Origin of the sequence: Pseudomonas sp. B21-010, assembly GCF_024749325.1 — a bacterium.
GTDB lineage: Bacteria > Pseudomonadota > Gammaproteobacteria > Pseudomonadales > Pseudomonadaceae > Aquipseudomonas > Aquipseudomonas kilonensis.
In genome coordinates, this window is record NZ_CP087198.1 from 6370085 (window position 1) to 6472652 (window position 102568).

Here is a 102568-nt window from a genome sequence, read left to right on the forward strand (position 1 = left end):
CCAAAAGCCTTTGCCGTCGAAGACCTGCCCGAACTGCACCAGATGATCGGCGATTGCCGCCTGGCCGTATTGGTCACCCAGGGTGAACACGGTTTGCAGGCCAGCCATTTGCCGCTGTTGCTGGACACCCAACAAGGGCCGAACGGCAGCCTCTACGGCCACATGGCCCGGGCCAATCCACAATGGCGCGACCTGGAAGCCGGCGCCGAGGCCCTGGTGATATTCGCCGGGGCCGATGCCTACGTCAGCCCAGGGTTGTACGCCAGCAAGGCCGAACACGGCAAAGTCGTGCCGACCTGGAACTTCGTGGCCGTCCACGCCTACGGCAGCGCCGAGGTGTTCAGCGACGCCCATCGCCTGCGCAACCTGGTGGGCGCCCTCACCGACCGCCACGAAACCGGTCGCGAGCAGCCGTGGAAGATCGATGATGCTCCGCCCGAGTACATCGACAGCATGCTCAAGGCGATCGTCGGCTTCGCCCTGCCCATCCAGCGCCTGGAGGGCAAGCGCAAGCTCAGCCAGAACCGTAGCCCCGCGGATGTCGCTGGCGTACGCAACGGCCTCGCCGCCAGCCACGACCCGCAGGACCGGGCGCTCGCCCACCTGATGCCTGAACAATTGTCCAAGGAGTGAACATGAGCCAACCTGAAATCCGCCTCGTCAGCGCCGACGATCACGCCGCCTGGCTGCCGCTGTGGCAAGCCTACCTGCGGTTCTATAAAACCGAATTGCCGGACGCCGTCAGCCAAAGCACCTGGCAACGCTTGCTCGATGAGCATGAACCGACCCATGCTGCCCTCGCCTGGGATGGCGACACGGCGGTGGGCCTGGTGCACTTTATCTATCACCGTTCGAACTGGAGCATCGAGAATTCCTGCTACCTGCAAGACCTGCTGGTAACGGAACAGAGTCGTGGCACCGGGGTGGGTCGCCAGCTCATCGAATTCGTCTACGCCACCGCCAAGGCCGATGGTTGCTGCAAGGTGCACTGGTTGACCCACGAAACCAACGCCACGGCGATCCAGCTGTACGAGCGCATCGCCGAGCGCCCAGGCTTCATTCAATTTCGCAAAGCCCTTTAAGGAGCGCAGCATGTCGACTTCACTCGCCGATTGGAAAGGTGTCCCGGCGCCCTCTGCACAGGTGCTCGAAGGGCGTTTCATCCGCCTGGAAAAGCTCGACCCGGCGCGGCATGCCGATGGCCTCTGGCAAGCCCTTGAAGGCCCCGGCGCCGACCCGAAGCTCTGGGATTACTTGCCCTATGGTCCGTTCACGGACCGCGGAGCTTTCGATGCCTGGCTGAACAACCATGCGGCCAACACCGACCCGTATTTCTTCAGCGTGATCGACCGCGCCAGTGGCGAGGTGCAGGGCATTCTCAGCCTGATGTCCATCGTCCCGGCCCAGGGCCGCATCGAGATTGGCCACGTGACCTTCGGCGCGCCGATGCAGCGTTCGCCGAAAAGCACCGAGGCGGTTTATCTGCTGGCCAAGGAGTCTTTCGCCCTGGGTTATCGCCGGCTGGAATGGAAGTGCAACAACGGCAATGCCCGCTCCAAATACGCGGCCGAACGGCTGGGGTTCACGTTTGAAGGGGTGTTCCGCCAGCACATGGTGGTCAAGGGCCAGAACCGAGATACGGCGTGGTACTCAATACTGGATTCGGAATGGCCGGAGATCGCGGCAGGATTCGAGCAGTGGTTGAGTGAGGAGAATCAGAGCGAAAGTGGGCAAGTGCGAGGGCTAGTAGAGTGTCGGACATCCGCTGTCGGTGGCTGACGGCCCGTTTCGGCGAGCAGGCTCGGCGTCCATCACGTAGTTGACGACCCCACCGCCAATCCTTGCGGGGAATGGCGATGGGGCGACTTGCATCAGAGCTGTAAGTAGCCCGCGACTAAGCGATCAAGGTTTCTTTTTGGCTCCAAATGGCTTGAGCGTTTCGCGCGTGACGCCCTGCCTCAGGTATCGCCAGGCCCAATCGGGCACCGCCATTTGGCTTTCCAAATACAATGCAAAGTCCAAAAGCCTGTGGCCCAAACGATTGGCTGGGAACTCGAAATTGTAGAGATATTGTTGAGCCTGCCGCTGGCCAAGACCGAATGTATCTCTAACGATTTGGTTCGCGCGCGCCCCGTCCACGCCAAGCCCAACTCTTAACGCCCTTGCAATATCCAACTCTGAACGAAGCGAGCCAGGTTGCCTGAGCGCGGCTCGAACAGTGGCATCGCTGAAATACGGCCCAACGAGGTCCTCCCATATTTGTATAGCGTGATTCCTCGGGAAGCGTTGGAGCAAATTAAAAATATTCGGCGTATTTAATAAAATCGAAACCCTGGTATTAGAAACAGTTTGTCCCGAACTGCTAAACAAACCTACCACTGCTGGCGTTTCGGCGTTCGATTGTACCCACCCCAGAAACTCTACAAATCTCGTCAGGCTGTCTTGCTGCTGGACAATACTGTTCAGATTCTGATCATCGAACGACTGCATCCAGTCAATACTTATCGTGCCGTCGTCAATCACTTCGGTGTAGCGGGTATTGGCATATTCCGCAATGATCCCAAGCCGCGCCTCAGACAGCTTCGGATCACGTAGCCACCTGGCAAGGACATTGACCGGTAGCGCGCCACCGAGGTTCGAGGAAATCACCGTTGAGCGAAGCAGCAGATTAGCCCGTCGCTGCAAATCGGGAAACCGTTCGAGGGCAACGCTGAGCAGATCGATGGTGTCTTCTACGCGATCGTAATACATGAACTGATTCATTAACTTGGCATCGTCATTAATGGTGACGCCCGACTCACGTTGATACCTTTGCTTTACTTCATTCAGATCGGCCTGATCCACCAGCTCAGCACCTTCCAGTAAATCATCCAGTAAATCATCCAGTAAATCATCCTGTTGATCATCGTCCAAATGGCCGTGCAGGGTCTCATTGTATTTTACGTAGGCCAGCTCATTCCTTGGATGATGGTCGGTCAACTGTCGAGCCCTGACACCATACTCAAGCATGATATGGATCACATCCTGCGAAAGTTGAAGGTATTCGTTATTGAGCAGTTCGGTCAGATGCAAATCATCGATGGGACCCAGCAGCACGTCTTCGAAGAACCTGCGCAATGACTCCGTTTCCTGAGTGTAAAAGGGAGCGCTACTTGGCATCAGGCGCTCCGGAGACCGAACCGATAGATGATGCCCGATCTCCTGCAACACCTCCGGCGGCAGGATGGCGTCCCGCGCTGCGTCCAGCGTCCTTCGGCCCAAGCTGTTGGCGTGACGGTCAAGGTAATCCAGAACCGGCTGGAACAAGCGATGTGGGTTGGTGGCGTTGTAGACAATCCGAGTGAGATCAGAGAGCGCTGCCTCCTCCAAGAGCTCTTGTAACCAAGGCGCGATGTCGGAGAGCGCCAATTGCAAGCCGGAGGCCGGCGGCATCATGAAGTGGCTGATTTGCGGATGCCCATCGATGTAATCGGCAGCTGCATTACGCAGCCCTTGCATCGTGAAGGCTTCCTGCGCCTGCCCTTCATTGAGCCCACGGGCGACGGCATTGAAAAAACAATCGCCATCGGCGGGAATCCCAACGACCCGCCTACCCAAGATCAAGCTGTAGTGATTTTCAGCCGTTCGCCTCAAGACGATATCCGTGGGTGATCTATCGGGGTGCTGACTCATCGGATAGAAACGCTCGTATTGCCCCGGCGTGAAGCGTACTGACCAACTACTCCCTGCGGTTATTTCGTCCATGATCAGCAAGCTCCGGTTCTGCGGCCAGCTCGGAAGACGAGTCATGACAGAGGGGACCAGATCCATGATGTCGTTGTCCCAATGACCAGCAGTCCGTACCCATTCGGAGGCACGAGGCGACAGAGCAGGCACTTTGGGTTCGCAAGGGCCTGGTTGTGTAGAGCTACCTGCCGGGCGTTTCCCGCCGCCCTGACCAAATCCAACCGCACGCCACTCTCCGTCGGGCATCCGGGCAACGGTACTTCGCATCACGCCACTGGAGCGGATACTCGACCCGGTGCCAGGGTCGACAAGGGTGGCTTCGGTTGCATTCAATCTCGTATGGTCATGAACCCGGAATACGGTCCCGTCGGGTTGCTGTATGTAGACGGGTCGGGAACTGCCCCCAGCAGCAGAATTGAGCGTGGGGCGATAGAAGCCCTGGGCATCTGCAGCCAACCCTCGCAACAGTGAAGTGTCGGTCACCGCATAACGGTTATAGAGTGCCGCTTCCAGGGGCAACCCGGCCAGTGCATCACTCTGGCTCTGGCGCGCCGTAACCGCCAGGAAAGACGACTGGCCTCGGACCGGAACCGTGGCCCCTGCGGCAAGTTCCCGTCCGCCATGGTTAGCCACTCTGTAGACAAATGCCAGGGTGTCCAGGTCCATCGGAACAGCGCCGGTCCTGGCCACGAGCAGGCCCGTCTTGACAGCACGCCTGAGTATTTGGAAACCGGGTATCAACAGCATGCCGGCCAAGTCCATGAACACTTCCATGGCTACCATGACCATCCTTACTGCTGTTTCACGACGTATATCCGCGTTGCTGTTGGAGCGGTGGTCCGCATAAGCGCTATGGAAATCAACGTGCGCTCGGTGAAGCGCTTCAAGCAGATCGCCTGTGATAACGCTTGCGCGAATCAAGGGAAGACCACGGTGCGGCCCCAGTACACGTTTTATTTCTTCGGGATTGACCGTGGAAATGCGTGAACGGAAGTAGTCCTGCCATGGCTCTTGTCGTAGAAGCCCCCCAACCCCATCGGCCAGATTGGCAAATTCGTGAAAGTCTTCTCCGTCGGGACTGTCTGGAAAATAAACACCTACGGTTCCCTTAATATCCGGCCCGTCCTGATCGGAAAAAATCAAGGCGCCGTCAACGCTGACTGCGTTACCCATCGTCCCGTACCGGCCTCCAGCCCCTACACTGCCACCCAGCAAAAGGCCATGTACCTGCACGTTTTTTCCCATGACCCGTGGACGCGTTTTTGCGTCTGGCGATTGCAGCACAGCGTCTAGCCAGAGCGTGACCAGCTTTTTGACTTTAGGTGGCTCGAAGGCTTTATCGAGTCGGGTGACCTTGAATATTTCATCCCCCCTGAGCGCGGTCTCGTAACCTTTGAATTTCATACTGGCCGTATACGCTTTTTGCCAGGCAGCTTTGTAATCCGGCTTGTTCATCTGTGCCCTGAGCAGGGTTTCATAACGTGCGCCAGCGTCGATGCTTGTCGCCATCGTGGCGAATTCGCGCCCTTTCAATGTCATCAGCAAGCCACTCACCGGATGTCGTATCCGCTTGCCATCTTTATCGACAAGGTGAACAGCCATGACCTCTCGCATTGCATTGGGGTACTGCCGCGGGCGCAAGTTATCGAGTATCAGCTGGGTCAGGCTGGTAATACGAGACTGCCTCGGGTTGGCACCCTTTGCGAAAGCAAGCGTCACCATCGTTTTGTCTGGATCGGGCTTTATCGCGTGATGCAGGGTTCGCTGCAGGTATTGCTGGATCTTCTGGCGGGTAAATTGATGCAGCGTCCGGATACCGTCACCCAAACCTGAAACAGCTTGGAGGACATCTTGCTCCAAGCGACGATAACGGGTCTGTTCTGAAAGCGTTGCGGTTTTATAGAAATGAGGACGGTTGTTTTCAATCAAGGTTTGCTGGCGAGTCGCCAATGCACCGGCAAGAGATAACGTAGGCAGGCGCAATGCATCTTCGGTCCTTTGGGCAAAAGTCCTCAGGGCCACCGTTTCGTTTTCTGGCGCATTCAGGACGGCTTCGAGCGCGTTGCTTTGCAGTTGGAGCAGTTCCGATGCCGCCACTTCGAACACATCCCCGGACAGCTCAGTCGAAATCTCCCGTATCGTGCGCTGATGCCCTGCATGGACGACCTGTACTTTTTTGACCATGTCTTGAAAAGAATCGAACCGTTGAATGCCGCGTTCCATGGAATAGAGGAACAGTGGTGCTTGATCGGTTCGTTTGATCACCATCGCGGCACGCCATTTCTGTGGCTTCGCGGCTCCCATGTCGAGCATGACGGCATAGACATGGGGAATGGGCGCTCGCAGCAAACGGCTTCTGTCCGCCATGGACGGGTGGGTGGTGATCAGATCCAGCAGGCGATCTTCCTCATCCTGCAGGGTTCGCGCACTTTGGGTTAACGGGGTGGACGGATACCGGTCGACTTTGTACAAGTCGAAAAGATGCAGGAATCGTCGGGACAGCAGATGAGCAAGTGCCGCGTCAGTGGTCGACGTGTCGAGCGCCTGTGCATCGCTTCTGTCATGGCGAAAGGCGCTGAGATCGTCACGGAACTGCTGCTTCAAGCTGTCATTGGTCGCGGGCTCGGCGATATAGAACACGGACTCCATGATCGCTGGAATTTTCGCGTCCAGCGGGCTGACGAATACGCTGTCGACCTCTTCCACCGAATCCGGACGGGTGTAGAAGCCCACGCCACCGCGCGAGTAAGTGGGCGGTGTATCCGTAGCTAAACAGCCCAACATCACGTCGGTAAAGCACTGTGAGGCTGTCAATGAACGGCCACCGAATGAGTCCACGCTAAAGTGGTTCACGTACCAGTGATCCGGGTCGATGCCCTGGAGCAGTGAAGTGTGGAATTTGCGCCCAGGAATCTTGGCCTCGATGCGGCTGACCAGCAGACGCTTGAGCACGGTGTCGAACGTTGGCAAAGCGGCGAACAGACGCGCCAGCTTCACCTGATTGGCATCCAAGTGCCCCAGTTGCCTGATTTGTTCTTTTTCACGGGGGCTGAGCAGATTGCCTTGGGCGTTCACCTCAGTAATGACCGGCTGCCCAATGCCCTGGTAGCCGGGCGCAATGCCAACTTGCAGTTGCTGCAAGACATCTGGTGAAAGACCTTTACCGTTGACCCGCAGTGACGAGAAGTCCAGGGACATATGACTTCGGTGGGGATAAACCCAACCCTCGCGCGGAGAGAGCTCAGCAGTCGCCCTGCTTTGATGGGCGATCAAAAAGCCTCTTGTCACAGCGTCACGCAGCGGCACCGATGAGGTTTTTCTTTGAGCGGCCGAATCGACTGTCTCGACCTCTTGATAGGTGACCTGTACCCGCGTATCGCCGATAAGGCCCCATTGATTTAGCCATTGATCGGCGAATTCATGAGGTTGAAATCGAATACCGTGGGGTAACAGGCTGATGGGTTTGAGCTGTACGCCGGCAGCATGCGGCGTCACGCCAGGTGCATTTTCAGGGAAGACAGTCATTCAGGTGTCCCGGTGATGAGTAGGACTGGGACCCTATCGCGCCGTTTCAGCGGGAATGACGTACATATGTATAGGCGTGGCTACGGGCTTCGGGGAAAGCGTAAGCCGATGTTTGCGGCGGCGGGGTTGCACGCTTGAAAGGATGCGGCGGCTGAGCGTTAGCTATCGCGAGCAAGCTCGCTCCCACAGGTTCTGCATTCACCGAAGATCATTGTGGGAGCGAGCTTGCTCGCGATGGCGGTCGAACAGCCAATGTATTTATTACCCTCCGACCGCCAAACCCTTAGACCAGCTTTTGCGCCAACACCGCAATATGCTCCGGCCCGATCCCGCAGCAGCCGCCCAGATGGCTGGCACCGCGTTTTTGCCAGTCCGCCGCCCATTGCAGATAACCCGGTGGGTCGAGGTCTTCGCGTAGCGGGTCCAATCCGTCGTTGGCCGTCGCTTCCTTCGGTTGCGGCGGGAAGGCGTTGGCGTAGGCACCGATGTGGATCTTCACGCCCAGGCGCGCGAAGGTGTCCCGCGCGGCATCGATGGCCGCACCGATCACTTCCGGCTGGCTGCAGTTGAACAGCAACACCTCGACACCCAGCTCAGCCGCCACCGCAGCGGCGTCCGCCACCGGTTCACCGGAACGCAGGCGTGGCACTTCATCGGTGTCTTCGTCTTTCAGGGTGAACGACAGCCAGAACGGCTTGCCGTCCTTCGGCAACCCTGCGTGAATCGCCCGCGCTTCGACCGTGGAGCTTTGGGTCTCGGCCAGCCACACGTCGACGTGGGGCGCCAGGCCGTTCACCAGGGGCGCGAGCAATTCACTGGCGCGGGAAGCGTCGAACAGATCCGGCCGATAGGAACCGAACAGTGGCGGCAGCGACCCGGCCACCCGCACTGCTTTGCCCGAAGCGTGCACTGCCCGCTGCGCCAACTCACCCGCCAGCGCGGCCAGGGCCTGGCCTTCTTCGGCGAAACGCGCCTCGCCAATATGAAACGGCACCACGGCATAGCTGTTGCTGGTGATTACGTTGGCGCCGCTGGCAATATAGGCCGCGTGCACGGCCTCTACCGCCTGGGGCGCTTCGCTCAAGGCCAGCGCCGACCACTCGGGCTGTCGGAACGGGGCGCCCCGGCGTTGCAGTTCGCGGCCCATGCCGCCATCGAGAATGACTGTCGTTGCTGAGCCCATATGCGATTCACTCATAAGCTTATGAAAAATACTCACTACCGGAGTTGTTCTTATAACTATTTAATACGCACCATTCGGTGAACTACAACTTATTTTTCTATCAGGGGCCTCACATGAAACTACAACCACTGCTGGCCCTGGGCCTGACTCTGCTGGCTGCCTCTTCGCAAGCGTTCGCCGGTGCCACCCTGGATCGCATCGAACAGAAAAAAGAACTGGTCGGCGTGCTGATGGAAAGCTATCCGCCCTTCTCGTTCCTCAACGATCAGAACCAGCTCGACGGTTTTGACGTGGACGTCGCCAAGGCCGTGGCGCAGAAACTGGGCGTGAAGCTGCGCCTGGAAACCCCTTCCTGGGACGTGATCGCGGCCGGCCACTGGAGCGGGCGCTATGACATCTGCATTTGCTCCATGACGCCAAGCAAGGCACGCGCCGAAGTGTTCAATTTCCCGGTCCAGTACTACGCTTCGCCGGCGGTGATTGTAGTCAACGCCAAGGACGACCGTATCCACGGCGCCAAGGACTTGAGCGGCAAGAAGGTCGGCCTGACCAGCGCCTCCAGCTACGAGAGCTACCTGAACAAGAACCTGGTGATCGAAGGCGCCGAGGATACTCAACTGAGCTATCCATTCGAAGACGTGCAGATCGCCCCGTACGACACCGACAACGTGGCCTTCCAGGACCTGGGCCTGGGCGCCGGGGTGCGCCTGGACGCGGTGCTGACCAACCTGGTGACCGCACAGCCGCGCCTGACCGAAGACAAGCGCTTCAAGCTGGCCGGCGAGGCGCTCTACTCCGAGCCGAACTCGGTGGCCATCGAAAAGGGCGACGCCCAGTGGGACAACAAGGTGCGTGAAGTCTTTGCCCAGTTGAAACAGGACGGCACCTTGAGCAAACTCTCGCAGAAATGGATCGGCGCCGACATTACCCAATGACTTCTTTTCCACCCCCTCAGCCACCGCCACCGGTGGCTGAGTCACGCTTGCAAAAAATCTTCGGTTTTCGCACCCGGCTGTACCTGACCTGGGCGGCCATGCTGGTGCTGTTCGCGAGTTTCTTCCTGAGCTTCGACCTGAAGTTCTCCATCATCCTCGACAAACTGCCGAACCTGCTGGGTGTGCACCTGGCGCCCAATGGCTTTTTGCAAGGCGCGGTGCTGACACTGTTCCTGTGCTTGTGCTCGATCGTCGCTTCGTCATTGCTGGGCTTCATCACCGCCCTGGCGCGGCTGTCCAGCAGTGCGGTGGCGTTCGGTATCGCCAGTTTCTACGCGTCGTTCTTTCGCGGCACGCCGCTGCTGATCCAGATCCTGCTGATCTACCTGGGCCTGCCCCAACTGGGCGTGGTCCCGGGCGCCATCGCCGCTGGGATCATTGCCTTGTCGCTGAACTACGGCGCCTACCTGAGCGAGATCTTCCGCGCCGGTATCCTGGGCGTTCCCAACGGCCAACGCGAAGCCTCCCTTGCTCTGGGCCTGAGCGAAACCGTGATCTTCTGGCGCGTCACCCTGCCCCAGGCGATGCGCACCATCATCCCGCCGACCACCAACCAATTCATCTCCATGCTCAAGGACTCTTCGCTGATTTCGGTGATGGGGGTTTGGGAGGTGATGTTTCTGGCGCAGTCTTATGGGCGTTCCAGTTATCGCTATATTGAGATGCTGACTACGGCGGCGATTATTTACTGGTTGATGTCCATTGCGTTGGAGCTGATTCAGGCGCGGATGGAGCGGCATTATGGGAAGGCTTATTTGAATAATCGTTGAGTTGGGGTGGGGTTTTAAGGTTGGTGTGTATATCCGTTGCTGCGGTAACGGCGGCTGGCGGTTTCGCCCTTACGGCGAGTCACTTTCGAAAAGCCCGGAAGCCGGCCCAGTCGAAAGTAACCAAAGCGCTTCTGCCCCACCACTCGGTGCCTCGCTTAGGCTCGGCATGCCCTCACTCCGGCATTGCTCCGTGGGCCCGCCGCGAAGGGCCATCCATGGCCCAGCGCGGCTATCCCGGCATCCATGCCGGGATGCCCACTCCACAATGCCTGCGTTCGGCCAGCGTGGTTAACGGGGCACCCGAGATCAACGTCCACCGCGAGGCGGCCTGGTAGCCGACCTGGCTCTCCCGGTCGTACACCCATCAGATCTGTGGGAGCAAAGCTTGCTCGCGAAGAAGCCGGCAAACCCAACATCCCTGTGACTGAACCACCGCCATCGCGAGCAGGCTCGCTCCCACATTCAATCTTCAGCGGACACAAAATTCATATCCAACACAGACCCCCTGTGGGAGCGAGCTTGCTCGCGATGAGGCCAGCAAGCCCAGCATCCATGTGACTGAACCACCGCCATCGCGAGCAAGCTCGCTCCCACATTCAATCTTCAGCGGACACAAAATTCATATCCAACACAGACCTCCTGTGGGAGCGAGCTTGCTCGCGATGAGGCCAGCAAGCCCAATATCCATGTGACTGAGCTATCGCCATCGCGAGCAAGCTCGCTCCCACAGGAGAAACGCGATCCCATCAAGAACCAGGTCGGCTATCAGGCCGCCTCGCGGTGGACGTTGATCTCAGCGCCCCGTTAACCACGATGGCCGAACGCAGGCATTGCGTAGTGGGCAACCCGGCATGGATGCCGGGTTAGCCGCGCTGGGCCATGGATGGCCCTTCGCGGCGGCCCACGGAGCAATGCCGGAGTGAGGGCACACCGAGCCTAGGCGAGGTGCCGAGTGGTGGGGCAAAAGCGTTTTGCTTACTTTTGCGCTTCTCAAAAGTGAGCCGCCGTCAGGGCGGAACCCTAAGTGGCCGTTACCGCAGAAACGGATATACACCCCGCCCCCAAAATCCCACCCAGCTCAACGGCTAAACAGGAAAATCCGTCTGAGGTGCAGCCGAATCGCTAGCAGGTGCAGTTTGGAGATCACACCCACCGATGCTCCACCCCAACACTTCCAGCGCATCGCAACCGTCCTGCAACAACAGATGCGCGGCGTTGGCGAAGTGCTCCAGGTCATAACCCTCGGCGTTTTTCAGGCATAGACAGGAGACGCTGTTGAGTAAGTCTCGAGCGGCTTTGATGCGATGTGCAGCAGTTTCCAAAAGATCGGAGGCACCAGCCTCTGTGTCGATAAACAGTGTGGCGCCGACGCTGGTATTGGCTTGAAGGGGATGGTACTTGATCATCGGGTTGCTCTCTTGAGTTGGGAGCTACCACCGCTCGCGGCTAAACGAATGTGGGTGGCAGCTGTACGCGGGTTAGCCGACCGGACAAGAGAATCCGGCACACCCGAAGATGTCCCCCGCACAGCCGCCATAAATGTAAAACACAGGCAGCAAAAAGCGCCGCCATTGGGGGCGCTCGTGCACTCTTGTTCGACCGGCTAAGATCGATCACCGATTTGTCGGTGACGAGAGAACTATAGGCGAGGCCCTAACGATACAACGCTGATTTTCCGTATCTCGGAACCATCCTACGCGAAACACAGAATGGGTTTACAAAGCTCAATTTTGATCGGCCGGAAGCCTACCATCGCGAACCCAATCTGTATCGAGCAGTTGGTCAGTTGCGCTTTCGAATGAGCGCTGCCGGACAACCTCAAGTCTTCATCCCAACAGTTTAAACAAGGCATCCGCCGGCAGTGATTGCCCCGTCAAATACTGGTCAAACAGAAAGGTCCGTGCGGGCTGTAAGGCAAAGCCTCGAACCATGAAAGCCAACGAACCAACACGCTGATCGCAGCACGAGCAGCCTACAAATTTCATCCACCGAATCTTTCCCACGGCGAGGAGATGGCTGGCATCGCCGCCCAGGGTGAAATTTTTAAAGTGCGACCTCCTTCATGAGAGGTCACATTCGATGCGAACCCAACATTCATTCCTGCCTCAACATCTCGCGCTGGCAATAGCCTTGGCGCTTGGCTGTGCCGAGGTTTCGATGGCCCAGTCAGTTGCCGGGGAAGCCCGCCCCGTTGAAACAACCGCCCAAATGCAAGCCCGCCTCAAGACGTTCATGGATCCTTCAGCGGATACGAAACGTGAAAATGTCACCAATGCCCGCGAAACACCCTTGTTGAAGGACAACAGCAATGATCTGGTGATCGTAAGCAAGCAAGGCAAACTTTTCGGGCTCACCGACGGTGGCGGAGGTACCAATGTCTTGCTATTGGATACCGCCGGGGGAGGCGCATTAGGCGAAACACGCAACTTCCAGGATTCGTATTTCAAGCAAGGTGAATGGTCAAACGGCGGGGCTTTCAACGGAGGAAGCCTGGTCGATTCGAAGGCCAGGCTGACCAACACCGGCCAGATTACGGGCGCGGTGCACGTTCTCGGCGTATTCGATAACCGCGGTACCGTGGCCGGACCTGTGCTTGTCGGGAAGAAGGGTACGTTCGTCGGTAACGGGACGGTCGACACGCTGGATGTCACGGGCCTGATGGAAGTCGGACCAGAACTGGGTGCCCCTTCGGTTATCAACGATCTCAAGTTTTCCAGGAGCGCAACGCTGGTTTATGGGATCGACGCAGAGAAAGGCAGCGCCGCGATCAAGGTTGGCGGTACAGCCACCTTGGGTAATGCGACGCTGAAAATCATCGCTGTATCGGGCGAACCCACCGAAGCCGGCAAGCACGTCGTGATCAAGGCGGACAAGATCGATGGTAAGTTTGGGAAGGTCATCAATGAACTCGCTTTCATGACGGCTACACCGGACTACACCACGGAGAAACAAGTGGGACTGGTCCTCGCTCGCAACGAGGTGCCCCTTGAGAAAGCCACGGTAAATCCCAACGGCCAAGAATTTGTAAGCGCTATCCCGACGCCGCAGTCAGCCAAACCATCGCCGCCAGCACCTAGCGGCACTTCAGCGCCAGTACCATCCCCAGCCGCCAAGCCGCAAGCCACTCGCCCAACGTCAAAACTCACCGAACCACCAAAAATTGCCAGCACCGCGCCAACACCTGCGGCTCAATCGTCAGCCACCCAACCTGTGCCCAAACCCAACGCCGCCATCAACGCCCTGCTTGGCACCAACCTGACCACCGCCGCCGATGCCATCGACCAACTGGGCGGTTATGACACCGCCGACCTGGGCAACGCCACCCTGAGCAGTGTCGCGCCGATCAGCACGGGAATGCTCTCGGCCATGAGCCGGAGAAGTCCGGCGGATGGGTACGACAACGGCCAAGTCTGGGTCCAGGCCATCGGCAATAGCGGCAGCCTCGCCAAGCAATTGGGAAACTTTGCTCTCAAGCATTCGACAAAAGGTTTGATGCTGGGAACTGATTGGGCTGTCAGCCCCGATTGGCGGCTGGGCATCATCGGCAGCAAGACCCAGACGCGGATGGACAGTTATCAGTTCGACGGTGCCCTGGACAGTTGGCTCGCAGGCGCTTACGCCTTGCGCCAGGACGGGCCGCTGGCGCTGCGCCTGGGCGCTGTCCATGGCAGTCATGACGGCAGCACCAAGCGCCACGTTGCCTTCAACGGATTCAGGGATCGCTTGAAGGGTCGTTACGATGCCACGACACAGCAGGTCTTTGGACAGATCGGCTACAACCTGGATGTTGGACATTTCGATATCGAACCCTATGTCCAAGTGGGTTACCAGCGCTATCAACGCGATGCCTATACCGAAAAAGGTGGGGACGCCGCGTTGCAGTACAACGGCCAGGCACAGGAACACTACAGCAGCGACCTCGGCCTGCGCCTCGCCCGCCCTTTGATTTTCGACCGAGGCATACGGTTGACGCCGCGACTGGATCTCGGCTGGAAGCACCTGTATGGCGACGTAAGGGGCACCTCACATCAGCGTATGGCTAGCGGAAGTGGCATCTATACCGTCGAAGGTGTCGAACTAGACCGTGACAGCCTGCTCCTGGAGGCCGGGCTGGACCTGGCCGTTTCACCACGACATACCCTGGGGCTGAACTATCGCGGCGAAACGGGCCAGGACAATCGCAACGGTGCACTGGTGGGCCAGTGGAGAATGATGTTCTGACAGGCAAAAAAAAGGGGAGCACATGCCCCCCCGAGGTTAAAGCGTTGTATCGAGGCTGTTTATTCAGCCTTCGATCTCGATCAGGATCTCGCCCGGGTTGACCCGGTCGCCCTTGGCTACATGAATCGCGGTGACCTTGCCGGCGATGGCCGCCTGTACTTCGGTTTCCATCTTCATGGCTTCGGTAATCAGCACTGCTTGACCGGCCTTCACCACGTCGCCTTCCTTGACCAGCACATCAACGATGTTGCCCGGCATGGTGGTGCTGACATGGCCCGGTGCAGTGGCTTGCTTGCGCTTGCTGCTGCCGCCGCTGACAAATTCATTGAGCGGTTCGAACACGACCTCTTCCGGCATGCCATCGATGGACAGGTAGAAGTGACGCTTGCCTTCGGCCTTGACGCCCACACCGGTGATGTCGACGCGGTAGGTTTCGCCGTGAACGTCGATGACGAACTCGGTCGGCACGCCTTCGCCGCCCGCCGAGCTCACGCTGCCCGCCTCGGGGATTGGCAGCAACACTTCCGGGGTCAGGGTGCCGGCGTCGCGTTCTTCGAGGAACTTGCGACCGATGTCCGGGAACATGGCGTAGGTCAGTACGTCCTCTTCGGACTTGGCCAGCGCACCGATTTCACCGCGCAGCTTGGTCATTTCCGGCTTGAGCAAATCGGCCGGACGCACGTCGATCACCTCTTCGCTGCCGATGGCCTGGCGACGCAGCTTCTCGCTCACCGAGCCTGGCGCCTTGCCGTAACCGCCCTGCAGATAAAGCTTCACTTCGTTGGTGATGGTCTTGTAGCGCTCACCGGCCAACACGTTGAAGAACGCCTGGGTACCGACGATCTGCGAAGTCGGGGTCACCAGCGGCGGGAAGCCGAGGTCTTCGCGCACGCGCGGAATCTCCGCCAGCACTTCGTTCATGCGGTTCAGTGCGCCCTGCTCTTTCAACTGGTTGGCGAGGTTGGAGATCATCCCGCCCGGCACCTGGTTGACCTGGACGCGGGTGTCCACCGCGGTGAACTCGCTTTCGAACTGGTGGTACTTCTTGCGCACGGCGTAGAAGTACAGGCCGATTTCCTGGAGCAGTTCCAGGCTCAGGCCGGTGTCGAACTCACTGCCCTTGAGGGCCGCGACCATCGACTCGGTGCCCGGATGGCTGGTGCCCCAGGCGAAGCTGGAGATCGCGGTGTCGATGTGATCGGCGCCGTTTTCGATCGCCTTGAGCTGACACATCGCTGCCAGGCCGGCGGTGTCGTGGGAGTGGATGAACACCGGCAACGATTGCTCGGCCTTCAGCGCTTTCACCAGCTCGCCAGTGGCGTATGGGGTCAGCAGACCGGCCATGTCCTTGATCGCCACCGAGTCGCAACCCATGGCTTCCATCTGCTTGGCCTGGGCCACGAACGCGTCGATGGTGTGCACCGGGCTGGTGGTGTAGGCGATGGTGCCCTGGGCGTGCTTACCGGCGGCCTTCACCGCTTCGATGGCGACCTTCAGGTTACGCACATCGTTCATCGCATCGAAAATACGGAACACATCGATGCCGTTGACCGCAGCCTTGGCCACGAACGCCTTGACCACGTCATCGCTGTAATGGCGGTAGCCCAGCAGGTTCTGGCCGCGCAGGAGCATTTGCAGACGGGTGTTGGGCAGCGCCGCGCGCAGTTGGCGCAGGCGTTCCCACGGGTCTTCTTTCAGGAAGCGCACGCAAGCGTCGAATGTCGCGCCGCCCCACACTTCCAGCGACCAATAGCCAACTTTGTCGAGCTTGTCGCAGATCGGCAGCATGTCTTCGGTGCGCATGCGGGTGGCGAGCAGCGATTGGTGGGCGTCGCGCAGGATTGTGTCGGTAACAAAGATCTTCTTGGACATGGTCATACTTCCTTACAGGCCTGCGTGGGCGGCAATGGCGGCGGCGATGGCCAAGGCCAGCTCTTCGGGTTTGCGCTTGATCGAGTAGTTGGTCAGTTCAGGGTGGCTTTCAACGAAGCTGGTATTGAACTGGCCGCTGCGGAATTCCGGATTGCGCAGAATCTCCTGGTAATACGCGGCGGTGGTCTTGACCCCCTGCAGGCGCATGTCATCCAGGGCCCGCAGGCCACGGTCCATCGCTTCTTCCCAGGTCAATGCCCAGACCACCAGTTTCAGGCACATCGAATCGTAGAACGGCGGAATGGTGTAGCCGGTGTAGATCGCCGTGTCGGTGCGCACACCCGGGCCGCCAGGGGCGTAATAGCGGGTGATCTTGCCGAAGCTGGGCAGGAAGTTGTTTTTCGGGTCCTCGGCGTTGATACGGAACTGCAACGCAAAGCCACGGTGCTGGATGTCTTCTTGCTTGACCGACAGCGGCAATCCGGAGGCGATGCGGATCTGTTCGCGAACGATGTCGATACCGGTGATTTCTTCGGTGATGGTGTGTTCCACCTGCACCCGGGTGTTCATCTCCATGAAGTACACCTCGCCTTCGGCGAGCAGGAACTCCACGGTGCCGGCATTCTCGTAGCCCACGGCCTTGGCGGCACGCACCGACAGGTCGCCGATGTAGGCGCGCTGCTCGGGGGTCAGCTGCGGGCTCGGGGCAATTTCGATCAGCTTCTGGTTGCGGCGCTGGATCGAGCAGTCACGTTCGAACAGGTGCACCACGTTGCCGAAACTGTCGCCCAGGATCTGCGCTTCGATGTGCTTGGGATTGACGATGCACTTTTCCAGGAACACTTCCGCCGAGCCGAATGCCTTGGTGGCTTCGGAAATGACCCGCGGGAAGGCCTGTTCGAGTTCTTCGCGGCTGTTGCAGCGACGGATACCACGACCGCCGCCGCCGGACGTGGCCTTGAGCATCACCGGGTAACCGATGCGATCACCTTCGGTCAGCGCTTCTTCAATGCCCGCCACGTTGCCTTCGGTGCCCGGCGTGACCGGCACACCGGCCTTGATCATGCTGCGGCGCGCTTCGGTCTTGTCGCCCATACGGCGAATGACTTCTGCCGAAGGGCCAATGAATTTGATTCCGCGTTCAGCGCAGATGTCTGCCAGCTCGGCGTTTTCCGAAAGAAAACCGTAGCCGGGGTGCAAGGCATCACAGCCGGTTTCCACCGCCAGGTTCACCAGTTTGCGCGGGTTGAGGTAGCCGGCCAGCGGATCGGCGCCGATGCTGTGGGCCTCGTCCGCACGCTTGACGTGCAGCGCATGGCGGTCCGCGTCGGAGTAGACCGCGACCGAGCGAATGCCCATCTCGGCGCAAGCGCGCACGATGCGGACGGCAATCTCACCACGGTTGGCGATCAGGATCTTTGTTATCAATTGGAGGTTCCCTTGAGCCGGTGATACCACGGCCTGGGGTCCAGGCCGACGCGTGACCAGATGTAACAATTGGTCGCAGCCCCACACTAGTCCTGGCTGTTGATTAACAAAAATGAATAATTATTGGGTCATGCATAAGCAAAGACTTATAGTTGCGCTATCCGTCTCGGCCCAGGGTGCTTGAAAGATGCGTAAGTCATTGATGCGTATGACATTGCGTCAATTGCAGATTTTCAACGAGGTGTGCGACCTGAGGTCCTACAGCCGTGCAGCTGATGAAATGTCTCTCACACAACCGGCCGTTAGCCTACAGATTCGTTCTCTGGAAGAGCTGATTGGCCAGCCGTTATTCGAGTATGTCGGCAAAAAACTCTACATGACCGAAGCCGCCGAAGCCCTGCAACGTGCCAGCCGGGACATCTTCGGACGCCTGGAAAATCTCGATATGCAGCTCTCGGACATGCAGGGTTCGCTGCAAGGCCAATTGAAGCTGGCGGTGGAGTCCAGCGCCAAGTACTTCGTCCCGCACCTGTTCGCCGCGTTCAAGCGCCAGCATCCGGAGGTCAACCTGAACCTCACGGTGGTCAATCGCGGCCAGGTCATCCGTCGGCTCTCGGACAACCGTGACGACTTGGTGATCATGTCCATGGTGCCCCAGGACATGGGCCTGGAATTCCTGCCCTTTCTCAACAACCCCATCGTCGCCGTGGCGCCGCCCGATCATCCGTTGTGCCACATGGGCCCGCTGCGCTTGCAGGATCTGGAGCCCTATACGCTGCTGTTGCGCGAACCGGGGTCCGGCACGCGACTGGCCTGCGAGGAGTACTTCAAGGAGAAACGGGTGCATTTCACCCAGACACTGGAGGTGGCGTCGGCGGAGGCCCAGCGCGAGTGCGTAGTGGCCGGGCTGGGCGTGGCGCTGTTGACGCGCCACGCCGTGAGCCGGGAATTGTCGTCCGGCGCACTCATCGAGTTGCCGGTGGAGGAATTGCCGCTGTACCGCAGCTGGTGCCTGGTGCAGGCCAGGGCCAAACGCCTGTCACCGGTCGCTCACGCCTTCCTGGCATTCGTTCGCGGTGAGCGCGCTCAGATCATCGGCCTGGTTGAGCGCTTCGACGGGAAGCCACCGGCGTTGCCTGCCAGTAATTGAACTCTACTGCGTCAGGAAATTCGCTGATTTCGGCCAGGAGCTGGCGCTGTTCATAGCGGTCTTCGATGGCACGACGGAACGCCATGCGGCGTTGGTCTTCCTGCTGACGACGGGTTTTGACGGCGCTGCGTTCTTCGTAGGACTGGGTCATGTCGAGACTCCCAAGACGTATACGGGAGCTTTACGATGACGGCGCGGGATGACGGTTTGGCGGCGCGTGCGTTACAGAACGATGAATTCGGGCAAACGATCCCTGTGGCGAGGGAGCTTGCTCCCTCGCCACAAAAGCCCCTCGACCTCAGGGCTTGGGGTTCAGTCGTCCAGCGCCTTCACCGACTTGGGCGACAGCCGCAGGCTGCGAAGGCTGCGCTTCACGCTCTTGAGGTGGTTGACCAGGCTTGGACCACGGGCCATGGCGACGCCCATCGCCAATACGTCGATCACCACCAGGTGGGCGATGCGCGAGGTCAGCGGCGTGTAGATCTCGGTGTCTTCATGGACGTCGATGGCCAGGTTCACCGTGGACAGTTCCGCCAATGGCGTCTGGCTCGGACACAAGGTGATCAGCGAGGCACCGCTTTCGCGCACCAGGTTCGCGGTGATCAGCAAGTCCTTGGAACGCCCCGACTGGGAAATGCAGATCGCCACATCGGTGGGTTTCAAGGTCACCGCTGACATGGCCTGCATGTGCGGGTCGGAATAGGCCGCAGCCGTCAGCAGCAACCGGAAGAACTTGTGCTGGGCATCGGCTGCTACCGCGCCCGAGGCGCCGAAGCCATAAAACTCGACCCGCTGGGCCTGGGACATGGCCGTGACGGCTTTTTGCAACGCCACCGGGTCGAGCTTCTCGCGAACCTCCATCAGCGTATGCAGGGTCGTGTCGAAGATTTTCAGGCTGTAGTCCGCCACTGAATCGTCTTCATGGATCGCAAACTGACCGAAGCTCGCGCCGGCGGCCAGGCTTTGCGCCAGCTTGAGTTTCAGGTCCTGGAAACCCGAGCAACCGATGGCCCGGCAGAAACGCACGATGGTCGGTTCGCTGATGCCGACGCTGTGGGCAAGATCGGCCATGGAGCTATGCATCACGGCCGCAGGATCAAGCAGTACGTGATCGGCGACTTTCAGCTCCGACTTGCGTAGCAAGTGGCGTGACTGGGCGATGTGTTGCAACAGGTTCAAGGGGCTGGACTCTTGTTATGGGCAGATGCCGGGATGTAGCAAGCTTGTAGTTATACTACAAGAATTGGCTTTTTGCCCGTCCAAAACGTAACTGGATTGCCTCGCTGCCCCTTTGTTTTGGCCGAGGATCCGCCGATGTAGCAGCTTGTGCCGTAGCGCAAACCTTCAACGCTGCCGATCCGCTGATTTCCAGGCCCGTCCTGGGCTTTCAACGCGGGAAAAATCGTCTATCGGTCAATAGCCAACGCCTAAAACAACTTGCGCTCCTCAACAATATCTCCCAGTAACAATAGACAGTAGATCTTAAAACAGAACCAAGTAAACCATCGGAAACTCATTTCTCCTTACAATCCCAACCGCAATTGAGCAGACACTCTCAAGTCAAAGTAGATATATTGGCTCCCGCAGGACGCAATCAACTTAACTACAGGAGTTACTATCATGAAAATCACCACTAAAGATTGGACCGCACAAATCGACCGCATGCCAGGTGCCGCGTCTTTCCGCACCTTTGGCACCGTCACTGTAGCCAATAGCGGCGTTACCCCGACCTTGGTACGCAGCGATCTCCAGGACAAATCATTTGATTTGCGACTGGACTTGAAACTTGAACATTCCGATGGAGTTTCACTGCAAGTACTGACAGACAAGTTCGTTGAATACAAAGAGCTGGGCGACTCCAGTGTCACTGGCGTCAGTATCTTTTTCGAAGGCCAGTTACTGCACCACATCGATGACGTGCTAATCACTAACTAAGCGTAGACCCCATAACTTCCCGTCAGACGACTTCGTTGCCTGACGGGAAGTTATCGTCGTGGTTCAGGCTCATTCAGCCAGGTGTTGCGCCCGCAACAACCCAGCCAACCCTTCAGCCTCCACCGGCCGGCTGATCAGATACCCTTGAACCTCATCGCAACGTTCATTCCTGAGGAATTCGAGCTGCTCCTGCCGCTCAACACCTTCAGCCACGACCTTGAGCGACAACCCATGGGCCATTGCAATGATTGCCCGGGTAATTGCCGCATCCACGCTGCCCTCACCCAGCCCGCGAATGAACGCCTGGTCGATCTTCACGTAATCCACCGGGATGCGCTTGAGGTAACTCAGGGATGAGTAGCCGGTGCCGAAATCGTCGATCGCCAGCTTGACCCCAAGGTCACGCAATTGCTGGAACGTGGCGATGATGTGTTCAACGCTGTCGAGCAACTGGCTCTCGGTCAGCTCCAGTTCCAGGTATTGCGGGGCCAGGCCGGTTTCCTCCAGCACCTGCCGCACCAGGCTGACCAGCTTGCCCTGGCGCAGTTGATGCACCGACAGATTGACGGACACCCTGATCGGCGCGAGCCCCTGGCGTTGCCATTCGCATGCCTGCCAACAAGCCTGGCGCAATACGAATTCGCCAATCGGCCCGATCAACCCGGTCTCTTCGGCCAGGCCAATGAAATCCCCCGGTGGTACCCGGCCCATGGCCGGATGATCCCAACGCACCAACGCCTCGGCGGCGTTCAGGCGACCGGTCGCCAGGCACAGTTTTGGCTGATAAAAGACCTTCAGTTGTTGCTCTTCCAAGGCCTTGCGCAGCTGATTCTCCAGTTGCAGGCGCTCCAGCGTGCTGGCCTGGAGGCTGTCGGTGTAGAACTGGAAATTGTTGCCCCCCAAATGCTTGGCATGTTGCATGGCCATGTTCGCCTGGCTGACCAGCATGGCAACTTCTCGCGTGTTGTCAGGCAACAGGCTGATGCCGATCGAGGCACTGAGCACCAGTTCATGGCCTTCTATGGTCAGTGGCACACGCAGTTTGGCGGCCAGCCGAGTCGCCACCCGCGCCAGGCTCGAAAGGTTGCCATAGGCATCGAACAACACCGCAAACTCATCGCCCGATAGCCGGGCGATGGTATCCGCCTCGGGCAGCGCATTGATCAGGCGTCGTGCCATTTTCTGCAACAACTGGTCGGCGATGTCATGGCCGAGGCTGTCGTTGAGCAACTTGAACCGGTCCAGGTTGATATGCAGCAACGCCAGGCTGCGCCGTCCGCCCTGGCGCACCCGCTGATGCGCTTCGTTCAGGCGCTCGCGGAACAACGAACGATTCGCCAGCCCGGTCAATTCGTCGTAATGGGTCAGGTAGCGCATCCGTTCTTCAGATTCACGCCGTGCCGAAAGATCGGCGAAGAAGCCCACGATATGGCTGACATTTCCCCGAGCATCACGCACGACGTTCAGTTGCAGCCATTGCGGATACAACTCGCCGTTGGCCCGCGCCTCCACCAACTCACCCTGCCAGGTGCCGTGCTGCTTGAGCGCTTGGCGAATGACGGGGTAATGCCGGCGCGCGTCGCGACTGCACGGCAGGTCCACCACGTTGCGCCCGAGCATGTCAGCGATGTCGAAACCGGTGACCCGCGTGAACGCCTGATTGGCAGCGAGTAGCACGTAGTGGGGGTCGAAAATCACGATACCTTCGCTGGCGGCTTCGAACACTGTGGCCGCCAGTTGCCGTTGCTGCTCGAGCTCCTTGCTGGCGCTGATGTCTCGCCGGGTGCCGACCATACGCAGCACCCGTCCGCTCGCGCTGCGCTCCACGGCCCGGCCGCGGTCTTCGATCCAGACCCAGTGGCCATCGCCGTGGCGCACACGGTATTCGATCTGGTAATCCTCGCTGCGGCCCTTGAGGTGTTCGACCAGGGCCCGCTTGAGCGCCGGCAGGTCCTGGGGATGCAGGCGCGGGGTGAGGTGAGTGAGCATCGCCGTGATGTATTCGGGTTCCAGGCCGAAGAGTTCCTTGAGCTGAGTGTGATGGACTTCGTCAGTCTGCAGGTTCCAGTCCCACAACCCCAGTTCACTGGCCTTGAGCGCCAGGGCCAGACGCGCCTCACTCTTGCTCAAGGCCTGGCTGGCGACCTCCAGTTCAAGACTGCGCTGCGCGACCCGCGCCTCCAGGCCAACCTGGGCCGCCCGCAGTTTTTCCTCCGCAGAACGGCGTTGCTCGACCTCCCGGGCCAGCGCGTCGTTGAGCTGGGCGCTGCGGGTTTGTGCTTGCTGCAGATGCTCGATCAGCGCCTGGTTCTGGAAGCGTCGCAACAGGCCGCTTTGGATCAAGCGGTTGACTTGCCAGGCGACCACGCTCAGCGAGACCAGCACGATCAGCCCAAGCCAGCCCCACCCGCGTTGCTGCTCATCGCCGCCCCAGAAGAGATAGCCGATGGCCGGTAACAGGCAGGGCAAGGTAAAGGACAGGAAGGCGGGAAGACTCACCGCGTAGGCCACGCTGGCCGATAGGGCGGCCGCGCCAATCAGGCCGAACACCCATGCCTGCTGCTGGAAACTGTCAGCCGGGACCAGCGCGATACCGGCCCCAGCCAGCGTCAGGCCGGTCATCGCCGAGCCAAGCAAAAACATACGCAACCAGATCGGGTGTGCCTGGCGGCTCGGCATCGCCGAATCGAAAGCCGCCACCTGGATCACCCGCAAGGCCACCAGTGACAGCAACCAGACGAGCCAGACGCTGACCAGGAAATAGCGCTGCGGCTCCCATAACAGCGCGGCGCAGACCAGACCATTGAGCAACATGAACAGCGTAGGCAGCAGCGAGCCTTGATACAACAGACGTGTGCGCTCGACCGCCATCTCCATGGCGTACTGCTTGCAGATGACCCGCGGCTCCACACAGGGGCCCGCCGGATCGGAATTGAGGGTCATTGGCACTGTTCTTGTTCTTATATCAGTGGAGCGTGGAGAACCCGAAACAAGCACCGAGCATACACAAGCCACGGGGCATCCCACACTGCCCCAGCTCATAAAAATACGGAAAAAAGTCGCTGTTTCATTGGGTGGCGACCCTTTCGAGCGAGTCCCGCCAACGCCTGTAGCCCATGACCCACCGGTCATCACCAAGCGGTCTTTTATCGGCTGATGCAAAGCTCGGTTTGCCCGGGGTGGCGCCGCACCCTAGAATGCCCCGATGCGCGATGATCTCTCCCTTCTGCTGAACTCCCTCAACGATGCCCAACGTCAGGCCGTAGCTGCCTCCGTGGGTCGTCAGTTGGTCCTGGCCGGTGCCGGCTCCGGTAAAACCCGAGTGCTGGTGCACCGTATCGCCTGGTTGATCCAGGTCGAGAACGCCTCGCCCCATTCGATCCTGTCGGTGACGTTCACCAACAAGGCCGCGGCCGAGATGCGCCACCGCATCGAACAACTGATGGGCATCAACCCTGCCGGCATGTGGGTCGGCACGTTCCACGGCCTGGCGCACCGCTTGTTGCGGGCGCATTGGCAGGAGGCCGGGCTGAGCCAGACCTTCCAGATCCTGGACAGCGACGACCAGCAACGCCTGGTCAAGCGGGTGATCCGCGAGTTGGGCCTGGACGAGCAGCGCTGGCCGGCCCGCCAGGCGCAATGGTTCATCAACGGCCAGAAAGACGAAGGCCTGCGCCCGCAACACATCCAGGCCAGCGGCGACCTGTTCCTGGCGACCATGCGCAGCATCTACGAAGCCTACGAGGCGGCGTGCCAGCGTGCCGGAGTCATCGACTTCTCCGAGCTGCTGCTACGGGCACTGGACCTGTGGCGCGACCACCCAGGCCTGCTGGCCCATTACCAGAAGCGCTTCCGGCATGTACTGGTGGACGAATTCCAGGACACCAACGCCGTGCAATACGCCTGGTTGCGCCTGCTTGCCAAGGGCGGCGACAGCCTGATGGTGGTGGGTGACGATGACCAGTCGATCTACGGCTGGCGCGGCGCCAAGATCGAGAACATTCACCAGTACTCGGCGGACTTCCCGGACGCCGAAGTCATCCGCCTGGAACAGAACTACCGCTCCACCGCCGGCATCCTCAAGGCCGCCAACGCCCTGATCGCCAACAACACCGGGCGCCTGGGCAAGGAATTGTGGACCGACGGCGGCGAAGGCGAAGCGATCAACCTCTACGCCGCCTTCAACGAACACGATGAAGCCCGCTACGTGGTGGAAACCATCGAAAGCGCGCTGAAAACCGGCCTGGCCCGCAGCGACATCGCCATCCTGTACCGTTCCAACGCCCAGTCGCGGGTGCTGGAAGAGGCCTTGCTGCGCGAGCGAATCCCCTACCGCATCTATGGCGGCCAGCGCTTCTTCGAGCGTGCTGAAATCAAGAACGCCATGGCCTACCTGCGCCTGATCGAAGGACGCGGCAACGACGCGGCCCTGGAACGGGTGATCAACGTGCCGACGCGGGGCATTGGCGAGAAAACCGTCGAGGCGATTCGCGATCACGCGCGCCACAGCCATGTGTCCATGTGGGAAGCCATGCACCAACTGGTCGCCAACAAAGGCATGACCGGTCGCGCCGCCGGTGCGCTGAAGGCCTTCATGGACCTGATCGAAGACCTGGCCGCCAAGTGCGGGGAAATGCCTCTGCACTTGATGACCCAGACCGTCATCGAGCAGTCCGGCCTGATCGCCTACCACGAAGCGGAAAAAGGCGAGAAAGGCCAGGCCCGGGTGGAAAACCTTGAGGAACTGGTCAGCGCCGCGCGCAACTTCGAAAGCACCGAAGAAGACGAAGACCTGACGCCGCTGTCGGCCTTCCTGGGTCATGCCTCCCTGGAGGCCGGCGACACCCAGGCCGACGAACATGAAGACAGCATCCAGCTGATGACCCTGCACAGCGCCAAGGGCCTGGAGTTCCCCTACGTGTTCCTCGTGGGTATGGAAGAGGGCCTGTTTCCCCACAAGATGAGCCTGGAGGAACCGGGCCGCCTGGAGGAGGAACGGCGCCTGGCCTATGTCGGTATCACCCGCGCCATGCAGAATCTGGTGCTGACCTACGCCGAAACCCGACGTCTATATGGCAGCGAGACCTACAACAAGGTGTCGCGCTTCGTACGCGAAGTACCGAAAGGCCTGATTCAGGAAGTGCGGCTGTCCAACAGTGTCAGCCGTCCGTTCGGTGGCGGCCAGCAGCAAAGCACCAGCAGCCTGTTCGGCGGCAGCGACATCCCGGAAACCGGCTTCAGCCTCGGCCAGACCGTACGGCATTCGGTATTCGGCGACGGCGTGATCCTCAACTTCGAGGGCGCTGGCGCCCAGGCGCGGGTGCAGGTGAACTTCAGCGAAGGCAGCAAGTGGCTGATGCTGGGGTATGCCAAGCTGGAAGCAATCTAAAGATTTGCATAGAACCCTGTGGGAGCGAGCTTGCTCGCGATAGCGTTGGATCTGTCAATGTTGATGCTGACTGACACTCCGCTATCGCGAGCAAGCTCGCTCCCACAATTTGTTCGTTGGGCGCCGAAGTATCTCCGATAGAACTCATCCCCCTTTCCTACAGCCCAAAGCGAACAAGCCTTCTTGCACAGCCCAAGCTGAACCTAAGCTGTCACGCAAAAGCCCGAAACACTCTGTCGCTAGCCAGCAACAGTTCAGCTGTGCAACATGGCGCGCGTGCTATCCACAAATGGGAATGCCTTTATATGAAACGTTTTCTTAGCATCGCCATGGCGCTGTGCATTGGCCTGACGATGGCCATCGACGCCAATGCCGCCAAGCGCTTTGGCGGTGGTAAAAGCTCGGGCGCCGCCCCGACTCACCAAACCAGCCAGATGGCACCGTCCTCTGCCGCCGGTTCTACCGCTGCCACCGCAGGTGCTGCCGGTGCCGCGGGCGCGGCCACCAAGGCCAGCGGTGCTTCGCGCTGGCTCGGCCCCCTGGCCGGCATCGCCGCCGGTGGCCTGCTCGCCTCCATGTTCATGGGCGACGGCTTCCAGGGCATGCAGATCTTCGACATCCTGATCATGGCGGTCATCGCCTTCCTGGTCTTCCGCTTCATTGCCGCCCGTCGTCGCAAGCAGCAGGAGCAATTCGCACCAGCCGGCCATGCGCCGATGCAGCGTGAAGTGTTCAACCAGCAGCCCGCCAGCGGTTCGATCTTCGGTGGTTCGGCAGCGCCGGTGGCCGCTCGTCCGGTAATCAATGCGCCGGCCTGGTTCAACGAGCAACGCTTCATCGAAGCGGCACGCAGCCACTTCATGTCCCTGCAGCAACATTGGGACGCGAACGAAATGGACAAGATTGCCGAATTCGTGACCCCGCAACTGCTGGAGTTCCTCAAGCGCGAGCGGGCCGAACTAGGCGATGGCTTCCAGTCCACCTACATCGACAATCTGCACGTGCAACTGGACGGCGTCGACGATCGCGCCGACAAGACCATCGCCACCCTGACCTTCAGCGGTGTGTCGAAGGATTCTCGCTTCGACAAGGGCGAAGCGTTCAGCGAAAGCTGGAACATGGAACGTGCCCAGGGCGATGACCAGCCTTGGCTGGTAGCCGGTATCCGCCAGAACGGTTGAACCTTTACCCGTTTTGCATGTTGAAATAAAAGAACCCCGGCTCAGGCCGGGGTTTTCTATTTCGCAGTTGCATCTATAGCGAGCTACTGTATAAACCGCTCCATATAAAACCGCGCCATCGAGAAAGAGGATCCCCGGACGTGGAAGAAATCATCGAACAATTGCGTGAAGCCAACGAGCCCGTACCGGTCCCGCTGGAGTTGCCCGACGAAGACTTGCTGGTAGAGATCGAAGAGCAGCTGTTCATCGATATCCCATTCGTCTTCAGGGAGTTTTTGCTGACCGTCAGCGATGTCGTCTATGGCAGCCTGGAGCCGGTGACCGTCACCGATCCACAATCCCACACCTACCTGCCGGATGTGGCCGCCAATGCCTGGGATGCCGGAGTCGACCGCAGCCTGATCCCGATCTGCCAGGACGGCGACGATTACTATTGCGTCGAAGAAGACGGCACTGTGGTGCTGTGGCAGGCCGAGGAAGAGCTGGTCGCCGAAGAAACCTGGGAATCGGTCTGGCACTGGGCGCGGGACGTCTGGCTGGAAAGCTGAGCCCCATGGCCGGTCAATGCCCGGACGAGTCCTTGTGATTGTCCAGGGTTTCAAGCAAGGCCACCTGCATCCGTGTATGCAGGCGGATGAACCAGCGCCAGAGCAGTGCCGCCACGGCGGTCGCCACTACGGCGATCAGTACGAGCAACTTGTTGGTCGGCAGAATGCTGGCCGACAAGGCTGCCAATAGCAGGAAAATCACCAGCAGCGAGAGAATCGGGATCACTTCGGCGATCACCCGACGCACGCGCTGGGTGTGGCGGCCAGCCATCTCCGGCTTCACGCCCATCTCCGCCAACAGCATCGACAGCGCCTTGAGCTTGCGATAGGCGGCGATCAGGAACGGTAGCGACAGCAACAACGCCCCGCCCCAAATCAAGGCTTTCTGCCAGCTCGGGTCGCTGATCCACGCTTGCAGGTAAGCCGACATCCGCTCGGCGAAATATCCGCCCGAGACAAAAATCGCAATGACCAGCGCCAGGTTGACGCCGACCTGCAGCAAGATCCGCCGGATCATCGATGCCACCATCGCCCCTTCACCATGGGGCTGGATGCTGCGCAGCCATTCGCCATACATCCCCAGCACCCGCGTCAGCCGTTGCGGCATGACCGTCGCCAACTTGACGGACAGTGGGTCGGCGGCCCGGATCAGGTACGGCGTCAGCAGAGTGGTCAACACCGAGACGGCGACCGCAACCGGATAGAGGAAATCGCTGGTGACCTGCAGGGTCATCCCCAACGACGCGATGATGAAGGAGAATTCGCCGATCTGCGAAAGGCCCATCCCAACGCGCAGCGAGGTGCGTCCGTCGTTGCCGGCGATAAAGGCACCGAGGCCGCAGGACAACATCTTGCCGAGCACCACTGCGCCCGTGATCACCGCAATCGGCCAGGCGTACTGCAGCAATATCGCCGGATCGAGCATCAGCCCGATGGCGACAAAGAAGATCGCGCTGAACAGATCACGCACCGGCTCCACCAGCCGCTCGATTTTCAGCAGTTGCCGGGACTCAGCCATGATCGCACCGATCAGGAACGCCCCAAGCACCATGCTGTATTCCAGCTTCACCACCAGCAGGCAGAAGCCGAAACACAGACCCAACACGGTAATCAGCAGCATTTCGTTGCTGTCGAACTTCGCCACGTAGGCCAGCACCCTCGGCACCAGCAGAATGCCGATGACCAACGCGACGATCATGAACAACGACAACTTGCCGACTGTGGAAAATACCTCGCCGGAGCTCACGGTGCCGCTGACCGCAATGCTCGATAGCAAGGCGATGATGCCAATGCCCAGGATGTCCTCGACGATCAACACCCCGAAAATCAGCTGCGCGAAGCGCTCGTTCTTCATCTTCAGGTCGTTGAGGGCCTTGACGATGATGGTGGTGGAGGAAATGGCCAGGATCGCGCCGAGGAACAGCGAGTCCATGGTGCTCCACTCGAACCAGCGGCCGATTTCATAACCGATCCAGATCATCAGCACGATTTCGAGGAACGCCGCGATGAAGGCCGTGGCCCCAACCTTGAACAGTTTGCGCAGGCTGAACTCCAGGCCCAGGCAAAACATCAGGAAGATCACCCCGAGCTCGGCCAGGGTCTTGATCGTGTCTTCGTCGTGGATAAAACCGAACGGCGGCGTATGCGGGCCGATGATGAAGCCGGCTACGATGTAGCCCAATACCACCGGTTGCTTGAAACGATGAAAGAGCACGGTCACCAGCCCCGCTGCCATCATGATGATTGCCAAGTCTTGAATGAAACTGATGGCATGCATGTCGGAGCTCCCTGTTCAAATGACTCATCGCAGAGCTGGAGAAATCCATTTCCTCTGTAGGAATTGCCCTCACAACGGGCTTTTGAAGGGTAACACCGCGACTTCCGACAAAAAGACGGTGCAATATATGGAAACAGATCCATCGGCGCGTGACGGCAACCACAGGCGCAGCGTCCCGATATCGGTGGTTTTTAAAACCTGGTGACCTGTTGGCAGGCCACCCACCAGCACCCGCAGAGGTGCACTCCCGAATTGCTGCCTTGAACCGTGAGTACGTTATGGAACCCGGAAACGCCCAGCTGTCGATGACGGTGTTGATGACCCCCGATATGGCCAACTTCTCTGGCAATGTCCATGGCGGCACCTTGCTCAAATACCTCGACGAAGTCGCCTACGCCTGCGCCAGCCGCTACGCCGGGCGCTACGTGGTGACCCTGTCGGTTGACCAGGTCATCTTTCGTGAGCCGATTCATGTCGGCGAACTGGTGACCTTCCTGGCATCGGTGAACTACACCGGCAACACGTCGATGGAAGTGGGCATCAAAGTCGTGACCGAAAATATTCGCGAACGCTCGGTGCGCCACACCAACAGTTGCTTCTTCACCATGGTTGCGGTGGATGACCTGCGTAAACCCGCAGCCGTGCCGCCCTTGCAGCCGCAAAACAGCGAAGAAAAACGCCGCTACGAACAAGCCCAGCAACGTCGGCAGATTCGCCAGGAGCTGGAAAAGCGTTATCAGGATATCAAGGCGGACGGGCCTTAACCGAGATGTGGGAGCGAGCTTGCTCGCGATGAGGGCATCACATTCAACCTAGAGGTTGGCTGTGACATCGCTATCGCGAGCAAGCTCGCTCCCACAAGGGGCTTGCATTGATCAGAGGCTGATCGGCACTGCCTCGAACCGCACCCGTGGATGGGCGATCCGGTCCTGGGCGCGGACCAGTTCCAGCTCATAGCTTGTGCAGGCCTGGGTTTCCAGCAGCACTTCATGCACCGCTGCGGCAGTGAATTCGAGCGCCGCCACCAGACTGTCCCCCAACAGTATCCGCGCCAGGAACAACCCTGACGTCAGGTCACCCACGCCCACCGGCTGGCGCGGGAAAGCCAGCAGCGGACGGCGCAGGTGCCAGCTGCTATCGGCGGTCACCAGCAGCATTTCGAAGCTGTCATCCGGCTTGCCAGGGTAGGCCAGGTGCTTGACCAGCACCGCCTTCGGGCCACGGGCCAGCAACGCCCGGGCCATGGCCAGGCAGTCGAGCAAAGACTGCGCCTTGCGTCCCGAAAAACTGTCCAGCTCCAGTTGGTTCGGGCACATGAGGTCCGCCACGGCAGCGGCTTCTTCCAGGAGAAACTCGCTCACCTCGGGCGCCACGATACAGCCTTTCTCTGGATGCCCCATGACCGGATCACACAGGTACAGTGCCTTCGGATTGGCGGCCTTGATCCGCGCCACGCCCGTCAGGATCGCCCGTCCCTGAGCCGCGCTACCCAGGTAACCGGACAACACCGCATCGCAGTGACCCAACTCACCGATGGCCGCAATGCCTTCTACCAATGCCGGTATCTGCTCTGGCGCAAGCACTTCACCGGCCCATTGGCCATACTGGGTGTGATTGGAAAATTGCACGGTATTGAGCGGCCAAACGTTCACTCCGACCCGCTGCATCGGAAACACCGCGGCGCTATTGCCAGCGTGACCGAACACCACGTGGGACTGAATGGCAAGCAGATGAGGCGTACGTTTCATGCGGGAAGTTTCCGTAAAACGATTGAAATTCAAGCCGCGCAGTATGCGACTAAACGCAGCCTGTACGACAGACCGGCGAGACAGTTAAGCTGGCAGCAACTTGTTGGAGCACTTCGTTCATGCTGACCCTTGGAAACATTTTCGTGCTGATGTTGCTGGCTACCGGCGGCGCCTGGCTGTGGCACAACCATGGCTTGCGCGAACGGGCGTTGGCGAGGGTCATGCAGCATTGCGCCAACCTCAAGATCGAGCTGCTGGACGGCAACGTGGCGCTGAAAAAGATCGGTTTCGTGAAAGACGCCAGCGGACGACGACGGCTGGCTCGCGTCTACACCTTCGAGTTCACCGTCACCGGCGAAAGCCGCCATTCGGGCACCATCACCCAGTTTGGTGCCCACAGCGCACAAATAGAGCTGGCGCCCTACCCGATGCCCTTCGAAGAAACACCGCCAACGCCTATTGAACCGGTCCATGCCAGGCCCAGGGCTGAAGTCATCGAGTTGAGCCAGTGGCGCCAGGAACACAACAAATGGAAGCCTTGAAACAGGGCTGACTCAGCGACACCGACAGTTCGCCAACCCGGCTTGCAGGCTACCAACGTCTTGCGGCTGATCGAAAATCAGCTCGATCCGGGAATCCTGGCGCCACTCACTGGCTTGCCAACCCAGCACCGCCCCCTCCAGCGCATTGGCTGAAACCCAACCGTCGACGCTGTGGATAACCATCTTCGCCCGTTTCCAGTCTTGGCCTTGTAGCCATCGCGTCAATGCCGTTGCGTCGAATTGCTGGCTGGGGTGCCAGCGCCAACCAATGCTCCAGCCGCCGTCCTGCTGCTGAAACAAGCAGATCGGCAGCGTCGGATCGGACCAAATGGCCGGTATCTGGCCCAGGCTCTTCGGTAGATTCAAGTTATCCACAGCCCCACTGCCCCGAGCCGCAAGGCCTGGTAATCGATCGATCGGCAGCGCAGCCTGTTGCGTCCAGTACAACGCACGCCCGGGCAGTTGCGCCGTCAGCCGTTGGCGATCGGCTTGTGTGAGGGTCTCGGACTTGTTCAGCACCAACAGTCCGGCATCCGCCAGGGTTTGTTGCTGTGCGTCGGGCAAGGGCTTGCCGTCCGCCATCGCCCGGGCATCCAACACCAACACACAGGGTTGCACCGCCAGCACGCCGAGCCATGGCGCTTCGCTCAGCTGGCGCAGCAACTGCGCCGGATGACCCAGGCCCGAGGGTTCGATGAACAGCCGATCCGGCCTGGCCTTGCGCAGCAAACGCCCAAGACCGATCTGAAACGGCGCGCCGTTGACGCAGCACAAGCAGCCACCGGCCACTTCGCCCAGTGCGATACCATCGCCCGCCTGGGTCAGCAACGCGGCATCCAGGCCGATCTGACCGAACTCATTGATCAACACCGCCCAGCGCTCATTGGCCGGGCGCTGCGCCAGCAGATGCCTGATCAGGCTGGTCTTGCCGGCGCCCAAGGGACCGGCGATGACATGGGTGGGAATGTGCTGCAACATAATCGACGGCTTTCGATGGAGGTGAATATGCGAATGATCGGCTGGTTGTTACTGGCACTGGCTTCGAACCAGGCATTGGCCCAGGCTTGTGTGGTCCACAGCCAGGCGGAACGGCTGGATGTGAAAGTCTGCCAGCAGAACCGCAACATCCCGCAGAAGCTGTTTGCCGACGGTTTCTGCCAGCCAAACCTTGTCGGCCAGAAGGTCGAGGTGCAATACGTCGATCAATGCCCTGGCGGCGCGTTCGGCGTTTGCAGCAACGCTCAGGTCGCCAATATGCCTTACCGCCAGGATATTCACTATTACGGCGTGGCGACCGATGCTGCTTATCTACAGCCCTTTTGCGAAGGGCAGAGCCAAGGCACCTGGCTCAAGCCTTAAGCCAGCCAATCCAGCGTGAGAATCAATCGACGCTCTCCCGGTGCGGGCTCCGGTGATCGATGGATCAGGCCAAGGCCTTCGTTGCCGTGCCATTTTTCGCCTTTAAGCAAACCCACATCACCGCAACGAAACTGCTGGATCACGCGCGGATCCCTGGGCTCAGCCTCAGGCTCGGCAAGTCCTCGACGGTCCATGGCACCTTCCTCAAGCCACTGGCTGCCGACACCCGCATAGGTGCTCAGCAGCCGCACCGGCACGTGGTCAACGTGAAAGCGCGGGCACATCGCCTTGTCCAGCGTGCGCAGGCGCAGGCCGACACGTTGGGCACCCAATAGGCAGGCAAATGCACTGACGAGCCAGGAGACATCGGCGATAAAGCCTTCATAGCCTTGCAGGTCGCTGAAACCTGCGGCCAGGCCCTGCAACGCCGGCTGCGTGTCTTCCTCCGGCAACTCAAGCACGCGTGATTCGGCCAGCGACGGGTCCATCGCCAGCACCATGACCGCAAAATCGCTGATATGCGCAGGAAGCTGACGCTGCCAGACCGCCAGGTTGGTGCCGTCGTCCAGGATCTGCGTGAATACCCCTGGCGTATCACCTTGGACCTGTCGTGCCTGCGTAGCCCTTTTCAGAGTGGGCGCCAGCATCACGCCGCGACCTCGTCATGCCACGGGCCGAACGGATCCGGGAACAGCCGCCAACGTTCAACACCGAGGGCCATTTCCGCGTCGGTGAGCAAACAAGCGTCCAGTTCGGCGGTGAGCTGACTGAAGTCGATGTCCTGACCAATGAATACCAGCTCCTGACGGCAATCGCCTGTGGCAGCAAGCCAGTTCTTCATGATCGCCGCTGTACTTTCCTCATCCTGCGGCCATTGGTTTTTCGGCACGAACCGCCACCAGCGCCCGGCGAAGCCATGCCGCATCAAGCCCCCGGCCTGGGACCAACTGCCCGCCTCCTCAGGTTTGCTGGCCAGCCAGAAGAACCCCTTGGAGCGCAGGAGTTTGCCGTTAGGCCATGGACGGTCGATGAAACTGAAAAAGCGCTCGGGATGAAACGGTCGGCGTGCCCGATAGGCGGTCGAGGCGATGCCATATTCCTTGGTTTCTGGCACATGCTCGCCACGCAGCTCCTGCAACCAACCAGGGGCCTGGGCGGCGCGCTCGAAGTCAAAAAGGCCTGTGTCGAGGATTCTGCCCAGCGGCACCTGCCCCATGACCATGGGGAGGATCTGCGCCTGGGCGTTGAGGCGCTGCAGAATCGCGGTCAACTCTTCCCGTTCATGCTGGCTGATCAGGTCGATCTTGCTGATCAGAATCACGTCGGCAAACTCGATCTGTTCGATCAGCAGGTCGGTGATCGAGCGTTCATCGTCCTCACCCAAGGTTTCACCCCGTGACGCAAGGCTTTCAGCGGCCTGGTAATCCAACAGGAAATTCACCCCATCGACCACTGTCACCATGGTGTCGAGTCGCGCCACATCGGCCAGGCTTCGGCCTTCTTCATCACGAAACGTGAAGGTTTCTGCCACTGGCAACGGTTCGGAAATACCCGTGGATTCGATCAACAGATAATCGAAACGCCCTTCCCTGGCGAGTTGCCCGACCTCTTCGAGCAAGTCCTCGCGCAACGTGCAGCAGATACAGCCGTTGCTCATTTCCACCAGTTTTTCTTCAGAGCGACTCAGGGTGACATCTCGCTGGACTTCGCTGCCATCGATGTTGATTTCGCTCATATCGTTGACGATCACCGCCACTCGCAGATTGTCGCGATTACGCAAAACGTGGTTGAGCAGTGTGCTTTTACCGGCACCGAGGAATCCGGAAAGCACGGTTACGGGAAGACGATTGGGCATCAGGTATATCCTCATCGGGCGGCCGCTTCGACTACGGCTCGTTTCCAGGGTTTGGCTAGATTCAGGGGCAAGGCGTTTATGTTATAGTATAACAACGCAATTCAACCAGCCCCCGCCATCCCTCATTGGCCTGAGATCACTCCATGCGCAATCATCTGAAATTCGTAGTGGCGAGCCCGTTGTTGCTGTGGGTGTTAAGCGCTTCGGCCCAAACCTCACTCCTGGCGAACTGCACCCGCAGTGCAAATCTGCTGGCGTGCGTGGACATCCAGGGCAACGCCTACAGCGTCGCAACGGCGGGAAACACCATTTATTTACGGGGTTTTGAAGCCGCCAGTCGTCGTTATTGGGCGCAAACAAACAGCCGTTACGGTCAGCTCACCTTCTTTACTGGCTTGGCATCGGATGGAGAAAGTTGGGTCGGATACAGCCGGCGAGTGGGCTGGACGACCCTCAATCGTTTCTCGAGCTCTGGTGGTAGTGGGGGCGCATTTGTATGCGGGCGCATGAACGGCTGCCAGGATTCATCTCGCTGATGTTTCACGTGGAACGTGAACGTTTGGGGAGATGAAACTCCTTTCATGGAAAAGGTTTCTTTAAATCAGTTGTTATACTATAACATCTAATTTTAGACCTTCGATGGACCTTGACCATGAACGCGTTAACCCTGCCCGACGTCGCAGCGCTGGCTTCACGTCAACCCTTGCCCCTCGATTGGGTGGGCATGTGCGGTATCGCAACGCCGGTGGTGATTGACGGCCAGCGTCTCAGTGCAATGGCCGACGCAGGTGTCAGCCTTGATGACGGTGAGGCGCGCGGCATTCACATGTCACGTTTATACCTGGCGCTGGAGTTGCTCGAAGAGACGACGCTTTCGCCAGCCTTATTGCGCCGAATCCTCCAGCAATTTCTCGACAGCCACGAAGGCTTGTCCCACGCAGCATCGCTCAGTGTGCATACCGATCTGCTGCTCAAGCGTCCGGCACTTATCAGCCCGCTGATGGGTTGGAAACGCTATCCGGTGAGCATCGAAGCCCACTTGAAAAACGCAATGTTCCACGTGGAACTGAACATCCAGATTCCCTATTCATCCACCTGCCCTTGTTCGGCCGCACTTGCCCGGCAGTTGATCCAACAGCAATTCGTCGACGACTTTGCTAACAAGAAACTTGAGCACGCCGAGATCCTGGCCTGGCTAGGTTCATCAAACGGCATCGTTGCCACCCCTCATAGCCAACGCAGTACGGCGATCCTGACCCTGCGCCTGAATGCCAATGCCGACGATTTGCCGCTGCAGTCTTTCATCAACGAAGCCGAAGCAGCCCTCGGCACCGCTGTGCAAACCGCCGTCAAGCGCGCCGATGAACAGGCCTTCGCCCTAGCCAACGGCCAAAACCTGATGTTCTGCGAAGATGCCGCGCGGCGATTAAGCACGGCCCTGAGCCGGTCACCCGACATTGTTGCGCTGAATGTGCGCGTCGTTCACGCCGAAAGCCTGCATGCCCATGACGCCGTGGCGCAGAGCCGCTGGACCCGGGAGGCATCATGATCAACTGCCAAGCGCTGCGCTGGGGCGCACCCGGACACCCTCTCACCCCGCCGCTCGCGATGCAGCGACCGGCCGGCAGTCTCACCGCCATCATCGGTGCCAACGGTTCGGGAAAAAGCAGTCTGTTGAAAGTGCTCGCGGGATTACAGAAACCGCTCTCCGGCAAAGTCACCTTGGATGTTCCACGCCGTGGTGGGGTTTCGTTCATGCCCCAGCAGCAACATCTGGATCGGCAATTCCCCATCAGTTTGCAAGAGTTGGTAGCCGCCGGTTCCTGGGGTAATCGACACACGCCGGCCATGCGCAGGCAGTTGCTCCAGACCGTACTGGCCGACTGGGCGCTGACCGGCCTCGAACATCGTCCGCTAATGGCGCTGTCTGGAGGCGAGCTGCAACGCGCCCTGCTCGCTCGCCTGAGCCTGGCCGAAGCGCCGCTGCTGTTGCTCGACGAACCCCACGCCGCCCTCGACGAACAGGCCAGGCGCTGCTGTGGAAACACCTCCATCACTGGCATGCCCAGGGCCGAACCGTCGTGGTGGTATGCCATGATTTGGCAGCGGTGCGCCAACATATCCCCCATACGTTGCTGATCAGCAACACCGGCTGCGTGCTGGGCCGCAGCGTCGACTTGATCGCTCAACAACCCCACACGTGGGTGGCCTGATGCTTGCGGCCACTCATCTCTGGCAACCGGTTCAAGAGTTTGTCTTCATGCGCCGGGCCTTGCTTGGCGGCCTGGTGCTGGCGTGCAGCACAGCGCCGTTGGGCGTGTTCCTGATTCTTCGGCGCATGAGCCTGATTGGTGACGCCGTAGCGCACGGCATTCTGCCTGGCGCCGCCCTGGGTTTCTGGTTTGCCGGGCTGAGCCTGCCCGCCCTGACCATTGGCGGCCTGGGCGCGGGCCTGAGCATGGCCGGGCTCGCCGCCTGGATTACCCGACGTACCGGTCTAAGGGAGGACGCCAGCCTAGCGGCGATTTATCCCATTTCCCTGGCGGCCGGTGTGTTGATCCTCGGCATGGCCGGTAAACGCCTGGACTTGCTTCACTTGCTGTTCGGCTCGGCGCTGGCGGTAGACGGCCCAACACTCACCGGCATGCTCTGGGTGTCCGGCGCAAGCCTGTTGGCGATGACCTTGATTTACCGCCCGTTGCTGCTAGACACCTTGGACCCGCTGTTCCTGCAAACCGTCAGTCGTCTCGGCCCGTTAGCCCATGGTGTGTTCCTGACCCTGGTGGTGTTGAACCTGGTGATCGGCTTCCAGGCCATCGGTGCGCTGATGGTGGTCGGCCTGATGATGTTGCCAGCCGCCACGTCGCGATTCTGGAGCCGTCGCCTGCCACTGCTGATGCTGATCGCGGCGCTGCTTGGGTGCCTCTCGGTGTGGTTTGGCCTGTTGTTGTCCTTCTATTACTCACTGCCCAGCGGGCCGTCCATCGTACTGGTGGCGGGCGCGTTGTACCTGCTGTCGGTGGTATTCGGGCCGGTGCACGGCTTGCTGCGCCGCCCGCCTGTGCTCACATCCCAATGAGGTGTTTCCCGATGCGCGTACTGCTCGTGCTATTCAGTTTGATGCTGTCCATGTCCTTGTCCGCCGCCGAAAAGCTCCAGGTGGTGACGAGCTTCAGCATCCTCGCCGACATGACCCGACAGGTCGGCGGTGAGCATATCCACATCACCAACATGGTCGGGCCGGACGCCGATGCACACACCTACGAACCCACGCCAGACGACGCCAAGGCATTGCTCAAGGCAAAACTGATCATCAAGAACGGACTGGGCTTCGAGCCATGGTTGGATCGCCTGGTGACCAGCACTGAAACCACTGCCCCGGTGATCAGCGCCAGTCGCGGCGTCATCCCGCGCTCACTGGATGAGGATGGCGAGACCATCCCCGACCCGCACGCCTGGCACAACCTGGCGAACGCCGAGCTGTATGTCAGCAACATCACCAAGGCATTGGAAGCTGCCGACCCGGCCAACAAGGCCGACTACGAACGCAACAGCCAGGCATATCTGAAGAAAATCCATGCGCTGCTCGCCGAAGCCAAGGCCAAGCTCGGTGCATTGCCTACCGGCAATCGCAAGATCGTGACCTCCCACGATGCATTCGGTTACCTGGGCCAAGCCTATGGCATCGAGTTCATGGCGCCCCAGGGCTTATCCACAGAGCGTGAACCGTCGGCGGCAGAAGTCGCGGCACTGATTACCCAGATCCGTCAGGCGAAGGTCAAAGCGGTGTTCATGGAAAACATCAAGGACGCACGCCTGCTCAAGCAGATCGCCGACGAGAGCGGCGCGCACATCGGCGGTACGCTGTACTCCGATGCACTCGCCACTAGCGGACCGGCCAGCACTTTTACTGGTCTTTTCGAATACAACCTCAATACGTTGTATGAGGCGCTGAGTCGGCCTTGATCAAGCACTTGTGGCAAGGCTTGCCCTGATCGAGCACTTGTGGGAGCAAGGCTTGCCCGCGATGAACGATAACGCGCTTGGCGGTTGACCAAGTTGCCCGCATCGCGAGCAAGCTTTGCTCCCACAGGTTCACCAAGAGATTACCTCATACCCGATTCAAGCCCTCGGCTTGACCGTCCCGCACTCCTGCCCCAGCCATACCGCGCGCGTGTCGAGGCTGCCGTTCTGCTGGATGCCGGTGGCATTGAACGTGCCGTTGACCTTGGTGGTGAATTCACGATCGCTCTGGAACGTCGCGACGCCATTGCCCTGGGCTTTCGGGCAACTGAAGCGAAACTTCCACTGATTGCCGGTACGCTCGGTGATCTGCTGCTTGCAACCCGATTGCGGGTCTTGCAGCGGAATGTCATTGGTTTGCACCTGAGCCGGGGTCAGGCAGACACGGATGCCTTTACCGCCCATGGTGATGCCCTGCTTTTCCAGCATCGCCCGTTGCTCCGGCGTCATCTGGTTCTGCACCTGGCCCAGGATCAGTTGCAGGTCCGGCAGGTTCTGGTTATCGACCTTCATGTTGCTGGTGGTCAGCTCCCATAAACCCGGCTGGAGCATCTGCGCCTGAGCCGCCATCGGAACCGATAACCCCATTGCCAAGGTCACACCCAGCAGACGAACATTCATTGCATAAACTCCAGAGGACAAGTGGCCGTTAGACGCCGCCCACAGGCTTCGGTTCAGGCCCGGGACGAGTGAATTAAATAGCGACATTCGCCATGGAACATGGTCTGTTAAGCATTGAAACTTCCGGAGCAAGAATGCCCCATGGATTATTTCGGCCCGCATGTTTTCGGTTACCTGATCGCGCTGCTCCACACCCTGGGTTCCATTGCCGCCGTCCACGCTGTATTGACGGTGCGCACGGCCCAAGGCTCGATTGCCTGGGCCCTGTCGCTGCTGTTCATTCCCTACCTGACCTTGATCCCTTACCTGGTTTTCGGGCGCAGCACCTTTGATGGCTACATCAAGGCGCGCCGACAAGCCAACGAAGAGATGCGCAAGGCGATCTCCGAGCTGAACTGGCGGCCGTGGGTTGAAGAAGCTTTGACCGCCCGTGCCTCCCAGGCCTACGACTCGCTACGGGCCATGCCCAAGCTGGGGCGCACACCGTGCCTGGCGAACAATCAGGTGCGTTTGCTCGTCAATGGGCAGGCCACGTTCGAGGCAATCTTCCAGGCCATCGATAACGCACGGCAGGCCGTGCTGATTCAATTTTTCATCATCCACGACGACCGCCTCGGCCTACGCCTGCAGACACTGCTTCTGAAAAAAGCCGCCGAAGGCGTGGCGGTGTATCTGCTTTACGACCGCATTGGCAGCCACTCCCTGCCCCACCGCTACGTCCAGGCGCTGCGCGACGGTGGTGTCCACGTGAAAGCCTTCGCCACCCGCAGCGGCTGGCTCAATCGGTTCCAGGTCAACTTTCGCAACCACCGCAAGATCGTGGCGGTGGATGGCGTTCTAGGCTTCGTTGGCGGGCACAACGTGGGCGATGAATACATGGGCGAAAAGCCGCCCCTGGCGCCGTGGCGCGACACCCATGTCGAAGTCTGCGGCCCGGTGGTGGGGAGTATGCAAGAGTCGTTTGCCGAGGACTGGTTCTGGGCGGCCCGTTCGCTGCCACCGCTGATCCTGCCAGACACCTACCCGGACGACGGTGTGCTCTGCCAGTTGCTGACCAGCGGCCCGGCCGATGCCTACGAAACCTGTTCGCTGTTTTTCGTCGAAGCTATCCATGCGGCCAGCGAGCGAGTCTGGATCACAACGCCTTACTTCATCCCTGACGAAGCGGTGTTCGCGGCCTTGCGCCTGGCGGTGCTGCGCGGGGTGGACGTGCGCATCCTGCTGCCCTCGCGGCCGGACCACAAGATCGTCTACGCCGCGTCCAGCCTGTATGCGTTTGAAGCAGTGCGGGCCGGTGTGCGGATGTTCCGTTACGCGCCGGGTTTCCTGCATCAGAAAGTGGTGCTGATCGACCGGGAAATCAGCGCCATCGGCAGTGCGAACCTGGACAACCGTTCGTTCCGCCTGAATTTCGAAGTCATGCTGCTCACGGTGGATATCCCGTTTGCCACCGAGGTCGAGCAGATGCTTGAGCAGGACTTCGCCCAAGCCGTGGAAATCGACAAACAGGAAAGCCGGGAGACCCACCGCCTGCAGAAGATCGGCATGCGAATCGCCCGGCTTATTTCCCCGATTCTCTAAGGTGTGTAGATGTCGTCGCGGGTCCAGGGCAACTCATGGCTACCGTCGGCGTGGGCCTTCACCGCCAGGATCTGGTGCAAATTGATCCAGCCCTTGGCGAACGCGTAGGCACAGCCGGCCAGGTACAGACGCCAGATCCGCAACGCCTGTTCCGGTACTTCCTTCGCGGCGGCCTCGAGATTGTCCTCCAAGCGTTCACTCCAGTGATCGAGCGTGCGCGCGTAATGCAGGCGCAGGCTTTCCACGTCGACGATCTCCAGCCCCGCTTCGCTGATCTCGGCAGAGATCATCGACAGGTGCGGCAGCTCGCCGTTGGGGAATACATACTTCTCGATGAATTCACCGGCGCCACGACCGACCGGACGACCGTCGGTGTGCTTGGCGGTGATGCCATGGTTCATCACCAACCCGCCCTCCCGCACCGCGCCGAACAACGTCTTGCAGTACTGCTCGAGGTTGGCGTGGCCAACATGCTCGAACATGCCGACGCTGACCACTTTGTCGAAGCGACCGTCCTGGGGCAGGTCGCGGTAGTCCAGCAATTGCAACTCGACCAGATCCTCCAGGCCTTCGGCCTTGACCCGTTCCCGAGCCAGTGCCAGCTGCGCCTTGCTCAGGGTAATCCCGAAGACTTTGGCACCAAACTCCCGCGCGGCGTAACGCGCCAGACCGCCCCACCCGCAACCGACATCCAGCAAATAGTCACCCGGCTGCAATCGCAGCTTGCGGCACAAGTGGCGGAATTTTGCTTGCTGGGCCTGTTCGAGGGTTTCACTGCCCGTCTCGAAATAAGCACAGGAATAGGCCATGTCGCTGTCGAGCCACAGCTGATAGAACGCGTTGGAAAGATCGTAGTGATAGGAAATCGCCTTGGCGTCGGTTTCCTTGTCGTGGAGCGAGCGAACCGGCTGGTTGTCGGCGTCATCCTCGATCAAGGCCTGGCTCCATTCATCGCAGACACGAATGACTTCGTGAATCGAACCTTCGAGTTCCAGTTTGCCTTCGACGAAGGCCGCTCCTAGCGCATCCAGGCTGGGATGGGTGAATTGCGCGACCATTTGTGGGTCCTTGACCACGATCGTGACACTGGGGTCGTCACCCAGTGAAAATTCATGGCCATCCCAGAGCCGCAGCCGAAGCGGTAGATGCAGATTCTGTAAGGCCGGTGGAAGTTGCGCGAGCATGAAAAATCCCCCTTGTTTCAGACGTCTGAAAATGAGGGTAGACCATCATAGAAAAATAGCAGGCTATCGAATTTATAGCCTTTCTCTATCACCGTCCCAAATTCACTCCTTGTGCCGGGTACTGCCAGTATGGGTGCGCCCTCTTCAACAGAGACTGCAAGGGTGACGCACAGTTCGCCAAGGGTTATCCAACGGTTCCCTTCGCTTGGATTTTCAGGACTGGCTCCTGGAACCGCAGCAATCGCCCTGCATTACCTAACACTAGCAGGGTACTGAGATTGTGCAGCAGCGCGGCGATCATCGCCCCCGCCGCGCCGAGCCAGCCGAAGGCGGCAAAGGCGACGATTGCCAGCGTCCAGCCCAGGCCAATGATCACGTTGACCTGCAATGTGCGCCTGCATTGGCGGCTCAAGCGCACGCAGGTGCCAAGGCGGCGCAGGTCGCTGCCGATCAGCACGATGTCTGCCGACGCCAGGGCGATGTCGGCACCGCCTGCGCCCATTGCAACGCCGACCACCCCGGCCTTGAGCGCCAGGGAGTCGTTGATGCCATCGCCCACCACCATGGGGCGGAACCCATGGTCGATTTCGGCCATGACCCGTTTGAGTTTGTCTTCAGGGAGGGCCTGGGCTTGCAAGTCGCCGATGCCGACATCCCGGGCCAGCGTCGTGGCCACGCTCTGGCGGTCGCCGGTCAACAGCAACTGACGTCCCAGGCCCAGCTCGCGCAGCTCGGCCATGGCAACCCGCGCCTCCGGCTTGACGCTGTCGGCCAGCAACAGCCAGGCGAGGAACTGCCCGTCCAGGGCCAGGCCGGCAATCGGGCCGTCGTGCTCCGGGACCGCTGACGTTTGAATGCCCAGTTGTGCAAACAACTCCGGCCGCCCGAGCGCCGCTTCGCCCTGGGCGGTCATCGCGACCACCCCCAACCCCTGGCGCTCATGGATGTCCGTCAGCGCCAGGCAATCTTCCTGTTCCACCAGCCCCGCCAACGCACGACTGACCGGATGACTGCTGGCCGAACCGAGGCTGGCAGCCAAAGGCAGCAGGAACGATGCATGAGCATCCTGGGCATGTTCGATGGATTGCAGACGCAGGACGCCGTACGTCAGAGTACCGGTCTTATCGACAACCAACGACGTCAGGTCCGCCAGTTCTTCCAGGAAGGCCGAGCTGCGGATCAGGATCCCGTGGCGCGCCGCCACCGCGATCCCGGCAATGGCGGTGGCCGGCGCCGACAGCACCAACGCACAAGGGCAGGCGGCGACCAATACCGCCAGCATCGCCTGGGCATCGTTGGTCACGAACCAAGTCACCGCCGCCAGCAACAACACCAGTACCAGGTAACTGCCGGCGTAGCGTTCCAGCAGGCGAGTGATGGGTGGCTTGGAGCGTTCGGCGTTTTGCATCAGGGCGATGACTTTGCCCAGGGTTGATTCTTCGCCGGTCCGGGTCACTTCCAGGCGCAGCAGGCCATCCAGGTTGATCGCGCCACCAAAGACATCAGTACCGACCACAGCCTCCAACGGCACCGACTCACCCGTGATGGGCGCGGTGTCGAGGCTGGCCTGGCCGGATAACACCCGACCATCGGCCGGCACCCGATCGCCAGCGCGCACCTCCACGACATCGCCGGGCTGGAGCGTCGCGTTGTCGACATCGATGATCGAACCGTCGGCCTGCACCTTGCGACCTTGACTGCGGGTCAGTTGGCCAAGGGCATGGATCGCCTCCTGGGAGCCAATGACGCTGCGCTCTTCCAGCACATGCCCGAAGATCATGATGATCGGCAACAACGCTGCCGTCAGCAGATCGCCGGTGGCCCAGGCGCCGAGCATCGCCAGGGCGATGAGTTGATCGGTAATCCCGTGCAGGCTTGGGTAACGCAAGCTGTACCAGGCCGAACGCATCACCGGCACCGCCACCAACAGCGAGGCGAACCCCAACAGCAGTTGGCTGACACCGCTCTGCTCCGGCGACCAACCGCGCCATACCAGGCCCAATGCGAGCAAGCCGAGGGCGAGCATCGCCAAGGTCAGTTGTCGGGCGGCGATGCGTTGTTCCGTCGAGGACAACATCGGTGCAGCGCTGGTTTGGGCGGTCATTGTCCGGCTCCCTGGATGATCAGGCGGGAATCGTCTTTCGGATCTACCGTGGTCACTGAACCGGCCTGGCGAAGGATGGCAGGCATGCGTTCGCGATACAGGCGCAGCAACATTTGCGGATCGCTGCCTTGGGTCTTCGCCAAGCCGAGCACCGTGGCCGTGTCGGCCGAAGCCTTGGCGAGTCGTTCGCTGGCCTGGGCATGGGCGACTTGCACGGCACGGTCGGCGTCTTGGCGGGCGGCCTGGCTGAGTTTTTCGGCTTCGGTGCGCGCGTTGGCCACGGCTTTATCGGCCTGCTGGCTGGCCGTCAGCACCGCGTTGAAGGCACTGACCGCCGGCCCCGGCAAACTCGATTGCACATCGACCCGCACCACTTCGATACCCAACCCCTGCCCCGTCGCTGCCAGGTCAGCCAGGCGTCGGTTAAGCCCCTGCACCAGATCGCCACGCAAGCGTTCACGGCGTTCAGCCGCCTGGCTGTCGCTGCCCATCAGTTCGGGGCGAGCCACCAGAATGGTGTCCAGGTCCCGGGCTGCAGTCAGGGCCACGGCACTGCGGGTCGCCAACCGGTCCAATGCCGGCAGGACATGTTCACCTTGCAAGACGAAGGAATAAGGGTCGGTGACTTTGTAGAACACCCGTACATCCAGTTGCACCACGCCGGCATCACCGGTCAATAAATAACCAGAGCCGGCCAACGCATCGCTGACCGGCGTGGCGAAACTGGCAACACGATCGGCTTGCAGGGCCTCATCCGAGCGCAGCAGATTTTCCACACGCCGCTCAAGCACCCGATCCGCAGCGGGCAGCAAGACCACTTGTTCCACAGGACGAGGCCACGCCAACAAGAGGCCGGCATTCTGAATGCGATCCAAGGCGCCAAAGTGCAGCACCACCGCACGATTCTGCGGATCGATCTGCCGCACGTTGGAAAAGACCCAGGCCAACGCCGCCAGCACCGTGACGGCGTAAAGCGCAAGAAACGCCAGGCGTCCGGCCTGGATCCACGGACTGGATAACTCGTTTGTTCCACGTGGAACCAAACTCATGGCTGTGTTCCACCTTTGCCGTCCACGGAAATTGGACCGTCCACCAGGACACGGAATGGCGCCGCATCGGTGCGCAAAATCAGCTTCGTACCTGGGCTGACAATGGTGCCCAAGGTGTCCAACGAACGGAGCAGGTTGTAGAGCTGCGGGGAGCCCGCGTATGCCCGGCCATAGATCTCGGCCGCTTCTACCCGCGACTGTGCTTCGATATCCGCAGCTTTCACCGTGGCATCGGCTTGCAAGACTCGCGCATCACGTTCTGCGGCGGAACGAATCTGTGCCGCTTCGCGCTTGCCGATGGCGGTGCGTTCGGTGGCGATGGTCTCACGCTCGGCACGCATGCGATCCACCGTCGCCGTCAGCGTCACCGAGGGCAAGGTCAGGCGCTCAACGCCAACTTGCAACACGCGCACGCCATAAGTGGTGAGCAACTGTTGATCGATCTGCTGACGCAGCTGAGCTTCGAAATCGGCGATGCGCACTTGGCTGGCGTCGGTGTTGACCAGGTTCGCCAGGTCAAAACTGGCGGCGGTGGTTTCCAGCGCCGAGCCGACGAAGGTGCGAATCTGCCGTGCGGCTTCGTCCGGTTGGTTCTGCACCGCGCGCATGAAACGCTGCACGTTTTCCGGGTCACCCTGCACCTGCCACGCCACGTAGGCCTGGACGATGATCCGCAGGCCATCACGGGTGCCGACATCCTGCAAGCCGCTGGACGTGGTGCGCAACCGCAGGTCCACCGGGATCGCCGCCTCGAACGGCGCCGGCCAGCGCCAACCCAAGCCAGGTTGCAGCAGCACCCGCGCCGGATTACCGAAACGAGTGATGACCGTGGCCTCCCCCGAGCGCACTTGCACCAGGCTTGCGGCCGCAATGGCAAACGCCACCAGCAACGCCGCCCAACCCATCCGCCGCCACGGGAACGGACCGGCCTGCTGCGGATCGCCATGATGGTGGTGATGATGACCATGGTGATGACCGGCATGGCCGTGATCGTGACCGGCGTGGTCGTGGTGATCGTGTGAAGAGGACTGGCTCAATGGGCAGCTCCTGGCGGGACAGGGTTACGCGGCGACGCGGGGTCTGCCGGCAGCGTGAAGGTACGCAAATCGATGGTCGGCGCGTTGCCGCTGCCGCCCAGGCGATGATCGAGAATCAGCAACCGGGCATTGGCGAGGCCCTGGCTGAGTTGACCCAGGTAATGCTCCAGCACAAAAGCGTGCCCCGCCGTGGCGTAGGCTTTGCGGTCGGCACTGAAGCGCAGGTCAGCGGCCTGGGCAGTCGCGTTGATTTCCCGGGCGGTGGCCGTGGCTTGGTCATGGGCGACGCTGGCTTGCAATTGCGCCTGGTTGGTCTGTTCCGCCGCCGCGCCGCGCTCTCGGGCGATCAATGCCTGCGCGCCGATCTGCGCCGCCTGCACGCCGTGGTAGGCATTGGCCGCACCAGCCGGTGGATGAATCGCCTCCACAACCGTCGCCAGGATTTCCACACCGCTATCGAGCGATTGCAAATCAGCCTGGACGGCGCGACCGATTTCGTCGGCGAGGCTGACACGGTCCGCGCCCAGCAAACCATCCAGCGTGCGCGACGCAAACTCATGCACCAGGATGCGGCTGGCGGTGCTGCGGATCAGCGTCGGCACATCGGCGCTGTTGTAGGTCGCCGCCAACGCCGCGGCGTCGGTCAGGCCGATGCGGTAGACAAAGCGCACGTCCATGTTGACGATCTGGAAGCTCTGCTGGTCGGCACGACGACTGGCAATGACCTGGGACTTGTCGTTCACATGGCTGGCGTCCCACAACCGATTGGCGATTGCCGGCGCCGGTCCCTCCGCCGGTTCAGCCTCGACCACTGCCCGACTCTCCGCGACGCTAGTCGCCAGTTCATGCACAACACCATTCTCGACGTTGAGCACCCTGCCCCACGGCCAAGGCAACGCGACATGCAAGCCAGGGCCGAACACCTCCACCGGTTTGCCAAAGCGCTCATAGATGCCACGCCCCTGCAGCGGCACTTCGTGCACGCCCGTCAACAACCAGCCCACCAGCACCACCAGTGCCAACACCGGCAAAAAAGCCCGGCGCATGTAGCTGAAGGCCCAGATCTGGCGCAGGTCGATGCCAAAACGGTTGTGCAGTTCATGTTGCAAGGCCAGCAACGGTTGCGGCGGCCAGCGCAGCAGATCGGCGATGACACTGCGGCCCAGCAGCGTCGGTTCCAGGGCGTCCCGGCGCGGGATGAATAACGACAGCACCGCACGCAGCAAAAACTCGGCCGCCACCACGCCCGGCAACAGCCCCATCAGCACGGCCAGGCGCATCGGCCAGATGGACGTTTCTGCGGCGAACAACAAGCACAAGGCGCCGAGCACCAGCACGATGATCGTCACCCGCGTCAGTTGCGCCAGCGACGGCGCTTCCGGCCATTCCACGGGAGATTGCTGGGCCAATTGCCGCTCGAATACCAGTAGCCCGAACGCCAACAACAACGACAACACCGCCCCCACACTGGCCGAGACACCGAGGGCCGCAGCCGGCAGTTGCAAATTCCAGGCTTGCTCCAGGCCCAGCAATACCAGCACTGACCACCCGGCCAACCACAACGCAGGCGCACCGATCTGTTTCAGCAGGCCGACTCCGCGAGCGCCAATTCGCTCCAGCAGCCGCTCATACCAACCCAGGTTATCAACAGGCTCGTTTTCCGCAGGCAGGTTATCCACAGCTGGCAGCAGCGCGCTGCTACGCCATTGCGTGACCCACCAGGCCGATTGCAAACCCGCCACCAGCACCAAGAGTCCCGCGCCTTGGCTGACCAGCAAAACCGGCCATAGCGAGTGTGGCGAAAACACCCCGATAAAAAACGCCAATACCAAGCCCAAGCCCGCCGCGCTTCCCAGGCCGAAGGCGATCTGCTTCAAACGGCGCCCCTGAAACGACGCGCGCTGAAAACGCGGCCATTCGGCCACCTGTGCCCCCTCGACATCAAGATCGACTTGCATACCACCCCAGCACTCGTGGCGATCAAAATCTGGGCCCGTGGACAGATGCCACCGACGCTTCGTTATATGCCGTTACCTTATAACGATTCCTGTGAAATTTCCGTTTTGAATTCTTCATGCCAAGGCCTGCGCCGGCCTCTTGACTTAAGCCTTGACCGAAATCTCTGGAAACGCTCATATTACGTACATAATTTTTTATCAGGCCAAGCGGGAGAACAGCAATGAGCAACTACGACGTGATCATTCTGGGCGGCGGGCCCGGCGGGTATAACGCGGCGATTCGGGCCGGGCAGTTGGGGTTGAAAGCCGCCTGTGTCGAAGGCCGAGCCACCCTGGGCGGCACCTGTCTGAACGTCGGCTGCATGCCCTCCAAGGCCTTGCTGCATGCCTCGGAGCTGTACGAAGCCGCCACGGGAGCGGAATTCGCCAACCTGGGCATTGAAGTCAGCCCCACCCTCAACCTTGCGCAAATGATGAAGCAGAAGGACGAAAGCGTGGCCGGCCTGACCAAGGGCATCGAGTTCCTGTTTCGCAAGAACAAGGTCGACTGGATCAAAGGCTGGGGCCACATCGACGGGCCCGGCAAGGTGACCGTTACCGGCGACGATGGCGCCAAGACCGAACTCAGCGCCAAGGACATCGTCATCGCCACCGGCTCGGAACCCATGCCCCTGCCAGGCGTGACCATCGATAACCAGCGCATCCTCGATTCCACCGGCGCCTTGTCCCTGAGTGAGGTGCCCCGGCATCTGGTGGTGATTGGCGCCGGCGTCATCGGCCTCGAATTGGGTTCGGTCTGGCGGCGCCTGGGTGCCCAGGTGACCGTGGTGGAATACCTCGATCGCATCTGCCCGGGGGTGGACGGCGAAGCGGGCAAGACCCTGCAACGGGCCCTGGGTAAACAGGGCATCCAGTTCAAGTTGAGTTCGAAGGTCACCGGAGCCATTCCCTCGGCCAGCGGCGTGCAACTGCAGATAGAGCCGGCGGCGGGCGGCGAAGCACAGACCCTGGACGCCGATTACGTACTGGTCGCCATCGGTCGTCGGCCTTACACGCAAGGGTTGGGGCTGGAGAACGTCGGGCTGAGCACCGACAAACGCGGCATGCTCGCCAACCAGCATCACCGGACCGAAGCGCCCGGCGTCTGGGTCATCGGTGATGTGACGTCCGGACCGATGCTGGCCCACAAGGCCGAGGACGAAGCCATGGTCTGCATCGAACAGATCGCCGGCAAGGCCGCCGAGGTCAACTATGCGCTGATTCCCAGCGTCATCTACACCCGTCCGGAACTGGCCAGCGTCGGCAAGACCGAGGAACAGCTCAAGGCCGAAGGCCGTGCCTACAAGGTCGGCAAGTTCCCCTTCACCGCCAACAGCCGAGCCAAGATCAACCATGAGACCGAAGGGTTCGCCAAGGTCCTGGCCGATGAACGCACCGATGAGATCCTTGGCGTGCACCTGGTAGGCCCGAGCGTCAGTGAGATGATCGGTGAATACTGCGTGGCCATGGAGTTCAGCGCCTCGGCCGAGGACATCGCCCTGACCTGCCACCCACACCCTACCCGCTCGGAGGCGTTGCGCCAGGCGGCGATGAATGTGGAGGGGATGGCGACGCAGATGTAGGGACACGCCCCACTGGCGATAACACCCCACCTGTGGGAGCGAGCTTGCTCGCGATGGCTGCATTGCAGACGCTACAAAGGCGTATGTAATGGCCTCATCGCGAGCAAGCTCGCTCCCACAATGGGTTATTCAGCTTAGCTGGCCGATATCCGCGCCTTGCGCCGGCGCCGGCTGATCAGCCCCAACGCCACCGCTACCAGCAGCACGGCCCCGCTAACTTCCAGCCAACCCTTGTAAGGTCGCAGCGTCGAGCGTATCGGGTCCAAGGCCTGGGTCACGTAGCGCTTGTTCGCCTTGCTGAAGTCCGGTTCCTGGCATTGATGACCGAAATCCCCGGCCCAATCCACATACGGACCTTCCTTCACATAGCGTTGATACAGCGCGCTTTGCTCCTCAAGGCTGGAGTTGTAGCCCACCGCTTTGCACAACACCGCCGCAAACGCCTGGCTGGTATGCGGCAAATAATCCGCCGCCTGGCTCGCCAGCACCGTGGCGACAAACCGATAGTGGTAACGCACCTCAGGCTGCGCCGCGCTGGCCTGCTGGCGTTGCACTTCGCCTTCGGCCACCAGCGGCCCGACCTTCAGCTCAACCGGTTCCAGGCTGTAGTTGCCGCCCAGGCTGGCGTAATCCGGCGCCATCTCATAGCCGAGCAACTCCATGCCCCATTTGCGCGCCATCCAGGACGCATTGAAATAGGCCTCGGCCCGTCGGGTTGGCCACCATTTGGACTCCGCGTCCTGGCGCAATTGCCCATAGGCGCGGGCCTTGTTCTGCAGGTCCGCGTTATCGAAATAAGCCGGTGCCTCATCAAAGCGCCCTTCCCTCAACAACCGACGACCCAGCAGATTGCGCAGGCTCGCAGCCACCGGCAGCGGCACGTAGTTGTCCCGATCCTCCTGGCTCAACGCCGGTGGTGCCGGGACTTGGGCGTCGACGTACTGCTTGAGCTCATCCACCGTCAGCACACGCTCGGCGACTGCGGCGGCGTCGTACCAATAATTGCTCTGGCCGCGATAGAGCTGATCGAAGGCTTGCAGGTAATCGCCGCGCTGCAAGGCCAGGATCGCGCTTTCACCTTCGACCCGGCACTTGGGCTGCACCGACTCGAAGTTCCAATCCGGTGTCCGCCGGCTGCCCCAGGATTCATCGTTCGGGAAAGCCTGGGCAGCCTTGGCATAAGCCGCCGCTGCGGCCACTTTGTCGCCGTCGCGCAAGGCCAGCTTGGCACGCACCCACCAGGCCAGGCCGGTGTCGGCAGCCTTTTGCACAAAAGCCTGGGCACTGGCGTAATCGCCGTGCTGGTAACTCACCGCCGCCAAACGGTCGGCATCGTCCAGGTTGTCCCGGGCGTTGGCTTGCAACAGTTCGAACAGCCTTTTCTCGCCAGAGGGTTCTTCACCGTCCCACCAGCCGACGCGGCTGAGCAGGTAGGCGGTGACCAATCGCTGCACCGCCTTGGACTTGAGCAGCTCGCTCAAGCGCTCATCCGGTTGGGCACTCAAATCACCGGCCAATTGCAGCAACGAGCTGTAGCCCACCGGGGAGCCTTGCAGGTTCTGGATCGCATACAGGCCGATGGCACTGTCCCAATCGTCAGCGGTGTAGGCCACCCGGGCTTCTTCGCCAAGGCTGGCGATGCCCAGTTCCAGCGGATCGCTGAAGCCGGCAATGCTCAACTCGCGGGCCTGGCGAAACGCCGCTCGCGCCTGGTCCTGCAAGACTACAGGGTCGCCGCTGCCGGCCTCGGTGCTCACGGCGAACAACGCCCGGCCGAGGGAATACGCGGCCCATGTGCTGCGCAACCGACGTTGGTCGGCCGGTAACGCCAGCAATTGCTGGAACGCTTCCACAGCGCGCTGATGCTCACCGATGTTGAAAGCCGCCGCGCCAATCGCATACAGGCGCAGCTCATCAGGCAGGTTGGCCGCTTCGGCTGCCACCTGGTCGACATCGGTCAGGGCCCGCAGGCGCTCCACCACCGCTTGCTGCGGCGGGGTCAGGCCGATCTGCTCGGCCTGGTTGCGTTGTTCAACGTAGGACGGCGGGTCGTCATAGCTGTAGTCCGGATTGCGTGTCGCGTCGGTGGCCGGCTTGAGCCCGGCAATCGCCTGACCGAGACGGCTGACCTCGAAGCGAAAGCTGCCTTCGGGTAATTCGGCCAGTGACTGGGCGCGGTTATCCAGCAGGCGCATCGGGAAATCCGGCCCGCAGGCCAGCGCTGGGCCCAGCGGCAGGCAAAGGCTCAGACACAGTAGGTGACGAGGCCACTTACGGGTAAACATTGAAACCTCCTTGGTCAATTTTCGTACAGCGCGCCCAGCCGATTGCCCGTTGGCTGCCAGCAGCCAAGCGGCCTTCCTGAATGCGGGTGAAGGTAAGCAGTCCGGGGGTTTGTTGCAACGTATAACCGGCCAAGGCATCGACGCCGTCACACGCGCCGACAGCCAGCGTCAGGCGCTGGGGCCAGGGGCTGTCGAGATTGCCTTGGTTAACCAGGCGGATATCGTACAAACCACCCTGTTCCCCCCACTGCAACGCCAGGCGACTGTCCAGGCTGTCTCCCCGGGCGACGGCGCCGAGCGTGGTCAGGCTCCACGCCCGTCGGTCGCCGGCCAGCGGCAGGCGAAACCAGATCAACCCAGCGAGATGCTTCGGCGGATCGGCACGCAAATCTGCCGCAAGCCCGGCCACTTGTTGCGGATCGGCCAGCAACTCCCGACGCTCGCCACCGCGATCGATCGGCACTTCGCTTTCCACCACCGGCACGCCACTCTCCTGGGTCAGCAGCGCCACGCCGTACGCCGGCAGGGCCAGATAAAACGGCCGTGTGGTGACGTCGCTCCAACGTTGCGCCCAGTGCCGGGCCTGTTTCGGATCGAACAATCCCTGCCTTGGGTCGCTCACCGCGTGGACCTGCAGCACGCTGCTGTCCACCCTTTCCAGCAACCCCGGCAAGGCGGGGCTGTCGAGCCAGGCCGGTAGCGCGGTAATACTTAGCCGCACATTGGCCGGCAGGGCTTGCCGCAGTTGGCCGAGGAACTTTTCATAAGCCGGCAACCGTGCGTTACCGGCATCGTGGTCGATTTCTACCCCTACCGGGGTCAGGCCTTGGGCTTGCCAATCGCCCAGCACCTGCTGGATCTGCGCGATCACCTCGTCCTGGTCCAAAGCCTTGAGCTGCCCGTCCAGGCGAATCACAGCGATCAGCGGACGGCCATCAGCCTTGAGCAAAGCCGGATCGATCCGCGCACGGCTCCAGCCCGCTCCGGGAAAAGCCTGCAACGCCAGCACCCGCAGGCTGGAGAAATCGCCCTGGCTCTGGCGCAGCGCCGGCTCGTGGGCCTTTGTCCATTGACGCTGCCAGATATACAACTGTTGATCCAGGGCTGGGGGCGGCGGTTGTTCGCAGCCCGCCAAAAGCAACACGGCGAGGGCCAGGGAGAGCCGGAAAAGAAAAGTCATGAAGCCTTACCGCGCGCAAAAGATGTGCAGATTAACGCCGTGCACGTCATTGTGGGAGCGAGCTCGCTCGCGATAGCGGTGTATCAGTCAATCTATAGGCGGCTGAACCAATGCTATCGCGAGCAAGCTCGCTCCCTCAGGGTTGAGGTCTACCAACGTCATCAAGGCTTACGCGCAATAATCACCTGACTCTTGGCCACCACCGCGTCCAGCGCCTGCTTGATTTGCGCACCGCGCGGTGAATTCAGCACGGTTTGCCAGGTGTCGGCCCAATGATTGAGCAATGGGTGGTCGGGGTTGCTGAAATCGACCTTGGCCTCCCAGAACAACAACATCCACATCGACCAGTAGAAACCGTATTGGCTGTGGCTCAACACCGTAAGCCCGGCCTCGCTGACCATCGCCTTGAACTGCTCTTCGCTGATGATGCGAATGTGGTTGGGCTTGCGGAAGTACTCCGGCGCGGCGATGTCCTTTTGCAGGTCTTCGGAGCTGGGGTGCGGCACGCTCAACAGGTACAGCGCACCGGGCTGGCCGACCCGTACCAGTTCGGCAAGGAACTGCGCCGGGTCGTCGACATGCTCGATGACTTCGGTGGACACCACCCGCGTGGCCGTGGCGTCGGCAATGGGCAGCGGGTTGCAGTCGGTCACGTGGCACTCGACTTCGCGCGCGGGGGTGTCGCTCAAGCGCTGGCGAGTGGCCTCGACCTTGGCCGCGTCGATGTCGGCGATGATGATCTTCGCCCCGCGCATCGCACAGAAATGCACGTTGCCGCCGTCGCCGCACCCCACGTCCAGCAGCGTGTCTCCAGGGGTCACCGGGAACCCGGTGAACAGTTCGCCGGTTTGCTGGTTGAACCAGCCGCTGAGCATCGCATCGTGCAGCCCGAGCATATACGGGTCGACCTTGTCGGCGACCGGCTCAGCGGGCGCGGGCGTGCCCGTGGTGAGTTTCTTCAAAAGGCTCAGCATGACGGGGCTCCAGAGACAGGAAGGACGGTTCGGGCGGCGGCCAGGCGTTCAACCAGTTGGGCGCCACGATTGCGCATGGGCATTTCGACCCAGCGGTAGTTGAGTTCGCTCAACAGCCCGATCAGCGACAAGGCACAGGCCAGGGCCAGCCAGGGATGGCTTGCCGGGTCCGGCGAGCCCAAGGGGGCGAAACGAAACCACAACTCGCGCAACAGGAAAAACACCGGGATGTGGATCAGGTAGATCCCATAGGAACGACTGCCCATCCAGGTCAGCGCCGTTTTAAAACGGCTGCGAGGCAACAGGTAATCCCGATCATACGAGGCCACCCAGACCAGCACGGCACTGAGCACTGCAATGACCCCGAGACGATAGAACGACAAATTGAAATGCTCGGTCGCGATCCAGGCCATCACGCTGCCCAGGCCCACCACCAACAGCACCCCCAAGGGCGGGCGGCGCAACCATGTGGGCTCGAACCGCCAGTAGCTGGACCGCAGGCTCCAGATCGACAACAACACACCCAGCGCCAAGGCATCGGTACGGATCACCGACAGCCACAGCGCCCGCCAGGTGAAAAACTGCACCAGCACCACCGCCAATAGCACCCAGACCAGATAGCGGCGCGAGACAAACACCAGCAGCGGCAGGATCAAATAGAACTGCTCTTCCAAGGAAAGCGTCCAGTACACGAAGCTTGCGCCGTATTCATAGTGCATGAACGCATCGGCAAAACGCAGGTTGGCGAACTGCAGGAAACCGGCCAGGGTCGCCTGCAGGTTGGCCTGCACGCTGCCGAACGCCCCGGAGCGGTTCAGGAAGAACACCGCGAACAGCACCAGCAGCAGCCAGAGCCAAGCCGACGGCAACAGGCGAAACGCCCGGCGAATCCAGAAATCCCGGGTGACGATCCAGAATTGCCGAGGGCTGTCGCAGCGACGCAATTGCGGGATCAGGCTGCGTCCGATGACGAACCCGGATATCGCGAAGAACAGATCCACGCCCCACCACAGTTGGAAGCTGTCGGCCAGGGCTGCCAGGCCCGGCCATCCGCCAGGAAACGGCATGCCTTGCAGGTGATGGAACAACACGCCCATCACCGCAACGGCGCGCAGCAGCTCGATGTCCATGATCCGCTTGCTGCTCATGAAGTGCTCCCGGAGAAAGGATCGGGTTTACGCGCGATGATGACCTGGCTCTTGGGCATGAACCGGTCCAGCACCTGCTTGATCGCCAGGCCGTCAGGTTGCGTCAGCAGGTCCTGCCAGAGGCTCGCCCAACGCTCCATCAACGCAGGATACGGCGCCTGGATGCGGTCGCGCACCGCACCTTCCAGGTCCCGGCCAGCCGCCTGCTCGCTGGCCCAGAAGAAAATCATGCCCATGACCCAGAAAAATCCGCTGGCCTGGCGATGCTCGATTACCAGCCCGGCCTCCTCCACCAGCGCGGCAAATCGTTCGGCACTGAAAATCTGCACATGGTTGGGTGCTTGAAAGTAGCCCGGCGGCGCGATGCCTTGCTGCAAATGCTCGCCCACCGATGCCGGCACGCTGAGCAAATACTGCGCCCCTGGCCGGCCCATGCGCACCAGTTCAGCCATGAACGGCTCCGGCTCATGGATATGCTCGAGCACCTCCATGCAGACGATCTTGTTCGCACAGCCATCGGCCAGGGGCAGCGGCAGGCTGTTGCTGACCAGGCCCAGGAAAGGCGCACCGGCCTGGGCCTCGACCTGGCGGGCCAGGTCGCGCACCTTGTCTTGTTCGCTGTCGGTAAAGATCACGGAGGCACCCTGGCGCATTGCAAACAGGGTCGCCACGCCTTCGCCGCAGCCGACATCCAGCAAGGTGTCGTCGGCCGTGATGGCAAAGCCTTTGAGCAATTCACCGGTTTCACTGCAAAACCAGCCGTCGAGCAGCGCGTCGTAGAGGCCGGCATCCCGGGGCGAAACGGCCACCACCGGCGGTGGCGAAGGCTCCACCGCAGGCCTGAGCCCGGCCAGCCATCGGCGGATCATGACTCCTGCGCGTTCCGGCGCCGCTCAGGTATGGCTTCGAAAAAAACCCGCAAGCGCTGCTCGGCGTTGGCCTGGCTGCAGAACTTCTCCAGGCTGCGCACGGCGTGGGCCGACATGCGGCGATAACGCTCGGGGTCGTTTTTGGCCACGTCATAACTGGCGCGGTAGGCCGAACACAGCGAGTCCCAATCGGTGACATAACGCAGGGTCCGGTACGCGGCACGGGGGTCGTGGGGCCAGGCGGTCAACTCCTCGGTCGACTCCACCACAAACGCATTGTCGTGGTCGATGTAGTCGGCCATCGCCGTGTTCAGCGGCGCAATCGCCGGACGGCCGCAGGACATGAACTCCATCAACGGCAGGCACTGCCCTTCGCCATAGGAACTGTTGACCACGTATCGGGTGGCTTCCACCAGCCGCTCGTAATCCGCGTCCGCCAGGTATCCATGTATCAGCACGATGCGGCAGCGGTACGACTGGTTCTTGTAGACGTGATGGAGCATGTCGGTGAGCGCGGCAGTGACGTCGTGATGCGTCAGCTTGAGCACTAGAGTCGCGTCGGAAACGTCGCGGAACGTCGCGCAAAATGCGCTGATCATGTCCTTCCAGTTCTTGCGGCCGTCATAAGGATTGAACACGGAGGTATAGATCACACCGTCCAGGAGCAACTCGCAATCCTGCGCCGGGCCGTCCAGCACCAGCGGCGTACCCGCCTGATGCGCCGGCGGACCATAAGGCCGCAGGTCGGTGGTGCGGCTGTCGATCAACAGGCCACGCAATTGCAGGCGCATGTGCTCCACCGTCGGCCGCTGGGCCAGCACCGCGCCGCGCGCCGCAAAGCGGTCCCACACCGGCGCCGCGATGGCAGTGATGGGGAAGTCCTCTCCCATCACTTCACGAACGGTTTTAACGGTGAAGCTGGAGTGGGTAATCGCCATGCCGGTTGCGCCCAGGACCACCCGCCAGTCGTGCCGCGGCTCGCCCTGCCAGCTTTCGGTAGGAATGGTGCTGAACTCCCAGGCGAACACCGCAACTGTCGGGCAAGCGTAGTGGGCAGCAGTACGATGAGGGGGGGAGAACGACAGGAATACGCAATCCTCGCCACGCCCCAGGCAATCGGCGTACAGCTGATCGACCTCGTCGTCAGGCCGAGTCACTTCGACGACCCGCCCCAGCCGCTCCAACACCGGGCGAAACTCCTTGAGCACGAAGTAATAGCTGTACTCGGGCTTGCCGAGGTTTTCCAGAATGTTGCTCTGGTTGGTTTCCGAATAAATGATGATCAACATGAGGCGGTACCTGCCTGGAGCACCAGCGGCAGCCCTTCGTCACAACCGGGCACAGCCAGGAAATCCGCCAGGCGCTGCTGCACCGGGGTGAACGCGCAATAGCGGCGCATCCGCTCGTTCGCGGCAACGGCCATGGCCTGGTAGGCCTGCGGCTGGTGCTTCGCCGTGGCGTAGCTCTGCTGGTAGGCGAGTTTCAATGAGCCCCAGTCGGGCCGATGGCGCAGGGTGCGGTACAAGATGCGCGAGTCTTCCGGCCAGATGGTCGGTTCGCGGCTGGACTTGACGATGAAGGCCACCTCGGCGTCGATGTAGTCGCGCATCGCCGTGTGGTCCGGTGCGATGACTGGGCGGGCGCAGGACATGAACTCCATCAGCGGCAGGCACAGGCCTTCGCAGCGGGACGCATTGACGTAGAAACTCGCCGCGCCATACAGCCGGGCGAATTGTTCGTCCTCCAGGTAACCGTGCATCACCACCACCCGGCAACTGAACGGCGACAGCTGGGACAGCAGCGTCAGCAGCTCGACGTAGTAGGTCGACAGGTCGTTCTGAGTCATTTTCAGTACCAGCGTGGCGTCCTCGACGTCGCGCAGGGCCCAACAGAACGCGGTGATCAAGTGATGCCAGTTCTTGCGACCGTCATCGGGGTTGAACACGCTGACGTACACCACCCCGCTGACGTCGGTCTCCACCACCTGGCTGGTGTCCGGCAGGACGGCCTGGGGATGTTCCGGTGAGGCTGGCTCTGGAATGGGTTCTGGAACAGGCTCTGGAGTGGTCTCTACGATCACCGGCGGCGGTGCCGGCCCCCTCAGGATCCTGCTGACCGCAACGCGTATCGGCACCGGTATCAAGTCGCGGACCGCTTCGCGATACCAGCACACCAGGTTGTGCTTGAACAGCCACACAGGGCCCTGCTCGTTCTTGCCGGTAAACGCGCGAATCATTTCACGCAGGTAATGGCGGGAAATGAATGCCCGCCGCCGCCAAGTCAGGGGCGGCGGCTCGATGATTGGTTCGGGTTCGGGCTCCGGTTCGGGCTCCGACGCCTCTTCGAAGATCGGCGCGATCAAGCCGTCCGCCGAAAGCCCGAGAGGCCGGCTGTCGATGATGCAGCCCTTGATCTGCAAGGTCGTTCCCGGGTTCACCGGCAAGCTTGGGTGTTGCTCACGAACCGCCGCGAAACGCTCCCACAGCGGCGTGGGCAATACCAACACCGGGAAGTCTTCGCCCAAAGTTCGACGGATCGCCTCGGCCGTGTGGCTGGACAGCGTAATCACCCGACCATGACGGGCCAGCGTGCGGCTCCAGTCATGGCGCAGGTCGTCGTCCCAGTGCTCGGCCGGGATCGAATCGAACTCCCAGGCCACCACGCAGACCATCGGACAAAGCAGGCCCAGCGGCGTCTTGTGCGGAGGTGAGAACGAAAGAAACAAGCAGTCCTGCCCGGCCGCCTGCAACGTTTGGTAAAGCGGATCGACCTCGGCGACCGACGACACCACATGCACCGGCCCCAGGCTTTCCAGCACGGGACGATAGGCCTTGAGCACGAAGTAATAGCTGTACTCAGGGCGACCGAGGCTCTGGCTGATGGAGTGATCGTTTACGTCCGAGTAAAGAATGAAATTCATGGGATCCCATCATGGCACCGCCGTCCCGGCAGCCCCACTTCATGACGGTCGAGTCACGCATCGAGCCGGCCCGGGGCCGCCACGCGTCGTTCGTCTTGCTACCCGTCTCGTTCTTGTTTTTTTGTGGTCCCGCCCCTGGGCTCATCTCGAAGATCGAAACCTGGGACAGTGTGACGAGGGGCATTCTAAACACATCCACCAAGGGTTCGTGAACCGCTCGACGTGAATAAACCAGCTATAAATATGAGAACTGACCGGTCACGGTTTGCGCTGTTGAAATTGCGTTGAAATTGGCCCAGATTGGCAACCAAACAACTACAACAAATGCTTCTCCAAGCTGATCGTTGCGTGATTTTTCCCCGATCTTACGGAAATTTCCCACTCGGTTCGCACTAGACGAAGCAACCGTCAAAGGGGGCTGGTGCTTGAAAAAACGTCTGTTCGTTACGGGCCTCAGCGGTTTCGTTGGACGTCACCTCAAATCTCGACTGAACGGTCATGATTCGGCGTGGCAGGTGATGCCTGTCGCTGCCCGCTACGACCTGATGGATGCCAAGACCCTGGAAGGCCTCTGGCCCGAGATTCCCGACGCCGTGATCCACCTGGCGGGCCAGACCTTTGTCCCCGAAGCCTTCCGCGATCCGGCACGCACCCTGCACATCAACCTGCTGGGCACCTTGAACCTGCTCCAGGCCCTCAAGGCCCGGGGTTTCACCGGGACATTCCTGTATGTCAGCTCCGGTGATGTCTATGGCCAGGTCAGCGAAGACCACCTGCCGATTACCGAACTGCAACTGCCCTCCCCGCGCAACCCGTATGCGGTGAGCAAGCTGTCGGCCGAACTGCTGAGCCTGCAATGGGGCATGAGCGAAGGCTGGCCGGTGCTGGTGGCCCGCCCGTTCAATCACGTCGGTCCCGGGCAGAAGGACAGCTTCGTCATTGCCAGCGCCGCCCGGCAAATCAGCCGGATCAAGCTGGGCCTGCAACCGGCTCGGCTGCAAGTGGGCGATATCGACGTGACCCGCGACTTCCTCGATGTCGGCGATGTGATTTCGGCCTACCTGGCCCTGCTGGACAACGGTGCCCCGGGACAGGTCTACAACATCTGCTCGGGCCGCGAGCAGAGCATTCGCAGCCTGATCGAACAACTGGGCGATATCGCCCAGGTCGACGTGCAACTGATCCAGGACCCTGCGCGCCTTCGCCGCGCAGAACAGCGTCGCGTCTGTGGTAGCCCAGCCAAGCTACGACAGGCCACCGGATGGACGCCTGAAACAACAACACAACAATCCTTGCGGGCGATCCTGTCCGACTGGGAGATACGGGTACAACAAGAATGAAAAGTGCATTGATCACAGGGATCACCGGTCAAGACGGCGCGTATCTGGCCAAGTTGCTGCTCGACAAGGGTTACAAGGTCCACGGCCTGGTGGCGCGACGAAGCAGCGACTCGCGCTGGCGGCTGCGAGAGATGGGCATCGAACAGGACATCGTTTACCTGGACGGTGACATGGCCGATGCCTGCTCGGTGCAACGGGCCGTGATCAAGTCGGCGCCGGACGAGGTGTACAACCTGGCCGCGCAAAGTTTCGTCGCGGCCTCCTGGGACCAGCCGGTGACCACCGGCATCGTCGATGGGCTGGGGGTCACCCACCTGCTCGAAGCCATTCGCCAGTTCAGCATGCATACGCGCTTCTACCAGGCCTCCACCAGCGAAATGTTCGGCCTGATCCAGGCCGAGCAGCAGGACGAGCACACCCCGTTTTACCCACGCAGCCCCTATGGCGTGGCGAAACTGTACGGCCACTGGATCACCGTCAACTACCGGGAAAGCTTCGGCCTGCATGCCAACAGCGGCATCCTGTTCAACCACGAATCACCGCTGCGTGGCATCGAGTTCGTCACCCGCAAGGTCACCGATGCCGCTGCGCGCATCAAGCAGGGCAAGCAGCAGGAGTTGCGCCTGGGCAATATCGACACCAAGCGCGACTGGGGCTTTGCCGGCGATTACGTCGAGGCCATGTGGCTGATGTTGCAACAGGACACCCCCGACGATTACGTAGTGGCTACCGGCGTCACCACCACTGTGCGCGAGATGTGCAGGATTGCCTTCGAACACGTGGGCCTGGACTACCGTGACTTCGTCAAGATCGACCCGGCGTTTTTCCGCCCGGCCGAAGTCGAAGTGCTACTCGGCAACCCGGCCAAGGCACAACGCGTCCTGGGCTGGAAGCCCAGGACCGACCTCGACACCCTGATCCGCATGATGATGGATGCGGACATGAAACGCGTCGCCAAGGAGTAGGCCATGCTCATTCCCGTGATTCTCTCCGGCGGAGCCGGGACGAGGTTGTGGCCGGTGTCCCGCGAAGACCACCCCAAGCCCTTCATGCTCTTGCCCGATGGCCAGTCGCTGCTGGGCAAGACCTATCGGCGTGCCGCGGGGTTGTTCGACGGCCGGGGCGACATCGTCACCGTCACCAATCGCGAGTACTACTTCCAGAGCCGCGACCACTATCAAAGCGCCCACCTGGAGCGTCATCGCGGTCACTTCGTGCTCGAACCGACGGGCCGCAACACCGCGCCGGCCATTGCTAGCGCCGCGCTCGCGGTGCAGGCCCTGCACGGTGACGACGCGATCCTGGTGGTCATGCCTGCCGACCACCTGATCCAGGACGAGGCCGCCTTCCAGGCCTCCGTGGCGCACGCCGTGGAACTGGCCAAAAACGGCCACCTGGTGACCTTCGGCGTATTGCCCTCGGCGCCGGAAACCGGCTTCGGCTATATCGAACGGGGCAAGCCCCTGGATACCAAGGGTGCGGCCAAGGTTGTGCGCTTCGTCGAAAAACCCGACCTGCAGACCGCCACGCAATATCTGGAAAGCGGCCGCTTCCTGTGGAATTCGGGGATGTTCTGCTTCTCGGTCAAGACCCTGCTGGCGGAGCTGCAAGCCCACGCCCCCGAGCTGCTGGAACAGGCACGCGCCTGTGTCACGGCCAGTACGGCGGTGGAAACTTCAGGGTGTGTGCAGCAGGAACTGTCCGCGGCACATTTCGCCGAAATGCCAGACATCTCCATCGACTATGCCCTGATGGAGCGCTCCGCCAATGTCGTGGTGATTCCCGCGGCATTCGACTGGAGCGATATCGGCTCCTGGACCGCCGTCGCCGGCCTGGTGCCCGCCGACGGGCAAAACAACCGCGCCACCGGCGAGGCCCTGTTTATCGACAGCCAGAACAACTTCGTCCAGAGCGACGGCCGCCTGGTGGCCGCCCTGGGCGTGGAAAACCTGATCATTATCGACACCGCCGATGCCGTACTGGTGGCCCATGCCGACCGCGCCCAGGATGTTCGTCGCGTCGCCCGGCAACTCAAGGACAAGGATCACGAAGCCTATCGCCTGCACCGTACGGTCAGCCGCCCATGGGGCAGTTATACCGTGCTCGAAGAGGGTCCACGCTTCAAGATCAAGCGCATCGTGGTCAAGCCTGGCGCTTCTCTGTCGCTGCAAATGCACCATCATCGCAACGAACACTGGGTGGTGGTCGAAGGCATGGCCAAGGTCACCAACAACGGCTCGGGTTCGCACCTGGTCGCCAAGAACGAATCGACTTTTATCCCCGCCGGCCACAAGCACCGCCTGGAGAATCCCGGCGTCATCGACCTGGTCATCATCGAGGTCCAGAGCGGCGAATACCTGGGGGAAGACGACATCGTCCGCTTCGAAGATCACTATGGCAGGGCCGTCTGATGCTGCTGGCCTTGCAACGCACACTGTGGAGCTACCGCGGCTTCGTCCTTGGCAGCGTCAAGCGCGAGTTCCAGGCGCGGTATCGCAACTCGTTGTTCGGCGCGCTTTGGACGGTGCTCAACCCGCTGTCGATGATCCTCGTCTACACGGTAATTTTTTCCCACATCATGCGTGCCCGCCTGCCCGGGGTGGAAGACGGCATGGCCTACAGCGTCTATCTCTGCGCCGGGCTGCTGACCTGGGGGTTGTTCGCGGAAATCACCACCCGCAGCCAGGGCATGTTCCTGGAAAACGCCAACCTGCTGAAGAAGATCAGCTTCCCCCGGATCTGCCTGCCGGTGATCGTGCTGTTCAACGCCGGGATCAACTTCGCGATCATCCTCGGGCTGTTCCTCGGTTTCCTGTTGATCACCGGGCGCTGGCCGGGCATTACCTTGCTGGCATTGGTGCCGCTGCTGGCCCTGCAAGTGATGTTCGCCGCCGGGTTGGGCATGCTGCTGGGGATCCTCAATGTGTTTTTCCGTGATGTCGGGCAGTTGTTCGGCATTTGCCTGCAATTCTGGTTCTGGCTCACACCGATCGTTTACCCGATGACGATCCTGCCGCCGCCGATCCAGCAACTGCTCGCCTTCAATCCCATGACCGCCCTGATGCAGAGCTACCAGAACCTGTTTCTCTACAACCAATGGCCGGTCTGGAGCTCGCTGGTGCCGTTGCTGGTGGTCGGCCTGCTGTTATGCACCTTGGGCTTGCGCATGTTTCGTCGGCGCGGCGGTGAAATGGTGGACGAACTCTGATGGGACATTTGCGCGTCAGTGGCCTGGGCAAGGCCTACAAACAGTATCCGAACCGCTGGAGCCGGCTGTTCGAATGGTTGATCCCCTTTTCTCGCCAGCGTCATCAGTTGCATTGGATCCTGCAAGGAGTGGATTTCGAGATCCAGCCCGGGGAAGCCGTCGGCATCGTCGGGGTCAACGGTGCCGGCAAAAGCACATTGCTCAAGATGATCACCGGTACCACCCAACCCACCTGCGGCCACATCCAGTTGCAAGGTCGTGTCGCCGCGCTGCTGGAATTGGGCATGGGCTTTCATCCGGACTTCACCGGTCGCCAGAACGCGTTCATGGCCGGTCAGTTGCTGGGCATGCAGGTGGAGGAAATCGAAGCCTTGATGCCCGAGATCGAAGGGTTCGCCGAAATCGGCGAGGCCATCGACCAGCCGGTACGTACCTATTCCAGCGGCATGCAGATGCGCCTGGCCTTCAGCGTCGCCACCGCCCGGCGCCCGGACATCCTGATCGTCGACGAAGCGCTGTCGGTGGGCGACGCCTACTTCCAACACAAGAGCTTCGAGCGCATCCGCAGCTTCCGCAAGGCCGGCACCACGCTGCTGATCGTGTCCCATGATCGCTCGGCGATCCAGTCGATCTGCGACACCGCCATCCTGCTGGAACACGGACGCATGGCCATGCGCGGCAAGCCCGAAGAAGTGATGGACTATTACAATGCGATGCTGGCCCAGCGCGAAGGCCAGGTGGTCCGCCAGGAAATGCTCGCCAACGGCCAGGTGCGCACGATTTCCGGCACCGGCGAAGCCGGCATCATCGATGTACAACTGCTCAACAGTCAGGAACAGCCGGTGGAAGTGGCCGAGATCGGCCAGCCGATGGTGTTGCAAGTGCGGGTTGAAATCCGCCAGGACATCGAGCGGCTGGTGCTGGGCTTCCTGATCAAGGACCGTCTTGGCCAGCCCATGTACGGCATCAACACTCATCGCCAGGACAAAGCCGTGACCGACCTCAAGGCCGGCGAACAGATCACCTTCCGCTTCAGCTTCGACATGCGCCTGGGCAAGGGCAATTACTCCGTTGCGCTCAGCCTGTCGCGGCTGGACTCGCACCTGGACCGTAATTTCGAATGGCGCGACTACGGGTTGGTGTTTCACGTGATCAATAATCGCCAGGAAGATTTCGTCGGCTGTTCCTGGCTCCAGGCCGAGACCTGCATCCGGCGTTCGAGCCAGCCAACCCTCGACGTGCTGCCGCAAAAGGAGTTGCAATGACCCGTCTACTGGTGGAGTGCACCTATGTCTATGAAAACCCAAAGGCAAACTCCGGGATTCAGAGGGTCGTGCGCAATGTCATCCACGAGCTGCCGACCGAGGACCTGGAGCGCGAATACATTCCCGTGGCGATGCTGCGAGGCAAGCTCTACGAGGTTAAAAGCCTGGTTCCACCACCCGAGAAAGCATGGGACCTGGTCAGCTTGCGCGCACGGCTGGAGCAAGCGGCCAATCTGTTCTGGCTCAGGCACCGGACGCTGGAATCGCGGCGCCCTTTCAGCCAGTCGGCCTGGGCTCGCCGCCTCTTGTACATCGGCTGTCGGCTGTTTGTCTTTGGCTGTCTGAGTATCCCGATTCGTCTGCTCAACCTGCTTCTCAGACGCCGACAGGTTGCGCCGCGCATCATGCCGCTGGAACACCGCGCCGGTGACCAATTGGTGTTGCTGGACTCCTCCTGGCATGCGGATTTCTTCCCTTTGGCTGAACAACTCAAGCGTGACGGCGTCGGGATTATCTCAGTGGTCTACGACCTGATTCCCCTGACCCATCCACAATTCTGCGACGCCGGGCTGGTCAAGGTGTTCAACCGCTGGTTCGATTGGATTGCCCGCACCGCCGACGGCTACATCGCCATCTCCACCACCATCCGGGACCAGCTTCGCCAGGAAATGGTTCGGCGCATTGGCGAGCAGCAGGTACGAGAACGCTGGTTCGACTATTTCTACCTGGGCAGCGAACTGGACCAGATTGATCCCACCCAGGCTGTCGATCCGAATTTGCTGCGGCTGTTCAAGCGCCCCGAGCCGGTGTTCCTGATGGTCAGCACCATCGAGCCGCGCAAAAACCACGCTTACCTGCTCGACGCATTCGAGCGGGCCTGGGCCGCCGGCTCCCAAGCGCGGCTGTGCATCGTCGGGAAGATCGGCTGGAAATGCGAGGCGTTGATCGAACGTATCCGACGTCATCCGCAACTCGATAGCCGCCTGTTCATGTTCAACAACCTCGCGGATCAAAGCCTGGAACACGCCTATCGAAACGCCACTGCGCTGGTGTTCCCGTCCTATGTGGAAGGTTTCGGCCTGCCGCTGGTGGAAGCCATGCAGCGCGGCTTGCCGGCAATGGGCAGCGACATTGAAGTGTTTCGGGAAATCGGCGGTGATTTCATGGCCTATTTCGATCTCGACGAACCCCAAAGCCTGGCGGACCTGGTCACCGACATGGAGCACACCGGGGTATTCCCGGCCAAGCGCAACCTGGATCACTGGCAATGGCTGAGCTGGCGCCAGGCCAGTGCGCAATTGGTGGAGCGGATCGAGGGCCACGTTAACGAAGTCATCGTCGACCGGGAAACAGCATGCGGATAGCCCTCAACGCGCGCATCCTCCAGGCCCCTCGCACTGGCATCGGCCATTACGTAGCGGAGCTGGCCACTGCCCTGGCCCGGGAGCCGGACGTGCAGTTGTCGCTGTTTCATGGCTGGGGTTGGAGTTCGCAATTGCCGCAAACGGCCGCGCCTGGCTATTCAAAGCTAAGCCCCTGGCTTCGGCGGGTTCCGGGAGCCTATCAGGCGCGGCGCTGGCTGGAGCAGAAACGCTTCGATCAAGGCCGTTCAAAGGCCATCGACCTGTATCACGAACCCAGCCTTTGGCCGCTGGCCTTCGAGGGGCCGACGGTGATCACCCTCCATGACCTCACGCACCTGCGCTACCCAGAAACGCAACCACCGGCACGCCTGAAGGAAATCGAGCGACGGCTCGACCGTGCGGTGGAGCTGGCGCAACTGATTCTGACCGACTCGCAGTTCATCGCCGATGAGGTCCAACAGCATTTCGGCCTCCCCGCCGAGCGCCTGCGGGTCGCGCCGCTGGGGGTAGCGGCGCGTTTCCATCCGCGCGAACCCGCCGCCATCGACGCCGTACTCAAGGCCCACGGCCTGGAACCCGGCCGATACTTTCTCTGTGTCGGCACTCTGGAGCCCCGCAAGAACCTGTCGCTGGCCCTGCGCGCCCATGCCGGGCTTCCTGAATCCGTACGTCAGACCTTTCCTTTGTTCATCGTAGGAATGAGCGGATGGCAACAGGCACAGCTCAATGATGAGTTGAAAGGCGCCCTGGCTGGCGGTCATGTTTGTCTGGCGGGTTACCTGCCTGACGAACAGGTCGCCCAGCTATTGGCGGGGGCACGGGCGCTGATTTTCCCGTCTTATTACGAAGGCTTTGGCCTGCCGGTGCTTGAAGCCATGGCCAGTGGCACACCGGTAATTACCACCCGCTGCTCGGCGATGCCCGAGGTGGCGGGGCCAGCCGGCAATTACTGCGAGCCGGACGATCCGCAAGGCATGCGCGAAGCCATGGGCCGGTTGATGGAAGATCCCCAGCACTGGCAAGCGTGTCGCGAAGCGGGGCTGCAACAAGCGGCGCTTTTTTCCTGGGAACGCTGTGCGAAGGTCACCGCCCAAGCGTATCGCCAGGTCTTGGGAGGTTGAATGCGAGTCCTGCACTTTTACAAAACCTATTTGCCAGACTCCATGGGTGGCATCGAACAGGTCATCTTCCAGCTGTGCGACAGCACTGACCGGTTGGGTATCGATAACACCGTGCTGGCCCTGAGCAGGCAGCCGGCGTCCGAACCGATCAAGATCCGACAGCATGTCGTTCATCAGGCGCGAATGGACTTCCAACTGGCGTCCACCGGCTTCTCCTACAGCGTGTTCAAGAAATTCCGTGAGCTGGCCGCCGAAGCGGACGTGATCAACTACCACTTCCCCTGGCCGTTCATGGACCTGGTGCATTTTTGCACCTCCGTGAAAAAACCCTACGTCGTGACCTACCATTCGGACATCGTTCGCCAGCGGCACCTGCTCAAGCTCTATCGCCCCTTGATGCGGCGCTTTCTCGACGGCGCCGAGCGTATCGTCGCGGCGTCGCCGAACTATGTTCATACCAGCGATGTGCTCAAGGAATACCCCGCCAAGACCCGGATCATCACCTACGGCCTGAACAAGACCAGTTATCCACAGCCTGACGCCGAGCGCATGGCGGGGTGGAAGGCAAAACTGGGCGAGCGTTTCTTTTTGTTCGTGGGGGTGATGCGTTACTACAAAGGCCTGCACATTCTGCTCGACGCCCTCAAAGGCGTGGATTACCCCGTGGTCATCGTGGGTGCCGGCCCGCTGGAAAAACAACTGCATGCCCAGGCGGCGGCACTGGGCCTGCGCAACCTGCATTTCCTCGGACGCCTGGGGGACGAGGACAAGGTCGCGCTGCTGGAATTGAGTTATGCCATCGTGTTCCCTTCGCACTTGCGCTCCGAAGCCTTTGGCATCTCACTGCTCGAAGGCGCGATGTTCGGCAAGCCGATGATCTCCAGCGAAATCGGCACCGGCACCAGCTACATCAATGTCCACGAAGAAACCGGCCTGGTGGTGCCACCGAGCAATCCCGAAGCTTTTCGCGAGGCGATGCGCACCCTGTGGGAAAACCCGGCACAAGCCCAGGCCATGGGCGCCAGGGCCGAAGCTCGCTACCGACAGTTGTTCACGTCTGAAGAGATGGGCCGCAAGTGGGTGCGGCTATACGAGGAACTGCTGGAGGAAAAGGCGCTTTCCTACGCCTAGGTCTACTGGAACGATGCAATTGCTGTGGTAAGGGACCTATCTCTGCCATGTGGGAGCAAAGCTTGCTCGCGAAACAGGCGCCTCGATCTCTGAAAGACCGCAGTGCCTTCATCGCGGGCAAGCCTTGCTCCCACAGTGAAGATAAATCCCCTCGCCACCGAGCTCCGTTTCAGGCGTGCTTTTGCAACCCGACAGCCGTACGCGGCATGCCCACGAATCCGGGCAAGGCTTCGATCCGCGCCAGCCAGGCCCGCACATTGGCATAGTCCTCCAATGACACATTGCCTTCCGGTGCGTGGGCGATGTAGCTGTAGCCGGCGATGTCCGCGACGGTCGCAGCGTCACCCGCCAGATAAGCACGGTTGCTCAATTCCTGATCAATGACTTTCAGCACGTTGTGGGAACGGGCAATCACGTCCTCAGCGTTGTAGGCCGCGCCAAACACCGTGATCAGTCGCGCCGTGGCCGGGCCCGCATGGATCGGCCCAGCCGCCGCCGACAACCAGCGCTGCACCCGGGCGGCGCCGATCGGATCGGTCGGCAGCCAGCGGCCCTTGCCATATTTGTGCGCCAGGTACACCAGGATCGCGTTGGAGTCCGCCAGCACCACGCCGCCATCGTCAATGACCGGCACCTGGCCAAACGCATTGAGCGCCAGGAAGTCCGCCTGTTTGTGCGCGCCCTTGGCCAAGTCGACGAAGACTTCTTCGACGGGTAGCCCGAGCAACGAAAGCATCAGTTGAACGCGATGGGAATGGCCGGAAAGCGGGAAATGATAGTGCTTGATAGGGTTCATGGTCGACTCCGCTGCAAGTGACGCCATCAGCACAACGGCGTCGATGGGGTCATCTTCCGCTCCAGGCAGAACCAAGAGAATCACCCAGAAATGCAATCCATTGTTTCAGCCTGCGAAACAATGTTTCAACCGCTCAAGGCCGGATGTTCGCGCAGTGCACCGACGACGAAATCGACAAAACTGCGGACCCGCGCCGGCGCATTTCGCCCGCCCTGGTACACCACATGGATCGGCAGAGGCGGCAATTCGAAATCGGCCAGGACGATTTCCAGTTCCCCGGCCGCCACGTTGCCTGCCACTTGGTAAGACAGGACCCGCGTCATCCCCAACCCCTGGCAGGCCGCCGTGATCGCGGCCTGGTTGGCCGTCACCACCAGCCGAGGCACGGGCCGGACGGCCAACGGTTGGCCTGAATCGAGGAAGGTCCAGCTTTTGACCTGGCCAATGGCCGATGATGCCACCACCGGCATTCGCTCCAAATCCTCCGGATGCCGGGGCCGCCCGTGGCGCGCGAAGAAACCAGGGGCGCCGCACACCACCCGCCGCACTTCACCGACTCGCACGGCGTGCAGGTTGCTGTCCGGCAACTCGCCAATGCGCAGGGCAACATCGATGCCCTCCTCCACCAGGCTGACCGTGCGGTCCAACAACAAGGCGTTGATGCAGACCTCGGGGAACCGGTGCAAGTAATCCACCAGCAGCGGCGTGACGAATAACTGACCGAACAGCACCGGCGCGGTAATCGTCAGCTGCCCTCGGGGCTGGACGTGGCTGCCGGCCGCCGAATCCTCGGCTTCCTGCAAATCGCTCAGGATCCGGCGACAGTCCTCGAGAAAGCGCTGGCCGGCTTCGCTCAAGTACACGTTGCGGGTGGTGCGCACCAGCAATGGCGTGCCGATGCGTTGCTCCAACGCCGCCACCGCCCGCGTGACGCTGGCCGCCGACATCCCCAAGCGCCGCGCTGCCGCCGAAAAACCCGACTCCTGGGCCACGGCGAGGAAAACCTGCATTTCCTGGAACCTGTCCATCCATCCCCCGATGAGAAATCCTGATACAAGTTTTCTGCGCGTCTCAAAGCAGCGCTACGCGGCCATTGTAGAGGCCTGGGCCAGTGAACCACAGCGTAGCGCAGCCAGACACCGGGACATTGGCTCGGCCAGGGGCGATTGCACTTGGTACCATCCCTCCCAATGACAATTTCATGACCGAAGGAAGAACCGTCTGTGGAAGCGAGCTTGCTCGCGATGGCGGTGTGTCAGTCGATATGAATTCAACTGATCCGACGCTATCGCGAGCAAGCTCGCTCCCACAGGGGTCGTGTCCGTTCAGTAGATTGGTTTCAACCGAAAGGCCTGCTTTTGTGAACGTTCTTTATCGCGCTTCAACCCATCCGCGCGCCGCCCTCATCGCCCTGATTGGCTGCGTACTACTCGTCCCAATGGGCCTGCGTCTCGCCCTGGGCTGGTCCGACCCGCTGGGTTATCTCTCGGACCTGGGTATCGGCGGGTTGCTGATCGTGCTGCTCCATCGCCGTCCCGGGTGGCTGGCATTCCCGGTATTGCTGGCCTGGAGCGCGTTGACGCTGACCAGCATCGAGTTGGTCAGCGCGGTCGGGCGGATGCCCAATCCTTCGGACGTGCATTACCTGACCGACCCGCAGTTCGTTGAAAATTCCACCAGCGGCGGCTTCGCCCATCCCTGGCTGGCCGCGCTCCAGTTGTCCGCGCTGGTGTTCTGGCTGGTTACTCAATGGACCAGCCGCCCACGCCAGGCGCCACGCTTGCCGCGCCACGCCTGGGCCGTGCCCGTGTTGCTCCTGTTGGGCCACGGCGCGCTGCAAGCCTGGCGTCCCAGCGAGGCGGACCAATGGAATGTGTTCAACCTGCCTCACCAACTCGTCACCGCAAGTATCGCCGCCGGGCAGGACCAGGCCCGACAATGGCTCGACGGCGATGCGGTGGACCCGCCCCCGCCGATGGCGGGGCTGACCCGCCTGGACCTCGATGGCAACAGACTGCTGGCCGAACCGGGCCGTGCGCGCAACGTCCTGGTCATCGCCCTGGAGGGCATTCCCGGTGCCTACGTGGGCGCCAACCGCCAGGCCTTGAAAAGCAGCTATCAGGAGAACCTGATGCCGCACCTCAGTGCCTGGGCCGAGCGCGGCATGAACACCCCCGATTACGTCCTGCACAGCCACCAGACCATTCGTGGCCTCTACGCGATGCTGTGTGGCGACTACGACAAGCTCGACAACGGCACGCCCAAAGGCGTCGAAATGCTCAACCAGACCCAGCGCAACCAGGCCTGCCTGCCGGCCCAGCTGCGCCAGAACGGCTTTTCCACGCATTTCCTGCAGGGTGCGGGCCTGCGGTTCATGGCCAAGGACCGGATCATGCCGCACATCGGCTTCGACACGACCTTGGGCATGGAGTGGTTCACTCGCCCCGCCTACCTGGAATTCCCTTGGGGCATGGACGACAAGACTTTCTTCGAAGGCGCGCTGGACTACGTCGGGCAACTGCAACAAGCGGACAAACCCTGGATGCTGACCCTGCTGACCGTCGGCACGCACCAGCCCTACTCGGCACCGGATGACTACCTGCAACGCTACGACACCGCCAAGCAGGCAGCGGTGGGTTACCTGGACGACGCCCTGGAGAACTTCCTCGCGGGCCTGGAACGCCAGGGCATCCTGGACAACACCCTGGTGGTCATCACCTCGGACGAATCCCATGGCATCGACGACGTGCGACTGGCCTCCTCCTGGGGGTTCAACCTGACGCTGGCGCCGGAGCCGTTGCCCAGGATCAAGTCAGGCACCTACGGCCACGTCGACTTGACCGCCTCGATCCTCGATTACTTCGGCTTTGCGGTGCCCACGTCATTGTCCGGCCGCTCGATGTTCAGGGACTACCCGACGGGTCGGGAAATCATGTCGTTCACCAACGGCAAGCTTCGCTATCACGATGGCAAGGGCACCTTTACCGAGTGCGACTTCCTCCAGCATTGCCGTGACTACGCCAGCGACGGCTTCATCGCCGACCGCGCCACCTATGGCGGGCAATACAGCGGCCAGCGCGCCAGGCTGATCGGCGCCCGGGCCACGGCCCTGGACCAGACCCTGTTGCGCACGCCCTTGAACCAGCATTATCAATTCGGCAGTGCGGATAAAATCCCGCTGCCGGCCCAGGTCACCAACGACTGGACCGACAACCTGATCGGTGCCCAATACCTGGAAATGCCCAAGGGTTCACAGACCCGCGTCAGCCTGACCATCCGCGCCGTGGAGGCTGACCACGCCGCCTACATTTCCCTCAAGGCCAAGGAGTTCGAACAGGATGTGTCGATGGACCTGCCGACAGACGTGGCGGTGACACCCGACCAGCCGCTGGTGATGAACCTCCGTTTCGACAACCCGCAGCAGCGCAAGGCGTTTTCCTTCCATCTGCTCGGTCATGGCGTCGGCGCCATCGAGATCAGCGACTTCAGCGTCGTGACCGAACTGCCGGACCAGACCGACAAGCCGGAATATCTGGACGATATGCAGGACGACAGCGAGGCCCAATCCAGCTGAACGAAAAACGCGGCTAATCCAGCAACCGATGCAGCTTGGCGTACTGCAACAGCATGATGGTCTTGCCGTCGCAAATCTCCCCGGTCTCGATCATGCCCAAGGCCTGGTCGAGGGGTAGCTCCAGCACTTCGATCTCTTCGCCCTCGGCTTCCAGGCCGCCGCCTGCGTGCTGCTTGTCTTCATCGAAGTACTCGCCGACGAAAAAATGCACCCGTTCCGTCACCGAGCCCGGGCTCATGAAGGCGTCGAACACCTTGCGCACGTCCTGGATGATATAGCCGGTTTCTTCCTGGGTTTCCTTGCGGATGCAGGTGTGCGGGTCGTCGTTGTCCAGCAGGCCAGCGCAGGTTTCTATCAACAAGTCGTCGTGCCCGTTGACGAAGGCCGGGAAGCGGAATTGCCGGGTCAACACCACGGTCTGCTTGGCCTTGCTGTACAGCAGGATCGTGGCACCGTTGCCACGGTCGTAGGTCTCGCGCGTCAGCTCGCGCCATTGGCCGTTGCGACCGAGGTAGTCGTAGGTGGTCTTGCGCAGCACGTACCAATCATCCGAGAGGACTTCGACGTGCTTGATGCGTACGCGATCCTTGATGCCGATTGCCTGTGTCATTTGCCCACTCCGTTCGGGACCCGAGGTCCCCTTTGAAAACTCCATTCGCACCTCTTCCATGCCCACAAGAAAACTCACGATGGCCCATCGTTTTTTCTAGTTCGACAAAATCTGCCCGCTCATTAAATCTTCGACCAGCCCTGAGCCTGCGGGGATTCGATCAATAAAAAAGAAACCAGACGAGCATTCCTCATGGGCATCAATCTGAAATTCGGCCACAAGATTCTTCTGGGTGCCTGCCTCATCGTGATGGCGGTATTCCTGTCTTTCTCGTTGTTCAACGACCATCGCCAGCAAGCCAGCACCCGCGAAGCACTGCACCGCAACCTACAGGCCACCGGCCAGTTGCTGGGCGCGAACCTCGACAGCTGGCTGGCCGGCCGGATCCTATTGATCGAAGGTGCCGCCGAAACCATCGCCGCCAATCCCACCCCGCAGAACATCGGCGCAATTCTCTCCCAGGACATCATTACAAGGACCTTCATCGCCAGCTACGTCGGCCTTGAAGACAGTCGTTTCTTTATCCATCCCGAACGGGTAATGCCCGACGGGTATGATGTTCGCCAGCGCGCCTGGTACAAAGACGCGGCTCGCAGCCTTGAACCGGTGCTGACCGAACCCTACATCGGTGCCGGTATTGATTACCTGATCATGACCCAGGCGGCGCCGATCAAGGTCGATGGCAAGGCCGTGGGTGTGCTGGGTGCGAGCCTGAGCCTGGAGCAACTCGCGAAAATCATCAATGCCGTGGACCTCAACGGCATAGGCTACGCCTTCCTGGTCAGCGACGACGGCAAGATCCTGGTGCACCCGGACAACACACGAGTGACCAAGACACTCGCCCAAGCGTTCCCCGAAGGCCCGCCGAGCATCAACAGCGCCTTGAATGAAGTGCAGGAAAACGGCCGGACGCGGATCGTCACGTTTACCCCGATCAACGGCCTACCCTCGCTGCACTGGTCCATCGGACTTTCAGTGGATAAAGACAAGGCCTACGCCGCACTCCACGAGTTTCGCACTTCGGCGTTGGTCGCCACATTGATCGCCATGCTGGTGACGGTCGGTTTGCTCGGCCTGTTGATCAATGCCCTGATGCGACCACTACGCAGCATGGGCTCGGCCATGCAATCCATCGCCGATGGCGAAGGCGACCTGACCCAGCGCCTGCACAGCCTGTCCCGGGACGAGTTCGGCATGATGGCCGGCGGGTTCAACCGCTTCGTCGAACGTATCCAGCAGTCGATCCGGGAAGTCCTGGCGTCCAGTGTCCAACTCACCCACTTGGCGGCACAGGTCAGCCAGGCGTCAAACGCATCCCTGAAAAGCTCTGACACTCAAGCGGCGCTGACCCATAACGTCGCCACGGCTATCAACGAGCTTGGGGCCGCAGCCCAGGAAATCGCCCGCAGCGCCGCTCATGCCTCAAGCCGCGCCTCTGATACCAGGGATCAGACCCAGGAAGGCCAGGCGGTGGTGCAGCGCAGCATCAGCGCCATGTCGCAACTCTCGTCGCAGGTGGTCAATACCCGCCAGGACATCGAAAGCCTGAATGAGAAAACGCTGAAAATCGGACGTATTCTCGACGTCATCAAAGGCATCTCCGACCAGACCAACTTGCTGGCCCTTAACGCTGCCATCGAGGCCGCCCGCGCCGGAGATGCCGGGCGCGGTTTTGCTGTGGTCTCGGACGAAGTCCGTACGCTCGCCCATCGCACCCAACAGTCCGCTCAGGAAATCCACAGCATGATCGAGGAACTGCAAGCAGGTGCCGGCAGCGCCGTGAGCGCCATGCTCGAAAGCCAGCGTCACAGCGACGACAACGTCACTACCGCCAGGCTCGCGGGCGAGCGACTCAACCGTGTGCTGCTGGGCATCGGCGAGATCGACGAGATCAACCTGTCGGTAGCCACCGCCACCGAAGAACAAACCTCAGTGGTGGACAATCTGGATCGCGACATCAGCCACATCAATGACCTGAACCAGGAAATGGTCGGCAATTTGCAATCCACCTTGCAGGCCTGCACAGAACTGGAAAACCAGTCACGCCGCCTGCAACAAATGGTCAACACCTTCAAGATCTAAGGGTCATTCAGACCGGGTAGGCGGGACGCGGGGCAGTGCTCGTTTGTGGGCCGTCTTGAGGTAGGCGCGCTCAATGATCTGTCGCGCCTGCGGCGACACCGCTTCGCCCATCAGATACCCATCGATTTGCTCGTAGCTGCAGCCATACGCCACTTCATCGAGCTTGCCGGGTGCCAGGTCTTCCAAATCGGCGGTCGGTGCCTTGCGCACCAGGTACGCGGGGGCGCCCATCGCATCGGCCAACAATCTCACCTGAGTCTTCGTCAACCCGGACAGCGGGGCCAGGTCGCACGCGCCGTCGCCGAACTTGGTGAAAAAACCCATGACCGCCTCCGCCCCATGATCGGTGCCAACCACCAACCCATTGCTCAGATTGGCAATGGCGTATTGCGCCAGCATCCGTGCCCGGGCCTTGGCGTTGCCTTTGGCAAAGTCGATGAGCTCGGCGCCAGGCTGCAAGCCGTCGATGGCGATACTGCCCATCAGCCCGTCGACACAAGCGGCGATGTTGCTGGTGGTGATCACGTCCGGCCGGATGAAGTCCAGGGACGCCTGGGCGTCTTGCTCATCTGCCTGAGCCTTATAGGGCAACCGGACGGCGATAAAACGCGCCTCGTAGTCTGCCTCCCGCAATTGCTCCACCGCCAACTGGCATAGGCGGCCGGCGGTGAGCGAGTCGACGCCTCCACTGATCCCCAGGACCAGGGACTTGCAACCGGACTCGCGCAAGATCTGCTTGATGAATTCGATGCGGCGGGCAATCTCGGTGGCTTCGCCACCCCGTGTGAGTTGACGATCGATGCCCAGTTCCCGGGCAATGCGTTCTTGCACAAGCGAAGTCATATCAGGCTCCCAGCTGTGGATTGATCAGGGCGACGTTGAACACTTGGGCGGCGTACCGCAGAAACGAGGCATCCTCGCAGACGTTCTTGATCGGGTCGTCGGAGAACTTCACGACCGGCTCGCCGTGGACCCGCACCAGCTTCATGACGATGCTCAGTGGTTCGACACCGTCGACATCGCAGGCCAGGCTGGTGCCCATGCCGAAACCGAATTTGGCCTTGCCGCGAACATGCCGCAGGATCGGCAGGCATTTTTCGAAATTGAGGCCATCGGAGAACATCAGGTCCTTGGTCCGCGGGTCGATGCCCAGCTCCTGATAACGCCCCAGCACCTTGTCGGCCCAGACGATCGGGTCACCGGAATCCTGGCGCAGGCCGTCATAGAGCTTGGCAAAGTACAGGTCGAAATCCTTGAGGAAGAAATCGGTGCTGATGCAGTCCGTCAGGGCGATACCGAGGCGGCCGCGATACTCGCGCACCCAGTTTTCCAACGCCGCGTTCTGGCTCTCGCGCAAGCGCCCGAGTTGTTGATGCACCATCAGCCATTGGTGAGCCATGGTGCCGATCAGGGGCAGATCGAACTCGTAAGCCAAGTGAGCGTTACTGGTGCCGACAAAGACCCCAGGAAAATCGCTGCGCATGATATTCACCACTTCACGCTGGGCCCTGAACGACAGCCGCCGCCGGGTGGAGAAGTCTGAAACGCGAAACTCGGCGAGTTCTTCACGGCTGGCGTTTTTCTCCAGCCATTCGAACTTCTGGTACAGCTTGCGGGTGACGTCGGCCAACTCGACTTCGGGGTACTTCTCGCGGTTGCGCAGTTCACTGACCATGGCCAATACCGGTTGCTCGAACATGATGCAGTGCAGCATCGGCCCCCGGACGCGGATGTGCAGTTGGCCGTCGACTTCCGAAACGTGTATGTAGCGCAAATTGAAGCGAAACAGGCCGAGAAACTGTTCGAAGTCCGGTGTCAGGTATTCGCGGAAACGCTTGTTGAACAGAAACCGCTGCTCCCCTTCGCGCAGCTGCAACCCCGCGAGCCTCTCCAGCTCCACACGAATATCCGGGATCAGGTGACCGAGCCGCTCCTTGGAGCGCACGATGAACTGGTATTCCACCTCGACATTCGGGTGCTGGTGCAAGACCGCCTGCATCATGGTGAAGGTGTAGTAGTCGGTATCCAGAAGACTCTGGATGGTGCCGCTGTTTGAATCGAATGCACTGTCCATGGCTCTTCCTTATGCGTTCGCCAACTGGAGGGTTTCTTCACGCGTCGCGGCAACCGAGACGCCCGCTTGCCGCATGTCTTGAATGGCTTGAATGGCCCCCTCTTCACTGATGGCCCGGCAAGCCGGGAGGTGAATGATCACCTTGAAGCCGGCGGCGGCCAGTTGCAGAGCGGTGGTCTTGACGCAGAAATCCAGCGCCAGCCCGCCAACAATCACCTGCTGCACACCCAGGCCGTTCAGGTACTCGATCACCCCGGTGGACAGCTTGCCGTGCAGATCGTGGTAGCAGGCGCCGTACGGGTGCAAATCCGGCTCGACGCCCTTCCAGACGAAATAGTCGTAGTCGTAGGGAGTCGGCAGTTGATCCAGCAGGGCGAAACCTTCGGTGCCGGGAACGCAGTGGCTGACCCAGGTGATGTCGGCATGCTCGAGCCCGGTCGGCACGAACATCTGTGCGTGATCGGCGACCACCCACGGAGCCAGGGGCGAATGGGCGTCCTTGCTGCCGATGCGGAGGCTGGCCAGGGACGCGATGAAATTCAGCTCACCGCCAATCTGGTCACCGCCCGGCACCGGAAGCTCATCGGGGCATAGCGGCGTAAAGCTCTTTTGCGCATCGACATCGAAGGAAGCTGTTTTCCGGGTCAGGCTGCTCATACTGGGTTTCTCCTCTTCATGGTCACGAGAGTACATAAGGTGTACTTTCATAACAAGCCACTCGCAGAAAATATTTTTGATGATCCATCTTTAATTAGTGGCTATGAATCAGCACAAAGCAGGTTTTCACTAAAAAGATTTTGCTGGTAGAGTACATGTCATGTACCAAAAGAGGATGTGCCATGTTCGAGATTGCCCTTTATGGCGGCGCCTTCAATCCCCCGCACGCCGGTCACGCCCAGGTAATGATCGAGGCCTCACGCCTGGCCAGACGCGTGCTGGTGGTCCCCAGCTTGCGGCATCCCTACGGCAAGCAAATGGTCGACTATGAGGTTCGCCTGAACTGGCTGGAATCGATCGTCGAAAAGGTGCAGCCACTGTGCTGCGCCGAAGTGCGTGCAAGCCGGGCGGAACAGGTCGTGGCCCGTGGCGTTGAAGGCGCAATCTACAGCTACACCCTGCTCGCCCACCTCGCCGACAGCCTGGCCCTGGACGGCAAGCGGATTGCGTTGGTGGTGGGCCAGGATGTTGCGGATCGGCTGCCGACCTTCTATCGCGGGCAAGAATTGCTGGAGCGTTTTTCCATCCTTTGCGTGGAGGAAAAGATCCACGTGCGCAGCACGGTGATTCGCGACCGGCTGGCTTTGGGCGAGCCGCTTCCCAGCGACTGGATGGCACCCGGCATGAACCCGTTAAACTATGGTCTTTACGCTCCCCACGGAAATCGACATGCCCACTAGCACAGCCCCCGCGCGCGGTTATCTGCACACCATCGACCTCTGTGTGCTGCGCTTCTGCCGGGAAACCCACGCACTGGAAATCCTCCTGAACCGACGGGAAGCCGAGCCGTTCGCCGGCCATTGGGCGCTGCCCGGGATCGTGGTCAATGGTGACGTCGAAGATCTCACGCTGAACGACGCCGTGGAGCGCCTGCGCAATTCAAACAAGGTGGGCATGCCGCTGGCCTGGATCGAACAGGTCGGCACCGTCGGCGACGCGTTCCGCGATCCGCGCTGCTGGTCGTCCTCGACGTTCTACCTGGCGATTGTCAGCGAGGCGGTCCAGCTCGCCGAACACCAGCGATTTTTTCCCCTCAAGGACGTCGCTGACGCCTCGATCAAACTCCCTTTCGACCACAACAGCCTGGTGGCTGCGGTCCAGGAGCGATTGCTGTCCAAGGCCCTCTATAGCAGCCTGCCGCTGATGTTCCTGGGCCCGGAATTCAGCGCGCCGGAAGCGGTGGGCATTTTCTCCGTGGTGCTCGATCGCCCGGTGCTCAAGACCAGCATGCGCCAGCGTTTGCTGAAGATGACCGAAGCGGGTTATTTGCAGGAAACCGGTCGCAAAAAAAGCGGCGACGGCGGCCGCCCACAACGCACGGTGGAGAATCTCAAACCGGACAGCGTTTATCTTTTTGATCGGTGTTTTCTGGAGTGATTTGTGCGTACGGCCAGCACACCTTCCTCGCCCCGATATCAAAGGCCATGGGGTCTCTGCTAGATCAAAGAACAGCTTAGGAGAGTCCTTCGAGCAATCCGGCTTCGCCCAGCAAGTCCACGATGACATGCTCGTCAACCGCGTAGACACCACGAGAGGCTTTCCAGACCAGCTTCTTTTCCTGAAGGGCGATGAGCGCTTGCTGAACACCCGGCACTTCGACCTTTATATCGTGCTCTGCGATACCGGCCTGCTCCATCGCTTTCGCATAGAGCTCCATGGTGGGTGCCTCGAAAGGCGCATAATTATCGCCTTTGGCACTCATGACGCGGATAACGGCGGACTGGATAGGGGTCAGGCTATGAATAACTTTCTTGAGGTTTGCGTTGAGCTCGTCAGCTTGCGCCCGAACCAACGTTGCGAATCGCTCGGGGATGGTTGCAGGATCCAGCGCAAAATCGAACCTGATCTCATCGGCGGCGGCACCTAGCAACTCAGGACGATAACCACTCTCCTTGAACAACTCGAACACATTAGAGGGATCGAGCGGATAGGCGAGATCGATATTCGCGCAGAACCAGTTTATGAAATCCTGATCCAGGGTTGGAAATTGAACCATGGAGGCCCCAAAGAAAGCTTGGTCCTTACTATTGCGGAGCATGGCGAGCTTGTCCCGGTTAGATCCGGTGCAGACGATGCGAAGACCGTGGTGCTTCGAACTGTTTAGCTCGTCCCTTGCCGCTTTCAGTGCGAAAAGCGCCGCAACGCCTTCATCCGTGGTGATCGCATGTTGAGCTTCGTCGATCATCAGGACGATGATCTTCTTCGACTCATCCGAAAGCGCCGCGAGCGCGGTGGTCAAGTCGATATCCCTGCCCAGCGCCAGTCTTTTATGATTCTAAAGCTGTTGACACTTGCAGCGCTGTCGCTTCATTCATGTAATTGCTCTTGCAAGGCCTCGTAACGCTGCCAGCCATCGGCCACCAGTTGCAATGAATGCTGTTGTTTTCTAGCGCTTTCCAGCTCTCGGTGAATGTCGGTCAGATCATCATATGAAAGTATTTTTTCATAATTGCGGGAATAATCGAGAAATCCCTTCAGTCACTCCAGCCCGCAGTAAAGACCTTGCCAGGATTCATCAGCCCCGCCGGGTCCAGCGTGCGCGCTGATCCAAATCGCCAGAGCGTTTAGCTGCGCCCATAAAAAACCCCCTGGATTCAGGGGGTTAGTTTGGCCAGGAAGCTAGCCACAAACCGTCGAGCTGGGAAGCTGTTCCTACGCGCGACGTCCTTACTCAACCGTTACCGATTTTGCCAGGTTACGCGGCTGGTCCACATCGGTACCCTTGAGCACAGCGACGTAGTACGACAGCAGCTGCAGCGGGATGGTGTAGAGGATCGGCGACAGGATGTCGTGGATGTGCGGCATGTGCACCACGTGGGTGCCTTCGCCATTGGTCATGCCAGCCTTTTCGTCAGCAAAGACAATCAACTGGCCGCCACGGGCGCGCACTTCCTGCAGGTTGGACTTGAGCTTTTCCAGCAGCTCGTTGTTCGGCGCGACGGTGACCACCGGCATGTCGTTATCCACAAGCGCGAGCGGGCCGTGCTTGAGCTCGCCAGCCGGGTAGGCCTCGGCGTGGATGTAGGAGATTTCCTTGAGCTTCAAGGCCCCTTCCATCGCCACCGGGAATTGCGCGCCACGGCCCAGGAACAGGGTGTGGTTCTTCTCGGCGAACAGCTCGGCGATTTTTTCCACAGTACCGTCCATGGCCAGGGCTTCGCCCAGGCGGGCCGGCAGGCGGCGCAGCTCTTCGACCAATGTTGCCTCGACCCCTTTGCCCAGGGTACCGCGCACCTGGCCCAGGGACAGGGTCAGCAACAGCAGGCCCACCAGCTGCGTGGTAAACGCCTTGGTCGACGCCACGCCGATTTCGCGGCCGGCCTGGGTCAGCAGGGTCAGGTCGGATTCGCGCACCAGCGAGCTGATGCCGACGTTGCAGATCGCCAGGCTGGCGAGGAAACCCAGTTCCTTGGCGTTGCGCAGGGCGGCCAGGGTGTCGGCGGTTTCGCCAGACTGGGAGATGGTGACGAACAGCGAATCGGGTTGCACCACCACTTTGCGATAGCGGAACTCGCTGGCCACTTCGACCTGGCACGGAATACCGGCCAGTTCTTCCAGCCAGTAACGGGCGACCATGCCGGCGTGATAACTGGTGCCGCAGGCCACGATCTGTACGTTGCGGACCTTGGCGAACAACTCGGCCGCCTGTGGACCGAACGCCTGGACCAGCACCTGGCTCTGGCTCATGCGGCCTTCCAGGGTGCGTTGGACCACGGCCGGTTGTTCGTGGATTTCCTTGAGCATGAAGTGGCGGAACTCGCCCTTGTCGGCGGCTTCGGCACCGTCGCGGTACTGGACGGTTTCACGTACCACGTCTTTGCCGTCGAGGTCCCAGATCTGCACGCTGTCGCGGCGAATTTCGGCGATATCGCCTTCTTCCAGGTACATGAAGCGGTCGGTGACCTGGCGCAGCGCCAACTGATCGGACGCCAGGAAGTTTTCCCCCAGGCCCAGGCCGATAACCAATGGGCTGCCGCTGCGGGCCGCCACCAGGCGATCAGGTTGTTTCGCGCTGATGACCGCCAGGCCATAGGCACCGTGCAGTTCCTTGACGGTGGCCTTGAGGGCGACGGTCAGGTCCACCAGGTCCTTGAGCTTGTGGTTGAGCAGATGGGCGATGACTTCGGTGTCGGTGTCCGAGGTGAACACATAGCCGAGCGCCTTGAGCTGTTCACGCAGGGCTTCGTGGTTTTCGATGATGCCGTTGTGCACCACCGCCAGGTCGCCGGAAAAATGCGGGTGAGCGTTACGCTCGCACGGCGCGCCATGGGTGGCCCAACGCGTGTGGGCGATGCCCAGGCGACCGAGCAGCGGTTCGGCTTCCAGCGCCTGCGCAAGCTCGCTGACCTTGCCCGGACGACGCATGCGTTCGAGCTTCTCGTCGTTGGTAAACACCGCCACACCGGCGCTGTCATAACCGCGGTATTCCAGGCGCTTGAGGCCTTCGAGCAAGATTGCTGTGATGTTGCGTTCAGCAACGGCGCCGACAATTCCACACATGCTATTTCTCCTGGCTGACAGGCGCGCAGATCACGGTGATGCCGCGGGCCTGAATCTGATCGCGGGCCTCTACGGGCAGGCGATCATCGGTAATGAGGGTATGGACGCTGCTCCACGGCAGTTCCAGGTTAGGGATCTTGCGGCCGATCTTGTCGGCCTCCACCATTACGATCACTTCCCGGGCAACCTCAGCCATCACACGGCTCAAGCCCAGCAGTTCGTTGAAGGTGGTGGTACCTCGAACCAGATCGATGCCGTCGGCGCCGATGAACAGCTGGTCGAAGTCATAGGAACGCAGGACCTGCTCGGCCACCTGGCCCTGGAACGACTCGGAGTGAGGATCCCAGGTACCGCCGGTCATCAACAGCACCGGCTCGTGCTCCAGTTCGCTCAAGGCGTTGGCGACGTGCAGGGAATTGGTCATCACCACCAGGCCCGGCTGTTGGCCGAGTTGCGGAATCATGGCCGCCGTGGTGCTGCCGCTGTCGATGATGATGCGCGCGTGCTCGCGGATCCGCTTCACGGCGGCCCGGGCAATGGCCAGTTTGTACTTGGAGACGGTTTGCCCGTTATCGGCCACCAACTCCTGCGGCATCGGGACCGCGCCACCGTAGCGACGCAGCAGCAGGCCGTTGGTTTCCAGGGCGGCGAGATCCTTGCGAATCGTAACTTCCGAGGTTTCGAAGCGCTTGGCCAACTCATCCACACTGACCTCACCCTGCTCCTGGAGCAAGGCAAGGATGTTGTGACGGCGTTGTGGTGTGTTGCGTTTCGACATGGCGGTATAAGTTTCGATTCGAAAGATAACGTAAGCAATAAAAACCTATTGAAGCGATATCGTCAAGACAGCAGAAGAAAAATTCAGAAAGTCCCTAAATCACTGTGGGAGCGAGCTTGCTCGCGAAGGGGCCGGGTCAGGCAATGCTGCTTTACCTGATATACCGCTATCGCGAGCAAGCTCGCTCCCACAGGGGGGGTTGTGGATAACTTTAGGGCTTCTTGATTTTCTCCGGCCGCTTCCAGCCGTCGATATTGCGTTGGCGGGCGCGTCCGACTGCCAATTGGCCTTTATCCACATTCTGGGTAAGGGTCGAACCGGCTGCCGTGGTCGCACCGCTGGAGATATCCACAGGTGCTACCAAGGAGTTGTTCGAGCCGATGAACACATCTTCGCCCAACACGGTTTTCCACTTGTTGGCGCCATCGTAGTTGCAGGTGATGGTCCCCGCGCCAATGTTGGTGCGGGCGCCGACTTCGGCGTCACCGAGGTAGGTCAGGTGCCCGGCCTTGGCGCCTTCGCCCAGGTGAGCATTCTTCAGTTCAACAAAGTTACCCACATGGGCACGGGCTTCCAGCACAGAGCCTGGGCGCAGGCGGGCAAACGGGCCAGCATCGCTGCCCTCCCCCATGACCGCACCGTCGAGATGGCTGTTGGCCTTGATCACCACGCCTTTGCGCAGGGTGCTGTCCTTGATCACGCAGTTCGGGCCGATGACCACGTCGTCTTCGATGACAACCTTGCCTTCGAGGATGACGTTGATGTCGATGACCACATCGCGACCCACGCTGACTTCACCGCGCACGTCGAAACGGGCCGGATCGCGCAGGGTCACGCCTTGGGCCATCAAGCGGCGGGCGGCGCGCAATTGATAGTGGCGCTCCAGTTCGGCCAATTGCCGGCGATCATTGGCGCCCTGCACTTCCATGGCGTCCAGCGGCTGCTCGGTGGCGACCACCAGCCCGTCGCTGACCGCCATGGCGATCACGTCGGTCAGGTAGTACTCGCCCTGGGCGTTGTTGTTCGACAGACGACTCATCCAGTCACCCAGGCGCTCAGCCGGTACGGCCAGAATCCCGGTGTTGCCTTCAGTGATCGCGCGCTGGGCTTCGTTGGCGTCCTTCTGCTCGACGATGGCGGTCACCTGGCCGTCGACGTTACGCACGATGCGGCCATAACCGATGGGGTCGTCCAGCTCGACGGTCAACAGGCCCAACTGTTGTGGCGCGACATGCTTGAGCAGGCGTTGCAAGGTGTCGACTTCGATCAGCGGCACATCGCCGTAGAGAATCAGCACCGTATCCGCCGTGATGAACGGCACAGCCTGGGCCACCGCATGGCCGGTGCCCAGTTGTTTGTCCTGCAGGACGAAATTCAGGTCATCGGCGGCCAGGCGTTCGCGCACTGCATCGGCACCGTGGCCGATCACCACGTGAATGCGCTGTGGATCAAGTTGCCGAGCGCTGTGGATAACATGGCCGAGCATGGAATTGCCGGCTACCGGGTGCAAGACCTTGGGCAGCGCCGAACGCATGCGGGTGCCTTGACCGGCCGCGAGGATAACGATTTCGAGAGACATGACTGGCTACCAATCCTGGGTGGTCAGCGGCTGCGACCAGATGATGAGTGTCGGGAAAAGAAAAAAGGGTAGCCGAGGCTACCCTTTTTAATCAATCGCACAGAAAGCAGACGGCTTAGCCGCCGAACTTCTTGCGGATCTGCTGGACGGTGCGCAGCTGGGCTGCGGCCTCGGCCAGACGTGCAGCAGCAGAACCGTAATCGAACTCCGCGCCTCGCTCGTGCAGGGCCTTCTCGGCAGCCTTGACGGCTTCCTGAGCGGAGGCTTCGTCCAGGTCGGCAGCACGTTGCACAGTGTCGGCAAGGACCTTGACCATGTTCGGCTGAACCTCGAGGAAACCACCGGAGATGTAATACACCTCGGCTTCCCCGCCCTGCTTGATCAAGCGGATCGGACCCGGTTTCAGATTAGTGATCAGCGGTGCGTGACCCAGAGCGATACCAAGATCACCCAGCTCACCATGCGCAATCACCATCTCGACCAGACCGGAGAAGATTTCCCCTTCCGCACTGACGATATCGCAATGGACTGTCATAGCCATCTGATTGCCTCAACCTAAATTAGCGCCCGTTGCCGGGCGCCGGGATTACAGTTTCTTGGCTTTCTCGATCGCTTCTTCGATGCCGCCGACCATGTAGAACGCTTGTTCTGGCAGGTGGTCGTAGTCACCGTTGAGGATGCCTTTGAAGCCAGCAATGGTGTCTTTCAGGGAAACGTATTTACCCGAGGCACCGGTGAAGACTTCAGCCACGAAGAACGGCTGCGACAAGAAGCGCTGGATCTTACGAGCGCGGGATACCAACTGCTTGTCGGCTTCCGACAGCTCGTCCATACCCAGGATCGCAATGATGTCCTTCAGCTCTTTGTAGCGCTGCAGCACGTACTGGACGCCGCGAGCGGTGTCGTAGTGCTCCTGGCCGATCACGTTCGGGTCCAGCTGGCGCGAAGTCGAGTCCAGTGGGTCAACCGCTGGGTAGATACCCAGGGAAGCGATGTCACGGGACAGAACGACGGTGGCGTCCAAGTGGGCGAAGGTGGTCGCTGGCGACGGGTCGGTCAAGTCATCCGCAGGTACGTATACCGCTTGGATCGAAGTGATCGAACCTTCCTTGGTCGAAGTGATACGTTCTTGCAGAACGCCCATCTCTTCAGCCAGGGTCGGCTGGTAACCTACTGCCGAAGGCATACGGCCCAGCAGTGCGGATACTTCGGTACCGGCCAGGGTGTAACGGTAGATGTTGTCGACGAACAGCAGAACGTCGTTACCTTCGTCACGGAACTTCTCGGCCATGGTCAGGCCGGTCAGGGCTACGCGCAGACGGTTTCCCGGCGGCTCGTTCATCTGGCCATAGACCAGTGCCACTTTGTCCAGAACGTTGGAATCCTTCATCTCGTGGTAGAAGTCGTTACCCTCACGAGTACGCTCACCCACACCGGCGAACACGGAATAACCGCTGTGCTCGATGGCGATGTTACGGATCAGTTCCATCATGTTTACGGTCTTGCCTACACCGGCACCACCGAACAGACCCACTTTACCGCCCTTGGCGAACGGGCAAACCAGGTCGATAACCTTGATGCCGGTTTCCAGCAGGTCGTTGCCGCCTGCCTGTTCAGCGAAGGATGGCGCAGGACGGTGAATGCCCCAGCGCTCTTCGGTGTCGATCGGACCCGCTTCGTCGATCGGGTTACCCAGTACGTCCATGATCCGGCCCAGGGTCGCTTTACCGACCGGTACGGAGATGGCAGCGCCAGAGTCGATAACGTCCAGACCGCGCTTCAAGCCTTCGGTAGAACCCATCGCAATGGTACGAACGATGCCGTCGCCCAGCTGCTGCTGAACTTCCAGGGTAGTTTCCGCGCCTTGTACTTTCAGCGCGTTGTAGATGCTCGGTACGCTGTCGCGTGGAAATTCCACGTCGATAACGGCGCCGATGATTTGAACGATACGTCCGCTACTCATAGCTGGATCCTCTGAATATTTGAACCGTTAAACCGCGGCAGCGCCGCCGACGATTTCCGAGATCTCTTGGGTGATCGCAGCCTGACGCGCCTTGTTGTAGATCAGCTGCAAATCGCTGATCAAATCACCGGCGTTGTCGGTAGCGTTCTTCATCGCGATCATCCGCGCTGCTTGTTCAGCTGCGTTGTTCTCGACCACCGCCTGGTAGACCTGCGACTCCACGTAGCGGACCATCAAGCCGTCAAGCAGCTCCTTGGCATCCGGTTCGTAGAGATAGTCCCAGTGGTGCTTGAGTTCCTGTTCCGGGGTCGCCACCAGTGGGATCAATTGCTCCACGGTTGGCTGTTGCGTCATGGTGTTGATGAACTTGTTGGATACCACGGACAGGCGGTCAATCCGGCCTTCCAGGTAAGCATCCAGCATCACCTTGACGCTGCCGATCAGGTCATTGATCGACGGTTCTTCACCCAGGTGGCTGATAGCAGCGACGACGTTGCCGCCGAAGTTGCGGAAGAAAGCCGCACCCTTGCTACCAATCACGCACAGATCGATCTCGACGCCTTGTTCGCGGTTTACAGCCATGTCCTTGACCAGGGCCTTGAACAGGTTGGTGTTCAAGCCACCACACAGACCACGGTCACTGCTCACCACGACGTAACCGACGCGCTTGATAGCACGGTCGATCATGAACGGGTGGCGATATTCCGGGTTGGCGTTGGCCAGATGACCAATAACCTGGCGGATGCGCTCCGCATAAGGGCGGCTAGCAGCCATGCGCATTTGTGCCTTGCGCATTTTGCTGACCGCCACTTTTTCCATGGCGCTGGTAATTTTTTGCGTGCTTTTGATGCTCGCAATCTTACTGCGAATCTCTTTTGCGCCTGCCATGTAACACCTATCAGGTTAGCAAGCGGGAGCCTTGCGACTCCCGCTGCGGCTTACCAGGTTTGGGTGGCCTTGAACTTCTCGATACCGGCTTTCATGCCAGCGTCGATTTCGTCATTGAAGTCACCCTTCACGTTGATCTTGGCCAACAAGTCGGCGTGATCGCGGTTGAAGTAAGCAATCAGCGCTTGTTCAAAGCTGCCGACCTTGGCGATTTCAACGTCAGTCAGGAACCCACGCTCAGCGGCATACAGCGACAGCGCCATGTCAGCGATCGACATTGGTGCGTATTGCTTCTGCTTCATCAGCTCGGTAACGCGCTGACCATGCTCAAGTTGCTTACGGGTCGCTTCGTCCAGGTCAGAAGCGAACTGGGCGAATGCCGCCAGTTCACGGTACTGGGCCAGGGCGGTACGGATACCACCGGACAGCTTCTTGATGATCTTGGTCTGAGCGGCACCACCCACACGGGATACCGAAACACCGGCGTTCACAGCAGGACGGATCCCGGAGTTGAACATGGCCGATTCCAGGAAGATCTGACCGTCGGTGATGGAAATCACGTTGGTCGGAACGAACGCGGAAACGTCGCCAGCCTGGGTTTCGATGATCGGCAGAGCGGTCAGGGAGCCGGTCTTGCCGGTCACTGCGCCGTTGGTGAACTTCTCTACGTACTCTTCCGAAACGCGGGATGCGCGCTCCAGCAGACGGGAGTGGAGATAGAACACGTCGCCTGGGTAGGCTTCACGGCCTGGTGGACGGCGCAGCAGCAGGGAGATCTGGCGGTAAGCCACTGCCTGCTTGGACAGATCGTCATAAACGATCAGCGCGTCTTCACCGCGGTCGCGGAAGTATTCGCCCATGGTGCAACCGGAGTACGGTGCCAGGAACTGCAGCGCAGGAGATTCCGATGCGCTCGCCGCCACGATGATCGTGTTGGCCAGGGCGCCGTTTTCTTCCAGCTTGCGAACCACGTTGGCGATGGTCGATTGCTTCTGACCGATGGCTACGTAGACGCAGAAAATGCCGCTGTTCTTCTGGTTGATGATCGCGTCGATCGCCAGAGCGGTCTTACCGATCTGACGGTCACCGATGATCAGCTCACGCTGGCCACGGCCGACAGGGATCATGGCATCGACAGCCTTGTAGCCAGTCTGTACAGGCTGGTCTACCGACTTACGCCAGATCACGCCAGGAGCAACTTTCTCGACCGCGTCGGTCTCGGTGTTGTTCAGCGGACCTTTACCGTCAACAGGGTTGCCCAGTGCGTCGACGACGCGACCCAGCAGTTCCTTACCAACCGGAACTTCGAGGATGCGGCCGGTGCACTTGGCGCTCATGCCTTCGGCCAGCGACTGGTAGGAACCCAGTACAACGGCACCTACGGAGTCTTGCTCCAGGTTGAGGGCCATACCGTAGACGCCGCCCGGAAACTCGATCATCTCGCCGTACATGACGTCGGCCAGACCGTGAATCCGCACGATACCGTCAGATACGCTGACGACAGTGCCTTCGTTACGGGCTTGGGAGGTCACATCGAGCTTGTCGATGCGGCCCTTGATAATTTCACTTATTTCGGAAGGATTGAGTTGCTGCATTGCTCTGCTGCCCCTTCAAACTCAAGATTTCAATGCTTCGGCAAGTTTCGCGATTTTGCCGCGAATCGAGCCATCGATAACCAGGTCGCCGGCGCGGATTACAACGCCCCCTATCAGGGACTTGTCTTCCTCGACTTGCAGGCGCACTTCCCGGTTGAGTCGTGCACTGAGAACCTTGGCGAGTTTGTCTTGCTGTTCTTGGTTCAATGCGAAAGCACTGGTCACTTCCACGTCTACCGACTTCTCTTGCTCGGCCTTGTACAGGTCGAAAAGAGTGGCGATCTCCGGCAGAAGCAGGAGACGGTCGTTTTCGGCAACGACGTGAATGAAATTCTGTGCCTTGGCATCGAACTTGTCGCCGCACACGTCAATGAACGTGGCGGCCTTTTCTGCGCTCGTCAGTCGCGGGGCCTTGAGCACGCGCTGCATGGTGTCGTCTTGCGACACCGCTGCAGCCAGGCCGAGCATGGCTGACCAATTGGCCAGTTGCTGGTGGGCCTGAGCGTGCTCGAAGGCCGCCTTAGCGTAAGGTCGGGCCAACGTGGTCAGTTCTGCCATGATCGCCCTCGCTTAGATTTCAGCAGCCAGTTGGTTAACCAGCTCTGCGTGCGCGTTTTGATCGATTGTGGCACCCAGGATCTTCGAAGCACCGCCAACGGCCAGGGCACCCACTTGGGCACGCAGCGCGTCTTTGACACTATTGAGTTCCTGTTCGATCTCGGCTTGAGCCTGAGCCTTCACACGGTCAGCTTCGACGCGAGCCTGTTCACGGGCTTCGTCGACAATCTGGGTACCGCGTTTCTTGGCTTGCTCGATGATTTCAGCTGCCTGAGCTTTCGCTTCGCGCAGTTGCTGACCCACTTTCTCATGGGCCAACTCCAGGTCGCGAGCTGCACGGCTGGCAGCGTCCAGACCATCAGCGATCTTCTTTTGACGTTCGTGCAATGCCGCAATGACCGGAGGCCATACGAACTTCATGCAGAACAGTACAAAAATCAGGAACGCAACGGACTGGCCAATCAGGGTCGCATTAATGTTCACGCCAACACCTCGCAGTTACGTTGTCCATCACACCAATCTACTCGAGACATCCGAGTAATTAGCCAGCGATTTGACCAACGAACGGGTTCGCAAAGGTGAAGAACAGCGCGATACCAACACCGATCATGGTCACGGCGTCGAGCAGACCGGCCACGATGAACATTTTGACTTGCAGCATTGGAACCATTTCTGGCTGACGCGCTGCGCCTTCCAGGAACTTGCCGCCCAACAGGCCGAAACCAATTGCGGTACCCAGTGCGCCCAGGCCGATCAACAGTGCAACAGCGATAGCGGTTAGACCAACTACAGTTTCCATCTTTCCTCCCGACTTTTACGTCGTATGGTTTAGGTTTTTTAGATTAAAGCGGTAAAACAAATCGTTTCTCAGCCCGGTTCGGGCTCCTTCCCGTTTGACCGGGAAGGACATCAGACTAGTCGAGACTGGCCTTAATGGTTTTCTTCGTGCGCCATCGACAGGTAGACGATGGTCAGCATCATGAAGATGAACGCCTGCAGGGTGATGATCAGGATGTGGAACACAGCCCACGCCCATTGCAGGACTACACCCAGGCCGCTGAGCCACAGCAGGCCGCTGCCGAACATCACAGCGATCAGGATGAACACCAGTTCGCCGGCATACATGTTGCCGAACAGACGCAGTGCCAGAGAAATCGGTTTGGCGATCAGGGTCACGAATTCGAGCAGGAAGTTCACCGGGATCAGCAGGGCTTGAACCAGGATGTTCTTGCTGCCGAACGGGTGCAGGGTCAGTTCGCCGATGAAGCCGCCGATGCCCTTGACCTTGATGCTATAGAAAATGATCAGTGCGAAGACCGAGAAGGCCATGCCCAGGGTTGCGTTCGGGTCGGTGGTCGACACGGCGCGGAATGGGATGTGGTGGTCGCCGGTGATCAGGATGGCCAGCTGAGGAATCCAGTCGACCGGTACCAGGTCGACGGCGTTCATCAGGAACACCCAGACGAAGATGGTCAGTGCCAGCGGTGCGATCACCGGGCTACGGCCATGGAAGCTGTCTTTCACGCTGCCATCGACGAATTCGACCAGTACTTCAACGAAGTTCTGCAGTGCACCAGGCTGACCGGAAGTCGCCTTCTTTGCCGCCATGCGGAAAAGAAGAACGAAGATCAGGCCCAATGCGACCGACCAGCCGAGGGTATCGACGTGGAAAGCCCAGAAGCCCATTTCCTTGGCTTCTGCTGCGGAGTGGGCAAAGCCCCAGCCGCCGTTGGGTAGCTGACCGAAGGTCAGGTTCTGCAAGTGGTGCTGGATATAGCCCGAAGCGGTTGTCTCTGCCATGGTTGCCTCAAACGCCCTAAGGTCTCGAAAGTCTTGTTCTCATTAGCAGGGGAGCGAACCAGCTAACCAGTTGGGTCAGCACGAAGACGCTGAATACAGCCAGCGGCGCCAGTGGCTTCACACCTGCGAACGTCAATGCAAACAGCACTGCCGTCAAAATCAGTTTCCCCGCCTCGCCGGCATAAAAAGACCGGACGATAGCCTGGGCTGCTCGGGCGCCGGAAAACCGAAAGGCCCTGTGAGCGAAGTAAATATTGGGAAGCAAGGCTATCAGGCCTCCGCAAAGCCCTGAGTATCCGGCGACGACTCCTTTCCATTGCCAAAGCGCCAATGCGGCGATCAGTACAACGGTGAATTGGGCCATCAAAACCGGGAAAACTGCCAGACGATGGAACGGCAAGCGGTTTGGCGTGCGGGTTTCCATCGCTTTTGCTCTCCAATAGTCGGCCGCCATAATTCAATAACTTGGCATAATTTGTGCCGACAAAATGCGCGCAGAGTATAGGGGCGGTTCTGCCCCTATTCAACTGTCGGGTAGTGATTTCCGACTGCGCGCTACAAGAGCAATTGTTTCAGCGAATGTGTGCAAGGACACCTTGCAGCTCATCGAGGGAGTTGTAACCAATCACCAATTGCCCCTTGCCCTTCTTTCCGTGGCGGATCTGCACCGCAGAGCCCAGGCGCTCGGCCAGGCGTTGTTCCAGGCGAGCGATATCAGGATCGGTTTTGGGTGCCTCGACAGGGGCCGGTTTGCCGCTCAGCCACTGGCGAACCAGTGCCTCGGTTTGGCGCACAGTCAGACCGCGTGCGACAACATGTCGCGCCCCTTCAACCTGTTGATTTTCCGGCAAACCGAGCAACGCCCGGGCATGACCCATTTCCAGGTCGCCATGGGACAGCATGGTCTTGATGACTTCCGGCAACGCAATCAGGCGCAGCAGGTTGGCCACGGTCACGCGGGACTTGCCCACCGCCTCGGCAACTTGTTGCTGGGTCAGCTGGAATTCCTGCTGCAAACGCTGCAGGGCCACGGCTTCCTCGATCGGGTTGAGGTCTTCACGCTGGATGTTCTCGATCAGCGCCATGGCGATGGCCGTTTCATCCGGTACATCGCGGACCATCGCCGGGATGGTTTCCTGGCCGGCCTGCTGGCTGGCGCGCCAGCGACGTTCGCCGGCAATGATCTCGAAGCGCCCATTGGCGATCGGCCGGACCACGATCGGCTGCATCACGCCCTGGCTCTTGATCGACTGGGCCAATTCTTCCAGCGCCTGCGGATCCATGTCCCGACGCGGCTGATATTTGCCGCGCTGGATCAGGTCCAGCGGCAAATGCTGCAACTCACGCTGATCGACCTGGACGGCCTGTTCTTCCAGCGAGCTGACAGTGGGACCGCTGAGCAGTGCATCCAGTCCACGTCCGAGACCTCGTTTCTTGACGGCCATGGGGTTTCCTTAAGTTGGCTGGGCTGCAGCGGTGCGTGGATTGCGGCGCTGACGGCGAACCATCTCGCCCGCCAGGGCCAGGTAAGCCAGCGCACCACGGGATTGTTTGTCGTAGGCCAGGGCCGGCATGCCGTAGCTCGGCGCTTCGGCCAGACGGATGTTACGCGGGATGACCGTGTCGTAGAGCTGCTCGCCGAAGTGTTCCTTGAGCTGGGCCGAAACATCGTTCATCAGGCTCAGGCGCGGGTCGTACATGGTCCGCAGCAGGCCTTCGACCTTCAGGTCCGGGTTCAGCAGTTCGGCGATGCGCTTGATGTTATCCACAAGGTCGCTCAAGCCTTCCAATGCGAAGTATTCGCACTGCATGGGGATAATGACCCCATCGGCCGCCACCAGGGCGTTGAGGGTCAGCATCGACAGCGACGGCGGGCAGTCGATCAGGATGTAATCGTAGTTTTCCCGGATCGGCGCCAAGGCGCTGCGCAGACGGCTTTCCTTCATCTGCATTTCCAGCAGCACCACTTCGGCCGCCGTCAGGTCACGGTTGGCCGGCAGCAGTTGATAACCGCCGTGTTCGGAGAAGTGCATGGCCTGGCCCAGATCGCATTCGCCGATCAGGACGTCGTAGATGGAGTTTTCCAGGCCATGCTTATCCACACCGCTACCCATGGTGGCGTTGCCCTGTGGATCGAGATCGATCAACAGCACCCGGCGCTTGGTCGCGACCAGGGATGCTGCGAGGTTGATACAGGTGGTGGTCTTGCCCACACCACCCTTCTGGTTCGCTATCGCGAATACCTTAGCCATTCTTGCTTGTGTTCCCAATCATGCCGTGCGGCGCAGTATCAGCAGATGGCGTTGGCCTTGGCAACCGGGTACGGCCAAGGCGTGTTCGCTATCGAGGTGGAAGTCTGCCGGCAATGCTACCAGCTCATCGGCTGGATGAACGCCCTTCATTGCCAGCCAGCGCGTATCGGCGTCGCCCAGGTGGCGAGTCCAGTTGCTGAAGTTCTCCATGCTGCTGAACGCCCGGGAGATGATCCCGTTGAACGGCTCGGCAGGCTGGAACGCTTCGACGCGGCTGTGGATAACTTGCAGGTTATCCAGTTTGAGTTCGAGTTTGACCTGGGTCAGGAAGCGGGTTTTCTTGCCGTTGCTGTCCAGGCAGGTCACTTGCGAGTCGGGAAACAGGATCGCCAGCGGGATTCCCGGCATGCCCCCGCCACTGCCGACATCCAGCCAGCGACCGTTTTCGATGAAGGACATGACGCTGAGGCTGTCGAGCAAATGGCGCGAGACCATTTCATCCGGATCGCGCACGGCGGTCAGGTTGTAGGCCTTGTTCCATTTGATCAACAACGCCAGATAACCCAGCAATTGCGCGTGCTGGGCTTCGGTCAAGTTGACGCCGAGCTGACGGGCACCTGTGGATAACTCTTCAGCGTGTTGCGAGGTGACCATCGAACTCAAGCGCTTTGCTCCAACTGGCGGCCGGCGCCGCGTTTTTTCAAATGAATCATCAACAGGGAAATCGCCGCTGGCGTAACGCCTGGAATACGCGAGGCCTGGCCCAGGGTTTCTGGACGGGTCGCACCGAGCTTGCTCTGGATTTCTTTCGACAGCCCGGAAATGCCGGTGTAATCGATATCCACAGGCAGCTTGGTGTCTTCACTGGCGCGCAGACGGGCGATTTCGTCTTGCTGGCGGTCGATGTAACCGGCGTATTTGGTCTTGATCTCGACCTGTTCGGCCACTTGCGGATCTTCCGCACCCTGGCCGGTCACTTCCACCAGCCCGGCATAGTCGATTTCCGGACGGCTCAAGAGGTTCAACAGGTTGTATTCGTGGGTCAGTGGCGTGCCGAATTTCGCGGCAATGGCATCGCCCTGCTCGGTACCGGGACGAACCCAGGTGCTTTTCAGGCGCTGCTCTTCCAGCTCGATGCTCTCGCGTTTCTTGCAGAACGCGGCCCAACGCACGTCGTCCACCAACCCCAGTTCGCGACCTTTCTCGGTCAAGCGCAGGTCGGCGTTGTCTTCACGCAGGATCAGGCGGTATTCGGCGCGGGATGTGAACATCCGATACGGTTCCTGGGTGCCCAGGGTAATCAGGTCATCCACCAGCACACCGATGTACGCCTCGTCACGACGCGGGCACCAGGCTTCTTTGCCCTTGGCGAGCAGTGCGGCGTTGGCTCCGGCGAGCAAACCCTGGGCACCCGCTTCTTCGTAGCCGGTGGTGCCGTTGATCTGCCCGGCGAAGAACAGACCGCCGATAGCTTTGGTTTCCAGGCTGTACTTCAGATCACGCGGATCGAAGTAGTCGTACTCGATCGCATAACCCGGACGCACGATGTGCGCGTTCTCCATGCCACGGATCGATTGCACGATCTGCAATTGCACGTCGAACGGCAGACTTGTGGATATCCCGTTCGGATACAACTCATGGGTGGTCAAACCTTCCGGTTCGATGAACACCTGATGGCTTTCCTTGTCGGCAAAGCGATGGATCTTGTCTTCAATCGACGGGCAATAGCGCGGGCCGACACCTTCGATTTCACCGGCAGCGGAATACATCGGCGAACGATCGAGGTTCGCCGCAATGATTTCGTGGGTGCGGGCGTTGGTGTGGGTGATCCAGCAACTGACTTGCCGTGGATGCTGTTCCTTGTTGCCCATGAACGACATCACCGGGATCGGCGTATCGCCAGGCTGCTCGGTCATCACCGAGAAATCCACGGACTTGCCGTCGATGCGAGGTGGCGTACCGGTTTTCAGGCGCCCGACACGCAATGGCAACTCACGCAGACGGCGAGCCAGAGCAATCGACGGCGGATCACCGGCGCGACCGCCGGAAAAATTCTGTAAACCGATGTGGATAAGTCCGCCAAGGAAGGTCCCGGTGGTCAACACCACGGAATCGGCGAAGAACCGCAGGCCCATTTGCGTGACGACTCCGCGTACCTGGTCCTGCTCGACGATCAGGTCATCGGCCGCTTGTTGAAATATCCACAGGTTCGGCTGGTTTTCCAGGATTTCACGGACAGCTGCCTTGTACAGGACTCGGTCGGCCTGGGCGCGAGTAGCGCGCACGGCTGGGCCTTTGCGGCTGTTCAATACGCGAAACTGGATACCACCCTTATCGGTGGCCATGGCCATCGCGCCGCCCAGGGCATCGATTTCCTTGACCAGGTGGCTTTTGCCGATCCCACCAATGGCAGGGTTGCAACTCATGGCACCGAGGGTTTCCACGTTATGCGTCAGCAACAGGGTTTTTGCCCCCATGCGTGCTGATGCAAGTGCTGCCTCGGTACCGGCATGACCGCCGCCGATGACGATCACTTCAAAACGGGAAGGGAAATCCACCACGCACCTCGTGCCTGCTTAATTCAGGTAATTCGGAAATAGGTCTTGAGCCTGGCCAGAGCGTTTTTCGAACCAGGTCGGCAAGTATAGGGACTTCCCCTTTCCTAAAGAACCCTTTGCACAAAATTTAACCAGCTGTGGAAAACTCGCGGTTAAAGAAATTAAAAAGAAAGAAATTTATAAAACCTTTGTTTTTATGTTTATTCTTACTGAGCCACTTATCTGTGGATAACGTTACACAGGCCTTTATTTACAATGTGTACAGAGATTCAAAACCCTGTGATCAGGTGGCAATGAGGGGGTTGGATAACCGGTGTAAGCCTGTGGATGAATGGGCCTGTTATCCACAGAGGCGGTTATCTTCAGTTTTGAAGGGGGTTTATCAACCGACCTCAATGGCAGTTATTCACAGGGCTTAATCCACAGAAAACCGCCGCAATGGACCGCCGCAGCGTCCACAGGCAAGCCGCCATCAAGGGCAATCGTTTCAAAAATAGAGGGGAGGAACCGGGTTTGTGTTGGACTCGAGAGGCTTCGAGGACAAACCCGGTTTGAAAGGCGGGGTTATTTACCGATGCAGAAGCTGGAAAAGATCCGCCCCAACAGGTCATCGGAGCTGAAGGCGCCGGTAATTTCCCCAAGGGAATGTTGGGCCTGGCGAAGGTCTTCGGCCAACAACTCACCCGCCCCCGCCAAGGTCAGCTGCGCACGACCGTGTTCCAGGGCGGCGCTGGCATGGCGCAAGGCTTCAAGATGCCGCCGGCGGGCGCTGAAGCTGCTTTCCGAGGTCTGCTCATAGCCCATGCAGGCCTTGAGGTGTTCACGCAGCAACTCCAGGCCTTCGCCCGCCGCCTTCGCGCTCAGGCTGATGGTCACATGGCCGTCGTTGCTGACCTCAAGGACAATCGCTTCCCCGGTCAGGTCGGCCTTGTTGCGGATCAAGGTGACTTTCGCTGGATCCGGGCGGACTTCGAGGAATTCAGGCCACAAGGCAAATGGATCGTCCGCTTCCGGTGCGGTGGCATCCACCACCAGCAGGACCCGATCGGCTTCACCGATGGCCTTGAGCGCCCGCTCAACGCCGATTTTTTCCACCTGGTCATCAGTGTCGCGCAAACCTGCGGTATCCACTACGTGCAGTGGCATGCCATCGATGTGGATATGTTCACGCAATATGTCCCGGGTGGTGCCGGCGATCTCGGTGACAATCGCCGCCTCGCGCCCGGCCAGGGCATTCAACAGGCTCGACTTGCCGGCATTCGGCCGCCCAGCGATCACCACGGTCATCCCATCGCGCAGCAAGGCGCCCTGCCCGGCTTCGCGCAGTACTGTGGATAACTCATCGCGCACTTTATCCAGCATGCTCAGCACGTGACCATCGGCCAGGAAGTCGATTTCCTCTTCCGGGAAATCAATCGCCGCCTCGACGTAAATCCGCAGGCCAATCAATTGTTCGGTGAGGTTATGCACACGCAGGGAAAACGCACCCTGCAAGGACCGCAATGCGTTGCGTGCCGCTTGTGCCGAACTGGCTTCGATCAAATCGGCGATCGCCTCGGCCTGGGCCAGGTCGAGCTTGTCGTTGAGGAATGCCCGTTCACTGAACTCACCCGGCCGGGCCAGGCGACAGCCCAGTTCCAGGCAACGCTTGAGCAGCATGTCCAGCACGATGGGGCCGCCATGCCCTTGCAGTTCCAGTACGTCTTCGCCGGTGAACGAATTCGGCCCCGGGAAATATAACGCCAGCCCCTCGTCGAGGACCTGCTGGTCATCACTGAAAAACGGGCCGTAATGAGCAAACCGCGGTTTGAGTTCACGACCGCTGATAGCCTTGGCCGCGACACTGGCCAAGGGCCCCGAAATACGGACGATGCCGACACCGCCGCGACCTTGGGCGGTGGCAACGGCGGCGATGGTTTCACGCGGAGCGCTCATAAACCGGTATCCAGACAAAAGTGACAGATAGCAAAACGCCCCACTAGGGGGCGTTTTGTGTGGTTATCCACAGAGCAAGTTACGCCTCGGCTTTTTTCGTAGCCGCTTCGATCTTACGCGTGATGTACCACTGCTGAGTGATGGACAACACGTTGTTCACAACCCAGTACAGCACAAGACCAGCCGGGAACCACAGGAAGAAGAAGGTGAAGATGATTGGCATCATTTTCATGACCTTCGCCTGCATCGGATCCGGAGGCGTTGGGTTCAGCTGCTGCTGGATGAACATGGTCGCGCCCATGATGATCGGCAGGATGAAGAACGGATCCTTGATCGACAGGTCGGTAATCCACAGCATGAACGGTGCCTGACGCATCTCCACGCTTTCCAGCAAGACCCAGTACAGCGACAGGAACACGGGCATCTGTACAAGAATCGGCAAGCATCCACCCAGCGGGTTGATCTTCTCTTTCTTGTACAACTCCATCATGGCCTGGGACATTTTCTGCCGGTCATCGCCATGTTGCTCTTTCAGCGCGGCCAGTTTCGGCGCCACAGCGCGCATGCGAGCCATGGATTTGTAGCTGGCGGCCGACAATGGGAAGAACAGACCCTTGATCAGCATGGTCAGGAAAATGATCGACCAGCCCCAGTTACCGACGATGCTGTGGATATGTTGTAGCAGCCAGAAGATCGGCTGGGCAATGAACCACAGGAAACCGTAGTCCACGGTCAGTTCCAGGCCTGGGGACAACTCTTTCAGCACGGCCTGGCTTTTAGGGCCGGCATACAGAATGGCGCTGGTTTCGGCTTTCGCACCTGGTGCGGCAGTCAATGTCGGGCCGGTGTAGCCGATGATGAAGTTGCCTTTGCTGTCTTTACGCGTCTGGACGACGTTGCTGTCGCCTTTTTGCGGGATCCAGGCTGTTACAAAGTAGTGCTGCAGCCAGGCAACCCAGCCACCTTGGACGGTTTCCTTGAGCGGGCCCTTGTCCATGTCCTTCATGGAGACTTTCTTGTACGGCTCCGAACTTGTCCACAGGGCGGCGCCCAGGTAAGTCGCGGTGCCGGTGGCAGTGCTCGAAGACGGATCGGAGCTGGCGTCACGCTTCAATTGCGCGAACATCGCACCGGACCAGGGCTGTGCGCTCTGGTTGTCGATCAGGTAAGAGACGGTTACGTCATACAAGCCACGTTTCAAGGTGAAACGCTTGATGTAGTTGACGCCATCCTTGCTGAACTTCAGGTCCACGACCAGTTGGTCCTGACCGTCAGCCAGTTGATAAGTCTTCTTCTCGGCGGAGTAGACCGGGCGACCGGCCGGGCTCGAATCCGGGCCGTTGGTACCGATCAGGCCACTTTGGGCCAGATAGGTGCGCTCGTTACCGTTGTCGAACAACTGGAACGGGATTTCCGGATGATCCTGGCGACGCGGATACAGCGGCAGCTTCAGCTGGGCGACGTCACCACCTTGTGGATCGATTGCCAGCTCGAGCACGTCCGTCTTGATCTGGATGAGATCTTTGCTTACGGCCACGGGGGCTTCGGCGGGAGCGCTGGTATCGCTTGCCGCGCGCGGGATGTCGTCATTGCTGGCAGCATTGTTGCCAACTGGGGCATCCGGCAGGCTCGGTGCGGTATTGCTGGCTGCAACATTCTGAGTCGGCAGGGCAGCCTGGCCATAGTCCTGGTTCCATTTAAGGACCATGACGTAGGACACGATTGCCAGGGCGACGATCAGGATCGTGCGTTTGATATCCATGATTACTCGGCCATCGAAGAAGAACGGGAGGTAGGGATAGGCGGAACCGGGTCATAACCGCCGGGATTCCACGGATGACAGCGACCTAAACGACGAAAGGTCAGCCAGCCACCGCGCAGTAGGCCATGATTTTCTATGGCTTCGTACGCGTAGCAGGAACAACTGGGGTAGAAACGACAGTGACTGGCCATCAAAGGACTAATGGCATAGCGGTAAAACTGGATCGGAACGAGTGCCAGTTTACGCATCGGGACTGTCTACCCCTACAGTTTCGGTGTTGACTGCTGGTACTGGCTTGTTGCGGGCCAGACGCTTCCAGAGCTTGCCGAAATGCTGAATCAATTCGGGGTTTTCTACGTCACCCAAACCTTTGCGCGCGACGATAACAATGTCCCATCCAACCAGTGAATCCTGGTTCAGGCGAAACGATTCGCGCATCAGACGTTTGAGGCGATTGCGCTGAACAGAGAGCTTGACGCTCTTTTTCCCGATAACCAGCCCTAGTCGGGGGTGATCGAGATCGTTACTGCGCGCAAGGAGCAGGAGATTTTTCCCCGGAACCTTGCCGGTAGGGGAGTCAAAGACTGCCTTGAAATGCCGGGGTGTAAGCAGACGCTTTTCCCGACTGAAGTCCTGACTCACCTCCAGTGCCGGATTATCAAACTGCCAGACGCGCACGACCTTTGGCGCGACGACGCGACAGGACGGCACGACCGTTCTTGGTAGCCATGCGAGCACGGAAACCGTGGGTACGAGCGCGTTTGATAGTGCTTGGTTGGAAAGTACGTTTCATGTCGTGTTACCTGGTTCGTCCACAACGGGCCGGAATGGCCCCCGTTTTAAGAGACCGGGGATTCTAGAGAAAGCAAGCCTCTAGGTCAATTTCCAACCAGCGTTTCCTTTAAATAGATATCCGGACGCTGGGGCGGATTCATCACACGACGCTAGATATAGAAATAAAGAAGGGAATTATTTAAAGCTTTTCTGTAAAGCTTATAAAAGCAAGGCAGCCACCTGTCTGTGGATAACCATGCGCAGGCCTTGTAATCCGCCATGTACAGAGAATGACAACTACACGGGAAAGCAGTGGCCAGCCTGTGCTGCGCTGTCGGATAAGCTGTGTGTGGAATGCCATGTTATCCACAGGGCGGTTATCCACCGACTTTCGCCCCCACTTGTGCAACGACCTCAGGCCCGGTTATCCACAGAGCTTATCCACTGACCGCCCGTCGTCTTTCTTGCGGTTAACGCATTGATAAATCATGGGCGATCAGCAAGCTGCATGTGGATAAGTGGGCGTCTGCTCGCTACAATGGCCGCTTGTTTTTGCCTCACCGGCTTTCAACTTAGGGGATATCC

At 60.3% G+C, this 102568-nt stretch carries 87 protein-coding genes and 1 pseudogene (1 of these 88 only partly in view); 34 read left to right on the forward strand and 54 right to left on the reverse strand.

Features of this window, described 5'->3' with window-relative positions; translation table 11 throughout:
* The 3 genes in view from LOY50_RS28510 to LOY50_RS28520 are tightly spaced (at most 10 nt apart) and all read left to right on the forward strand, a layout consistent with a single transcriptional unit that may run on beyond the window.
* Nucleotides 1-633, forward strand: the 3' portion of a protein-coding gene (locus tag LOY50_RS28510; protein ID WP_253470467.1) for an FMN-binding negative transcriptional regulator. It extends 9 nt beyond the left edge of the window; the window shows 633 of its 642 coding nt (coding positions 10-642); the start codon falls outside the window, past its left edge; the stop codon is at nt 631-633.
* A 2-nt stretch (nt 634-635) separates the two neighbouring features.
* Nucleotides 636-1082 (forward strand): GNAT family N-acetyltransferase, encoded by a 447-nt coding sequence (locus tag LOY50_RS28515; RefSeq protein WP_018611678.1) that lies wholly within the window; start codon nt 636-638, stop codon nt 1080-1082.
* 10 nt (nt 1083-1092) lie between these two features.
* On the forward strand, nt 1093-1779 hold the full coding sequence (locus LOY50_RS28520) for a GNAT family N-acetyltransferase (RefSeq protein WP_253470469.1): 687 nt from the start codon (nt 1093-1095) through the stop codon (nt 1777-1779).
* 123 nt (nt 1780-1902) lie between these two features.
* Here the strand turns inward: LOY50_RS28520 and LOY50_RS28525 are convergent, their stop codons facing one another.
* Nucleotides 1903-7251 (reverse strand): hypothetical protein, encoded by a 5349-nt coding sequence (locus LOY50_RS28525; protein WP_258690058.1) that lies wholly within the window; start codon nt 7249-7251, stop codon nt 1903-1905.
* 283 nt (nt 7252-7534) lie between these two features.
* Nucleotides 7535-8434, reverse strand: a complete 900-nt coding sequence (locus tag LOY50_RS28530; RefSeq protein WP_024619057.1) for a homocysteine S-methyltransferase family protein — start codon at nt 8432-8434, stop codon at nt 7535-7537.
* 113 nt (nt 8435-8547) lie between these two features.
* On the opposite strand from LOY50_RS28530, the gene LOY50_RS28535 reads away from it, so the two are divergent.
* The 3 genes from LOY50_RS28535 (at nt 8548) to LOY50_RS28545 (ending at nt 10534) form a co-directional block, all read left to right on the forward strand.
* Nucleotides 8548-9369, forward strand: coding sequence for an ABC transporter substrate-binding protein (locus LOY50_RS28535; RefSeq protein ID WP_024619058.1), 822 nt, complete (start codon nt 8548-8550; stop codon nt 9367-9369).
* Nucleotides 9366-10199, forward strand: a complete 834-nt coding sequence (locus tag LOY50_RS28540; RefSeq protein ID WP_024619059.1) for an amino acid ABC transporter permease — start codon at nt 9366-9368, stop codon at nt 10197-10199. Before LOY50_RS28535 ends, LOY50_RS28540 begins: the two co-directional genes overlap by 4 nt.
* Before the next feature lie 146 nt (nt 10200-10345).
* Nucleotides 10346-10534, forward strand: coding sequence for a nucleoid-structuring protein H-NS (locus tag LOY50_RS28545; RefSeq protein ID WP_253478690.1), 189 nt, complete (start codon nt 10346-10348; stop codon nt 10532-10534).
* Nucleotides 10535-11284: 750 nt separating this feature from the next.
* On the opposite strand, the gene LOY50_RS28550 is transcribed toward LOY50_RS28545, so the two are convergent.
* A complete protein-coding gene (locus LOY50_RS28550) occupies nt 11285-11605 on the reverse strand; it encodes a hypothetical protein (RefSeq protein WP_253470473.1) in 321 nt (106 codons plus the stop codon).
* A 673-nt stretch (nt 11606-12278) separates the two neighbouring features.
* On the opposite strand from LOY50_RS28550, the gene LOY50_RS28555 reads away from it, so the two are divergent.
* Nucleotides 12279-14420: an autotransporter domain-containing protein gene (locus LOY50_RS28555; RefSeq protein ID WP_258690064.1), complete on the forward strand. Its 2142-nt coding sequence runs from the start codon at nt 12279-12281 to the stop codon at nt 14418-14420.
* 63 nt (nt 14421-14483) lie between these two features.
* On the opposite strand, the gene oadA is transcribed toward LOY50_RS28555, so the two are convergent.
* Together oadA and LOY50_RS28565 are read right to left on the reverse strand one after the other, a co-directional pair.
* The gene (gene oadA / locus LOY50_RS28560) at nt 14484-16292 is read right to left on the reverse strand and encodes a sodium-extruding oxaloacetate decarboxylase subunit alpha (protein ID WP_253470477.1); all 1809 of its coding nucleotides are present in this window, start codon (nt 16290-16292) and stop codon (nt 14484-14486) included.
* Between the two features lie 12 nt (nt 16293-16304).
* Complete coding sequence (locus LOY50_RS28565; RefSeq protein ID WP_003187105.1) at nt 16305-17720, reverse strand: acetyl-CoA carboxylase biotin carboxylase subunit; 1416 nt, start codon at nt 17718-17720, stop codon at nt 16305-16307.
* A 187-nt stretch (nt 17721-17907) separates the two neighbouring features.
* Here LOY50_RS28565 and LOY50_RS28570 point away from each other — a divergent pair, with 187 nt between their 5' ends.
* A complete protein-coding gene (locus LOY50_RS28570; RefSeq protein ID WP_013694598.1) occupies nt 17908-18870 on the forward strand; it encodes a LysR family transcriptional regulator in 963 nt (320 codons plus the stop codon).
* On the opposite strand, the gene LOY50_RS28575 is transcribed toward LOY50_RS28570, so the two are convergent.
* Both LOY50_RS28575 and hexR read right to left on the reverse strand, forming a co-directional pair.
* Nucleotides 18812-19021, reverse strand: coding sequence for a PA3496 family putative envelope integrity protein (locus LOY50_RS28575; protein WP_258690067.1), 210 nt, complete (start codon nt 19019-19021; stop codon nt 18812-18814). The two genes, LOY50_RS28570 and LOY50_RS28575, sit on opposite strands and share 59 nt — an antisense overlap.
* A 161-nt stretch (nt 19022-19182) precedes the next feature.
* On the reverse strand, nt 19183-20049 hold the full coding sequence (gene hexR, locus LOY50_RS28580; protein WP_003187110.1) for a transcriptional regulator HexR: 867 nt from the start codon (nt 20047-20049) through the stop codon (nt 19183-19185).
* Nucleotides 20050-20490: 441 nt separating this feature from the next.
* Between hexR and LOY50_RS28585 the strand changes: the two genes are divergently transcribed.
* Nucleotides 20491-20805, forward strand: coding sequence for a hypothetical protein (locus LOY50_RS28585; protein ID WP_024616475.1), 315 nt, complete (start codon nt 20491-20493; stop codon nt 20803-20805).
* Between the two features lie 69 nt (nt 20806-20874).
* Here LOY50_RS28585 and LOY50_RS28590 read toward each other — a convergent pair whose 3' ends face one another.
* Entirely contained in the window at nt 20875-23748 is a 2874-nt protein-coding gene (locus LOY50_RS28590) for an EAL domain-containing protein (protein ID WP_258690068.1), read from the reverse strand.
* Nucleotides 23749-24010: 262 nt separating this feature from the next.
* On the opposite strand from LOY50_RS28590, the gene uvrD reads away from it, so the two are divergent.
* From uvrD to LOY50_RS28605, 3 genes are all read left to right on the forward strand, one after another.
* Nucleotides 24011-26194, forward strand: coding sequence for a DNA helicase II (gene uvrD, locus LOY50_RS28595; protein ID WP_214511077.1), 2184 nt, complete (start codon nt 24011-24013; stop codon nt 26192-26194).
* Between the two features lie 305 nt (nt 26195-26499).
* Nucleotides 26500-27375, forward strand: a complete 876-nt coding sequence (locus LOY50_RS28600; RefSeq protein WP_013694601.1) for a Tim44 domain-containing protein — start codon at nt 26500-26502, stop codon at nt 27373-27375.
* Nucleotides 27376-27515: 140 nt separating this feature from the next.
* Nucleotides 27516-27923 carry an SMI1/KNR4 family protein gene (locus LOY50_RS28605; protein WP_024616886.1) on the forward strand — a complete coding sequence of 136 codons (408 nt, stop codon included), beginning with the start codon at nt 27516-27518 and terminating at the stop codon, nt 27921-27923.
* Nucleotides 27924-27936: 13 nt separating this feature from the next.
* Here LOY50_RS28605 and LOY50_RS28610 read toward each other — a convergent pair whose 3' ends face one another.
* The gene (locus LOY50_RS28610; protein WP_214511078.1) at nt 27937-29700 is read right to left on the reverse strand and encodes a cation:proton antiporter; all 1764 of its coding nucleotides are present in this window, start codon (nt 29698-29700) and stop codon (nt 27937-27939) included.
* Between the two features lie 278 nt (nt 29701-29978).
* On the opposite strand from LOY50_RS28610, the gene LOY50_RS28615 reads away from it, so the two are divergent.
* Nucleotides 29979-30464 (forward strand): acyl-CoA thioesterase, encoded by a 486-nt coding sequence (locus LOY50_RS28615; protein ID WP_003206993.1) that lies wholly within the window; start codon nt 29979-29981, stop codon nt 30462-30464.
* Between the two features lie 111 nt (nt 30465-30575).
* Here LOY50_RS28615 and pdxY read toward each other — a convergent pair whose 3' ends face one another.
* Nucleotides 30576-31448: a pyridoxal kinase PdxY gene (gene pdxY, locus LOY50_RS28620; protein WP_258690069.1), complete on the reverse strand. Its 873-nt coding sequence runs from the start codon at nt 31446-31448 to the stop codon at nt 30576-30578.
* 119 nt (nt 31449-31567) lie between these two features.
* On the opposite strand from pdxY, the gene LOY50_RS28625 reads away from it, so the two are divergent.
* On the forward strand, nt 31568-31990 hold the full coding sequence (locus LOY50_RS28625) for a DUF3301 domain-containing protein (protein WP_214511080.1): 423 nt from the start codon (nt 31568-31570) through the stop codon (nt 31988-31990).
* A 12-nt stretch (nt 31991-32002) separates the two neighbouring features.
* Here the strand turns inward: LOY50_RS28625 and LOY50_RS28630 are convergent, their stop codons facing one another.
* Nucleotides 32003-32968, reverse strand: a complete 966-nt coding sequence (locus tag LOY50_RS28630; RefSeq protein WP_253470485.1) for a GTP-binding protein — start codon at nt 32966-32968, stop codon at nt 32003-32005.
* Nucleotides 32969-32995: 27 nt separating this feature from the next.
* On the opposite strand from LOY50_RS28630, the gene LOY50_RS28635 reads away from it, so the two are divergent.
* Nucleotides 32996-33349: an NADH:ubiquinone oxidoreductase gene (locus LOY50_RS28635; RefSeq protein ID WP_253470487.1), complete on the forward strand. Its 354-nt coding sequence runs from the start codon at nt 32996-32998 to the stop codon at nt 33347-33349.
* On the opposite strand, the gene LOY50_RS28640 is transcribed toward LOY50_RS28635, so the two are convergent.
* Together LOY50_RS28640 and zigA are read right to left on the reverse strand one after the other, a co-directional pair.
* Nucleotides 33346-33996: a DUF1826 domain-containing protein gene (locus LOY50_RS28640; RefSeq protein ID WP_258690070.1), complete on the reverse strand. Its 651-nt coding sequence runs from the start codon at nt 33994-33996 to the stop codon at nt 33346-33348. The genes LOY50_RS28635 and LOY50_RS28640 overlap by 4 nt on opposite strands.
* Nucleotides 33996-35204 carry a zinc metallochaperone GTPase ZigA gene (zigA, locus tag LOY50_RS28645; RefSeq protein WP_258690071.1) on the reverse strand — a complete coding sequence of 403 codons (1209 nt, stop codon included), beginning with the start codon at nt 35202-35204 and terminating at the stop codon, nt 33996-33998. Before zigA ends, LOY50_RS28640 begins: the two co-directional genes overlap by 1 nt.
* Before the next feature lie 143 nt (nt 35205-35347).
* On the opposite strand from zigA, the gene LOY50_RS28650 reads away from it, so the two are divergent.
* The 5 genes and pseudogenes from LOY50_RS28650 to LOY50_RS28670 all read left to right on the forward strand — a co-directional run bounded on the left by LOY50_RS28650 (nt 35348) and on the right by LOY50_RS28670 (nt 39170).
* Nucleotides 35348-35740, forward strand: coding sequence for a glutamine synthetase (locus LOY50_RS28650; RefSeq protein WP_253470493.1), 393 nt, complete (start codon nt 35348-35350; stop codon nt 35738-35740).
* A 116-nt stretch (nt 35741-35856) separates the two neighbouring features.
* Nucleotides 35857-36753, forward strand: coding sequence for a GTP cyclohydrolase FolE2 (gene folE2 / locus LOY50_RS28655; RefSeq protein ID WP_253470495.1), 897 nt, complete (start codon nt 35857-35859; stop codon nt 36751-36753).
* Nucleotides 36750-37417: pseudogene (locus LOY50_RS28660) on the forward strand (metal ABC transporter ATP-binding protein). Before folE2 ends, LOY50_RS28660 begins: the two are co-directional and overlap by 4 nt.
* Nucleotides 37417-38283, forward strand: coding sequence for a metal ABC transporter permease (locus LOY50_RS28665; protein WP_258690072.1), 867 nt, complete (start codon nt 37417-37419; stop codon nt 38281-38283). Before LOY50_RS28660 ends, LOY50_RS28665 begins: the two are co-directional and overlap by 1 nt.
* A gap of 11 nt (nt 38284-38294) precedes the next feature.
* Nucleotides 38295-39170 (forward strand): metal ABC transporter substrate-binding protein, encoded by an 876-nt coding sequence (locus LOY50_RS28670; protein ID WP_253470501.1) that lies wholly within the window; start codon nt 38295-38297, stop codon nt 39168-39170.
* A gap of 156 nt (nt 39171-39326) precedes the next feature.
* Here the strand turns inward: LOY50_RS28670 and LOY50_RS28675 are convergent, their stop codons facing one another.
* A complete protein-coding gene (locus LOY50_RS28675) occupies nt 39327-39848 on the reverse strand; it encodes a DUF3617 domain-containing protein (RefSeq protein WP_258690073.1) in 522 nt (173 codons plus the stop codon).
* A gap of 141 nt (nt 39849-39989) precedes the next feature.
* Here LOY50_RS28675 and cls point away from each other — a divergent pair, with 141 nt between their 5' ends.
* Nucleotides 39990-41429, forward strand: coding sequence for a cardiolipin synthase (gene cls, locus LOY50_RS28680; protein WP_214511091.1), 1440 nt, complete (start codon nt 39990-39992; stop codon nt 41427-41429).
* Here cls and cfaB read toward each other — a convergent pair.
* The 5 genes from cfaB to LOY50_RS28705 form a co-directional block, all read right to left on the reverse strand.
* Complete coding sequence (gene cfaB, locus LOY50_RS28685) at nt 41426-42613, reverse strand: C17 cyclopropane fatty acid synthase CfaB (RefSeq protein WP_253470505.1); 1188 nt, start codon at nt 42611-42613, stop codon at nt 41426-41428. The two genes, cls and cfaB, sit on opposite strands and share 4 nt — an antisense overlap.
* 184 nt (nt 42614-42797) lie before the next feature.
* A complete protein-coding gene (locus LOY50_RS28690; protein ID WP_258690074.1) occupies nt 42798-44717 on the reverse strand; it encodes a heavy metal translocating P-type ATPase in 1920 nt (639 codons plus the stop codon).
* Nucleotides 44714-45766, reverse strand: coding sequence for a protease modulator HflK (gene hflK, locus LOY50_RS28695; protein WP_258690075.1), 1053 nt, complete (start codon nt 45764-45766; stop codon nt 44714-44716). The genes LOY50_RS28690 and hflK overlap by 4 nt, the downstream gene beginning before the upstream one ends.
* On the reverse strand, nt 45763-46803 hold the full coding sequence (gene hflC / locus LOY50_RS28700; RefSeq protein WP_258690076.1) for a protease modulator HflC: 1041 nt from the start codon (nt 46801-46803) through the stop codon (nt 45763-45765). Before hflC ends, hflK begins: the two co-directional genes overlap by 4 nt.
* Nucleotides 46800-48761: a protease modulator HflK gene (locus tag LOY50_RS28705; RefSeq protein WP_258690077.1), complete on the reverse strand. Its 1962-nt coding sequence runs from the start codon at nt 48759-48761 to the stop codon at nt 46800-46802. The genes hflC and LOY50_RS28705 overlap by 4 nt, the downstream gene beginning before the upstream one ends.
* Nucleotides 48762-48982: 221 nt before the next feature.
* Here LOY50_RS28705 and lpdA point away from each other — a divergent pair, with 221 nt between their 5' ends.
* Nucleotides 48983-50383: a dihydrolipoyl dehydrogenase gene (lpdA, locus tag LOY50_RS28710; RefSeq protein WP_258690078.1), complete on the forward strand. Its 1401-nt coding sequence runs from the start codon at nt 48983-48985 to the stop codon at nt 50381-50383.
* Between the two features lie 134 nt (nt 50384-50517).
* Here lpdA and LOY50_RS28715 read toward each other — a convergent pair whose 3' ends face one another.
* From LOY50_RS28715 to LOY50_RS28745, 7 genes are all read right to left on the reverse strand, one after another.
* Nucleotides 50518-52668 (reverse strand): hypothetical protein, encoded by a 2151-nt coding sequence (locus LOY50_RS28715; protein WP_253470518.1) that lies wholly within the window; start codon nt 52666-52668, stop codon nt 50518-50520.
* On the reverse strand, nt 52655-53848 hold the full coding sequence (locus tag LOY50_RS28720) for a DUF3142 domain-containing protein (RefSeq protein WP_253470519.1): 1194 nt from the start codon (nt 53846-53848) through the stop codon (nt 52655-52657). Before LOY50_RS28720 ends, LOY50_RS28715 begins: the two co-directional genes overlap by 14 nt.
* A gap of 161 nt (nt 53849-54009) precedes the next feature.
* Entirely contained in the window at nt 54010-54822 is an 813-nt protein-coding gene (locus tag LOY50_RS28725; RefSeq protein WP_258690079.1) for a class I SAM-dependent methyltransferase, read from the reverse strand.
* Nucleotides 54816-55970: an acyltransferase gene (locus LOY50_RS28730; protein ID WP_214511101.1), complete on the reverse strand. Its 1155-nt coding sequence runs from the start codon at nt 55968-55970 to the stop codon at nt 54816-54818. The genes LOY50_RS28725 and LOY50_RS28730 overlap by 7 nt, the downstream gene beginning before the upstream one ends.
* Nucleotides 55967-56839, reverse strand: coding sequence for a bifunctional 2-polyprenyl-6-hydroxyphenol methylase/3-demethylubiquinol 3-O-methyltransferase UbiG (locus LOY50_RS28735; RefSeq protein WP_253470525.1), 873 nt, complete (start codon nt 56837-56839; stop codon nt 55967-55969). The genes LOY50_RS28730 and LOY50_RS28735 overlap by 4 nt, the downstream gene beginning before the upstream one ends.
* Nucleotides 56836-58128, reverse strand: coding sequence for a glycosyltransferase (locus LOY50_RS28740; protein ID WP_253470527.1), 1293 nt, complete (start codon nt 58126-58128; stop codon nt 56836-56838). The genes LOY50_RS28735 and LOY50_RS28740 overlap by 4 nt, the downstream gene beginning before the upstream one ends.
* On the reverse strand, nt 58122-59759 hold the full coding sequence (locus LOY50_RS28745) for a glycosyltransferase (RefSeq protein ID WP_258690080.1): 1638 nt from the start codon (nt 59757-59759) through the stop codon (nt 58122-58124). The genes LOY50_RS28740 and LOY50_RS28745 overlap by 7 nt, the downstream gene beginning before the upstream one ends.
* Nucleotides 59760-60184: 425 nt before the next feature.
* Here LOY50_RS28745 and LOY50_RS28750 point away from each other — a divergent pair, with 425 nt between their 5' ends.
* Genes LOY50_RS28750 through LOY50_RS28785 form a run of 8 tightly spaced genes read left to right on the forward strand, consistent with a single transcriptional unit; the run spans nt 60185 to nt 69188 of the window.
* Nucleotides 60185-61099, forward strand: coding sequence for a GDP-mannose 4,6-dehydratase (locus LOY50_RS28750; RefSeq protein ID WP_253470531.1), 915 nt, complete (start codon nt 60185-60187; stop codon nt 61097-61099).
* Nucleotides 61096-62064, forward strand: coding sequence for a GDP-mannose 4,6-dehydratase (gmd, locus tag LOY50_RS28755; RefSeq protein WP_253470533.1), 969 nt, complete (start codon nt 61096-61098; stop codon nt 62062-62064). The genes LOY50_RS28750 and gmd overlap by 4 nt, the downstream gene beginning before the upstream one ends.
* Nucleotides 62065-62067: 3 nt before the next feature.
* The gene (locus LOY50_RS28760; RefSeq protein ID WP_253470535.1) at nt 62068-63510 is read left to right on the forward strand and encodes a mannose-1-phosphate guanylyltransferase/mannose-6-phosphate isomerase; all 1443 of its coding nucleotides are present in this window, start codon (nt 62068-62070) and stop codon (nt 63508-63510) included.
* Nucleotides 63510-64307 carry an ABC transporter permease gene (locus LOY50_RS28765; RefSeq protein ID WP_253470537.1) on the forward strand — a complete coding sequence of 266 codons (798 nt, stop codon included), beginning with the start codon at nt 63510-63512 and terminating at the stop codon, nt 64305-64307. Before LOY50_RS28760 ends, LOY50_RS28765 begins: the two co-directional genes overlap by 1 nt.
* Nucleotides 64307-65572 (forward strand): ABC transporter ATP-binding protein, encoded by a 1266-nt coding sequence (locus LOY50_RS28770; protein ID WP_258690081.1) that lies wholly within the window; start codon nt 64307-64309, stop codon nt 65570-65572. The genes LOY50_RS28765 and LOY50_RS28770 overlap by 1 nt, the downstream gene beginning before the upstream one ends.
* Nucleotides 65569-66936: a glycosyltransferase family 1 protein gene (locus LOY50_RS28775; RefSeq protein ID WP_258690082.1), complete on the forward strand. Its 1368-nt coding sequence runs from the start codon at nt 65569-65571 to the stop codon at nt 66934-66936. Before LOY50_RS28770 ends, LOY50_RS28775 begins: the two co-directional genes overlap by 4 nt.
* The gene (locus LOY50_RS28780; RefSeq protein WP_258690083.1) at nt 66927-68057 is read left to right on the forward strand and encodes a glycosyltransferase family 1 protein; all 1131 of its coding nucleotides are present in this window, start codon (nt 66927-66929) and stop codon (nt 68055-68057) included. The genes LOY50_RS28775 and LOY50_RS28780 overlap by 10 nt, the downstream gene beginning before the upstream one ends.
* Nucleotides 68058-69188: a glycosyltransferase family 4 protein gene (locus tag LOY50_RS28785; protein ID WP_258690084.1), complete on the forward strand. Its 1131-nt coding sequence runs from the start codon at nt 68058-68060 to the stop codon at nt 69186-69188.
* Nucleotides 69189-69357: 169 nt separating this feature from the next.
* On the opposite strand, the gene LOY50_RS28790 is transcribed toward LOY50_RS28785, so the two are convergent.
* Nucleotides 69358-69984: a glutathione S-transferase family protein gene (locus LOY50_RS28790; protein ID WP_253470548.1), complete on the reverse strand. Its 627-nt coding sequence runs from the start codon at nt 69982-69984 to the stop codon at nt 69358-69360.
* Between the two features lie 125 nt (nt 69985-70109).
* Entirely contained in the window at nt 70110-71012 is a 903-nt protein-coding gene (locus LOY50_RS28795) for a LysR family transcriptional regulator (RefSeq protein ID WP_253470550.1), read from the reverse strand.
* Between the two features lie 332 nt (nt 71013-71344).
* Between LOY50_RS28795 and LOY50_RS28800 the strand changes: the two genes are divergently transcribed.
* Nucleotides 71345-73558: an LTA synthase family protein gene (locus LOY50_RS28800; RefSeq protein ID WP_258690085.1), complete on the forward strand. Its 2214-nt coding sequence runs from the start codon at nt 71345-71347 to the stop codon at nt 73556-73558.
* A 13-nt stretch (nt 73559-73571) separates the two neighbouring features.
* Here the strand turns inward: LOY50_RS28800 and nudK are convergent, their stop codons facing one another.
* The gene (nudK, locus tag LOY50_RS28805) at nt 73572-74168 is read right to left on the reverse strand and encodes a GDP-mannose pyrophosphatase NudK (protein WP_253470554.1); all 597 of its coding nucleotides are present in this window, start codon (nt 74166-74168) and stop codon (nt 73572-73574) included.
* A 192-nt stretch (nt 74169-74360) separates the two neighbouring features.
* Between nudK and LOY50_RS28810 the strand changes: the two genes are divergently transcribed.
* Nucleotides 74361-76250 (forward strand): methyl-accepting chemotaxis protein, encoded by a 1890-nt coding sequence (locus LOY50_RS28810; RefSeq protein WP_258690086.1) that lies wholly within the window; start codon nt 74361-74363, stop codon nt 76248-76250.
* A 3-nt stretch (nt 76251-76253) separates the two neighbouring features.
* Here LOY50_RS28810 and nadE read toward each other — a convergent pair whose 3' ends face one another.
* Genes nadE through LOY50_RS28825 form a run of 3 tightly spaced genes read right to left on the reverse strand, consistent with a single transcriptional unit; the run spans nt 76254 to nt 78981 of the window.
* Entirely contained in the window at nt 76254-77093 is an 840-nt protein-coding gene (gene nadE / locus LOY50_RS28815; RefSeq protein WP_253470559.1) for an ammonia-dependent NAD(+) synthetase, read from the reverse strand.
* A gap of 1 nt (nt 77094) precedes the next feature.
* Entirely contained in the window at nt 77095-78324 is a 1230-nt protein-coding gene (pncB, locus tag LOY50_RS28820; protein ID WP_214511118.1) for a nicotinate phosphoribosyltransferase, read from the reverse strand.
* 9 nt (nt 78325-78333) lie between these two features.
* Nucleotides 78334-78981 (reverse strand): nicotinamidase, encoded by a 648-nt coding sequence (locus LOY50_RS28825; RefSeq protein ID WP_253470561.1) that lies wholly within the window; start codon nt 78979-78981, stop codon nt 78334-78336.
* A 182-nt stretch (nt 78982-79163) separates the two neighbouring features.
* Here LOY50_RS28825 and LOY50_RS28830 point away from each other — a divergent pair, with 182 nt between their 5' ends.
* Both LOY50_RS28830 and LOY50_RS28835 read left to right on the forward strand, forming a co-directional pair.
* The gene (locus LOY50_RS28830; protein ID WP_258690087.1) at nt 79164-79721 is read left to right on the forward strand and encodes an adenylyltransferase/cytidyltransferase family protein; all 558 of its coding nucleotides are present in this window, start codon (nt 79164-79166) and stop codon (nt 79719-79721) included.
* A complete protein-coding gene (locus LOY50_RS28835; protein ID WP_258690088.1) occupies nt 79711-80418 on the forward strand; it encodes an NUDIX hydrolase in 708 nt (235 codons plus the stop codon). The genes LOY50_RS28830 and LOY50_RS28835 overlap by 11 nt, the downstream gene beginning before the upstream one ends.
* Nucleotides 80419-80494: 76 nt before the next feature.
* On the opposite strand, the gene LOY50_RS28840 is transcribed toward LOY50_RS28835, so the two are convergent.
* From LOY50_RS28840 to rpmH, 22 genes are all read right to left on the reverse strand, one after another.
* Nucleotides 80495-81280, reverse strand: a complete 786-nt coding sequence (locus tag LOY50_RS28840; protein WP_258690089.1) for a hypothetical protein — start codon at nt 81278-81280, stop codon at nt 80495-80497.
* Between the two features lie 428 nt (nt 81281-81708).
* The gene (gene glmS, locus LOY50_RS28845) at nt 81709-83541 is read right to left on the reverse strand and encodes a glutamine--fructose-6-phosphate transaminase (isomerizing) (protein WP_214511122.1); all 1833 of its coding nucleotides are present in this window, start codon (nt 83539-83541) and stop codon (nt 81709-81711) included.
* A gap of 1 nt (nt 83542) precedes the next feature.
* Nucleotides 83543-84319 carry a DeoR/GlpR family DNA-binding transcription regulator gene (locus tag LOY50_RS28850; RefSeq protein ID WP_060739917.1) on the reverse strand — a complete coding sequence of 259 codons (777 nt, stop codon included), beginning with the start codon at nt 84317-84319 and terminating at the stop codon, nt 83543-83545.
* Between the two features lie 211 nt (nt 84320-84530).
* Nucleotides 84531-85898 carry a bifunctional UDP-N-acetylglucosamine diphosphorylase/glucosamine-1-phosphate N-acetyltransferase GlmU gene (gene glmU / locus LOY50_RS28855; protein WP_253470569.1) on the reverse strand — a complete coding sequence of 456 codons (1368 nt, stop codon included), beginning with the start codon at nt 85896-85898 and terminating at the stop codon, nt 84531-84533.
* A gap of 115 nt (nt 85899-86013) precedes the next feature.
* The gene (locus LOY50_RS28860; protein WP_003207087.1) at nt 86014-86439 is read right to left on the reverse strand and encodes a F0F1 ATP synthase subunit epsilon; all 426 of its coding nucleotides are present in this window, start codon (nt 86437-86439) and stop codon (nt 86014-86016) included.
* A gap of 45 nt (nt 86440-86484) precedes the next feature.
* Nucleotides 86485-87861, reverse strand: coding sequence for a F0F1 ATP synthase subunit beta (gene atpD, locus LOY50_RS28865; RefSeq protein ID WP_003207089.1), 1377 nt, complete (start codon nt 87859-87861; stop codon nt 86485-86487).
* 27 nt (nt 87862-87888) lie between these two features.
* Nucleotides 87889-88749 carry a F0F1 ATP synthase subunit gamma gene (atpG, locus tag LOY50_RS28870; RefSeq protein WP_003207090.1) on the reverse strand — a complete coding sequence of 287 codons (861 nt, stop codon included), beginning with the start codon at nt 88747-88749 and terminating at the stop codon, nt 87889-87891.
* A 50-nt stretch (nt 88750-88799) separates the two neighbouring features.
* Nucleotides 88800-90344 carry a F0F1 ATP synthase subunit alpha gene (gene atpA, locus LOY50_RS28875; protein WP_003207093.1) on the reverse strand — a complete coding sequence of 515 codons (1545 nt, stop codon included), beginning with the start codon at nt 90342-90344 and terminating at the stop codon, nt 88800-88802.
* A 21-nt stretch (nt 90345-90365) separates the two neighbouring features.
* Nucleotides 90366-90902, reverse strand: coding sequence for a F0F1 ATP synthase subunit delta (locus LOY50_RS28880; protein WP_003207094.1), 537 nt, complete (start codon nt 90900-90902; stop codon nt 90366-90368).
* 12 nt (nt 90903-90914) lie between these two features.
* Nucleotides 90915-91385, reverse strand: a complete 471-nt coding sequence (locus LOY50_RS28885; protein ID WP_003187193.1) for a F0F1 ATP synthase subunit B — start codon at nt 91383-91385, stop codon at nt 90915-90917.
* A 58-nt stretch (nt 91386-91443) separates the two neighbouring features.
* Nucleotides 91444-91701 carry a F0F1 ATP synthase subunit C gene (gene atpE, locus LOY50_RS28890; RefSeq protein ID WP_003097235.1) on the reverse strand — a complete coding sequence of 86 codons (258 nt, stop codon included), beginning with the start codon at nt 91699-91701 and terminating at the stop codon, nt 91444-91446.
* A gap of 131 nt (nt 91702-91832) precedes the next feature.
* Nucleotides 91833-92702 carry a F0F1 ATP synthase subunit A gene (gene atpB, locus LOY50_RS28895; protein WP_214511126.1) on the reverse strand — a complete coding sequence of 290 codons (870 nt, stop codon included), beginning with the start codon at nt 92700-92702 and terminating at the stop codon, nt 91833-91835.
* 16 nt (nt 92703-92718) lie between these two features.
* Nucleotides 92719-93126 (reverse strand): F0F1 ATP synthase subunit I, encoded by a 408-nt coding sequence (locus tag LOY50_RS28900; RefSeq protein ID WP_013694636.1) that lies wholly within the window; start codon nt 93124-93126, stop codon nt 92719-92721.
* A gap of 148 nt (nt 93127-93274) precedes the next feature.
* The gene (locus tag LOY50_RS28905; protein ID WP_003207098.1) at nt 93275-94147 is read right to left on the reverse strand and encodes a ParB/RepB/Spo0J family partition protein; all 873 of its coding nucleotides are present in this window, start codon (nt 94145-94147) and stop codon (nt 93275-93277) included.
* Nucleotides 94148-94156: 9 nt separating this feature from the next.
* Nucleotides 94157-94954, reverse strand: coding sequence for a ParA family protein (locus LOY50_RS28910; RefSeq protein ID WP_003207100.1), 798 nt, complete (start codon nt 94952-94954; stop codon nt 94157-94159).
* 18 nt (nt 94955-94972) lie between these two features.
* Nucleotides 94973-95608 (reverse strand): 16S rRNA (guanine(527)-N(7))-methyltransferase RsmG, encoded by a 636-nt coding sequence (gene rsmG, locus LOY50_RS28915; protein ID WP_249877389.1) that lies wholly within the window; start codon nt 95606-95608, stop codon nt 94973-94975.
* A 5-nt stretch (nt 95609-95613) separates the two neighbouring features.
* On the reverse strand, nt 95614-97512 hold the full coding sequence (gene mnmG / locus LOY50_RS28920; RefSeq protein ID WP_214511127.1) for a tRNA uridine-5-carboxymethylaminomethyl(34) synthesis enzyme MnmG: 1899 nt from the start codon (nt 97510-97512) through the stop codon (nt 95614-95616).
* 564 nt (nt 97513-98076) lie between these two features.
* Complete coding sequence (gene mnmE, locus LOY50_RS28925) at nt 98077-99447, reverse strand: tRNA uridine-5-carboxymethylaminomethyl(34) synthesis GTPase MnmE (RefSeq protein WP_253470571.1); 1371 nt, start codon at nt 99445-99447, stop codon at nt 98077-98079.
* Between the two features lie 79 nt (nt 99448-99526).
* Nucleotides 99527-101209 (reverse strand): membrane protein insertase YidC, encoded by a 1683-nt coding sequence (yidC, locus tag LOY50_RS28930; protein ID WP_258690090.1) that lies wholly within the window; start codon nt 101207-101209, stop codon nt 99527-99529.
* A gap of 2 nt (nt 101210-101211) precedes the next feature.
* Nucleotides 101212-101457, reverse strand: a complete 246-nt coding sequence (gene yidD / locus LOY50_RS28935) for a membrane protein insertion efficiency factor YidD (protein WP_010465488.1) — start codon at nt 101455-101457, stop codon at nt 101212-101214.
* Nucleotides 101450-101851: a ribonuclease P protein component gene (rnpA, locus tag LOY50_RS28940; RefSeq protein WP_003207107.1), complete on the reverse strand. Its 402-nt coding sequence runs from the start codon at nt 101849-101851 to the stop codon at nt 101450-101452. The genes yidD and rnpA overlap by 8 nt, the downstream gene beginning before the upstream one ends.
* A 16-nt stretch (nt 101852-101867) precedes the next feature.
* A complete protein-coding gene (gene rpmH / locus LOY50_RS28945) occupies nt 101868-102002 on the reverse strand; it encodes a 50S ribosomal protein L34 (RefSeq protein WP_003213577.1) in 135 nt (44 codons plus the stop codon).
* Nucleotides 102003-102568 lie beyond the last annotated feature (566 nt).

Bases quoted from the DNA above. Each gene is read 5' to 3' on its own strand.
- folE2 (WP_253470495.1), top strand. From the start codon at position 35,857: ATGAACGCGTTAACCCTGCCCGACGTCGCAGCGCTGGCTTCACGTCAA.
- LOY50_RS28775 (WP_258690082.1), top strand. From the start codon at position 65,569: ATGACCCGTCTACTGGTGGAGTGCACCTATGTCTATGAAAACCCAAAG.
- LOY50_RS28765 (WP_253470537.1), top strand. From the start codon at position 63,510: ATGCTGCTGGCCTTGCAACGCACACTGTGGAGCTACCGCGGCTTCGTC.
- LOY50_RS28570 (WP_013694598.1), top strand. From the start codon at position 17,908: ATGCGTAAGTCATTGATGCGTATGACATTGCGTCAATTGCAGATTTTC.
- yidC (WP_258690090.1), bottom strand. From the start codon at position 101,209: ATGGATATCAAACGCACGATCCTGATCGTCGCCCTGGCAATCGTGTCC.
- LOY50_RS28730 (WP_214511101.1), bottom strand. From the start codon at position 55,970: ATGAGCAGCAAGCGGATCATGGACATCGAGCTGCTGCGCGCCGTTGCG.
- LOY50_RS28825 (WP_253470561.1), bottom strand. From the start codon at position 78,981: ATGAGCAGCCTGACCCGGAAAACAGCTTCCTTCGATGTCGATGCGCAA.
- LOY50_RS28880 (WP_003207094.1), bottom strand. From the start codon at position 90,902: ATGGCAGAACTGACCACGTTGGCCCGACCTTACGCTAAGGCGGCCTTC.
- LOY50_RS28760 (WP_253470535.1), top strand. From the start codon at position 62,068: ATGCTCATTCCCGTGATTCTCTCCGGCGGAGCCGGGACGAGGTTGTGG.
- LOY50_RS28615 (WP_003206993.1), top strand. From the start codon at position 29,979: ATGGAACCCGGAAACGCCCAGCTGTCGATGACGGTGTTGATGACCCCC.
- nudK (WP_253470554.1), bottom strand. From the start codon at position 74,168: ATGACACAGGCAATCGGCATCAAGGATCGCGTACGCATCAAGCACGTC.
- atpA (WP_003207093.1), bottom strand. From the start codon at position 90,344: ATGCAGCAACTCAATCCTTCCGAAATAAGTGAAATTATCAAGGGCCGC.
- LOY50_RS28830 (WP_258690087.1), top strand. From the start codon at position 79,164: ATGTTCGAGATTGCCCTTTATGGCGGCGCCTTCAATCCCCCGCACGCC.
- LOY50_RS28910 (WP_003207100.1), bottom strand. From the start codon at position 94,954: ATGGCTAAGGTATTCGCGATAGCGAACCAGAAGGGTGGTGTGGGCAAG.
- LOY50_RS28640 (WP_258690070.1), bottom strand. From the start codon at position 33,996: ATGCTGGCGCCCACTCTGAAAAGGGCTACGCAGGCACGACAGGTCCAA.
- LOY50_RS28785 (WP_258690084.1), top strand. From the start codon at position 68,058: ATGCGAGTCCTGCACTTTTACAAAACCTATTTGCCAGACTCCATGGGT.
- rsmG (WP_249877389.1), bottom strand. From the start codon at position 95,608: ATGGTCACCTCGCAACACGCTGAAGAGTTATCCACAGGTGCCCGTCAG.
- cls (WP_214511091.1), top strand. From the start codon at position 39,990: ATGGATTATTTCGGCCCGCATGTTTTCGGTTACCTGATCGCGCTGCTC.
- LOY50_RS28715 (WP_253470518.1), bottom strand. From the start codon at position 52,668: ATGTTTACCCGTAAGTGGCCTCGTCACCTACTGTGTCTGAGCCTTTGC.
- LOY50_RS28770 (WP_258690081.1), top strand. From the start codon at position 64,307: ATGGGACATTTGCGCGTCAGTGGCCTGGGCAAGGCCTACAAACAGTAT.
- LOY50_RS28675 (WP_258690073.1), bottom strand. From the start codon at position 39,848: ATGAATGTTCGTCTGCTGGGTGTGACCTTGGCAATGGGGTTATCGGTT.
- LOY50_RS28575 (WP_258690067.1), bottom strand. From the start codon at position 19,021: ATGACCCAGTCCTACGAAGAACGCAGCGCCGTCAAAACCCGTCGTCAG.
- LOY50_RS28525 (WP_258690058.1), bottom strand. From the start codon at position 7,251: ATGACTGTCTTCCCTGAAAATGCACCTGGCGTGACGCCGCATGCTGCC.
- pdxY (WP_258690069.1), bottom strand. From the start codon at position 31,448: ATGAAACGTACGCCTCATCTGCTTGCCATTCAGTCCCACGTGGTGTTC.
- atpG (WP_003207090.1), bottom strand. From the start codon at position 88,749: ATGGCAGGCGCAAAAGAGATTCGCAGTAAGATTGCGAGCATCAAAAGC.
- LOY50_RS28555 (WP_258690064.1), top strand. From the start codon at position 12,279: ATGCGAACCCAACATTCATTCCTGCCTCAACATCTCGCGCTGGCAATA.
- gmd (WP_253470533.1), top strand. From the start codon at position 61,096: ATGAAAAGTGCATTGATCACAGGGATCACCGGTCAAGACGGCGCGTAT.
- cfaB (WP_253470505.1), bottom strand. From the start codon at position 42,613: ATGCTCGCGCAACTTCCACCGGCCTTACAGAATCTGCATCTACCGCTT.
- LOY50_RS28550 (WP_253470473.1), bottom strand. From the start codon at position 11,605: ATGATCAAGTACCATCCCCTTCAAGCCAATACCAGCGTCGGCGCCACA.
- LOY50_RS28790 (WP_253470548.1), bottom strand. From the start codon at position 69,984: ATGAACCCTATCAAGCACTATCATTTCCCGCTTTCCGGCCATTCCCAT.
- LOY50_RS28735 (WP_253470525.1), bottom strand. From the start codon at position 56,839: ATGATCCGCCGATGGCTGGCCGGGCTCAGGCCTGCGGTGGAGCCTTCG.
- yidD (WP_010465488.1), bottom strand. From the start codon at position 101,457: ATGCGTAAACTGGCACTCGTTCCGATCCAGTTTTACCGCTATGCCATT.
- LOY50_RS28745 (WP_258690080.1), bottom strand. From the start codon at position 59,759: ATGAATTTCATTCTTTACTCGGACGTAAACGATCACTCCATCAGCCAG.
- oadA (WP_253470477.1), bottom strand. From the start codon at position 16,292: ATGTCCAAGAAGATCTTTGTTACCGACACAATCCTGCGCGACGCCCAC.
- LOY50_RS28630 (WP_253470485.1), bottom strand. From the start codon at position 32,968: ATGTTGCAGCACATTCCCACCCATGTCATCGCCGGTCCCTTGGGCGCC.
- pncB (WP_214511118.1), bottom strand. From the start codon at position 78,324: ATGGACAGTGCATTCGATTCAAACAGCGGCACCATCCAGAGTCTTCTG.
- uvrD (WP_214511077.1), top strand. From the start codon at position 24,011: ATGCGCGATGATCTCTCCCTTCTGCTGAACTCCCTCAACGATGCCCAA.
- LOY50_RS28900 (WP_013694636.1), bottom strand. From the start codon at position 93,126: ATGGAAACCCGCACGCCAAACCGCTTGCCGTTCCATCGTCTGGCAGTT.
- glmU (WP_253470569.1), bottom strand. From the start codon at position 85,898: ATGTCTCTCGAAATCGTTATCCTCGCGGCCGGTCAAGGCACCCGCATG.
- atpB (WP_214511126.1), bottom strand. From the start codon at position 92,702: ATGGCAGAGACAACCGCTTCGGGCTATATCCAGCACCACTTGCAGAAC.
- LOY50_RS28725 (WP_258690079.1), bottom strand. From the start codon at position 54,822: ATGCTGAGCCTTTTGAAGAAACTCACCACGGGCACGCCCGCGCCCGCT.
- LOY50_RS28795 (WP_253470550.1), bottom strand. From the start codon at position 71,012: ATGGACAGGTTCCAGGAAATGCAGGTTTTCCTCGCCGTGGCCCAGGAG.
- LOY50_RS28860 (WP_003207087.1), bottom strand. From the start codon at position 86,439: ATGGCTATGACAGTCCATTGCGATATCGTCAGTGCGGAAGGGGAAATC.
- LOY50_RS28705 (WP_258690077.1), bottom strand. From the start codon at position 48,761: ATGCAAGTCGATCTTGATGTCGAGGGGGCACAGGTGGCCGAATGGCCG.
- LOY50_RS28740 (WP_253470527.1), bottom strand. From the start codon at position 58,128: ATGTTGATCATCATTTATTCGGAAACCAACCAGAGCAACATTCTGGAA.
- atpE (WP_003097235.1), bottom strand. From the start codon at position 91,701: ATGGAAACTGTAGTTGGTCTAACCGCTATCGCTGTTGCACTGTTGATC.
- nadE (WP_253470559.1), bottom strand. From the start codon at position 77,093: ATGACTTCGCTTGTGCAAGAACGCATTGCCCGGGAACTGGGCATCGAT.
- LOY50_RS28690 (WP_258690074.1), bottom strand. From the start codon at position 44,717: ATGACCGCCCAAACCAGCGCTGCACCGATGTTGTCCTCGACGGAACAA.
- LOY50_RS28665 (WP_258690072.1), top strand. From the start codon at position 37,417: ATGCTTGCGGCCACTCATCTCTGGCAACCGGTTCAAGAGTTTGTCTTC.
- LOY50_RS28590 (WP_258690068.1), bottom strand. From the start codon at position 23,748: ATGACCCTCAATTCCGATCCGGCGGGCCCCTGTGTGGAGCCGCGGGTC.
- LOY50_RS28635 (WP_253470487.1), top strand. From the start codon at position 32,996: ATGCGAATGATCGGCTGGTTGTTACTGGCACTGGCTTCGAACCAGGCA.
- LOY50_RS28600 (WP_013694601.1), top strand. From the start codon at position 26,500: ATGAAACGTTTTCTTAGCATCGCCATGGCGCTGTGCATTGGCCTGACG.
- LOY50_RS28515 (WP_018611678.1), top strand. From the start codon at position 636: ATGAGCCAACCTGAAATCCGCCTCGTCAGCGCCGACGATCACGCCGCC.
- rpmH (WP_003213577.1), bottom strand. From the start codon at position 102,002: ATGAAACGTACTTTCCAACCAAGCACTATCAAACGCGCTCGTACCCAC.
- mnmE (WP_253470571.1), bottom strand. From the start codon at position 99,447: ATGAGCGCTCCGCGTGAAACCATCGCCGCCGTTGCCACCGCCCAAGGT.
- LOY50_RS28720 (WP_253470519.1), bottom strand. From the start codon at position 53,848: ATGACTTTTCTTTTCCGGCTCTCCCTGGCCCTCGCCGTGTTGCTTTTG.
- LOY50_RS28540 (WP_024619059.1), top strand. From the start codon at position 9,366: ATGACTTCTTTTCCACCCCCTCAGCCACCGCCACCGGTGGCTGAGTCA.
- LOY50_RS28530 (WP_024619057.1), bottom strand. From the start codon at position 8,434: ATGGGCTCAGCAACGACAGTCATTCTCGATGGCGGCATGGGCCGCGAA.
- LOY50_RS28670 (WP_253470501.1), top strand. From the start codon at position 38,295: ATGCGCGTACTGCTCGTGCTATTCAGTTTGATGCTGTCCATGTCCTTG.
- LOY50_RS28650 (WP_253470493.1), top strand. From the start codon at position 35,348: ATGCGCAATCATCTGAAATTCGTAGTGGCGAGCCCGTTGTTGCTGTGG.
- LOY50_RS28905 (WP_003207098.1), bottom strand. From the start codon at position 94,147: ATGGCCGTCAAGAAACGAGGTCTCGGACGTGGACTGGATGCACTGCTC.
- hflK (WP_258690075.1), bottom strand. From the start codon at position 45,766: ATGAGTTTGGTTCCACGTGGAACAAACGAGTTATCCAGTCCGTGGATC.
- LOY50_RS28625 (WP_214511080.1), top strand. From the start codon at position 31,568: ATGCTGACCCTTGGAAACATTTTCGTGCTGATGTTGCTGGCTACCGGC.
- LOY50_RS28520 (WP_253470469.1), top strand. From the start codon at position 1,093: ATGTCGACTTCACTCGCCGATTGGAAAGGTGTCCCGGCGCCCTCTGCA.
- glmS (WP_214511122.1), bottom strand. From the start codon at position 83,541: ATGTGTGGAATTGTCGGCGCCGTTGCTGAACGCAACATCACAGCAATC.
- LOY50_RS28610 (WP_214511078.1), bottom strand. From the start codon at position 29,700: ATGCATGCCATCAGTTTCATTCAAGACTTGGCAATCATCATGATGGCA.
- LOY50_RS28585 (WP_024616475.1), top strand. From the start codon at position 20,491: ATGAAAATCACCACTAAAGATTGGACCGCACAAATCGACCGCATGCCA.
- LOY50_RS28535 (WP_024619058.1), top strand. From the start codon at position 8,548: ATGAAACTACAACCACTGCTGGCCCTGGGCCTGACTCTGCTGGCTGCC.
- lpdA (WP_258690078.1), top strand. From the start codon at position 48,983: ATGAGCAACTACGACGTGATCATTCTGGGCGGCGGGCCCGGCGGGTAT.
- LOY50_RS28850 (WP_060739917.1), bottom strand. From the start codon at position 84,319: ATGTCGAAACGCAACACACCACAACGCCGTCACAACATCCTTGCCTTG.
- LOY50_RS28810 (WP_258690086.1), top strand. From the start codon at position 74,361: ATGGGCATCAATCTGAAATTCGGCCACAAGATTCTTCTGGGTGCCTGC.
- zigA (WP_258690071.1), bottom strand. From the start codon at position 35,204: ATGCCCAATCGTCTTCCCGTAACCGTGCTTTCCGGATTCCTCGGTGCC.
- atpD (WP_003207089.1), bottom strand. From the start codon at position 87,861: ATGAGTAGCGGACGTATCGTTCAAATCATCGGCGCCGTTATCGACGTG.
- LOY50_RS28835 (WP_258690088.1), top strand. From the start codon at position 79,711: ATGCCCACTAGCACAGCCCCCGCGCGCGGTTATCTGCACACCATCGAC.
- LOY50_RS28780 (WP_258690083.1), top strand. From the start codon at position 66,927: ATGCGGATAGCCCTCAACGCGCGCATCCTCCAGGCCCCTCGCACTGGC.